At 57.8% G+C, this 115343-nt stretch carries 105 protein-coding genes and 2 pseudogenes (2 of these 107 cut by a window edge); 45 read left to right on the forward strand and 62 right to left on the reverse strand.

All coding sequences use genetic code 11. From position 1 onward, the window contains the following. From ACPOL_RS00310 to ACPOL_RS00340, 7 genes are all read right to left on the reverse strand, one after another. Nucleotides 1-28, reverse strand: partial view of a S66 peptidase family protein gene (locus ACPOL_RS00310; protein WP_236657138.1) — the beginning only. The gene continues 938 nt to the left of window position 1, outside the view; 28 of the gene's 966 nt are visible here — the first part of the coding sequence; the start codon lies at nucleotides 26-28; its stop codon lies beyond the left edge, outside the window. Beyond that, nucleotides 28-837 carry a diaminopimelate epimerase gene (gene dapF, locus ACPOL_RS00315; RefSeq protein WP_114210522.1) on the reverse strand — a complete coding sequence of 270 codons (810 nt, stop codon included), beginning with the start codon at nucleotides 835-837 and terminating at the stop codon, nucleotides 28-30. Before dapF ends, ACPOL_RS00310 begins: the two co-directional genes overlap by 1 nt. Nucleotides 838-851: 14 nt before the next feature. Further along, nucleotides 852-1565: an MgtC/SapB family protein gene (locus ACPOL_RS00320; protein ID WP_114205287.1), complete on the reverse strand. Its 714-nt coding sequence runs from the start codon at nucleotides 1563-1565 to the stop codon at nucleotides 852-854. 58 nt (nucleotides 1566-1623) lie between these two features. Further along, the gene (locus ACPOL_RS00325; protein WP_114205288.1) at nucleotides 1624-3291 is read right to left on the reverse strand and encodes a hypothetical protein; all 1668 of its coding nucleotides are present in this window, start codon (nucleotides 3289-3291) and stop codon (nucleotides 1624-1626) included. Beyond that, a complete protein-coding gene (locus ACPOL_RS00330) occupies nucleotides 3284-4234 on the reverse strand; it encodes a PfkB family carbohydrate kinase (RefSeq protein WP_114205289.1) in 951 nt (316 codons plus the stop codon). Before ACPOL_RS00330 ends, ACPOL_RS00325 begins: the two co-directional genes overlap by 8 nt. Nucleotides 4235-4237: 3 nt before the next feature. Then, nucleotides 4238-5116: an S-methyl-5'-thioadenosine phosphorylase gene (gene mtnP, locus ACPOL_RS00335; protein ID WP_114205290.1), complete on the reverse strand. Its 879-nt coding sequence runs from the start codon at nucleotides 5114-5116 to the stop codon at nucleotides 4238-4240. Nucleotides 5117-5334: 218 nt separating this feature from the next. After that, nucleotides 5335-6888, reverse strand: coding sequence for a hypothetical protein (locus ACPOL_RS00340; protein ID WP_114205291.1), 1554 nt, complete (start codon nucleotides 6886-6888; stop codon nucleotides 5335-5337). A gap of 135 nt (nucleotides 6889-7023) precedes the next feature. On the opposite strand from ACPOL_RS00340, the gene ygfZ reads away from it, so the two are divergent. The 7 genes from ygfZ (at nucleotide 7024) to secA (ending at nucleotide 18270) form a co-directional block, all read left to right on the forward strand. Beyond that, nucleotides 7024-8136 carry a CAF17-like 4Fe-4S cluster assembly/insertion protein YgfZ gene (ygfZ, locus tag ACPOL_RS00345; RefSeq protein ID WP_114205292.1) on the forward strand — a complete coding sequence of 371 codons (1113 nt, stop codon included), beginning with the start codon at nucleotides 7024-7026 and terminating at the stop codon, nucleotides 8134-8136. Between the two features lie 75 nt (nucleotides 8137-8211). After that, entirely contained in the window at nucleotides 8212-8889 is a 678-nt protein-coding gene (locus tag ACPOL_RS00350; protein ID WP_114205293.1) for a DUF1844 domain-containing protein, read from the forward strand. 394 nt (nucleotides 8890-9283) lie between these two features. Then, nucleotides 9284-12592, forward strand: coding sequence for a TonB-dependent receptor (locus tag ACPOL_RS00355; protein ID WP_114205294.1), 3309 nt, complete (start codon nucleotides 9284-9286; stop codon nucleotides 12590-12592). Between the two features lie 127 nt (nucleotides 12593-12719). Continuing rightward, on the forward strand, nucleotides 12720-13568 hold the full coding sequence (locus ACPOL_RS00360; RefSeq protein WP_338026730.1) for an MBL fold metallo-hydrolase: 849 nt from the start codon (nucleotides 12720-12722) through the stop codon (nucleotides 13566-13568). A 3-nt stretch (nucleotides 13569-13571) separates the two neighbouring features. After that, on the forward strand, nucleotides 13572-14564 hold the full coding sequence (locus tag ACPOL_RS00365) for a bifunctional riboflavin kinase/FAD synthetase (protein ID WP_114205296.1): 993 nt from the start codon (nucleotides 13572-13574) through the stop codon (nucleotides 14562-14564). Between the two features lie 34 nt (nucleotides 14565-14598). Further along, nucleotides 14599-14973, forward strand: coding sequence for a hypothetical protein (locus ACPOL_RS00370; RefSeq protein WP_114205297.1), 375 nt, complete (start codon nucleotides 14599-14601; stop codon nucleotides 14971-14973). Between the two features lie 258 nt (nucleotides 14974-15231). Continuing rightward, entirely contained in the window at nucleotides 15232-18270 is a 3039-nt protein-coding gene (secA, locus tag ACPOL_RS00375; protein ID WP_114205298.1) for a preprotein translocase subunit SecA, read from the forward strand. 55 nt (nucleotides 18271-18325) lie between these two features. On the opposite strand, the gene ACPOL_RS00380 is transcribed toward secA, so the two are convergent. The 6 genes from ACPOL_RS00380 to ACPOL_RS00405 form a co-directional block, all read right to left on the reverse strand. Beyond that, a complete protein-coding gene (locus tag ACPOL_RS00380) occupies nucleotides 18326-19168 on the reverse strand; it encodes a DUF4062 domain-containing protein (RefSeq protein ID WP_114205299.1) in 843 nt (280 codons plus the stop codon). 99 nt (nucleotides 19169-19267) lie between these two features. Continuing rightward, nucleotides 19268-19573: a type II toxin-antitoxin system RelE/ParE family toxin gene (locus ACPOL_RS00385; protein ID WP_114205300.1), complete on the reverse strand. Its 306-nt coding sequence runs from the start codon at nucleotides 19571-19573 to the stop codon at nucleotides 19268-19270. Then, on the reverse strand, nucleotides 19570-19836 hold the full coding sequence (locus tag ACPOL_RS00390; protein WP_114205301.1) for a type II toxin-antitoxin system ParD family antitoxin: 267 nt from the start codon (nucleotides 19834-19836) through the stop codon (nucleotides 19570-19572). The genes ACPOL_RS00385 and ACPOL_RS00390 overlap by 4 nt, the downstream gene beginning before the upstream one ends. Before the next feature lie 133 nt (nucleotides 19837-19969). Beyond that, nucleotides 19970-21223: a beta propeller repeat protein gene (locus tag ACPOL_RS00395; RefSeq protein WP_114205302.1), complete on the reverse strand. Its 1254-nt coding sequence runs from the start codon at nucleotides 21221-21223 to the stop codon at nucleotides 19970-19972. A 257-nt stretch (nucleotides 21224-21480) separates the two neighbouring features. Continuing rightward, nucleotides 21481-22521, reverse strand: coding sequence for a molybdopterin-dependent oxidoreductase (locus tag ACPOL_RS00400; RefSeq protein ID WP_114205303.1), 1041 nt, complete (start codon nucleotides 22519-22521; stop codon nucleotides 21481-21483). Nucleotides 22522-22523: 2 nt separating this feature from the next. Beyond that, nucleotides 22524-23450 carry a cytochrome b/b6 domain-containing protein gene (locus ACPOL_RS00405; RefSeq protein WP_338026731.1) on the reverse strand — a complete coding sequence of 309 codons (927 nt, stop codon included), beginning with the start codon at nucleotides 23448-23450 and terminating at the stop codon, nucleotides 22524-22526. 189 nt (nucleotides 23451-23639) lie between these two features. On the opposite strand from ACPOL_RS00405, the gene ACPOL_RS00410 reads away from it, so the two are divergent. From ACPOL_RS00410 to ACPOL_RS00475, 14 genes are all read left to right on the forward strand, one after another. Next, nucleotides 23640-24410: a DUF1223 domain-containing protein gene (locus ACPOL_RS00410; RefSeq protein WP_114205304.1), complete on the forward strand. Its 771-nt coding sequence runs from the start codon at nucleotides 23640-23642 to the stop codon at nucleotides 24408-24410. Between the two features lie 111 nt (nucleotides 24411-24521). Continuing rightward, entirely contained in the window at nucleotides 24522-25298 is a 777-nt protein-coding gene (locus tag ACPOL_RS00415) for a class I SAM-dependent methyltransferase (RefSeq protein WP_114205305.1), read from the forward strand. A gap of 35 nt (nucleotides 25299-25333) precedes the next feature. Next, the gene (locus ACPOL_RS00420) at nucleotides 25334-26119 is read left to right on the forward strand and encodes a TIGR04282 family arsenosugar biosynthesis glycosyltransferase (protein WP_114205306.1); all 786 of its coding nucleotides are present in this window, start codon (nucleotides 25334-25336) and stop codon (nucleotides 26117-26119) included. Further along, a complete protein-coding gene (locus ACPOL_RS00425; protein ID WP_114205307.1) occupies nucleotides 26116-27522 on the forward strand; it encodes a glycosyltransferase family 87 protein in 1407 nt (468 codons plus the stop codon). Before ACPOL_RS00420 ends, ACPOL_RS00425 begins: the two co-directional genes overlap by 4 nt. Continuing rightward, nucleotides 27519-28589, forward strand: coding sequence for a radical SAM protein (locus tag ACPOL_RS00430; protein WP_114205308.1), 1071 nt, complete (start codon nucleotides 27519-27521; stop codon nucleotides 28587-28589). The genes ACPOL_RS00425 and ACPOL_RS00430 overlap by 4 nt, the downstream gene beginning before the upstream one ends. A gap of 9 nt (nucleotides 28590-28598) precedes the next feature. Beyond that, nucleotides 28599-29312 (forward strand): glycosyltransferase family 2 protein, encoded by a 714-nt coding sequence (locus tag ACPOL_RS00435; RefSeq protein WP_114210524.1) that lies wholly within the window; start codon nucleotides 28599-28601, stop codon nucleotides 29310-29312. Between the two features lie 38 nt (nucleotides 29313-29350). Next, nucleotides 29351-30274, forward strand: a complete 924-nt coding sequence (locus ACPOL_RS00440; protein ID WP_114205309.1) for a D-hexose-6-phosphate mutarotase — start codon at nucleotides 29351-29353, stop codon at nucleotides 30272-30274. An 83-nt stretch (nucleotides 30275-30357) separates the two neighbouring features. Continuing rightward, nucleotides 30358-30708: a hydrogenase maturation nickel metallochaperone HypA gene (gene hypA, locus ACPOL_RS00445; protein ID WP_114205310.1), complete on the forward strand. Its 351-nt coding sequence runs from the start codon at nucleotides 30358-30360 to the stop codon at nucleotides 30706-30708. 53 nt (nucleotides 30709-30761) lie between these two features. Continuing rightward, nucleotides 30762-31520 (forward strand): hydrogenase nickel incorporation protein HypB, encoded by a 759-nt coding sequence (gene hypB / locus ACPOL_RS00450; protein ID WP_114205311.1) that lies wholly within the window; start codon nucleotides 30762-30764, stop codon nucleotides 31518-31520. 152 nt (nucleotides 31521-31672) lie between these two features. Further along, on the forward strand, nucleotides 31673-31945 hold the full coding sequence (locus tag ACPOL_RS00455) for a HypC/HybG/HupF family hydrogenase formation chaperone (RefSeq protein ID WP_114205312.1): 273 nt from the start codon (nucleotides 31673-31675) through the stop codon (nucleotides 31943-31945). Nucleotides 31946-31975: 30 nt separating this feature from the next. Then, nucleotides 31976-33106, forward strand: coding sequence for a hydrogenase formation protein HypD (gene hypD, locus ACPOL_RS00460; RefSeq protein ID WP_114205313.1), 1131 nt, complete (start codon nucleotides 31976-31978; stop codon nucleotides 33104-33106). Between the two features lie 22 nt (nucleotides 33107-33128). Then, nucleotides 33129-34190: a hydrogenase expression/formation protein HypE gene (gene hypE, locus ACPOL_RS00465; RefSeq protein ID WP_114205314.1), complete on the forward strand. Its 1062-nt coding sequence runs from the start codon at nucleotides 33129-33131 to the stop codon at nucleotides 34188-34190. A 120-nt stretch (nucleotides 34191-34310) separates the two neighbouring features. Further along, entirely contained in the window at nucleotides 34311-35141 is an 831-nt protein-coding gene (locus tag ACPOL_RS00470; RefSeq protein WP_236657139.1) for a HoxN/HupN/NixA family nickel/cobalt transporter, read from the forward strand. 145 nt (nucleotides 35142-35286) lie between these two features. After that, nucleotides 35287-35493 carry a type II toxin-antitoxin system HicB family antitoxin gene (locus tag ACPOL_RS00475; protein ID WP_114205315.1) on the forward strand — a complete coding sequence of 69 codons (207 nt, stop codon included), beginning with the start codon at nucleotides 35287-35289 and terminating at the stop codon, nucleotides 35491-35493. A gap of 51 nt (nucleotides 35494-35544) precedes the next feature. Here ACPOL_RS00475 and ACPOL_RS00480 read toward each other — a convergent pair whose 3' ends face one another. Further along, nucleotides 35545-36729 (reverse strand): acyl-CoA dehydrogenase family protein, encoded by a 1185-nt coding sequence (locus ACPOL_RS00480; protein ID WP_114205316.1) that lies wholly within the window; start codon nucleotides 36727-36729, stop codon nucleotides 35545-35547. Nucleotides 36730-36898: 169 nt separating this feature from the next. Between ACPOL_RS00480 and ACPOL_RS00485 the strand changes: the two genes are divergently transcribed. After that, the gene (locus ACPOL_RS00485) at nucleotides 36899-37558 is read left to right on the forward strand and encodes a DUF2959 family protein (protein ID WP_114205317.1); all 660 of its coding nucleotides are present in this window, start codon (nucleotides 36899-36901) and stop codon (nucleotides 37556-37558) included. A gap of 95 nt (nucleotides 37559-37653) precedes the next feature. Further along, nucleotides 37654-38412, forward strand: a complete 759-nt coding sequence (locus ACPOL_RS00490) for an SGNH/GDSL hydrolase family protein (RefSeq protein WP_236657140.1) — start codon at nucleotides 37654-37656, stop codon at nucleotides 38410-38412. A gap of 396 nt (nucleotides 38413-38808) precedes the next feature. Here the strand turns inward: ACPOL_RS00490 and ACPOL_RS35910 are convergent, their stop codons facing one another. The 10 genes from ACPOL_RS35910 to ACPOL_RS00540 all read right to left on the reverse strand — a co-directional run bounded on the left by ACPOL_RS35910 (nucleotide 38809) and on the right by ACPOL_RS00540 (nucleotide 48790). Then, on the reverse strand, nucleotides 38809-38997 hold the full coding sequence (locus ACPOL_RS35910) for a Swt1 family HEPN domain-containing protein (protein WP_201759246.1): 189 nt from the start codon (nucleotides 38995-38997) through the stop codon (nucleotides 38809-38811). A gap of 398 nt (nucleotides 38998-39395) precedes the next feature. Then, complete coding sequence (locus ACPOL_RS00500) at nucleotides 39396-40040, reverse strand: DUF5343 domain-containing protein (RefSeq protein WP_114205318.1); 645 nt, start codon at nucleotides 40038-40040, stop codon at nucleotides 39396-39398. Nucleotides 40041-40241: 201 nt separating this feature from the next. Then, nucleotides 40242-40613 carry a putative toxin-antitoxin system toxin component, PIN family gene (locus ACPOL_RS00505; protein WP_114205319.1) on the reverse strand — a complete coding sequence of 124 codons (372 nt, stop codon included), beginning with the start codon at nucleotides 40611-40613 and terminating at the stop codon, nucleotides 40242-40244. Next, a complete protein-coding gene (locus ACPOL_RS00510) occupies nucleotides 40610-40864 on the reverse strand; it encodes a hypothetical protein (protein ID WP_114205320.1) in 255 nt (84 codons plus the stop codon). Before ACPOL_RS00510 ends, ACPOL_RS00505 begins: the two co-directional genes overlap by 4 nt. Nucleotides 40865-41021: 157 nt before the next feature. Beyond that, nucleotides 41022-42416 carry a glycosyltransferase gene (locus ACPOL_RS00515; protein ID WP_161557108.1) on the reverse strand — a complete coding sequence of 465 codons (1395 nt, stop codon included), beginning with the start codon at nucleotides 42414-42416 and terminating at the stop codon, nucleotides 41022-41024. A 273-nt stretch (nucleotides 42417-42689) separates the two neighbouring features. Beyond that, nucleotides 42690-43910 (reverse strand): glycosyltransferase family 4 protein, encoded by a 1221-nt coding sequence (locus ACPOL_RS00520; protein WP_114205322.1) that lies wholly within the window; start codon nucleotides 43908-43910, stop codon nucleotides 42690-42692. Nucleotides 43911-44174: 264 nt separating this feature from the next. Continuing rightward, entirely contained in the window at nucleotides 44175-45341 is a 1167-nt protein-coding gene (locus ACPOL_RS00525) for a trans-sulfuration enzyme family protein (protein ID WP_114205323.1), read from the reverse strand. A gap of 2 nt (nucleotides 45342-45343) precedes the next feature. Beyond that, nucleotides 45344-46306: a cysteine synthase A gene (gene cysK, locus ACPOL_RS00530; protein ID WP_275066505.1), complete on the reverse strand. Its 963-nt coding sequence runs from the start codon at nucleotides 46304-46306 to the stop codon at nucleotides 45344-45346. A 239-nt stretch (nucleotides 46307-46545) separates the two neighbouring features. Continuing rightward, nucleotides 46546-47565 carry a VWA domain-containing protein gene (locus ACPOL_RS00535; RefSeq protein WP_236657142.1) on the reverse strand — a complete coding sequence of 340 codons (1020 nt, stop codon included), beginning with the start codon at nucleotides 47563-47565 and terminating at the stop codon, nucleotides 46546-46548. A gap of 97 nt (nucleotides 47566-47662) precedes the next feature. Next, a complete protein-coding gene (locus tag ACPOL_RS00540; RefSeq protein WP_114205325.1) occupies nucleotides 47663-48790 on the reverse strand; it encodes a VWA domain-containing protein in 1128 nt (375 codons plus the stop codon). A gap of 172 nt (nucleotides 48791-48962) precedes the next feature. Here ACPOL_RS00540 and ACPOL_RS00545 point away from each other — a divergent pair, with 172 nt between their 5' ends. From ACPOL_RS00545 to ACPOL_RS00570, 6 genes are all read left to right on the forward strand, one after another. Further along, nucleotides 48963-50423 carry a DUF1015 domain-containing protein gene (locus ACPOL_RS00545; RefSeq protein WP_338026733.1) on the forward strand — a complete coding sequence of 487 codons (1461 nt, stop codon included), beginning with the start codon at nucleotides 48963-48965 and terminating at the stop codon, nucleotides 50421-50423. Nucleotides 50424-50604: 181 nt separating this feature from the next. Further along, nucleotides 50605-51225, forward strand: coding sequence for an N-acetylmuramoyl-L-alanine amidase family protein (locus ACPOL_RS00550; RefSeq protein WP_161557110.1), 621 nt, complete (start codon nucleotides 50605-50607; stop codon nucleotides 51223-51225). Further along, nucleotides 51222-51878, forward strand: coding sequence for a GerMN domain-containing protein (locus ACPOL_RS00555; protein ID WP_114205328.1), 657 nt, complete (start codon nucleotides 51222-51224; stop codon nucleotides 51876-51878). The genes ACPOL_RS00550 and ACPOL_RS00555 overlap by 4 nt, the downstream gene beginning before the upstream one ends. A gap of 38 nt (nucleotides 51879-51916) precedes the next feature. After that, nucleotides 51917-52753: a glutamate racemase gene (murI, locus tag ACPOL_RS00560; protein WP_114205329.1), complete on the forward strand. Its 837-nt coding sequence runs from the start codon at nucleotides 51917-51919 to the stop codon at nucleotides 52751-52753. 119 nt (nucleotides 52754-52872) lie between these two features. Further along, a complete protein-coding gene (locus ACPOL_RS00565; protein WP_114205330.1) occupies nucleotides 52873-53640 on the forward strand; it encodes an enoyl-ACP reductase FabI in 768 nt (255 codons plus the stop codon). 440 nt (nucleotides 53641-54080) lie between these two features. Then, nucleotides 54081-54842 carry a GvpL/GvpF family gas vesicle protein gene (locus ACPOL_RS00570; protein ID WP_114205331.1) on the forward strand — a complete coding sequence of 254 codons (762 nt, stop codon included), beginning with the start codon at nucleotides 54081-54083 and terminating at the stop codon, nucleotides 54840-54842. Between the two features lie 901 nt (nucleotides 54843-55743). Here the strand turns inward: ACPOL_RS00570 and ACPOL_RS00575 are convergent. The 27 genes from ACPOL_RS00575 to ACPOL_RS00705 form a co-directional block, all read right to left on the reverse strand. After that, nucleotides 55744-58173, reverse strand: coding sequence for an ABC transporter permease (locus ACPOL_RS00575; RefSeq protein WP_114205332.1), 2430 nt, complete (start codon nucleotides 58171-58173; stop codon nucleotides 55744-55746). A gap of 312 nt (nucleotides 58174-58485) precedes the next feature. Beyond that, on the reverse strand, nucleotides 58486-59139 hold the full coding sequence (gene pgsA / locus ACPOL_RS00580) for a CDP-diacylglycerol--glycerol-3-phosphate 3-phosphatidyltransferase (protein WP_114210528.1): 654 nt from the start codon (nucleotides 59137-59139) through the stop codon (nucleotides 58486-58488). Between the two features lie 151 nt (nucleotides 59140-59290). Continuing rightward, nucleotides 59291-59788, reverse strand: a complete 498-nt coding sequence (locus ACPOL_RS00585; protein ID WP_114205333.1) for a chemotaxis protein CheX — start codon at nucleotides 59786-59788, stop codon at nucleotides 59291-59293. A gap of 99 nt (nucleotides 59789-59887) precedes the next feature. Then, nucleotides 59888-60265, reverse strand: coding sequence for a response regulator (locus tag ACPOL_RS00590; RefSeq protein WP_114205334.1), 378 nt, complete (start codon nucleotides 60263-60265; stop codon nucleotides 59888-59890). A gap of 242 nt (nucleotides 60266-60507) precedes the next feature. Beyond that, on the reverse strand, nucleotides 60508-61461 hold the full coding sequence (locus ACPOL_RS00595; RefSeq protein ID WP_114205335.1) for a cyclic di-GMP-binding domain-containing protein, MshE-related: 954 nt from the start codon (nucleotides 61459-61461) through the stop codon (nucleotides 60508-60510). Next, a complete protein-coding gene (locus tag ACPOL_RS35660) occupies nucleotides 61449-62294 on the reverse strand; it encodes a FliM/FliN family flagellar motor switch protein (protein WP_338026734.1) in 846 nt (281 codons plus the stop codon). Before ACPOL_RS35660 ends, ACPOL_RS00595 begins: the two co-directional genes overlap by 13 nt. Beyond that, nucleotides 62291-62791, reverse strand: coding sequence for an FHIPEP family type III secretion protein (locus ACPOL_RS00605; protein WP_338026735.1), 501 nt, complete (start codon nucleotides 62789-62791; stop codon nucleotides 62291-62293). Before ACPOL_RS00605 ends, ACPOL_RS35660 begins: the two co-directional genes overlap by 4 nt. Nucleotides 62792-62911: 120 nt before the next feature. Continuing rightward, on the reverse strand, nucleotides 62912-63409 hold the full coding sequence (locus tag ACPOL_RS35370) for an EscU/YscU/HrcU family type III secretion system export apparatus switch protein (RefSeq protein ID WP_161557111.1): 498 nt from the start codon (nucleotides 63407-63409) through the stop codon (nucleotides 62912-62914). 32 nt (nucleotides 63410-63441) lie between these two features. After that, nucleotides 63442-64056 carry an EscU/YscU/HrcU family type III secretion system export apparatus switch protein gene (locus ACPOL_RS35375; RefSeq protein WP_114205337.1) on the reverse strand — a complete coding sequence of 205 codons (615 nt, stop codon included), beginning with the start codon at nucleotides 64054-64056 and terminating at the stop codon, nucleotides 63442-63444. A 19-nt stretch (nucleotides 64057-64075) separates the two neighbouring features. Continuing rightward, nucleotides 64076-64870: a flagellar biosynthetic protein FliR gene (locus tag ACPOL_RS00620; RefSeq protein WP_114205338.1), complete on the reverse strand. Its 795-nt coding sequence runs from the start codon at nucleotides 64868-64870 to the stop codon at nucleotides 64076-64078. 67 nt (nucleotides 64871-64937) lie between these two features. Then, nucleotides 64938-65207 carry a flagellar biosynthetic protein FliQ gene (locus ACPOL_RS00625; protein WP_114205339.1) on the reverse strand — a complete coding sequence of 90 codons (270 nt, stop codon included), beginning with the start codon at nucleotides 65205-65207 and terminating at the stop codon, nucleotides 64938-64940. Nucleotides 65208-65254: 47 nt separating this feature from the next. Beyond that, nucleotides 65255-65956, reverse strand: coding sequence for a flagellar type III secretion system pore protein FliP (gene fliP, locus ACPOL_RS00630; protein ID WP_114205340.1), 702 nt, complete (start codon nucleotides 65954-65956; stop codon nucleotides 65255-65257). After that, on the reverse strand, nucleotides 65953-66384 hold the full coding sequence (locus tag ACPOL_RS00635; protein ID WP_114205341.1) for a flagellar biosynthetic protein FliO: 432 nt from the start codon (nucleotides 66382-66384) through the stop codon (nucleotides 65953-65955). The genes fliP and ACPOL_RS00635 overlap by 4 nt, the downstream gene beginning before the upstream one ends. Further along, nucleotides 66381-66728 (reverse strand): FliM/FliN family flagellar motor C-terminal domain-containing protein, encoded by a 348-nt coding sequence (locus tag ACPOL_RS00640; protein ID WP_114205342.1) that lies wholly within the window; start codon nucleotides 66726-66728, stop codon nucleotides 66381-66383. The genes ACPOL_RS00635 and ACPOL_RS00640 overlap by 4 nt, the downstream gene beginning before the upstream one ends. A gap of 251 nt (nucleotides 66729-66979) precedes the next feature. Beyond that, a complete protein-coding gene (locus ACPOL_RS00645; protein WP_114205343.1) occupies nucleotides 66980-68632 on the reverse strand; it encodes a flagellar hook protein FlgE in 1653 nt (550 codons plus the stop codon). Then, the gene (locus ACPOL_RS00650; RefSeq protein WP_114210530.1) at nucleotides 68608-69270 is read right to left on the reverse strand and encodes a flagellar hook assembly protein FlgD; all 663 of its coding nucleotides are present in this window, start codon (nucleotides 69268-69270) and stop codon (nucleotides 68608-68610) included. Before ACPOL_RS00650 ends, ACPOL_RS00645 begins: the two co-directional genes overlap by 25 nt. Nucleotides 69271-69330: 60 nt before the next feature. Next, entirely contained in the window at nucleotides 69331-71130 is a 1800-nt protein-coding gene (locus tag ACPOL_RS00655; RefSeq protein WP_114205344.1) for a hypothetical protein, read from the reverse strand. 111 nt (nucleotides 71131-71241) lie between these two features. Next, the gene (locus ACPOL_RS00660) at nucleotides 71242-71736 is read right to left on the reverse strand and encodes a hypothetical protein (RefSeq protein ID WP_150132854.1); all 495 of its coding nucleotides are present in this window, start codon (nucleotides 71734-71736) and stop codon (nucleotides 71242-71244) included. Nucleotides 71737-71776: 40 nt separating this feature from the next. Continuing rightward, the gene (locus ACPOL_RS00665; protein ID WP_338026736.1) at nucleotides 71777-73021 is read right to left on the reverse strand and encodes a FliI/YscN family ATPase; all 1245 of its coding nucleotides are present in this window, start codon (nucleotides 73019-73021) and stop codon (nucleotides 71777-71779) included. 178 nt (nucleotides 73022-73199) lie between these two features. Next, nucleotides 73200-73967, reverse strand: a complete 768-nt coding sequence (locus ACPOL_RS00670) for a FliH/SctL family protein (RefSeq protein ID WP_114205347.1) — start codon at nucleotides 73965-73967, stop codon at nucleotides 73200-73202. A gap of 94 nt (nucleotides 73968-74061) precedes the next feature. Further along, nucleotides 74062-75129: a flagellar motor switch protein FliG gene (gene fliG, locus ACPOL_RS00675; protein ID WP_114205348.1), complete on the reverse strand. Its 1068-nt coding sequence runs from the start codon at nucleotides 75127-75129 to the stop codon at nucleotides 74062-74064. A gap of 5 nt (nucleotides 75130-75134) precedes the next feature. Beyond that, complete coding sequence (gene fliF, locus ACPOL_RS00680) at nucleotides 75135-76820, reverse strand: flagellar basal-body MS-ring/collar protein FliF (protein ID WP_114205349.1); 1686 nt, start codon at nucleotides 76818-76820, stop codon at nucleotides 75135-75137. Between the two features lie 69 nt (nucleotides 76821-76889). Then, nucleotides 76890-77204 (reverse strand): flagellar hook-basal body complex protein FliE, encoded by a 315-nt coding sequence (gene fliE, locus ACPOL_RS00685; protein WP_114205350.1) that lies wholly within the window; start codon nucleotides 77202-77204, stop codon nucleotides 76890-76892. Between the two features lie 97 nt (nucleotides 77205-77301). Next, a complete protein-coding gene (gene flgC / locus ACPOL_RS00690) occupies nucleotides 77302-77775 on the reverse strand; it encodes a flagellar basal body rod protein FlgC (RefSeq protein ID WP_114205351.1) in 474 nt (157 codons plus the stop codon). Between the two features lie 152 nt (nucleotides 77776-77927). Continuing rightward, a complete protein-coding gene (locus ACPOL_RS00695; protein ID WP_114205352.1) occupies nucleotides 77928-78314 on the reverse strand; it encodes a flagellar basal body rod protein FlgB in 387 nt (128 codons plus the stop codon). A gap of 166 nt (nucleotides 78315-78480) precedes the next feature. Continuing rightward, nucleotides 78481-79776 carry a sigma-54-dependent transcriptional regulator gene (locus ACPOL_RS35380; protein ID WP_114205353.1) on the reverse strand — a complete coding sequence of 432 codons (1296 nt, stop codon included), beginning with the start codon at nucleotides 79774-79776 and terminating at the stop codon, nucleotides 78481-78483. A 95-nt stretch (nucleotides 79777-79871) separates the two neighbouring features. Then, the gene (locus tag ACPOL_RS00705) at nucleotides 79872-80564 is read right to left on the reverse strand and encodes a response regulator transcription factor (RefSeq protein WP_114205354.1); all 693 of its coding nucleotides are present in this window, start codon (nucleotides 80562-80564) and stop codon (nucleotides 79872-79874) included. 489 nt (nucleotides 80565-81053) lie between these two features. Between ACPOL_RS00705 and lexA the strand changes: the two genes are divergently transcribed. Further along, nucleotides 81054-81659, forward strand: coding sequence for a transcriptional repressor LexA (gene lexA / locus ACPOL_RS00710; protein WP_114205355.1), 606 nt, complete (start codon nucleotides 81054-81056; stop codon nucleotides 81657-81659). Between the two features lie 122 nt (nucleotides 81660-81781). Here the strand turns inward: lexA and trxA are convergent, their stop codons facing one another. The 3 genes from trxA to thrC form a co-directional block, all read right to left on the reverse strand. Continuing rightward, nucleotides 81782-82114 (reverse strand): thioredoxin, encoded by a 333-nt coding sequence (gene trxA / locus ACPOL_RS00715; protein WP_114205356.1) that lies wholly within the window; start codon nucleotides 82112-82114, stop codon nucleotides 81782-81784. A gap of 321 nt (nucleotides 82115-82435) precedes the next feature. Further along, nucleotides 82436-83407 (reverse strand): homoserine kinase, encoded by a 972-nt coding sequence (gene thrB / locus ACPOL_RS00720; RefSeq protein ID WP_114210531.1) that lies wholly within the window; start codon nucleotides 83405-83407, stop codon nucleotides 82436-82438. A gap of 8 nt (nucleotides 83408-83415) precedes the next feature. Then, the gene (gene thrC / locus ACPOL_RS00725; protein WP_114205357.1) at nucleotides 83416-84864 is read right to left on the reverse strand and encodes a threonine synthase; all 1449 of its coding nucleotides are present in this window, start codon (nucleotides 84862-84864) and stop codon (nucleotides 83416-83418) included. A gap of 199 nt (nucleotides 84865-85063) precedes the next feature. Between thrC and ACPOL_RS00730 the strand changes: the two genes are divergently transcribed. Next, complete coding sequence (locus ACPOL_RS00730) at nucleotides 85064-87493, forward strand: ADOP family duplicated permease (protein WP_114205358.1); 2430 nt, start codon at nucleotides 85064-85066, stop codon at nucleotides 87491-87493. A gap of 25 nt (nucleotides 87494-87518) precedes the next feature. Here the strand turns inward: ACPOL_RS00730 and ACPOL_RS00735 are convergent, their stop codons facing one another. Next, a complete protein-coding gene (locus ACPOL_RS00735; RefSeq protein WP_414633404.1) occupies nucleotides 87519-88634 on the reverse strand; it encodes a UDP-N-acetylmuramate dehydrogenase in 1116 nt (371 codons plus the stop codon). 51 nt (nucleotides 88635-88685) lie between these two features. Between ACPOL_RS00735 and ACPOL_RS00740 the strand changes: the two genes are divergently transcribed. Continuing rightward, on the forward strand, nucleotides 88686-89111 hold the full coding sequence (locus ACPOL_RS00740) for a BrxA/BrxB family bacilliredoxin (RefSeq protein WP_114205360.1): 426 nt from the start codon (nucleotides 88686-88688) through the stop codon (nucleotides 89109-89111). A gap of 98 nt (nucleotides 89112-89209) precedes the next feature. After that, a complete protein-coding gene (locus ACPOL_RS00745; RefSeq protein WP_114205361.1) occupies nucleotides 89210-89461 on the forward strand; it encodes a glutaredoxin family protein in 252 nt (83 codons plus the stop codon). 99 nt (nucleotides 89462-89560) lie between these two features. On the opposite strand, the gene ACPOL_RS00750 is transcribed toward ACPOL_RS00745, so the two are convergent. After that, nucleotides 89561-89884, reverse strand: a complete 324-nt coding sequence (locus ACPOL_RS00750; protein ID WP_114205362.1) for a putative signal transducing protein — start codon at nucleotides 89882-89884, stop codon at nucleotides 89561-89563. Nucleotides 89885-89993: 109 nt separating this feature from the next. On the opposite strand from ACPOL_RS00750, the gene purB reads away from it, so the two are divergent. After that, nucleotides 89994-91298 carry an adenylosuccinate lyase gene (gene purB / locus ACPOL_RS00755; RefSeq protein WP_114205363.1) on the forward strand — a complete coding sequence of 435 codons (1305 nt, stop codon included), beginning with the start codon at nucleotides 89994-89996 and terminating at the stop codon, nucleotides 91296-91298. 8 nt (nucleotides 91299-91306) lie between these two features. Further along, the gene (locus tag ACPOL_RS00760; RefSeq protein ID WP_114210532.1) at nucleotides 91307-91903 is read left to right on the forward strand and encodes a UbiX family flavin prenyltransferase; all 597 of its coding nucleotides are present in this window, start codon (nucleotides 91307-91309) and stop codon (nucleotides 91901-91903) included. A 17-nt stretch (nucleotides 91904-91920) separates the two neighbouring features. Here the strand turns inward: ACPOL_RS00760 and ACPOL_RS00765 are convergent, their stop codons facing one another. Further along, nucleotides 91921-93315 carry a hypothetical protein gene (locus ACPOL_RS00765; RefSeq protein ID WP_150132856.1) on the reverse strand — a complete coding sequence of 465 codons (1395 nt, stop codon included), beginning with the start codon at nucleotides 93313-93315 and terminating at the stop codon, nucleotides 91921-91923. Nucleotides 93316-93456: 141 nt separating this feature from the next. Here ACPOL_RS00765 and ACPOL_RS36810 point away from each other — a divergent pair. After that, nucleotides 93457-93528 (forward strand): annotated as a pseudogene (locus tag ACPOL_RS36810) (hypothetical protein); the annotation flags it as partial. A gap of 63 nt (nucleotides 93529-93591) precedes the next feature. Here ACPOL_RS36810 and ACPOL_RS36815 read toward each other — a convergent pair. Next, nucleotides 93592-97407 (reverse strand): annotated as a pseudogene (locus tag ACPOL_RS36815) (TonB-dependent receptor); the annotation flags it as partial. 769 nt (nucleotides 97408-98176) lie between these two features. Between ACPOL_RS36815 and ACPOL_RS00780 the strand changes: the two are divergent. The 4 genes from ACPOL_RS00780 (at nucleotide 98177) to ACPOL_RS00795 (ending at nucleotide 106114) form a co-directional block, all read left to right on the forward strand. Further along, nucleotides 98177-99886 carry a hypothetical protein gene (locus ACPOL_RS00780; protein WP_114205367.1) on the forward strand — a complete coding sequence of 570 codons (1710 nt, stop codon included), beginning with the start codon at nucleotides 98177-98179 and terminating at the stop codon, nucleotides 99884-99886. Nucleotides 99887-100151: 265 nt separating this feature from the next. Beyond that, nucleotides 100152-103673, forward strand: coding sequence for an MBG domain-containing protein (locus ACPOL_RS00785; RefSeq protein WP_150132857.1), 3522 nt, complete (start codon nucleotides 100152-100154; stop codon nucleotides 103671-103673). Nucleotides 103674-103927: 254 nt separating this feature from the next. Further along, entirely contained in the window at nucleotides 103928-104923 is a 996-nt protein-coding gene (locus tag ACPOL_RS00790) for a YncE family protein (RefSeq protein ID WP_114205369.1), read from the forward strand. Between the two features lie 141 nt (nucleotides 104924-105064). Further along, nucleotides 105065-106114 (forward strand): alpha/beta hydrolase family protein, encoded by a 1050-nt coding sequence (locus tag ACPOL_RS00795; RefSeq protein ID WP_114205370.1) that lies wholly within the window; start codon nucleotides 105065-105067, stop codon nucleotides 106112-106114. A gap of 65 nt (nucleotides 106115-106179) precedes the next feature. On the opposite strand, the gene ACPOL_RS00800 is transcribed toward ACPOL_RS00795, so the two are convergent. Next, a complete protein-coding gene (locus tag ACPOL_RS00800) occupies nucleotides 106180-107175 on the reverse strand; it encodes a TraB/TrbI/VirB10 family type IV secretion system protein (protein ID WP_114205371.1) in 996 nt (331 codons plus the stop codon). A 285-nt stretch (nucleotides 107176-107460) separates the two neighbouring features. Here ACPOL_RS00800 and eno point away from each other — a divergent pair, with 285 nt between their 5' ends. The 3 genes from eno (at nucleotide 107461) to gpmI (ending at nucleotide 111268) form a co-directional block, all read left to right on the forward strand. Then, complete coding sequence (eno, locus tag ACPOL_RS00805; protein WP_479686125.1) at nucleotides 107461-108861, forward strand: phosphopyruvate hydratase; 1401 nt, start codon at nucleotides 107461-107463, stop codon at nucleotides 108859-108861. Between the two features lie 74 nt (nucleotides 108862-108935). After that, nucleotides 108936-109643 carry a DUF2059 domain-containing protein gene (locus tag ACPOL_RS00810; RefSeq protein ID WP_161557113.1) on the forward strand — a complete coding sequence of 236 codons (708 nt, stop codon included), beginning with the start codon at nucleotides 108936-108938 and terminating at the stop codon, nucleotides 109641-109643. Between the two features lie 14 nt (nucleotides 109644-109657). Beyond that, the gene (gene gpmI / locus ACPOL_RS00815) at nucleotides 109658-111268 is read left to right on the forward strand and encodes a 2,3-bisphosphoglycerate-independent phosphoglycerate mutase (RefSeq protein ID WP_114205373.1); all 1611 of its coding nucleotides are present in this window, start codon (nucleotides 109658-109660) and stop codon (nucleotides 111266-111268) included. A 68-nt stretch (nucleotides 111269-111336) separates the two neighbouring features. On the opposite strand, the gene ACPOL_RS00820 is transcribed toward gpmI, so the two are convergent. From ACPOL_RS00820 to ACPOL_RS00830, 3 genes are all read right to left on the reverse strand, one after another. Then, nucleotides 111337-111996 carry a hypothetical protein gene (locus tag ACPOL_RS00820; protein ID WP_150132858.1) on the reverse strand — a complete coding sequence of 220 codons (660 nt, stop codon included), beginning with the start codon at nucleotides 111994-111996 and terminating at the stop codon, nucleotides 111337-111339. A 148-nt stretch (nucleotides 111997-112144) separates the two neighbouring features. Further along, a complete protein-coding gene (locus ACPOL_RS00825) occupies nucleotides 112145-112972 on the reverse strand; it encodes a rhomboid family intramembrane serine protease (RefSeq protein WP_114205375.1) in 828 nt (275 codons plus the stop codon). A gap of 96 nt (nucleotides 112973-113068) precedes the next feature. Further along, nucleotides 113069-114520, reverse strand: coding sequence for a M20/M25/M40 family metallo-hydrolase (locus ACPOL_RS00830; RefSeq protein ID WP_236657143.1), 1452 nt, complete (start codon nucleotides 114518-114520; stop codon nucleotides 113069-113071). A 389-nt stretch (nucleotides 114521-114909) separates the two neighbouring features. Here ACPOL_RS00830 and ACPOL_RS00835 point away from each other — a divergent pair, with 389 nt between their 5' ends. After that, nucleotides 114910-115104 (forward strand): hypothetical protein, encoded by a 195-nt coding sequence (locus ACPOL_RS00835; RefSeq protein ID WP_114205377.1) that lies wholly within the window; start codon nucleotides 114910-114912, stop codon nucleotides 115102-115104. After that, a protein-coding gene (locus ACPOL_RS00840; protein WP_114205378.1) for a carboxypeptidase-like regulatory domain-containing protein crosses the window boundary here: on the forward strand, nucleotides 115101-115343 show its 5' portion. 135 nt of this gene lie beyond the right edge of the window; only the first 243 of its 378 coding nucleotides appear in the window; its start codon is at nucleotides 115101-115103; its stop codon lies beyond the right edge, outside the window. The genes ACPOL_RS00835 and ACPOL_RS00840 overlap by 4 nt, the downstream gene beginning before the upstream one ends.

The following is a 115343-nucleotide window of genomic DNA, read 5'->3' on the forward strand; positions in this document are numbered from 1 at the left end:
TCGACGGATTCGAGCAGGAAGAGGTCATCAAAAAGCCTCTCCAATGCAGATCAGCTCCGCCGGTCCGGTCAGTGTCATCTCCGCTGATCCTCCGCGCCAGTTCACCGCCTGAGCGCCCCCGGGAGCAGTGACTGACAATGCGGAATCCAGCCCGCGAAGGGCAATCGAAGCAGCCGACGCAGCACAGGTTCCCGTACCCGAAGACGTCGTTGGCCCTACGCCGCGTTCGAAGATCCTTATCTCGATCTCCCCTTGACTGACTGTCCGGACAACCTCCACATTCGTCTGCTCTGGAAAGTCGGGATGAAAGCAAATTTCGCGCCCGATCGATGCCCAGCCCACGCCATCGATTGAAAAACCATCATCCCGAACAAAGATCACGTAGTGCGGATTCCCCATCGACACCACAGCGCCGTGAATCACCGCTCCACTCGCCAGCACCACTTGGCGCTCCGTTACCACCGGCACGCCCATATCACTGGCCATCTCATACCGGTTCCCGTCGATACCAGTCACCCGGCAACTTCTTACCCCTGCGTCCGTCTCGATGGCGAAGACCTCATTCACCTTCGCCTGCGCCTCCCGCGCCATCCACGCAGCCACGCAGCGCGTCCCATTGCCGGAGATCTCGGCCACCGATCCATCTGCATTGAACAGTCGAATCCGTCCGGACCGCGGTCCGGTCCACTTCAGGTACTCCACCCCATCGGCTCCCACACCGGTGTTTCGGGCGCACAACCGCACGGCAGTCGCCTTGTGCTCCACTTCCTCAACCGCCAGCGCCTCCACAATCAGGAAGTCATTCCCGCAAGCATGCGCCTTTACAAATTGAATCAATTGTCCTCCAGCCTTCAATCGTCCTCAGAACTATGGAAGCTCAGCACCTCATCGATGCATGCGCAGTCCTTTAGAATTTTTTTTAGTGTGGCGTGACCTTTGGTCGTCGCTTGGGCGGTGAAAGTCGCTCGTACCAGGCCGCCGACGGTACTCCGCTCCAGATCACCCAGGTGTCGGCCCTCCTGATCCATGGCCTTGAGGATCGCCCGCTCCATCTCTGAAGAGTCCTTTCCCCGCACCTCGTAGATCCGCAAGTAGAGCTTCACGTTGAATTTCTTTTCCAACATGCCCACGCCTTCCAGCGCCACGAGCACAACTCCTGTGGCCAGGGTTGCGGGAGCGTAGAGTCCAGCACCACACGCCATGCCGATCGAGGCCACCGCAAAGACTGTCGCCGCGCTCGTTAGTCCACTCACTCGGTAGCGATTCTGCAGAATGAGTCCAGCACCGAGGAAACCGATCCCCTGAACGATATTCGAAGCGATCTGACCTTTGTTCGAGCCATTTTCTCCCGCGATGATTGGGGAGAGAAAGGTAAACAGGGACGCCGCGAAACAGATCAGCAGATTCGTCCGGATGCCGGAGGGCTTCTGATGAAGCTCGCGATCGAGTCCGATGAGGCCGCCGAAAAGAGCCGCGATCAACAACCTCGCTGCCACCCCGCTGGTCAATGTCACCTGCTCCAGATTGCTGAAGCTCAGCATATGTCCGTTTTGCTGAATCGTCATAGTTCGTCACCGCTTCGGAATATCGGTTCACTCCGTATCGCCGCCGGCTCTCGTGAATTCAGTGTGGGCCCACACCAGAGGACAATCCTCGTTGCGAAGCATAGACCCGGGCGCACTGATGTTCAGTCGAGCAGACAAGCGTCAGTAATACCAGCCCTTCCGGATGCTCCTTCACCGCTTTTGCGACCGCGTCTCCATCGATGGCCACCACCAGAGAAGCCGACTTGGCAGGATCTTGCAGCGCCCCCGGCCACTGATAATAATCGCCCTCGTTAATGGTGCGCCTTAGCGGAATTCCCGCCCTCTGCAAGGCGCCGATATGCTCCGATGTATACATCAGGATCGGCCCCCGGATCCGGTGCGAAAGCGGAAGCAGGGTCCGAGCCAGTGCCTGTTCGAACGGAATCCGAGAGGCGGAATTTGCCAGTGCTTCCTGCAGTACCAGGGGAGTCGCCCTCGCCAGGGCCACGCTGTCCCAGAGAATCGCCAGCAAGACTCCCGGCAGGATCCAAGGCGCGATGCGAGGGGTACTACGCCGTGCCATACCAATCAACCACTCCACCAGCATGGCGACAAACAGCGCGAATGCTGGCAGCATTTCCATCCCGTATCGCGTGTTATACCAGGAATGCGGCCACCATAACGGAATGAAGATCGGCACCGATCCGTAGGCGACGGAGTAGGCATAGAAAGGCAGTGGTACCCAAAGCAGCATCGCCGCGGCTATGCTTTTCTGCCGCCAGCGAGCGAGCCCCGCGGCCGTCCCGGCGATGGCAAGCAGGAGAAGGGTGTCGGCGAAATGAAGAGGCGCCGCACCCAGCTCCGCCGCCTTGAGAAAGTACAAGGCCGAAACCGGCATGCTATGCCATCCCGGATGATGCCAGGCGCCGGGCGGCGTCGTCCGCTCTTCAATGGCTTTCGCTGAATAAGGTCCCCGCAGAAAGTCCAGCGGATCGCCGAACTGCCTCGCGTTATAGGCCATCCACGCCAGAGGCGAAGCCACCAGCATCACAGTGAACAACAAAAAGGCCCCGCCTACCCGGCTCCTCCACTGGCGGCCGCGGAACATCGCCGCCGCAACCACTAGCCAGGCGAACGAGGCAAAGATCCATCCGTCGTAGCGGGTAAAAACCGCGGCCACAAGCACCAACCCAGCAGCGACCAATAACTTCGACGCGGACAGGCCGTTCCTGTCCTCGCCCGCTCGCCCCCCCATGGCGATACAGAACTCGGCGATCAGCAGGGTCGCCCAGATCATCTCCGCCAGAAACAGCGGCTCGGTCATGGCCGTGGACTGCATGTACAACAAGCCTGGGTTCAGGCCATAAAAAATCGCCGCCACCGAAGCCGGAGCGGCGCTCAACCAGATGCGCGCCAGGCGGTAAATGCCGGCGCAGCCTAATACGTAACAGCCGATGGAAGGAATGGCCCCCGACAAGCCGCTCTGCCACCAGCTCATCCGCAGGACGAAAGGGACCAGCAGTAAATGCGGAAGTGGAAGCCACACTGAGCCCAGTTGCCGAAAACCCGGGTTCAGTGAATCGGTCACCCGCCTGGCGATATGAAGATGTGCGACCGCATCCCCATAAAGCAATAGCAGGTCATGGCGGGCGCAATAGGCAAATGCAAGGATTCCGAGTATCGCGGCAACCAGCCCGACAAAGCGGGTCTCACCACCCAGCTGCCTCTCCGGCAGTAAGGCCCGCGTTCCCAGAGCTTCAGTCAAGGTGCGATATCTCGCGAATGCGAGCGAACCGCTGATCGATCTCTTCCCGGCTCAATTGCTGCAGCCGTTCGGTGCCGAATTTCTCCACTGCAAAGGAACCCATCACCCCGCCATAGAACATGGCGCGCTTAAAGACCGCCGGAGTCACCTCAGGCTGCGAAGCGAGATAGCCAAAGAATCCTCCGGCAAACGAATCTCCCGCACCGGTTGGATCGACCACTGCATCAAGCGGCAGCGCCGGGGCGCGGAATGGAACGGACGTGTAACCAGGTTTGCCGCTTCCGTTCTGGCTCCCAAACGAATGCTCGCTGAAGAAGGCGGTCGCTCCGTATTCGCCATGTTTAATGATCAACGTCTTCGGCCCCGTACTTAGGATCTTGTTGGCCGCGCGCATTAAGTTGTCCTCGCCGGCGAGCATCTTCGCCTCGCCGTCATTGATCAGCAGAGCATCAAGTCCTATCAGCACCTTGTTCAGGTTCTCGCGGTGGTCGTGGATCCAGTAATTCATCGTGTCCCCGCAGACCATCTTCACCTTGGGCATCTGACGGCGCACGCCTGCCTGCAAGACTGGATCGATGTTGGCCAGAAACAAATAGTCGCTATCTGCATACTCCGCCGGAATCTTGGGCGCAAACGTCTCGAAGACGTTCAACTCCGTCTTCAGAGTTTGGGCTTCATTCAGATTCTTCAAATAGGAGCCGGTCCAATGAAAGCTCTTTCCTTCGACATGTTCCAGGCCGCGCGTGTCCACCCCGCGGCGTGTGAGCACGGCTTCATTCTCGTCAGTGAAATCCTCTCCCACTACCCCTATAACGCGAACATCGGTAAAGTAGCTCGCCGCCAAGGAAAAGAAGGTCGCCGCCCCGCCAAGGACGTGGTCCACGCGGCCATGCGGGGTTTCAATGCTATCGAATGCAACACTGCCTACCACTAATATCGACATCGATTAAGCCTCGCTCTTCACACGAAAGTATTTGCCCAACAATAAATCTAGCTTCTCATGAGCAGCTGGAGAGATCGCCGGCGGACTGGTGAGGATCGCATACTGGAGCGCGCTTCCACACGCACAATTCCGCTCGGCGGGGATGGCCGCCACGGCCGCCGCCACCACCTTGCTCGCATTGGCTGCATTCTGATTCAGGACGGCAATCACTTGCTCGACCGTCACCGCGTCGTGGCTTTCATGCCAGCAGTCATAATCGGTGACCATGGCCATCGTCGCGTAGCAGATTTCCGCCTCGCGCGCGAGTTTGGCTTCCTGCAGATTGGTCATGCCAATCACGTCCGCCCCCCAGCTGCGGTAGAGGTTTGACTCCGCTCGGGTAGAGAACTGCGGCCCCTCCATACAGACGTAGGTGCCGCCGCGCTTTCCAACCACGCCGACGCTCTCGCAGGCAGTGGCGATTGCCTGGCCAACTACCGCACATACCGGGTCGCCGAAAGCGATATGACCCACTATGCCATTGCCAAAGAAAGTCGACTCTCGATGAAATGTCCGGTCAATGAACTGGTCGGGAATCACAAAGTCCGTCGGCTTATGCTCTTCCTTCAACGAGCCCACCGCCGAGACCGACAGGATCCGCTCCACACCAAGCTTCTTCATCCCATAGACATTGGCGCGAAAGTTGAGCTCCGAGGGAAGCAGCAGGTGGCCACGTCCATGGCGGGAGAGGAAAGCTACTTTACGTCCGGCTAGACTGCCCAGAACAAAGGCGTCGGACGGATCGCCAAAAGGCGTTGTAATACGCTGTTCTCTAACGTTCGTCAGGCCAGGCATGGAATACAGCCCGCTGCCCCCGATAATGCCGATTTCTGCTTCTTGCAAACCACACTCCACCGCGCTCCCGACACCGGGACGCTCATTTCTTTAGAAATTAGGTGTACTCGGTGAGTATAAACGGTAGGCATCTTGGGAGCAGAGATACGGCCCCAGACCATAGCTTCCCGCGTGGCAGGATCTTCCTGCTAAGGCATAAGGATACCTGCTCAGGCATCGTGCTTTAAAGACATGCTCAGCGCGCTCCAACCGCTCTTGCTTCTGCTTTAGTGCGGCATCCCCACCCGCATGAGCCCGCAATTTGCGAAGACATGCACGATCGCGCCACTCAATTCCTTCGCACCAGGGGTCGTTTGCGCGGTCTGTAAATTGCCGTTCGATTGCGCGCCCTCCATCAGGAACTCGAGCTTATGCGCAAGACCTAACTCAAAACTCTCACTGGTGAATACCTGATTACCATTCAACGCGATCAGCACCGGACCCTCGTTCGTCTGGTAGATTTGTTCGCCATTCGACTCCAGCTCCTGCTGCCGCTTGACCCCGGAGTATTTCCGCCCCAATTCCTCAGCGTAAATCGCCGCAAACGTCTTCGCCGCATCGGGACTCTTCCACGCGGACAAATACATCAGCGCTACCGAACCGGTCTCAGCCTTCTGTTCCGGAGTCTTCGCCATCTTGCTCTGGGCAGCATAGTAAATGCCGCCATCCCACTGCGGTGTGAGCGCCACCGCGGCATCCTCCCCGGCAAAAAGTTCGGTCAGAATCCGCACGTCAAGCGCGCCCATCACCCCGATGTCGTACGGCGCATATTGATTGTCGAGCAATCCATGAACATCCGGCATCTGCAGCAGCGGCACCTTGGCCTGCCGCTCATAACTCTTGGGATTCAAAATCTCGAAGCTGGTTGATGGAGGTCGGTCCAACACCCCAGCGAAGGCTTCCGTCAGACCCTTATCTTTCATCAGCACCTGTTCGAAGTTCAAGCCCTCGCGGTAAGGAAAAAGCAGCGATTCCTGCAGCAACAGCGGAGCTCGCGCCATTACCGGCGAGTCTGAATTATCCGTCAGATCCTCGTTTAGACTTCCTGCAACGTTCGGCGAAGTCAGAAGCGTCTTTCCCGAGCCTTTCAAGGAATAATCCACGAAGACCGCCATCGCCTGGCCCTCAAGCACCGCCTCGCGCGCTGTGTCGACTTCATCGACAGCGAGGTGCTTGTTATCGTCCTCCACATTTTTCGATACATCGGACAGCGACTTATTCTCCCAGCTATCCAGGTCGACATGCTGATCCTGTAAGGCATGGGTAAGCTCATGCGCCAACACCGGCTTCTGCGAATCCGGCGCGATCCAATCCAACAGGTTCACCGTCTTTGTCTTGCTGTCGTAGTAGCCGGCAATTTGTTCGGTGAGCAAACTTACCAGAAAAGGCTTCAGCTGAAAGTCACGGTCAAGTAGCCCAAACTTCTTCAGCACAATCTCGGAACGCTGCATCCGCTTCGCATCTTCGTCGTCATTGAATTTGTCGACGACATATTTCTCGACCGAGGTCCGTGTCTGCAGCTTGCGTTTTACCTCATGCTTCACCGGCAGCTTCGAATCGCTCGAAGCAAAATGCAGAATATCGTCCACTGAGCGGAAGAGTTCTTTCGCCTGGGCGGGAGTTAAGTGTGTCTCTGGCGTTTTCTTCCCGTTATCGGGGTTGTCCTGCGGGACGCCCGACGCCGGACCTTCTCCCGGCTTCGGTGCCGTCGGGGCAGTCTGCGCACCACAGACAACTATTCCGACTGCCAGCCAAGCCAAACCGAACCATCTCAATGCCATCCGCTTCACGTCTATTCCGTCCCTTCGACTTCCTGCCAGCCGCATTCGCCTCACGGGCCGCCATCCATCCCATCATTCCTTCGAAACTGCAGGCCTGTCCCATGACCGAAGCTATAATCGTCAAGAGTGGCTCCTATGAGCGAATCAGCGACGTTGATCCCCGAAACCACCGCAGCCCCAACCCCGCTGGCCAACCTGCTGCAGGGTGAATCTCCTCATCTGACGCTTCGGATGCACGCCGGCGCACTCACGCCGGGAAATTTCTCCTCGACCGACGAGGAAATCGCTGCCGCCGCGACCGGCGTCGCAATCTTTGACTCCGGCTATCGCACCCGCATCCGAGTCACCGGCGAAGACCGCCTCCGCTGGCTCAACGGCATGGTCTCGAATGCTGTTCAGACCCTGCCGGAGGGAAGCGGCAACTATAACTTCATTCTCAACGCCCAGGGACGCATCCAGGGTGACGCCTACATCTATCGCACCTCCGATTCCTTGCTCCTCGATACCGATCGCTCCCAGGCCGCCCGACTGCTCGCCCACCTTGACCACTTCATCATTATGGATGACGTAGAGCTTCGCCCGTTAGACGAGGTCACCAGCGGAATTGGTTTGGCTGGGCCACAGGCCGCAGCCATGCTCGATAGTCTCGGGCTCAGTGCCTCGGGGCTCGCTCCCCTGCAATTCGTCGAGACGAGCATCGCTGGCCATGCGGTCACCCTGCTCCACGCGTATAGCCCCCTCATCCCGCGGTATGAGATCTGGTTTTCACCCGATCATACGGCCGCTCTCTGGAAATCTCTGATCGCCGCCGGAGCCAAGCCGATCGGCATCGAGACTCTTGAGAGTCTTCGCGTTCTTGAGGGTATTCCCCGTTATGGGATCGACTTTAACGATCGCTATCTGGCCCAGGAAACCTCCCAGACTCGCGCTCTCAACTTCACTAAGGGCTGCTATCTCGGCCAGGAAATCGTCGAACGGATTCGCTCCCGGGCCACCGTCCACCGCTACCTGCGCCAACTCGAACTCCATGGGGAAACTCCGACGGCGCCGACCGATATCCTTGCAGCTGGCGACACGTCGTCACTCGGGCAACTCACCAGCATCGCCGCCATTCGCCTGCCCGGTTTAAGCGCAACTCTCGCACTGGGTTTCATCCGCACCGAAGCCCTCGAACGAAAAGCATCACTCGAATACACTGGCGGTATGGCCACCGTTCTCGACCATCTGCCAGCATTGCCTCGATCATGATCTCCGGAGCTCCAGCAACTTCTTGTTCTCTTCCTCAACCAGCTTCACCGCGATCGCAGAAATTTGGAAAACATCATGTCTGAGCAACAGAGCACCTTTACCGTGACTGACCGCCGCAAATTCACTCTTGACGGAGAGCTCCGCGACCCCTCCACCGCCAGCACCGACGAAGAGGTCCACGTAATTCCCGCCGCTCCTTCCGAGCCGCTGCCTGCCGCGACTCCGGGCGCAGCTACCCTCGAGGGCGAGGCCCTCGATGTCGATCCCGATCCGCTCGATGAAGCCCTCGACGGGGATGGCCCGGAGTCGGACCTGGTCGAAGCCGGCGTGGCCGATTCCTCTATCGAAGACGAACTCGGCCCTCTCCCCACTAGCCAGGAGAGCGCCGACCAGCACGCCGCCTACCAGAAGTCTTCCGGTCAGCTCGATGAGATGATTCGCCAGGCGAATCCCGGCGCGCCTCCATCAGCCGAGATCGATTTCGAGCAGGTCGTTCAATCGTTCTACCTCTCCGCGGTCATCGCCATGGGCGCTGCCGCCGAGCCCGGCCAGAAGCCTCGCGTCGACATCATCGGAGCACGCCAATCGATCGACATGCTTGCCGTCCTGGTCGACAAGACCAAGGGCAACCTGACCGATCGCGAAGAAAAGCTCCTTCAGACGGCGCTCTTCAACCTCCGCATGATGTTCCTCGAAATCACCAATTCCATCGCCGCCCAGGCGGTGAAGCCGAAGCCGAATCTCTCTCGTTAGCTCTACCCGGCATCGGGAACTCAGTAAGGCGTCTCTCCTTGGCTTGGAATGTCAGCTGTTGAATGGCATTCCGAGCTCCAGACTTTCCCATTTTGCGTAGAAAGATCTCCCACTTTCCATAACGGACCGCCGAATCAGAGTCGCTTCGCGGGGCGAAAAGACTTGAAAGCGTCCAGGAATGCGCATCTCTCGTCAGACATCACGAACGGTGGACTTGGCACTTCAATTGCTTCTTCAGTGATTTATTGCTTGGAATCTACATCCAGATAGTCCGCGACCGGCCGAGCTAAAGCTACTGACTGCTCCTTCTTCCTCGGTTGGAACGCTCCCAACATCGATCGCTGCTATGACGTCCGCCGCCTGATTTTCGGCGCGATCCGTATTAAAGGAGATTATGCGAAATAGAATTTTGACAGCAGCCCTTCCCCTTCTGGCGGCCCTGGCGCTAAGTACACCATCCCTCGTCTTCGCACAGACCAGCAAGGGCAATCTTGTCGGAGTCGTGCGGGACACCTCTGGAGCCGTGGTTGCGAACGCAACCATCAGCTTGACCAACGAGGCGACCGGCGAGACCCGTCAGCTGACCAGCAACCCTAGTGGAGAGTATCGCGTTGATGCCATAGCCCCGGGAAGCTACTCGCTTGACCTGACAGCGACGGGATTCGAGGAAAAAAAGGTTGCGCACTTGAATGTCGCGCCCTCAACGTACACGAACTTCGACGTGGTGTTGAATGTTGGCGGAACTTCGGAAACCGTGGCAGTGCAAGCCCAAACCAACCTTATCAACACCGAAAATGCCCAGCTCTCGCAGAACATCGGCTCGGCAGTAATCAATAACCTGCCAATCTTCAGCCTAAATGCAATCGAATTGGCCTATGCCTCCCCAGGCGTTCAGCTGGTGGACCAAGGCAACCTTGGCAATGGGGTGTCCGTGCAGGTCAACGGCTCCAGGCCGCGGGCCAACAACTTCTTGATCGACGGCCAGGAGATCAACGACCCCGGCATCGCTGGTCAGGCCCTCCAGCCGCAATTGCCGGCGATCTTCGATTCGGTCAGCGTGATCACCAACTCCGCGGCGGCCGAATATGGCGGAGCAGGCGGCGGCATCATCAACATGGTTACGAAGAGCGGAACCAGCAAATTCCACGGCGGAGCCTGGGAGCTTTATTCAGGATCAGGCCTCAACGCTCTGGATGGCCAGCAGCGTCAACTGCCCCATACACACGGACTAAAAGCCCGTTTCAACGAGCATCAGATCGGCTTTTCGATCGGTGGTCCGATCTACAAGCAGAAGGTCTTCGGCTTCGGATCCGGCCAGTGGTCGCGGATCTACGGAAATGAAACCGCCGCCGTCAACCTGCTTCCGGACGCCGGCGGAATCGCGACCCTCCAGGCGCTCAGCCCGCAGTACCCGAACGCCGCGACCCTCCTCGGCCTGCTCGATGAAGGAACTTACCTGCAAAGTTTCAGTCAGATCACGAGTCAGGGCACCACGACCGTGAATCTGGGCCCCGATGCCCTGGGGAATCCCCGACCCGCGGTAACCTTTGGTCAATTCCAAAGGCCGCCGGTTCCCCAAAGCTCCCCGGACACGCAGTGGGCCTACCGCATCGACTGGCTCCCGCGCCCCAATGACACTCTCTACATTCGCTACCTGCACGACCGCACCAGTCTATCTCCCGACTTCTTCACCAACGCGACGTCTCTTCCCGGCTTCGATACGATCCAGGCCTTTACCTCAGAGCAATTCGCCGGCACCTGGACCCACGTCTTTTCACCCCGGCTTCTGAATGAGTTCCGCGTCTCCGAACTGCGCACCAACGGAGGCTTCGACTTCGCTCCTGCAACTCTCGCCAATCCCCTCGCCATCACGCCTACGGTCACACTCTTCGCAGAACAACAAGCCGGATTTCCAAACATCGGCGCCCCAAGCGGCTATCCCCAAGGAAGCGCCCAGGACATCTACCAGGGCCAGGACACCATCACCTGGACGCACGGAATGCACACCCTTCGTGCAGGGGCCGACGTAGGGAGAGAGATCATCATCGATAAAGTGCCATTTGATTTTTATGGCACACTGACTTTCCAGTCGGGAGGCGGCTACAGTGACCTGGGCAATTACATCGATAATTACCTTGGTCCTTCCGGCACTGCGACCATTGATATCGGCAGCAACCGGGTTGATCCCCACTCCTACAACCAGGCTTATTTCGCGCAGGACGATATCAAGTTCAGCCCTGAGTTCACGATGAACCTCGGCGTCCGGTACGAATATCGGGCAAACCCCGAAAACTCTTTGCAGTACCCTGCCCTCGATCCCAACAATCTGACCGCTCCCATCAATACCCGAATCAAAGTCAATGAGGACTACAACAACATTGCTCCGCGCATCGGCATCGCCTATGCTCCTCACGGCGCTGGGTGGTTTGGTCGCGACAAGTCCGTCTATCACGCTGGCTTCGGGATTTTTTACGACAGCGTCTTCACTAACATTGTTGACAATTCACAAGCTTCCGCCCCGAACATTTCTTCCCCTCAAGCAATCTCAACGACGGGCCGCGGGTTAACGGGAGCCTCGTCTCTCATCGGTACCCTCTCCCCGGTCGTTGATCCTTCCTCTACTGTTACCAGCGTTGTGAACAACCTTGTCAATCCGCAGACTTACCAATGGAATCTGGGCTTCGAGAGACAACTACCGTCGAACGTCAAACTCACCGCTAACTACGTTGGTGTGCGGGCAGAGAAGCTGTTTGCCAATCAGCAATACAACTACTTCGACCCCAACACCGGGGAACGTTTGAACCCGAATCGCGGAGTGATCAATGCCCGTGGCAACTTTGCGGATTCGATCTATCACGCGTTGGAGCTCAACGCCTCGCACGAGTTCACCCATAACTTCCTGATCAACGCGAGCTATACCTACAGCAAGTCCATGGATGACGGCTCCGAGGTATTCACGCTCTTCAACCAGTCGACGTCCTACGCTGCGAACCTGGCGCCCGGTGGACGCGCCGCGGAGTGGAGTCCCTCGGCCTACGACCACACCCACTACTTCGCGGTGCAATATGTCTACCAGATTCCCGGTTATAACCGGGAACACATCCTATCGCTGATCACCAGCCATTGGACCATCTCGGGCGACACCGTTCTGCAGTCAGGTCCCCCAAGCACCTGGTCCCTCTCCGGGATCGACACCAACCAAGACGGCAGCGCCGCCAACGATCGGCCGGTCCTCAGCAATGCGAAGGCGCCGTACACCTCCATCGGCATTGATGGCGCTTACCTGGGACCAGACGCGGTCACCGGTGCGAACCCCACCCCCGGCGTCTACTATGATCTTGGGATCAATAACACCGCTGGAACTCTCAATCCCGTCGATCCGAATGCCGTACATTTCCTCATTCCGACCCAATCCGGCAACGTCGGCCGCGACAGTTTCCGTCAGCCCGGTGTCCAATATTGGAACCTGGCTGTCGAGAAGGACATCTCGGCATCCTTCACCAAACTCGAAGGGGCCGAGTTCCAATTCCGTGTCGAGGCCCAAGACGTCGGGAACCATAACAACGTAGAACCGCTTGATCTCAATCTCCTGGGCGTAGGCGGCTCCACCTTCCTCAACCCGTCTGTCGCTCGATCCAACGTCAACAACGGGCCACTGGCACAAGGGCGGGTGCTGCGGCTCTGGGCGAAGTTTAACTTCTAATCTTTGCCTGGCTCGAACCTTCGCAAGTAGGCACAACGAAAGCGCCGGCGCATCGAGCGTCCGGCGCTTTCTTTCCAGAGCCGGTTCCTCCCGTAGCCCTCACCTCGTTTTTCGTTTCCGCGAAGGATTGTATAGTCGTCTAGAGCGGCCCAAGAATTCGACCCTTGAACTTGGGCGCATCTCCCATCCGTTCCCCTCCATGCAGGCATCTCTCATCATCCTCGGCAGCGGTACCTCCATGGGCGTTCCGACCCTTGGCTGCGAGTGTCGCGTCTGCACCTCAACCGATCCTCGCGACAAACGTCTACGTCCCTCGGCGGCGGTCGTCTGGAATGGCCACCACGTCATCATCGACACCGGCCCGGATTTCCGCACGCAGGCGCTAAATTATGGGATCGGAGACGTAGACGCCGTCCTCTATACGCATTCCCACGCCGATCACATCCTCGGCATGGACGACCTTCGTCCGCTCAGTTTCAAGCACACCGGCAAGATTCCCCTGTATGCTGACGATCCCACCGCCCGAATCCTCGAAACGATCTTCGATTACACCTTTTCTGAGGATTCTCAGTACAAACTGCGTGCCCGGGTTCGACTCAACCGTCTGAATGGCGAAGCTTGCGTGAACCTCTGCGGCGTCGAGTTTCAGCGAATCCCCCTCCTCCATGGCCCTCTAGAAACGGGCGGCTATCGCTTCGGCAACGCCGCTTATCTCACCGATATGAATGCCATTCCCGACTCCAGCCTTTCTCTTCTCAGGGGGGTCGAGGTGGTGGTTATCGACGCTCTCCGCGAACGTCACCATCCCAGCCATGCCAATATCGAAGAAGCCATCGCTTGGGTCGACAAGATCGGAGCGCGTCAGGCCTGGTTCACTCACATGTCGCACGAAATCCTCCACGCCGAGATCGACGCTAAATTGCCTCCGCACATACGTCTCGCCTATGACGGCCTTATCATCCCCGTTGAGCTCTGAATCATGGATATCTTTCGCGCTCTCCCCGAGATTCCGTCCAGCTTCGGCCCGACAGTGGTCAGCATCGGCAACTTCGACGGAGTTCACTGCGCCCACCAATGGCTGCTTGCGGAGATTAGCCGCCGCGCACACGAGCTATCCGCAAAATCCGTGGCCGTCACTTTCGATCCTCATCCGTCCCGTTTACTTCGGCCGATCGGCGCTCCCAAGCTGATCACGCCAATGACGGAACGTCTGGAATTGCTTCGTGCCTCTGGGATCGACGCGACCCTGGTGCTCCCTTTCAATGATGAGCTTTGCAAGATGTCCGGTCCGGATTTTGTCGCTGCCGTCCTCCGTGACGCTCTCCACGCCGCCGAAGTTCATGAGGGCGATAACTTCCGCTTCGGCTATCGCGCCCAGTCTCAGGCCGCCGACTTGATAGCGCTCGGCCACGATCAAGGCTTCCGCGTGCAGATCTTCTCCCCCCGCTACATTCGCGGCATTCAGGTCAGTAGCAGCAGGGTACGCGAAGCGATCCAGAGCGGGAACATGACGCTCGCCCGCGCCCTCCTCGGACGTCCCTTTAGCATCCATTCCACGCCGGCCTCAGGCCGCGCCATCGGCCGCCGCCTGACCGTTCCGACCATCAACCTTGCGCCCTATGACGAACTTCTTCCCGCCGACGGCGTCTACGTGACCCGGATGAAGATCGGCGAAGAGGAGTTCGATGCGGTCACCAACGCCGGCACTCGGCCCACCTTCGGCGAAGATTCCTATGCGGTTGAGAGCTATCTCTTGAACTTTCACCCAGTCAACCTGCTCCCGGAAACTCCTCTCGAGCTGACTTTTATCCATCGCCTCCGCGAAGAGCGCAAATTTCCTTCTCCGGAAGCCCTCAAACACCAGATCATGCAGGATGTCGCCAAAGCTCAACGTTATTTGCATCTGGCGGACCTGCTCCAAAACAGCACTCCACCTTCCCGTACCGGCTTCCGAGCCCGAATTTCTTCTTGAAGTCCTCTATACTCGGTCAAAAGGGAAACACAACATGCACGACGTCATTGTTGTTGGAGTACCGCTGATCACGATCCTGGGTGGAATCTTCTTCAATAATCAGGCTTTAGTCCGTGTGGAGACGCGCCTGGACGGCCGATTGGACCGTCTCGAGAACAACTTCAAGGACGTTCGCGAAGAAATTAAGGTCGTAGGTAACGAAATTCAGGATGTACGCAGTGAACTTGGGGACGTGCGCAGTGAAATGAGGGATGTGCGTAACGAAATCAGGGACGTGCGCACCGAAATTAAGGATGTGCGCGGCGACCTCGCCAACCTCCGCAGTGAAATGCATCGCGAATTCGAGCAGTTCTATCGGACCCTCGGACAGCATGATGCCCGCCTCGATAACATCGAGAAGCAGAGTTAGAGCAGAAGTATTGTTGTTGGAATGTGAAGAACCGACCTCGGCGGCCCCTTTTCCTTCAGAAAAGGCCCCCCCAAAGCTGATTTGCAGTGCCTAACGCCATCTGTGCTTCTCATGAAATAATCGCATTTCCCGCCGCGTTCGCCACATCCCATCGCACTTCCCTCCCAGACTCGAATAAACTAAGAGAAGGTTGCGTCTCGCCGGCCTTCGCGCCGCAGGCAAACTCCCAGCCGAAACACGGCCCAAGGAAGTATCACAGTGATCGGAAATGTACTGACGAAAGTCTTCGGCACCAATAATGATCGGGTGGTCAAGCGACTGCTGCCTATGGTCGAGACCATCCGCGCTCTCGAGCCGGAGTTGCAAAGGCTCTCTGATGAAGAGCTTCGCGCCAAGACTCAGGAGTTCAAGAACCGCATCCGGGCGAAAGTTGAAGGGCTGACCGATGAGGAAGATATTGTCGCCGGGGAGAAGGCCGCGCTTGACGAGCTCCTGCCGGAGGCCTTCGCAGTAGTTCGCGAGGCTGGACGACGCATCCTCAACATGCGTCACTTCGACGTGCAATTGATCGGCGGCATGGTGCTTCACCAGGGCAAGATCGCCGAAATGCGGACCGGTGAAGGCAAGACCCTGGTCGCCACGCTCTCCTGCTATTTGAACGCTCTGGCCGGACACGGCGTTCACGTCGTGACGGTCAATGACTACCTGGCAAAGCGCGACGCCGAGTGGATGGGCAAGATCTACGAGTTCCTAGGCCTCACCGTCGGTGTCATCGTCCACGACCTGGACGACAGCCAGCGCCGCGCCGCTTATGCTTCCGACATCACCTACGGGACCAACAACGAGTTCGGCTTCGACTACCTTCGCGACAACATGAAGTTCGATATCTCTGACTGCGTACAGCGCGGCCATTACTACGCGATCGTCGACGAAGTCGACTCCATCCTTATTGACGAGGCCCGCACTCCGCTCATTATCAGCGGTCCCACCGATCAAACCACTGACAACTACGTGCGGGTGAACAAAATCATTCCCGAGCTGGAACTCGGCGAAGAGATCGAGCAGGGCGAAACCAAGATATTGACCGGCGACTACGTTGTCGATGAAAAACACCGCTCCATTACGGTCAGCGATGAGGGCTGGGAGAAAGTGGAGCGGCTGCTCGGCATCGGCAACATCGCCGACGTCGAGAACTGGAGCCTCAAGCATCATGTCGAGACAGCGATTAAGGCCCACTCGCTCTACCGGCGTGACGTCCAATACGTTGTCAAAGACGGCGAAGTCATCATCGTCGACGAATTCACCGGGCGTTTGATGGCCGGTCGCCGCTGGTCCGATGGCCTCCATCAGGCAGTCGAGGCGAAGGAGGGGGTCTCCATCCGTAAGGAAGACCAGACGCTCGCCACCATTACCTTTCAAAACTATTTCAGGCTGTATAAAAAGCTGGCTGGCATGACCGGCACCGCCGAAACGGAGGCCACCGAGTTCGACAAGATCTACAAGCTCGATATCGTCGTCATTCCGACCAACAAGCCGATGCGCCGTCTCGAAAACCCCGACGTCGTCTTCCGGACAGCCAAGGAAAAGTACTTCGCGGTCGCCGATGAGATCGAGAAATTACACGAAGCCAAGCAGCCGGTGCTCGTCGGGACGACTTCGATTGAAAAATCCGAGCTGCTCTCAAGCATCCTGCAGCGCAAAGGGGTGAAGCACGTCGTGCTCAATGCAAAGTTCCACGAGCGGGAAGCAGAAATCGTCGCCCAGGCGGGACAGCACGGGAAGGTCACCATCGCCACCAATATGGCCGGCCGAGGTACCGATATTCTGCTCGGCGGCAACGCTGAATTTGTCGCTAAACGCGACCTGGTCAAGAAAGGACTTGCCCGCGCCATCAGCGTTGCTGAAGGAGCAATCAACCCGACCGCGGCAAGCGGCATGTTCCGCTTCTACTACGAGGGCCAGGAGTTTGAAACCACCCAAGAGAATTGGGATAAAACTTACGCCATCCACGCCGCTGCTTCTGCCAAAGATCACGACGCTGTGATTGAAGCCGGCGGCTTGCACATCCTCGGCACCGAACGACACGAGAGCCGCCGGATAGATAACCAGCTTCGCGGCCGTGCCGGCCGGCAAGGCGATCCCGGCTCGTCTCGTTTCTATCTCTCGCTCGAAGACGACCTAATGCGCATCTTCGCCAAGGAGTGGGTCTCAACCCTGCTCCAACGGCTTGGGATGGAAGAAGGCGTACCCATCGAGTCGAAGATGATCTCCAGCCGCATTGAGGCCGCGCAAAAGGCAGTCGAGGCCCAGAACTTCGAGTCTCGCAAGCACCTTCTTGAGTATGACGACGTTATGAACAAGCAGCGCGAAGCGGTTTATGGTCTGCGCAACTCGCTGCTTAAAGGGCTCGATCAGAAGGAACTCATCGTCGAAGATTACGTTGCGAACCTGCTCAGCATTATGCTCGACGAGTTCGCTCCGGAGAAACTTCATCCCGATCAGTGGAACCTCAACGGCATCAAGGAGCGGCTCGCTACGCAGTTTGGCCTCAATCTCGAAGCCGAAGAGATCGACATCGCCCAGATGAATCGCCATGAACTCGGCGAGACGCTCTTCGAGAAACTGAAGGAACACTATGCCGCCAAGGAACAGATCATTGGTGAGCCGGCGATGCGCTATCACGAACGTATGATCATGCTGAGCGTCCTCGATGGTCTGTGGAAAGACCATCTGTTGTCGATGGACCACCTGAAGGAAGGCATCGGACTTCGCGGCTACGCCCAGCAGGATCCGCTCGTCGCCTACAAGCGCGAGTCGTTCGATATGTTCGAATCGATGATGAACCGCTTCCAGGAAGACACTGTACGCTTCCTCTTCCTGATGCAGATCATCGGACCCGACGGCCAGCCGGTGCAGATTGGCAACCGTCCCCGCCCGGTCATCAACGTACCCGCGCCGGCTGCGAGTTCTGCTTCCCGTCCGGCGCTCGAGCCGCAGGGCGGTGCAGTCGCTGTGGCCGAGAGACCGGTAGGCGCACAGCCAGTCCAGCCAGCCCGGTCGGCTGTTTCCTCTCCAGTGCCGATCCCCACTCGCCAGCCGTCGACCACCATTGACCAGATCGAGGCCGAGTTCCAACGCAAAAAGAAGCGCGAACTCGACCAGGCAAGAATGGCCGGAACCAACGGCAACGGCTCCGAAGTAGCCCAGCGCCGGACCGGGGAAAAGGTCGGGAGGAACGATCTCTGCCCTTGCGGATCGGGAAAGAAATACAAGAAGTGCCATGGGGCGGAAGCGTAGAAAGACGGACCTTAGAGCTAAGACAGGGATTTTAACTTCTCAACCTCTAGCCGATTCAGAAAACCGCGTCCTGCTCCGTTAGCGAGTAACGTTGCGGGTGGCCTATGGCGACTGTCGTGATTAGCCCCAGAATACACAATTCAGGGCAATTTCGTTGCTGCTCACCGGTCGATGCCGTCATTCCATTAAGGCCTAGCTGCAAACGAGAGCGCTCTAGAAAGTCCAGGAGTCCCTTAGCAGCTAAGAGTTTCCGCATTTCATCAAAACTGATATTCCCGGAGCCCTCTGCCGCCCACTTCTTCAACTCGGCACGTAAATCTGCATTCTCTTTACTCAAACGCGCAATCTCATCCGCCAGCGCTCCTACATTTACGTTTTCTGGGCGCACCCAGCCCACCAGATCCTCTCGTCGAGCGAAGTCAGAGAGCTTTTCTGCGATCGCGATCTTGATGTCCTTGGTGTCTTCCCAGAACTTCACGACTCGCGTCAGAACATCAGCGCGAAATTGCTTTAGTTGTTGCGGGTTTTCCGTCTCGATGACACTCCTACCATTCGCCTTCACGCGTCCTTCTATCGCGGCTTCATTTACGACGCAGGCGAAAAGTGGCTTTCCTGACTCAAGTGCGTATTCATATTCGAGCTGCGTGTAGCTCTTTTCGGTCTTAGGTTCGACGCTCCCGTAACGGCCACCGAGAATCAATAAGTAGACATCCGACTCATCAATCCACTGCCTGATAACGTCCATTTGAGACTCATCGCCCGCAGCGAAAAGCTCCATTCCAGCCGGAATGTGCCCAGCCGACAGAATAGCCTCGACGGCCGCCTGCCGCTCTTCCTTCAAGTCACTGAACGTGGAGGAAACAAATACCTGAAGTCTTCTCTTAAGAAAATCGACCATTCCTCAGCAAATCCCTCCGGTCCTTTTTCGAGGCTTCTGTTGTTGAGTGGGTGAGCCAACATCGCGATTCTAAAAACAAATCCGGCTTGCTAATCGTTATTATTCCTGGCGCTTGCTCAAGAATGAGGGAACATGCCGCGACCCCTGAGTTACCGCCTCGATAATCACCCTGTCCTCGCGCTCCCTATAAAGAATCACGTATGTTTTAAAAGCCCAGAACCGAACGTCCTTATCAGTCAGATCGGCGCGGGTATGTCCACATCCTGGCGTCCGCGAGACGAACTCGAAGGCTTCATACAAACTATCGATCCACCGGTCTGCGGCTTCTGCGCTGTTGCGCGCGATGTAATCCCAAATCTCATCCAAGTCCCGGTAAGCACCTACGCTCAGGCTAAAGGGCTTCAAGCGCGGCGCCGCTTTGCCTCTTCCGACTTACGCCGCAACCGCTCCCGCGCAGCTTGCGGATCGACAAGTTCGCCGCGATCGGAAGCCGCGAGCCGCTCCTCCAGAATGCGGTTAAACTCCGCGAGTTGAGCGTTGCGCGCATTCTCCTGCTGTTCAAGCAACCGCAAAGCTTCACGCACAACTTCACTGGCCGAGGTGTACCGGCCGGATTCCACCTTCAGCGCAACGAACCTCTCCAGCTCTGGAGTAATCGAAATATTCACGCAAGCACCTCCTCCGACGATCCTCAGCATTATAGCGAAGCTTGTCAATCTTCGTTATAGAAGGCACTGATGAGGTGTGCCCCCTTCAAGCCGCGCCGGCCAAATGGGAGAGTCGGCCAACCCCATCCCAAACTCACTCCGCCCGCCTCTTCAACCCCGGCAGGCAAGCCTTCGAAAAAGGATCGACCAAAAACGTCCCCTCCACGCCGGAGACGAGAATCGATCCGTCGGCATTGAAATGGGCGGTACGAAACTCTCCTTCCGGCAGTGCGTTCAATCTCCTCCAGGTCTTCCCGCCGTCGGGGCTGGTGTAGACTCCGGTGATCGCGGTAATCACCTCCCGATCATGCCTGGCTGGATCGACATCGATACTGTAGGCGCGAATTTCCGGGCCAATCTCGTCCTCGCCTCGATGCAGCAGGAAGCTCGCCTCGGTTAGCCGCATCACCTCATCGGCGCTCACCGGGTTGTAGACTCCCCAGCAGGCGGCGAGATGCAATCCTCCCACCAGGCTCATGCCGTGGATCGCTGAGTCGTCGCCGACACCGGCAATGCGCGTCCACCTTTTCGTCCCCAGATCGAGGCGATAGGCTTGATCGCCAGTCCCGACATAGAGCCATCCCTTCCCGAGAGGCCCTGCCAGTTGCATAGAGAGGATGTCCATCTCTGTGGGAAGGTGCGGGAGCGGCCCATCTTTGACCCAAGCGCCGCCTTTGTCTTTGTGGTAGGCGAATAATTGCGGGTTCAGGTCAAAGTAGCCAAAGCCTACAATCATGTGGCGGCCGTTCGGCATGATCTGAAGCGATCCCGCGCGGATCGGATCGCCCTCTGTCTTGGGAAGATTCAGCCAGGACGCGGGATGCGGCACTCGCGGCCCCGCAATCGGCCGTACCACCGGCTCAGCGGAATCCGGCCCTGGCAGCACCTGAAATGCGCCTAGCTGCGTTGTGACGACGAAATCTGCGCCTCCGGGCGTTACCGCCAGGCCGTTGCGCAGCCCTTCCCCAATCCCCGCATTGAAATACCGCGAATCAAGCCGCGAGACTTGCCTCCACGTCAATCCGCCGTCCGTAGATTTTGAGATATAGAGTGCCCGCTCGGCCGCGGGAACGGCTTCACTGAGGTCTGCCGTCAGGCCCCAGATAACATTTGCGTCCCGTGCGCGGGGTGCGGGATCGCTCGCGATCGCCTCAATGAACTCACTACCGAACTGACCGCTGCCGGGAAGGCCGCTGACCCGGCGTGCCTGACAGCTGCCGGCCTCAGTTGAGGCCGCTACCGTCTGGCCATTCACCACCAGAGCAGCTATCGAGAGAAACAAAAGACTGGGAACAAACCGCTTGCGAATAACCCCAGCCGTCTGCGTCTTCGCGCGGAACCGTCCCACACCGTCTCTCGCGGACCTCACCTCAAATTTACCGCAAGGGCCAACCCATGTATGAGACCTGCAACGCGTTGATGGCGTCCCCTCTAGGAAAATCGGATTGGCTCCTGCTCTACCGGTCCCGCCCCAGGCTCTTCTCTACTGAAGCGCGCCGCGTCTGGCTTGACCCCGATCTCCAGGCCTTCCCTTTCTAAAGCCTGTGCTCGATTCATCGCACCCGGGGTTTCAGACTACGGAAGAGTTGCGTATCCTCGATTGGCTTATAGGCCTGCATACCAGTCGTAGCCGAGCTTGGTCCAATAATCGTCCGGCTTCTGGTCGGTATAGGCGATCAACCCAATGCGCTTGATCTGCTTGTACCCGTACTTGATCGGCATATGCAGCCGCAGCGGGGCACCATGCCACCGCGTGATCGGCCGTCCGCCCATCTGGTACACCAGCAGACTCTGCGGATGCATCGCCGCTTGCATATCGTAGCCGCAGTAATAATCGCCGTCCGGAGTCTCCATGTATACATACCGCGGCAAGCTGCCGTCGGGATGCTTCGCAGGTGGATACGCCGCGATCAAGTCCCGCAACCGCACCCCTCCCCAGCTCACAATCTCACTCCACCCCTCGATGCATTTGAACTCGGTCACGAACTCGACATGCGGCAGCTTCCAAAGGTCGTTCATCGCCAACAGCAGCCCCGGTGTGCCGGGCGCTAGATCGCTCGCCGACGGACCTGCCTCCTCTGATCCGCGCTGATGCACCTTCACCGTCATCATCATCTGCGGACGACCTTTAACATCGTTCGCAGCCGGCTGCGGCGCGGAATCTTCCTCCGCGAAATACTGGTACTGCCAACGGGTGACATCGTCGGCAAACTGCGGATACTTGTGCGCGTTCTCAACTCCCACCAGCTGTAATCGCCAACTCTCCGGCACCAGATCGCTCTTAAGTCCGTAATCGCCATTCAATCTCAGGTCGTAGGCCGCCCTTCCCTTCGGGTAGGTCGGAGCAAGAACGCCCTCGTGAAAGACTCCGCGCGCCACCGCAGCGTTGAACTGAAATGCTTTCCTGAAGGGCAGTGGTTGCCTTCCAATCTCGTCGCTCTTGTCAATCCAGCGGTAGAGTCCATAGCCGCCCGCCGCGGCAATGCCAGCGACCAGGAAGCTGCGCCGCGTCCGGTTCGCCGAAAGCCGCTTCACCTCGCGGTCGAGGTCTTCCTGTGTGGCCGGTTCAATGACCGGGCCGACTGGTTGGTCGGCCGCCGCTTCTGCGGCCGGCTGCGCGTCCTTCTTAATCTGTTCGTCAGCCATCTCTACCTCTCCGGCACATACGGTGGGTCACTTTCACGGACGATCTCATAGCCGCTCACCATTGAGCGAAAATTGTTCCAGCCAGCCTTCGCCACCTGCGCGATATGAATGACAAAGAAGACGCAATACCCCATCGTCAGCCAGAAATGAAACCACCGCGCCATCTCATAACCACCTAACGCCAGGGTAATCAGGTGCGCCTGGCTCGGCTTATAAATAGCCAAACCCGTCACCAACGAGCCAAACCCCATCAGGATCACCGCGGTATACGCAATCTGCTGCGCTCCATTGAACTTCCGGTGAGGCAACGGCTCTTTGCGGATTCCCAGATCATGCAACGTCACCTGAATCGCTTCCTTGAACGAATTCTTGGTCGGCACCAGGTAGCGCCATTCTCCAGAGATCCAGGTGTAAAGCACATAAGCGAGACCGTTCAGCATGAAAAACCACATGAAGAACAGGTGGTATCCCAGTCCGACGGTGATCTTGTAAGCCGCTCCATACCAGGTCCAGAACCACTCCGGGAAGAACCGGAACAGCGTCCACGATCCGATCCCGACCCGGTAAACCTGATGCGCATGCTTCGCCGGAATGTCAGAGTCGCCCCAATAGATCAGCAGGCCGCTCCAAATCATCGCCGCAAGTACCGGGAAGTTGATCCAATGCATCCAGCGAATCGCCAGCGGATGTTTCTTCTCTAGACGAATACTCGGTGACGGTTGAACCGCAGCAGCTGAGGCCACAGGCTCCTCTTCCATGACGGAACGACTAACCCTCCCCGCGGGCGGCTCATCGGCCGCGACAGCTGGCGCCAGAGGCAGCTCTTCTGTTCGCTCTGCAAACGTCGCGATCTGCGCCACTGCGGGAGCGGCCTCGGGAGCATTTTCCGTCTCAGGAGCTACCGGTTCCGGGGTAATGTTCTCGTCCATCGTTCGCCTCAATTTTCCTTGCAACCTTTATGACGCGCGCCAACTCAGTAAATTACCGCCTGCGCCAGAAATCAACCTATAAACTTCCTAGCGCGCGGCCAATAGGAGCATCATCGCGAGTATCGTAACCAATTTACGCGGCCCGACTCTCACTGTCATGCAGTTCCTTTCTAAAGCTGAGGTCCGTCGATGATCGACCGCTCCGTATCTGAAAGCGCAAGAGCGTGGCTCTCTTCGCTCGTTGTCTTTGCCGCCTTATCCGTCCCGTGCCTCGCCGCAAACCCCGGCTCGCCATCTCCGGTGCTCGTGGAACTCTTTACCTCCGAAGGTTGCTCCAGTTGCCCGCCTGCCGACCGCTTGCTCGCCCAAATCGATCGCAGTCAGCCCATCGCTGACGCGCATGTGATCGTCCTTAGCGAACATGTCGACTATTGGAATAGCCTCGGCTGGCAAGATCCATATTCATCGCATCGATGGAGCGAACGCCAAAACAGCTATGCAGAGCGCTTCGGACTCGAGAGCGTCTATGCCCCGCAAATGGTCGTCAATGGAAAGCACCAGGTAAGCGGTAATGACCCCTCTGCCGTGCGGGAAGCGATTCGGCAAGCTACGAGCTCCCCTCGGACTTCAATCAGCATCGGTGATCTTCACCAGATCGGCGAGCATCTCGAGATCGGCTATTCCGCCGACGCTGCACCGCATACGAGTCTTTTCGCCGTGCTCGCCGACGCTTCCGATCGATCGAGTGTGGAGCGCGGAGAAAACGCCGGCCGCACCCTCGATCATGTCGCCGTCGCTCGAACTCTCGCCAGGGTCGCTCCTCTCAACGGCACCCTAGTTAACCAGACCTTCGATATCGCCCTTCCCCTCAATAACAAGGGCCGTCCTCTCCGTCTCATCCTCTTCGCTCAAAACGAAGCAACTGGAGCTATCGTTGGTGTCGCCGAACGTGGGTTATAGTAGGGTTCGAGATGCCGTTCCGTTTTGCAAGAGCACTTACATTTTGTCGCAAAGCTGCTAAACCCAGCTTGTCCCCAGGAATTTGCGGTGGGAAGCAGCGGAGGCCCCTGGATGTCTGAGATTTTGGAATTGCGCTCGTGTCGGGCCGCATCCGTTGATCCTGTCCCAGTTACCCCGGAAATGCAAGCGCATTCCGCAGCCGCACAATCACCAGGCCTCTCGTCTAGTCTGCCCTCCAGTCTTCCCTCTAGCCTGTTTGATCGATGTTGGCGCCAGTATGCTTTATGCCGCGAGCACCTCTTCACCGATCACACCCAGCAGATCGCCACGGCTCTCCTACCGTTGCTCAATGGCTCTCGATCCTGTTCCCTGGTCGAGGCTGGCTGCGGGCCTGGGTTCTACTCCCGGCGGCTCGCTGCTAAATTCCCTCAATTGCAAATCACCGGTATCGACCTCTCCGAACGGCTTCTCTACCGGGCTCGCGAACACGCCCGCCGCTCGGGCCTCGAGAACTGCCGATTCCTGCGCGCTGACGCGCTCTCGCTGGCCGATTTTCCAAATCAAGTCGATGCCGTCGTCGCTTCGCGACTCTTCCTGATTCTCGCTGACCCGGCGCTCGCCCTCCAAGCCATCTTTACCGCACTTCGCCCCGGCGGACTCTGCTTTATCGCCGAGCCGACTTCCGGGTTGAGCGCAGCCGTCCCGTTGCTGATGATGAAAGCGACGCAGCGGTTAAGAAGGCCGCACCTCTCCGTCGAGCAAGTTCCTCAATCGCGGATTCTCAGCATGAACGACTTCGAAAGCCTGGTAGAAACCCAACCATGGCGCAGCATCCGTATCTGGAAATATCGCCGCTATCATTTCGCAGTCTGCAAGAAGGCAGCTTAAAAGACTTTCAGAAGATTCTAGAGCTAGATTTGCCAATGAACCATTCATATCGCACTCTCGACCCTCGTCGACCGCAGCGCACTTTTCAGGGTAAGTGCGCGCTCGCGGTGATGGCCAAAGCTCCTATACCTGGGAAGGTAAAGACCCGGCTGACTCCGCCGCTCACTCCTGACGAAGCCTGTGCGCTGAATGCCTGTTTTTTGCGCGATACCGTCGCCAGTCTTCACGAAGCGACCCTTGCCGCACCCGCGGAGTGGGTGATCTCCTACACGCCTCAAGGCTTCGAGGCTGCCTTCCTCGGCATCCTCGAAGCCGGCGCATACCTGCTCCCGCAACGCGGCGACGGCTTCGGCGAGCGCTTGCTCTTTACCGCAGAAGACCTCTTCGCCTGCGGTTTCTCCGCGGTTTGCCTGATCGATTCCGACAGCCCCACCGTGCCTACCAAGGAGTTCATCACTGCCGCCATCTCGCTGCTCCAGGACGGCGAACGTGCTGTCCTCGGCCCTTCTGAAGACGGCGGCTACTATCTCATCGGTTTGCAAAGGCCAGTCGCAGAGCTCTTCGAGCGAATCACCTGGAGTACTGCCGTGGTCGCAGAGCAGACACTGCAGCGAGCGGAGGAAGTCGGCTTGCCGATGGAGTCATTGCGAAGCTGGTACGACGTCGATGACGCCGACTCGCTTGCGCGTCTCCACGCTGAGTTCTTTGATCCGGAAAGCAATTTACCGCGCGGCTATCCTGCGCCACATACCCGGGAATTCCTGACAGCGCTTAAGCACTCAGCACTTTTGAGCAGCGTGGAAACGGAGACCTCGGTTTGAACGTCGACTCTGTTCTCGCGAAGCAGGCATTGTGGCCCCGGGGAACTCCCCTGGCAACAAACCTCGCGCTGCTGCTTTTCGGTATCATTGCAATCGAGTTCTGCCGGACCGGCGTCACCGAGTTCCACCACTTCGTCCACGGATTCAGTGAGTCGGTATTTGCTCAGATCGCTGTCTACCTCGGCGCAATCTCGCTCATCGAACGCTGTCCCACTAATAAATGGACGTTGCGGATCATCTTGGCCGTGGCATTGGTCGCCAGGCTTTACTGCGTCTTTTCCACGCCTTTTCTATCGACCGACATCTACCGCTATGTTTGGGATGGCAAGGTCCAGGCCGCCGGCATCAATCCCTTTCGCTATATCCCCGCCGACAGTCATCTCGCCTTTCTCCGCGACGGAATCATCTATCCCAACATCAACCGGAAAGAGTTTGCCCACACCATCTATCCCCCGGGCGCCCAATTTCTCTTTCTTGCCATAACTCGGATCTCGGCGACCGTGCCCTTCATGAAGCTGGCCTTAGTCGGCTTCGAAGCGGTTACTTGTCTCGTCCTCCTTCGGATATTGAAGCTCCTCAGCCTGCCGCCGGAACGAGTTGTCCTCTATGCCTGGCATCCGCTCTGTTTTTGGGAGATCGCCAGCAGCGGCCACATCGATGGAGCCGCGCTTACCTTTCTTGCCCTCGCCATTTATTCTCGGCTGAAGGATAAGTCCGGCCTCACAGGAGTGTGGCTCGCCTCCGCCACGCTCATCAAGCTGTATCCGGCCGCCCTGTTGCCGGCGTTTTTCCAGCGTTCGAAATGGAAGATGGTCGCCATCTTCACCGCTATCATTGCGCTCACTTATGCCTGTTATATGAGCGTCGGACTCGGCGTCTTCGGCTATCTCTCCGGCTATGCGCAGGAAGAAGGTATTGATTCCGGAACCCGCTATTTCCTTCTGGCGTTCGCGAATCGTACCCTTCATACCTCCATTCAGCCGTTGGCTTATATGCTCTTTTGTGCGGCCATTATGGGGGCAATCTGCGTCTGGGCGCTGCTCCGAGGCAGCAGTTCCTCGGCGTTCGTCCTTTCTGCGCTGGTCATCGCCACCATGCTGAATGTCTTCTATTCACCTCACTATCCTTGGTACTTCCTCTGGCTATTGCCCTATATCGCAATAAATCCATGGCGGCCGGCTTTCTATCTTGTGACCGCCAGCACTTACCTCTTCGGGACCAACCTGGGTGCGCCCGGCGAACCGATGTACCATCTCAATCTGCTACTCTACGGCGGCTTTGCGTTGATGTTCTGCTACGACCTGGTCGCGCAAAGAATGCGAGTATATAGCTCCCTGCCAGATCTTCGCCCGACCATCGAACATACCTCCCTCATTCCAACCGCTAGTGCGAGGAACTCATGAGCACAACAATTTCCTTACCGGAAACCACCCAAAAGATGCGCCGCTACTTCGAGAAGCCCGAAGACGAGTTATCTATCCTGGTCGAGACCCCGCCGGTCTGCATCTACTTCGAAGTTACCAACCGCTGCAATCTCCTCTGCACGACCTGTCCGCGGACCTTCGAGGAGTTAGAGCCAGAGAAGGACATGTCCTGGGAGCTCTTTACCAGCATCGTCGACCAGTCTGCCGGACTCAAGCGCGCCGTGCTCCACGGAGTGGGCGAACCCATGCTCGTCAAGAACCTCCCCAGCATGGTCCGCTATCTCAAAGACCGTTCCGTCTACGTGCTCTTCAACACCAACGGGACGCTGCTTAATGAGAAGAACGGCCAGGCGCTCATCGATGCCGGCCTCGACGAACTCCGGGTCTCGCTCGACGCCGCTGAGCCGACCGCCTTTCAGATGGTCCGCGGCCGCGATATGTTCGATCGCATCGTCAAGAACGTCCGCCGCTTCCGGCAAATGCAGCAAGAGCAAAGCGTCGAGTCGCCTCGGGTCTCGCTGTGGCTCACCGGCCTTCGCGAGACGCTCGATCAGCTCGAGGGCTTCGTCCGCATCGCCGATTCTGTCAATGTGCGTGAGATCTATCTCCAACGTATGGTGTTTTTCAGCGACAATGGCAAAGGACTCGCCCGCGCCGAGAGCGCCCTCTTCGAAAAGACGACAGCCGAAGAAGAAGAGATCATTCATCGCGCCGCCAGTCTAGCCACCAGCCTTGGCATCAGCTTCAACGCCTCAGGAGCCACCGAGCCCGGCACCAGCATCAAGAAGCGCCGCGACGATTCCCCTTGGTCGCTCTGCCGTCGCCCCTGGTCGCTGATGTACTTCACCGCCAACGGTCGCGCGCTGCCCTGCTGCATCGCTCCATTCTCGATGCACGGCTACGACAGCTTCACCCTTGGCGACGCCTCGCAGCAGACCCTGCGCGAGATCTGGAATGGCCCCCAGTATCAGCAATTTCGCGGCAGCCTCATGAGCCCCGAGCCGCCTCGCGCCTGCGCCAACTGCGGATTACGCTGGAGCCTGTAGTTGGAGTCGATGACCGCTCGCGTCAGCGTGCTGATACCCGCGCTCAATGAGGAGCAGGCCATCGGCGACGTCGTCCGCAGTCTTCTTTCCCCACCGGGCCTCCAGTCACTCATTCGCGAAGTCATCGTCGTCGACAACGGCAGCACCGACCGGACCGCTGCCGAAGCCCAAGCCGCCGGCGCGCGCGTCATCGCCGAACCCATACGCGGCTATGGCAGGGCCTGCGCTGCAGGCGTCCGCGCCGCCCATCCGGCATCCGGTGTATTCATCTTCCTCGATGGCGATGGCAGCGACGACACCTCGCAGCTGCCCGCCATCGCTGGTCCTGTCCTGAATGATCAATACGACTTCGTCATCGGCTCCCGGGTCCGCGGCCATCGGGAACCCGGGAGTATGCTTCCGTCGCAAATCTTTGCCGGTTGGCTCGCCGGCCTGCTGCTGCGTCTCCGCTACGGCGTGCGCTATACCGACATGGGACCCTTTCGCGCCATCTCCCGCGATGCCCTGAATCAACTCAATATGACCGAGATGACCTACGGCTGGAACCTCGAAATGCAGATGAAAGCCGCCCGCGAACATCTAAGAATCCTGGAAGTCCCGGTCAACTACCGCCTCCGCCAAGGCGGCGTCTCGAAGGTCGCCGGCTCGCTCAGCGGCTCCTTCAAAGCCGCCATTCGCATAATGAAAGTCTTCTTTGCGGTAGGCTTTGGACGTGCGGGATAATCGCTACTCGGTTCACAACCACTACGAGGAATGAACTCATGGAAGCAGCAGTCACCGAACTCGACATCCAGCGGCTCAACGATCGCTTCGCCATCCCCAGCATCGCCCAAATCGTACCCGGCAACGGCGGGCTGCCTAAGGTGAAGATCTCCAGCGCCGCCGCTTCGGCCGAGATCTATCTCCACGGCGCCCATCTCACCTCCTGGATTCCGGCTGGCGCCGAAGAGGTCATCTTCCTCAGCGACAAGGCACAGTTTCAGGATGGCAAGGCCATTCGTGGCGGGGTGCCGGTTTGTTTCCCCTGGTTCAACGCGAAGGCCGACGACCCCAAGGCGCCCTCGCACGGCTTCGTCCGCACCAAGACCTGGGAACTCGAATCGATCATCCACGAAGGCAACGCCATCGCCGTCGCGCTCTCCACGCAGCATGACCAGGCTACCCAGAAATGGTGGCCGCACGACTTTCACGCCGTCCACAAAATCACCATCGGCTCCGACCTGAAGCTTGAACTCTCCGTCACCAATACCGGCGCTGCGCGGTTCAACTTTCAAGAGGCGCTCCACACTTACTACCGCGTCGGAGATGTGCGCCAGGTTCGCCTCAGCAGCCTGGATGGCGTGACCTATCTCGACAACGCAGACAACCTCCGTGAAAAAGTCCAGCAGGGCGACAACATCTTCACCCAGCGCACTGACAACGCATATATCAATACTGAAAGCGAGTTGGAGTTGAGCGACCCGCAACTGCGCCGTCGGATCCTGATAGGCAAGCAGAACTCCAAGAACACCGTGGTCTGGAATCCCGGGGACGAGCTCGCCCGCGGCATGGCTGACCTTGGCGATGAGGAGTGGCAACACTTCGTCTGCGTTGAAGCCGCCAACATTCGCTCTGCCGCCATCACCTTGGAGCCCGGAGAAGAACACACCATGACCGCGAATATCCGGCTCGCCGAGTTGCATTAAGACATGACTGAGCGGTTTTCAGACCTGCCGGCAGTTTCGGAAGCGCTGGCGCACCAGCGAGTTTCCTAGAGAGAACCAGCAAAGTGCATGAACTATCTCTCGTTTACGGCATCGTCGAAGCGGTAGAGAAGGCCGCCACTGAGGCCCATGCGGTCCGGGTCGTCTCGGTCAAGCTGCAGGTCGGGGCTCTTGCCGGTGTCGTCAAGGACGCGCTTCTTTTCTGCTACGACATCGCCGCTGAAGGTACACTGCTCGCCGGCTCCCGCCTCGATGTGGAAGAAGTGCCGCTCTCGGTCTACTGCCAGCCTTGCGGGAAAACCGTTGTGAGCCCTTCTATCCAGCAATTTTGTTGCCCGGAGTGCGATACTCCAAGTGGCGACATTCGTCATGGCCGAGAATTGGACATTGTCTCCGTCGAGTTGGAAGTCGAATAAAGGCAGGCTCAGGTGGGATTTTGAAGCACAAAACCTGAATGAGAGGGGCTTTTATGCAGACGCGCGTTCTCGAAATCCGCAAAAGCGTTCTCAATAAGAACGACGAACTTGCCCGTCACCTCCGTACCCGCTTCGAAGCCGCCGGCGTCCTCGTCCTCAACCTCGTCTCCAGTCCCGGCGCGGGAAAAACCCAGTTCCTGCAGAAGGTCTTAACCGACCTGCGTCAGCAAGGCCTAGGCGTCGCCGCTTTGGTCGGCGATCTCGAAACCGACAACGACGCCCGCCGCCTCATGGCCAGTGGAGCACCGGTTCGCCAGATCACCACCCACGGCTGCTGCCACCTCGATGCCAGCATGATTGAGCGCCATCTCGAGGGCTGGCAACTCGACCAACTCGACATCCTCTTCATCGAAAACGTAGGCAATCTTGTCTGCCCCTCGAACTACGATCTCGGCGAAGCCGTGCGCGTCGCCCTGCTCTCCGTCACCGAAGGCGAAGACAAGCCCCTGAAATACCCGGGCATGTTCAACAGCGCCGATGTCGCATTGATTACGAAAATGGACCTCGCGGAAGCCTGCGAATTCGATCGCGAGACCGCAATCGCCAACCTCCACGCCGTTCGTCCGGGGATGACGATCTTCGAGATCTCCTCCAAAAGCGGTCGCGGCATGACGGAGTGGATGCACTACTTGGAGAGCCTTCTAGCGCCAACACTCCAGGTTCGCGAAGCCGGCCCAGCTTTTGCTTCTATCAAGCCCGGTGCCAATGGTTCGCTCAGCCCGCGCGAGACCCTCGCCGCTCCAGGGGAGTAGACTTGCGGGCATGATCTTAAGCGCAAACAGGAATGGATCGTGTTTCTGTTCCGGAATGTTGAGCGGAATCGAGTCTGCTCCGAGTCTTGCCAGGCCGGGAACATCGATCTATCCTCAGGCTCTCTAGTTCGCGTTCTGAAAGGGCAAACCCAATGTGTCTCGCCATCCCCGGTCAGGTGAAAGAGATCTTTGAACAGAATGGTCTTCGCATGGGCCGGGTGGACTTTGGCGGCATTACCAAAGAAGTCTGTCTCGCCTACCTTCCCGAGATTGCCATTGGCGACTACACCATCGTCCATGTCGGCTTTGCCATCAGCAAGATCGACGAAGAGTCTGCTCTCGAAACCCTGAATACATTTCGCGAGATGGGCCTCTTCGAAGAGGAATTTGGCGTCGAGCCGGCGCCGGTCGAGACCAGACACTGACCGCCAGCATTCAACCGGAGGAGGGCAAGCATGAAATATCTTGAAGAGTTCCGCGATGCCAAAGGGGTCCAGGGCCTCCTGGCCGAAATTCGCCGCCTCGTCACTCGTCCTTGGAACCTGATGGAAGTCTGCGGCGGCCAAACCCACTCGATCATTCGCAATGGAATCGATCAGCTCCTCCCGCAGGAAATTCGTCTCATTCACGGGCCGGGATGCCCGGTCTGCGTGACTCCCCTGGTCGCCATCGACAAGGCCCTCGCCATTGCCTCGCTGCCGAACGTCACCTTCTGCTCGTTCGGCGATATGCTGCGTGTGCCCGGCAGCGATAAAGATCTCTTCCGGGTTAAAAGCGAAGGCGGCGACATCCGCATTGTTTACTCTCCGCTCGACGCCCTCAAAATCGCCCAAGAGAACCCCGAACGCCAGGTCGTCTTCTTCGCCATCGGCTTTGAGACCACCGCTCCCGCGAACGCCATGGCGGTCGACCTGGCAAAGAAACGCGGCATCAAGAACTTCTCCGTGCTTGTCTCGCATGTCCTCGTGCCGCCGGCGATTGCGGCCATCATGTCCTCACCCGTGAACCGCGTCCAGGCCTTCCTTGCCGCCGGACACGTCTGCAGCGTGATGGGCTTCTGGGAATATCCGCCCCTGGCCGAGCGCTTCCATGTCCCCATCGTGATCACCGGCTTCGAACCACTGGACGTCCTCGCCGGCATTCTGGCCGCCGTTCGCCAACTCGAAAATGGCGAAGCCCGAGTCGAAAACGCCTACAGCCGGGTCGTCAATTTTGAGGGCAACCTGCCCGCCCAGGCACTTCTGAAACAGGTCTTCACCATCGAAGATCGCGCCTGGCGCGGCATCGGCAATATTCCGCAAAGCGGCTGGAAACTCAGTCCCGCCTACCGCGAATACGACGCCGAAACCCGCTTCTCCGTCGGCGAAATCCACACCGTCGAATCCCCGCTTTGCCATAGCGGAGAGGTCCTTCAGGGAGTCATCCAGCCCACCGAATGCCCCGCATTCGGTCGCCAGTGCACCCCTAGAACGCCACTCGGCGCAACCATGGTCTCGAGCGAAGGCGCCTGCGCCGCTTATTACAACTACGGCCGTTTCGCGCCCGTAAGCATCACCACTGCGGAAGAGCCGGCATGTGCCACCTAGCAATCCTCGCGAAGGGCCTCGCATGTCCACGGTAGAGATCGACCTCGAAAACTGGAGCTGTCCTCTGCCGCTGCGTGACTACCCGCGCGTGGTCCTCGGCCATGGCGGGGGCGGCCAGCTCTCGGCCGAACTCATCGAGAACATCTTCCTTCCCGCATTCCGCAATGCAGAACTCCTCACCCTCGCCGATTCGACCGTCCTCAACGTTCCGCCCGGACGCCTCGCCTTCTCGACCGATTCTTATGTCGTCAATCCCCTCTTCTTTCCCGGCGGCAGCATCGGCGAACTTGCCGTCCACGGCACCGTGAACGATCTCGCCATGAGCGGAGCGCGGCCGCTCTATCTCAGCGCCGCCTTCATCCTCGAAGAGGGCCTCGAGATCAAACTCCTCGCCGCCATCGTCGAGCGCATGGCCCGCGCCGCCCGCGAAGCCAACGTCCACATCGTCACCGGCGATACCAAAGTGGTTGAAAAGGGAAAAGCCGACGGCTGCTTCATCACCACTGCCGGTATCGGCATCCTGCCCGAAGGCCCGTTTCCAGCGCCATTCCGGGCGCAGCCAGGCGACATCGTCCTCGTTAGCGGAACTCTCGGCGATCATGGCATGACCATCATGAGCGTCCGCGAAGGTCTCGACTTCCAAACCACCCTCGAGACTGACTCCGCTCCGCTGTACGATCTCGTCGCCGCCATGATGCGCGTCTCTACGGAGATCCACGTGCTCCGCGACCCAACCCGCGGCGGGGCAGCCTCTTCGCTCAACGAAATTGCCGCAGCCTCCAAAGTGGGTATCCAGCTCGAAGAGACCGCCGTCCCCGTCAGGCCGCAAGTATCCGCCGCCTGCGAACTACTCGGCATGGATCCGATCTACGTTGCTAACGAGGGCAAGCTGATCGCCATCGTCGCTCCTCAAGATGCCGCAGCCGTCCTCGCCGTCATGAAGGCCCATCCCCTCGGTAAAAACTCCGCGAAGATCGGCCAAATCACCAGCCAGCATCCCGGCATGGTCGTCGCCAAGACTTCCATCGGAGCCACCCGCATCCTACCCATGCAGATCGGAGAACAACTACCCCGTATCTGCTGAATTACCTCGAGTCAAGCCGAAGAAATAGGCACAGGTAGGTTGAACATTCCGGGCTTCAGAGGATCCAGGCTTTCGAATGGCCACGCTTTACAGGGATGGTTTTAGCCGTGACATAGGGGGTTGGAACAAGGGCAGCTTTTTCGGCCCTCAAAGATCGCGAATACCAAACACCTCGAACTTCGATACTCTGGACATGGAATGACTTCACTTGCATTAATCGCCCTGGTCGGCTTTGTTCTCGGAATGCGCCACGCCACGGATCCCGATCACGTGATCGCGGTGACCACCATCGTCAGCAAACAGCGCCACATCGGCAAAGCCGGGCTCATCGGCGCTATGTGGGGCTTTGGCCACACGCTCACCATCCTGATCGTCGGCGTCGCCATCATCCTCTTCAAGATCGTCATTCCCACGCGCCTCGGCCTCAGCATGGAACTCGCCGTCGGACTCATGCTGATCCTGCTTGGCATCCTCAACCTCACCGGAGTGCTGCAGCGCCTCACCAACCGCTTCGCCCACAACCATCCGCACACGGGACCAGCCTACGACACCGAAAGCCTGCCGAATGAAGCTCCGGCACTCGAGTCCTCCGCGCCGGGCAAGCACTCGATTGGCCTCTGGAACCTCGCCCGCCCGCTCGCCATCGGCATCGTCCATGGACTTGCCGGCTCGGCTGCCGTCGCCCTGCTGGTCATGACCACCATCAAGGACCCCCGCTGGGAGATCGTCTATCTGCTCATCTTCGGCCTCGGCACCGTAGCCGGCATGATGCTCATCACCGGACTCATCGCCGTCCCCTTCGCCTACACCTCCCGCCGCTACTCCGCCTGGAACCACCGCATGGTCTACGCCTCAGGACTGCTCAGCCTCTGCTTCGGCCTCTTCGTCTCCTACCAGACCGGCATCGTCGGCGGCCTCTTCACCAGCCATCCCCACTGGACGCCGCACTAAAGCGCGCAGACCGTCCGAAACCAGCCATAGATTAAGGCCGACCAAACCCCGGCGCCTAGGTCTTCGAAGCCGATCTGGGCGAACTGACGCAAGGGTTGTCAGCCTTCCCAAGCATTAGCCTCAGCGCCTGTGTCAAACTATGGGAATGAAGAAGCCATCTGCAGCCACTACTTGGCGAGAAGGCGATTGGTACGTCGCCCAGTGCCTGGATGTTGACATTGCCAGTCAGGGCCGAAGTGAGCAAGAGGCGATAGCCAACCTTAAAGAAGCGCTTGAACTTCACTTTGAGCAGCCGCAGGCGACTCGTTCTCCTCGAGTGCAGTTCATCGAGGTCGAGGTTGGCGCGGCTTAGCCCGCTTTCTTACCGTGAAGTAAAGCGGGGACTAGAAGCCCTCGGATAGCCTCAACCCCGGCTAGGCGCCACCTTCAACAGCTCCCGGGCGATCACCATCCGCTGGATCTCGCTCGTCCCTTCGCCAATCGTGCACAGCTTCACGTCCCGGTAAAACTTCTCTACCGGATAATCCTTGATAAATCCATAACCGCCATGAAGCTGCACCGCCTCATCGCAAATCTTCACCGCCACCTCGCTCGCCTTCAGCTTCGCCATTGCGGATTCCAAGGTCGTCTTCAACCCCGCATCCTTCATCACCGCGGCGCGATGGGTCAGCAGCCGGGCCGCGTCGAGTTCTGTCGCCATATCCGCAAGCTTCCACTGAATCCCCTGAAACTCGGCGATCGCCTTCCCGAATTGCCGCCGTTCCTTCACATACTTCAGCGAAGCCTCCAAAGCTCCCTTCGCCATCCCCAGCGACAACGCCGCGATCGAGATTCGGCCACCATCCAAAATCCGCATGGAGTCGACAAACCCCGCGCCCTCCGCGCCGAGCAGATTCTCCGCGGGAATTTCACAGTCCTCAAAGATCAGTTCCGAGGTATCGCTTGCCCGCAGGCCCAGCTTGTTCTCCTTCTTCCCTGCCCGAAATCCCGGAGTTCCCTTCTCGACTGCAAACGCCGACAACCCATGCACACCTTTGTCCCGGTCCGTCACTGCAATCACTACCGCGACATCCGCATAATGCCCATTGGTAATGAAGGTCTTATTCCCATTCAGGACCCAACCCTTGTCCGATCGGACCGCCGTGGTCCGAGCTCCCGCCGCATCGGAACCCGATCCTGGTTCGGTCAACCCCCACGCGCCCAGCCACTCGCCCGATGCCAGCCGGGGAACCCATCGCCGCCGCTGCTCCTCCTTTCCGGCCACAAAAATATGGTTCGTTGCCAGCGAATTATGCGCCGCCACGATGATCCCGATCGACCCATCGACGGCCGAAAGTTCCTCGATCGCCAGCACATAATCGACATAACCTAGTCCCGAGCCGCCATACTCCACGGGGAAAATCACCCCCAGCAATCCCATCCGGCCTAACGCCTTCACCACATCCGCCGGGAACTCGCTCGCCTCATCCCACCGAGACACATTGGGAGCCACCTCGCGCAGCGCGAACTCGCGTATCTCCTTACGGAGTTGTTCCTGCTCCTCGGTCAAAGCAAAAGGATTCACCACCGCTACCGCCAAATCCGCCATCGCTACGCCTCATCGTCTCTCTAAGCAGTCAGGCTAGCACCGCCATTAGGCCATTGTCGCGGGTGTCCCGCCTGATCAGAATCGGATCGCTACGCGCAAAGCGAACCATAGTTCTTCCTGAACCCGCACCAAGCATCCCATTACAATCAACTCGAGGCCCATCCCGCGAATGCCCCACCGAACCGCCGCCCTCCTGCTGCTCCTTGCCCTCTCCCTCACCGGCTGCACCTCGATCTTCTACAAGGCAATGAGCACCCTCGGCAAAGAGAAGCGCGACATCCTCGTCTCCCGCGTCAAAGACGCCAAGAAGGACCAGGAAGAGACCAAAGAAAAGCTCAAGACCACCATGGAGAACTTCCAGGCCATCACCGGCTTCCAGGGCGGTTCGCTCGAAAAATCTTACAAGCGCCTCAATTCCAGCTATGAAGACGCCGCTGGCCAAGCCTCCAAGCTCCACGACAAGATCCAATCGATCGACCAGGTCAGCCAGGATCTCTTCAAGGAGTGGCAAGGCGAGATCAACGGCATGAAGAACGCGAAACTCAAAGCCCAGAGCGCAACCCTGCTCCGCAACGCGAAGACTCGCCAGGCTGCCTACATGCGGGCCATGCATAAGACCGAAGACAAGATCGACCCCGTCCTTTCGGCCTTCCACGACCAGGTCCTCTTCCTCAAGCACAACCTGAACGCCCGGGCCATTGGCTCGCTCAAAGACACTACCGCAAACATCCAGACCAATGTCGCCGATCTCATCCAAAGCATCGACGACTCGAGCGCTGAAGCGGACAACCTCATCAACACGCTCAGTCAGTCTGACAATCCGAAGTAGGCTCGATCGAGACGACAGCGTCGCTTCGAGAGGACGAACCGATTTCTCGCGAAATCCCACCCACCCTCAGGCCGCGAATCAATTAGCATTACCCCGTGAAAACAAACCCCGTGAAGTACCTGACTCTGCTCCTTACTCTTGCTTTCGCGGCCCGACTGACCGCCCAGACCACTCAACCGAAGCCGCCGCCACCCGTCTCCCAACAAGTTGCCCATATGGAAGACCAACTCGCCGACTGGCCGCAGCTCAAGCGCTACCAGGCCGACAACGCCGCCCTGCCCCCACCGGCGCCCGGCCAGCCTCGAGTCGTTTTTTACGGAGACTCCATCACCGACGGCTGGGGCCGCCAGCCCAACACCGGTGAATTCTTCCCCGGCAAGCCCTATGTGAACCGCGGCATCAGCGGCCAGACCACTCCGCAAATGCTTGTCCGCTTCCAGCAGGACGTCGTCCATCTTCACCCCGCCGCCGTTCTCATCCTCGCCGGCACCAACGACATCGCCGGCAACACCGGTCCCTCCACCCCGCAGATGACCGAAGACAACTTCACTTCGATGGCCGAAATCGCCCGCCAGAACGGCATCAAGGTGATCCTCGCCTCGATAACTCCCGCCTATAGCTACCCCTGGAAACCCGGAGTCGACCCCGTCCCAACCATCAAAGAAATCAATAGCTGGCTGAAGGACTATTGCGCTAAAGAGGGATTTACTTACGTCAACTATTACTCCGCCATGGCCGACGAGAAAGGAGCCATGAAACCCGGCCTCGCCAAAGACGGAGTCCACCCCACCGCCGAAGGCTATGCCGTAATGGGGCCGCTGGCGGAAGCGGCGATTGCGAAGGCTTTGCAATAGCAGAGATTGCCATCGGTTACTTGTTTGCCACTTGTGCCGATTTCAGATGTATATATCTTAGTTCTGGCATGCGAACGAACACGGGGAGGAAGAGTGGCGACGAGCGTCAAGTACGAATTACCAATAGGAAATATTGAAAAGATTGGTCTTCGGATCACGAGAAGGACAGGCTCGAAGAAGCATGGCGAGCTTGGCATATGGCAAAACGAAATAGGATTCAAACCGTCCGACCACGAATCGTTTTAATTGGTCTCATGGGAAGAACTAACCATATGGATCAAGGAAAACGGAAAGAAAGGAAAGAAGACCGCAGCCGCAGTCAAGCACCAAGTTTAGGGACAATGCCCGTTTGATATTTAGGATTGGAAACATCGGGATGTTTTGCACAAACGGACGTCACTCCATCAGGCGGAACCAATCCCTAACGGTCAACTGAAGCCTAAGCTGCTCGTCCTCTGCTAGCGGACTACAGTGTGCGATCGGATTTCGGAGTGCGTTGAGATTTGCCATAACCTTTTCGACCGCTTTCTTGCTGTTGAATATCCCGCCGAAGATGTCCCAGTTCGAGTTGATGACTACCGACAGTTCTCCGAAAGTCGTGTAGTCGAGTTCGTCTGAAGACCTGCGCGATACTCCGGGCGTCTAATTCCTTCTGAACCCTCGATGCAACTTCTGCCTGAATCGCATTAGGAACGCGTTTCGATGACCACCACGCCGGGCTGTTCTCGGAGGCTTCAATAGTCTCAGAAACTAACGCGCGAATCGATTTCTCAAGAGAATAAAAGACCTCATAGTGCTTGGCCATTTCGGCCGCTTCAGACCTGACGGCCAGATCGAACTGAGGGTAATAAACGTCCTCGACGATCTTGGCCGAGACTGGCACGTGACCCAGATCGATGCCATGCAAAGTGCCGATCTTAGAGAGTTCTTCGACGAGCATCTGATTGGTCATGCCGAACGCTTTAACTTGCTTAAGAGCCTGACTAGTCTTCATTTGAAAGCAAATGCTCCTTTAGGCTTCGGAATATTGCATTGAAAACGGCCTGATCAGTCGAAGCGGGAAGATTCAAATTAATGGTGTAGGCGAGATTAAGGCCAACTCCGCCACCCTCATTGGTTGCTACGACGGGAAATTTCGAAGCTTCCCCATCGTCAGAAGATGCCTTTTTATGTTGTTCTACAATTTGTAGCGCTGGCTTTGTCTCGAAATCAGCAAGGCTCTTCAATGTCTTCAACGTCGATAGTGTGAGCTTGGAAACTGGGCTGTTTGCCTCAGCCCCGGTGACCTGAGTGATCAGAGCCATTAAGCCCTTGTCGTCGAGTTCGTAGAAGTACTCGTTCGCCTTCTCGAGCTCTAGATATCCGATCTTGATGGCTTCGGCGACAGCCGTCTTAGAGGTGGCATCGTTTCGGAAACGCTTATAGATTTCAGTTGGCGAACCATCGGATCCAACAAAGCCAATCTTCTTAAGAAATGGTGGGATCGCCGCCCCGGCCCCGCCCTTCATTTGTATCTTTGTGGAAACAAAATCACCTGTTACGCGGTCTGGCGTGGCAGCGACCTTAATCTTATCGAGAGCAGTCTTGATCGATCCGGGCGAGGCCAAGTACGGAAGAGAAATCGGCATATCTTTCATCCGGTCCACGGCGCGTCAAAATACACACAATGTCGCGACCGTTTTTAGCTTAACTGGCGAATTCATCATATAGGACGGGTGGACCATTCAAGCCTTCTGTTGGCTTGAGTGGGGCAAATGTGCAAACGCCCTAGGTCAGTTTTGAGATGTGGGATCTCGGATCAAGCGATAACGTAAGAAGCTGCCACGCCGTCAAAACTTCCACACCTTCCCACTCTTTCGGAAGTGCCTGAGATTCCCGGTCACGAGATAGTCCGCACTAGCCGCAACCGCACATTCCAGAAAGACGTCATCATCCGCATCAACGCAGGCCTGCAAGCGAACTGTCGGCTTGACCCAATAACCATGATCTCGAACGGCACGGAGCGCACCCGTAACTTCGCTCTCCGACCGCCGAAGCCGAGGCCGCCGCATCACTTCTTCGTATTCGGCGTAAATCTTGCCGCTGACACAAAGCTGTATATCGCCACCCAGGATTGTTCGAAGAAAAACCTGCGCCGGAGCCCCGGTCGGACTCAACAGTGCAGAAATCAAAATGTCCGTGTCAAGAACGACCCGAATCATCCGGCGATGAACTGAACATCCGAGCGGCGCGCCCTGCGGGCAGCATCAATCTCACCATCGATCTCTTCCATACAAAGCCGATCGACGCCAAGCGCCTCCGCACTCTCCCAGGACTGGCGCAGCCATTCAGGAGCAGCGTTAGAGCCAACCGCACGAATGCTGATCGCCTCGTCGTCGCCCAGCGAACGCCCCGAAAGCTCCTCAATCACCATCTTCTGGTCAACCGAAAGCTCTCTAGCTCTGAACGTCATCGCCACCTCCGGAGTAACCACAAGTTTATTCCCACTATCCCCCGGCTCTCCAACCAGTCCTCAGCAATAGCCTCTTGAATAACCTCGTCTGCAACCCCCTGGCGCCGCAGTGGATGAAGAATCCGAAGTGGGAGACAGGTGCGCGCAGTAGAAGGCGCTACAACCCCAAAATCCCCGCATACTTCGAATCGGTGGCGGCAGTATCGTAGTTGTTCGAGAAGGTCTCGGTCGCCCCGCAGGCGAGCCGTTTCTGGACTTCGCCGTCGGCGAGCCGTCCCATCGCCTCAATCAGGCTTTCTGCGTCCGCGAACATCGCCCCGTTGACCCCGTCGGCGAATGGCATGCCACGCACACCGGCGTCGGTCGTCAGCACCGGCAATCCCCAGGACCAGGCTTCGATGACCTTCACCCGAACCCCGGTCGCCACCCGCACCGGCACCAGCGAGTACCAAGCCTTGGTATAAAGCTCCCGCAGGTCGGGAACGTATCCATGATAGGAAAACCGCGCTTCGCCCAGGCTGCTCAGGCTATTCAGCGCCTCCTGCGGAGCTCCACGTCCCAACATCTTGATTGCAAATGGAATCGAAGCCTCTTTCAGCGCAGGAACCATCTCGCACAGATGCATCAACGCATCTCGATTGTGGGCCGTACCCCAATCGCCCACCACAATGTACTCGGGAATCGGGCTGCGTTCGGCCTTGCGCCCGGGGCTGCTCGCCCGCACACACCCATTGGCCCGGGACTTCGCTCTTACCGGCATCACCCGGACATCCGCGCCCGGCACCAGTTGCTTCGATAAGTCCACTTCCTGCTCCGCCATCAACGTGGTGACGCCGGCCTCCTCTATCAAGCGGCGCTCCCAGCGGCTGAGAGTGGCTGCTTCATAAGCGTAGGCGATGCGCTGAAGTGCGGGCAGATGGCTCAGCGCGTAGATCACCGGGGACACTGAATTGCTGACCCGGTCGAGTGGCGACGCGGCTCCCCGGCCTGCCGTCTTCGCCAGCTGCGAATAGCGCAGCGAGGTCAAATCATCCAGAAATAAGGTGATTCGGGTATCCGGCAATTGTTCTTTGATCGATCGCAAATAGAGACCTGCCCGGATGGTGTCAAATACAACCACATCGGGATCGAATTCCGCGGCTGCTTTTTGGATTGATTTGGCGTGCGACCTGGAATACCAGAGGCCGAGCTGCAGAGGATTTCCAAAGAGGACGCCACCCAGGGCCTGCAAAGCCGCCATGCTGCGACTTCTCTCCGCGAGCGTCACCACCGGTGCTGCATCTCCAATGACCGAACTGTTGTTGTCGGTCACCGAAGTATCAATGTACAGTACCTCGATTTCGGCCATCTTCGATTTCAGATAGTCCAGAAATCCTCGCCACACGAACTGCTTGCCGGCATTCGGCGTGATGAGATCAGTACTGCCGACGATCAGGACCCGCTTTTTGCCTCGGTACATTCTCGCTCGATCGCTGCGCAACTCGCGGGTGTAGTCCTGGCCAAGAAAGACAACCCCCGGAGACGAAGATTCCAATGAAACAGACTTTGCCAACCTGCCCGCAGAACTCCCGCTTTTCAAATCCATTGTCCTCGCTTCGTTCGGATGAACTCCCAGACAGAATCGCAGCGGATCGGTGAAACGCCAACGCCACACTCTGACAATAAAGACACAAGAAAACAAGGTTCCGGGAGAAGACCTATCACAGCTCAATGACTGAGAGTTAAAATCCAGCTAAGCTGGATGCCCGAAATCTCTTTGGATTAGAGCTATCTAATCATAAACTGGCGGTTTCGCCTTCATCCTACTTTTCTCGGAACGAACCACTTAAAGCACCGAGTACTGAAGTTCCCTGCCCACTACTTCTACAATCTTCTGCGAGAAGGACTCTGGGGAAAACTCTTTGCTCATCTTCAGATTGCCGCTCCGCAGACGCATCGACAAGGCAGGATCCGACAGCATCTGTTCGAGTTTCTGCTTGAAGTCTTCGGCATCGGTATATGACTGTCCCGATTCGAACAGTTGCTCGCCCAGGCCCCCATTTCTCGGGGTCAGCACCGGAATTCCGGACGCCATCATCTCCGCAACGGCGAGGCCAAAGTGTTCGCATGGAAATCCATGCACACCGACATCTGCGGCCCGAAGCACTCTATTTCTCTCCGCAGTCGATACATCGGCGTGAATGACTGCGTCGACAGAGGAGAGGGCCGACAGGCTCTGACGCAGCTCCTGGATGTAGCTGCTCTCTCCCCTCCCGATGATGTGATATTCGACCCGCTTCCCGATCCTGCGGGCAACCAGATCAATCTGTTGGGCGAGCCAGGGTATGCGTTTGGCTGGAACCAGGCGTCCAATACTGACTACTCTTAGCAGACGATCCGGGGGTTCCTCGGCTCGAGAATCAAACCCACTCACCGAGGCAGGAGGCTGCACCACTACCGCCTCGCCGTAGAGCCGGGCGATGCGGCGAGCAGTCCAGTTCGAGTTTGTCATGAGCACTTTAGGGAACGAGGCTCGACTTGCCTTCAGATACAGCTGGACTGCTGAAGAGATGGCCGTTCCCATGACTCCGGATTTGGTCCAGACGCCAAGCCCGCGCAGCTCGCTCTGCAGCTGCAGCGAGTGCCCAAAGATCGGAAAGTGGATATATGCAAACGTTGCAGGATGCGGATGCCGCAGCCAGAATTCCGAGTAAGTATTGATGACTGCCGCTTCCGAAAAGCGAAGCTTCGACAAAGCCTCATTAAAGAGAAGTACGCGCGCTATTTTGGGAACTGGTCCCGAGTACCGGGTCTCGACCTTTCTGTACTCGATGGCCGTGCCGGGGCCGAATTCCTTGCCCAAAACCGCTCGCGCCTCCGGATCCGGGCTAGAAGAATAAACTACTACTTGCGCGCCACTTTCGAGCAGCGCCCGGATCATTGCGAAGGCGACTACTTCAGCCCCTCCCCCGCCTAGCAGATCGTAATGCAATACAGCGATTGGCTTGCCGTGCAAGGCTGTTCTACTGGTGCCAATCGCATTTTCTGTCATCGTCGTCATGGTCATTGGCCCTAAGCAACAAGATCAGCGGGGGGCGTAGAGAATGCTGCAGTTGGCAACCAGGTTTCAGGCAAAGAAGACTTGATCTAAAAAGACCTAAAGTCCGTTAAGGCAAACAGCGCAAACTACTGGACCGTGCAGGTGGCCATCCAGATGAATGCCGACGTTGGCGCTTTCCAAGAAGAGGCCGGATCAACAGCTGAAGACGTGGGGAGTAGTTGAAGAGATTCGAAAACTTCGCCCAGCTCTCCTTCGAGGTTGATTTTTATTTTAAACCATTGCCAGGGCCTGCTCAAAGTCCTCTAATAAATCACCAACATCTTCAATCCCCACCGACAGGCGGACCATTCCATCGGTAATGCCGACCTTGGCTCGACCTTCGGCTCCTAGACCGGCGTGCGTCATCGTCGCCGGATGAGAGACCAGCGTCTCAACCCCGCCTAAGGACTCACCGAGGGTCGCGACCCGCAGCTGCTTGGTAAAGGACCTCGCCTTCTCGAACGATCCAAGCTCAATCGTAATCATCGACCCGAAACCGGTCATCTGTTGTGCCGCCAACTCATACTGCGGATGGGCATTGCGTCCGGCAGACAATCCGGGATAAAAGACCCGATCCACTTTCCCGTGCCCATCCAGAAATTGAGCAACGATGCGACCGTTCTCGTCATGTTGACGCATTCGAACCGCGAGCGTCTTGACTCCACGCAAAATAAGCCAGCTCTCGAATGGCGAAAGGATGCCGCCCACCGCCTTCTCGACAAAATCGAATCTGCTCGTATGCTCCGGGGTAGTTCCAACCAGTACTCCACCGAGACCATCGCTGTGGCCATTCAGGAATTTCGTCGTCGAATGCATGACAATGTCGGCGCCAAGATCGATGGGTCGCTGGAAATAAGGCGACATGAACGTGTTGTCGACCGAAAGTTCGACCTCGCGGCTGTGACAAACCTCGGCAACCGCCGCTATGTCGGTGAGGTTCATGAGCGGATTGGTAGGCGTTTCGATATGCACGAGCCTGGTCTCGGGTCGGATCGCCGCCCGGAGCGCCTCAACGTTCGAGGTATCCACATAGGTGAAATCGATGCCGTAGGGAGCGAAGACCTGATTGAAAAGGCGTGGCGTCCCACCATACACATTCTCCCCGCAGATGACATGGTCCCCGGACTTCATCAGGGTGACTAAGGCCGCGATCGCCGCCATCCCGCTGCCAAAGACATGGCTGGTGAGACCGCCTTCTAGCGAGGCCAGACAGACTTCCAGTGCCGTTCGCGTTGGATTTCCGGCCCGCGAATAGTCGTATCCCTTGTCTTTGCCGATCTCCTCCTGGGCGTAGGTCGAGGAGAGATAGAGTGGCACATTCACCGCACCCGTTGTTGGATCCGGAGGTTGACCGGTATGGATGGCGCGGGTGGCAAAACCAGCTTTCTCTCCAGCCATCGTTAAATCCCGCCCTCAAAGATCTTCTTCGACAGATAGCGCTCGGCTGAGTCGGGAATCATTGTAGCCACTCGTTTTCCCGGACCCAGCCGACGGGCAACAGCGGCTGCCGCAAAGACCATCGCGCCGGCGCTCGATCCCCCCAGCAGGCCTTCTTCCGCTGCCATCCGCCTCACCATGTTGAAGGCATCTGCGTCAGCCACTTTGACGATTTCGTCGGTCACTTCGCGATGGAAGGTCTTCGGGACAAACGACACCCCGATTCCTTCGATCTTGTGGTGCTGCGGTTCGCCGCCTTGAAGAACCGACCCCTCGGTCTCGACGGCCACGGTCAAGATGGACGAATCCTGCTCCTTGAGAAACTGCGCAACTCCCGAGAACGTTCCGCCGGTCCCAACTCCAGAGACGAATGCGTCGATGCGGCCTTCCATCTGCTCCCAAAGCTCGACTGCAGTGGTGTCGTGGTGGAAGCGCGGGTTCGCCTGGTTTTCAAACTGCAGCGCAGTGAAGGCATCGGGGATTTCTTTCGCCATGGCAAGCGCCCGGCGGATCGCGCCCGACATCCCCTCAGTCTCAGGCGTCTTCACCACCTTCGCACCAAAGGCCCTCATGAGGATGCACTTCTCCTCGGCGAAACCCTCCGGAACAAACAGGATCACCTTATAGCCGCGGTTCACTCCCACTAAGGCCAGCCCCACGCCGGTGTTGCCGGCGGTGGCTTCGAGGATGGTCGAGCCCGGCTTCAGGAGCCCGCGAGCCTCGGCGTCGAGAATCATTCCCAGCGCCGCGCGGTCCTTCACGCTGCCCCCGGGGTTCAGAAACTCCAATTTGGCGAATAAATCGGCATCACCCGGGCCACAAAGGCGGCGAAGGTGCAGCATGGGCGTCCGGCCCATCAGCTCGGTAATGTCTTCGGCAACCCTCAATCCGGTATGAACAGGGGGATGATCCACGAAAGCTCGCATACAAAACTCCTAAGTCTAGAGCAGAAGTACAGATTGTGTCGTATCCCCGGATTCAGTTCAGTAGGCCTCTTCCTGGGGCAGAGGGCCTGCCGTTTTCGGCTCTCCTCATTACACTAACTGTACTTCTCCTCTTGCAGTTCGCGCGGGGGGGCACCTTTTATCCCAGCATACTTGTAGAAAAACAGGTTTCGGATCCTGGCAAATGAAGCGGGAATATGCCTGGACTGGTAGCTGATGGGCTAATTTGATCCTGGCAATCGCGCATCCGCCTGCCTGCTCTTGTCTCCTGGAGCCGACTTGCTCTTCGGATAGTAGCCGCTGCGCGTGCGGACCAGCAGCTTCCCGTAGCCAGAAGCATGCGCTTCCACCTTGACCAGCCGGTATCCGCCCAGGCTCGCCGCCTTGGTCGAGTGATAGCCAATCGTGTATTGACTGCGGATATCGCGCGCCACCTCAGCGGCGATTTCGTCTACCTCTCCGAGGCTCTTAGGGAAATACGCGACCCCGCCCGTTTCACTGGAAAGCAGTTCGAGGGCGCGCTTGGCCCGGCGGGCTTCGCGTCCGCCACCCTCATCCTTGAATAGCAACCCGATCGAATACACGACAGGGCCTTGCAGCGCCTGGATGCGCTGGATCGTTTGTTCAAGCGACATGACCGAGGCATTGTCTTCCCCGTCAGTGATCACCAGGAGCACCTGCTTCGACCGTTTCGCGCCTTTCGCGAGCTGATCGGCTGAGGCCACGACGGCGTCATAGAGGGCGGTTCCGCCCTTCGAATCGATATGAGCCAATCCCTCTCGCAGTTTGCCTAGGTCCGAAGTGAAATCCTGATCGATATAAGCCTCGTCGGAAAAATTAACCACAAAAGCTTCATCGTCCCGGTTGGATGCTTTCACCAAATCGAGCGCGGCGGAATTGACGGCTTGTCTCTTATCCCGCATCGATCCGGAATTATCTACCAGGATTCCCATGGACACCGGGATATCTTCGTGCTGGAACGAGATGATGGCCTGCGGCACGCCATCTTCGGAGACTTTGAAGTCGGGCCTGGCGAGGTTCATCACCAGCCGGTTATGGTCATCGAGGACGGTGACGTTGAGCACCACCTCCTCAACATCGCGCCGCAACGTATACCCATGGTCGCCTTTCGCCAGGGCACTCGATTCCCCGGAACTAGTCGGCGCTGCCCCGGAGGACGCTGCTCCCGGTTGGTTGTCGGCCATATCTGGCGAGATCACCGGATCCCGGTCGACATTCAACGGCTTTTGCGGCTCAGGAGCCTGCGACTGGGACCATGCTAAGGGGACGCAGGCGCAAGCCAGAAGAGTGAGTGCGTAGATGCGAGAACGAAGTCGTTTACTGCAAGGGCGCATAATATCCGGTGCGGGCATGAACAGTCAGCGGCGGTAGTCCTGGTGGAGCGACCAGCTTTACTTTCAATTTACGCCACTTCCCGTCATGCTTTGCATCCAGAGGGCGATAACCAAGTACATATTCATTCCGGAGTTCCGCGCTGATTTTGGTCGCGATATCGGCCATATCGGCCACGTCGTCCACCCGAAAGAGCCGGCCGCCGGTTTCTTCGCTGATGTCATTCAAGAGCAGCGGACCTAGGCGCTCTTCGGTGGTCGGCGCATATTGATCGAATATACCGATTGAATAGATTTGAACATCCGACTCTCTGACGGTGGCGCGAACCTCATTCTCGGTATAGCGGCTTCGGTTATCACCGCCATCGGATACCACCAGCAGCGCTTTACGCGGATACTTGGCTTGCTTCATCTTATTCAAGCCAAAATAGATAGCATCCAGGAGCGCGGTCCGATGTCCGGCCTTCACCATCTCCAGCCTGGCCTCGATATCGTCCACAGAGGAAGTAAAATCTTCGATCAGTTCTGGCCGGTCATTGAAGCCAATGACAAAGAACTCGTCCTGCGGATTGGCGGTCTTGAGGAACTGCACAATCGATTCACGCGACCGCACTACCTTATTCGTCATGCTGCCGCTCAGGTCGAAGATGATGCCGATCGATACCGGAGCGTCTTCGCTCGAGAACGTCTTGATGGTTTGCTGGCCGTTGTTCTCGTAGAGATAAAAGTTTTCCTTGTCCAGACCAGTCACAAGCCGGTTTAACGGATCGGTTACCGTCAACGGAACCAGAACCAGGTTCACGTCGACGCGGATGCGCTCATTGGGGCGGGCAGCCAATGCAGCGGTTCCCTCCGCTGGCGCAATGACTGGTGGCGCTCCCGGAGCGGCCGTGGGGGGAGGAGCCGGCGGGGTCGGCTGAACGTGGACCTTGTTCAAGGGATCATCCTGCGCCAAGGCAGGCCTTCCCCCGATCAGGACCAGCAGGCACCCGAACAGCAGACCCGCACCAACCGTGCGCCCGTGCGGACGACGCAAACGGAATACGCGCGCTGGGGAACAATCGAATGAATATTTGCGTGGCCGAGCGGCACCGACGCCGCGATGGAGCGCCATAGAACCAGCCTCCGTTGTGGGAATCGTAGCACGGTAAGTCAACCCTAGGCTTCCTACACTTTGATGCGGCTCCGACACCCGGCTTGCGATACCAAAATGAGGCAACCTTCCTGCAGCGAAAAACAGTCCTCTTTCCTCTTCGACGCTTGGCTGAGCGGTCCGGATAGCCTTGATGCTTGATTTACAATCCCGACAGAGAAGCCGCACAGCAAATCAACCGGTCGAAGCCGATCCCGGTCTTGGAGCTCGAGTTCCCAGCATGGCCCGCATCTATCCTTTCCGTGCACTTCGCTACAATCCTTCGCGGGTTCGCATTGAAGATGTCGTAACTCAGCCCTACGACAAAATCAGTCCGTCGATGCAGCAAGCCTATTACCAGCGCAGCCCGTATAACCTGGTGCGCATTATTCTGGGCCTGCCTGAACTCTTCGACCAGCCGCTGGCGATCGACAGCCGAGCCGCCGCTGACGTGTACTCCCGCTCTGCGCGGGATTTTGCCGAGTGGCGCGCCCAGGGCATCCTGTACCGTGAAAAGGATCCCTGCATTTTCGCCTACTCCCAGCGTTTCGCGGTCGCTTCCGCTTTGACTCCGGACTCGCGGGATGCAATCCTAGAGCGGCGGGGTTTTATCGCGCTCGGAGAGCTCTCCGACTATCGAGAGGGTATCGTCTTCCGCCATGAGCAGACCCTGGCCAAGCCGATATCAGACCGCCTCAGTCTGCTCCGCGCCACCCGCGCCCATTTCGGCCAGATCTTCATGCTTTACTCAGACCCTGCACAAACTGTGGACCGCCTTCTCTTCGGTAACGATGCCGAAGCCTCGGCTGACCTCGAAGTGGTCGATGAGTTCGGGGTGTTGCACCGCATCTCACGGATAAGCGATCCTGCGACAATTAATCTTCTTTCCGCCGCAATGGAGGACAAAAAGCTAATCATCGCCGATGGTCATCATCGCTACGAGACCGCCCTCGAATATTCCCGTGAGCGGGTACCTGAACCGCCGTCAAGCACGGAGCGGAACTCCCATGCAATGCCACAACCTCCCTATCCCGAAGCGGCGGTCATGATGACCTTCATCAACATTGACTCGCCTGGACTGGTCATCCTCCCGACCCATCGTGTGGTATTCGGTTTGAAGGACTTTTCCACTGTCCGGTTTCTGGAACGTGCTGAAACGTTTTTCGATATTGAAAGCCTGACGGCAACCGATCCCGAAGGACTTCTCGCTCGACTTGCCCCCGCTCGAGCGAGTCGTACCGCCTTTATCGTAGCCACGGCTGAAGGGCGGTATCTGTTCACACTGAAAACGGATGCAGCCGTAGATGCATTGAAGTCCATACCTGACCGGCAACGGCAGCTGGATATAGTCCGCCTCCATACCCTCGTGCTGGAGAAGCTTCTAGGCATCACTCCGGAAGCTATCCGTGAGCAGCGGAATGTGCATTACCATCGCGAGCCGGCCGAAGCTCTGGAAGAGATTGCCACGGGTCAAGCGGATCTAGCGTTTCTCGTCAATCCTGTGACTCTCGATCAACTGCGGGAGGTCGCCTTCGCCGGCGATGTGATGCCACAGAAATCGACCGACTTCTACCCCAAACTGCTAAGCGGTCTGGCCATCTATGCTTTGGACTGAGCGGGGACTCCGGCTGCGGCTTGCCCGTCGTGCGCTAGCGTCTTCCTTGTTCTTCCTGCTAACCGCCGATACTTTGCCGGGTTCTCAGCAACCGTCGGTTCCGGCCCCGCCTGCTCCACCTTCGGCTGCCCCGCCCGCTGCCATCAGGCCTAGCTTGCCTGCCTTGCCTCCACCGCCGGCCATGGCGTCAGTACAGCCGTCGTTTGTGGTCGCAATCGATGCCGCCCATGGCGGATCCGACGATGGCGCTCGTATCGCCAATGGGGAGATCGAGAAGGACATTACCCTGGCCTTATCAGCACGCTTGCGCTCCGCTCTCAGCGCTCGAGGGATCACCGTCCTGACTATCCGCGAATCTGATATCGACGTATCCTCCGCGCAACGTGCCGGCATTGCCAATCATGCATTGGCGGCCGCCTGCCTGGTCCTGCATGCGACATCGACCGGCAGTGGAGTTCACCTCTTTACCTCGTCGCTCGCCCCCACAACGCCAACAACCGGGCCAGTGATGCTTCCGTGGCAGAGTGCCCAAGCAGCGTGGATTACCCGCAGTCTCAGGCTCTCTTCTGAGATAAACTCCGCACTGGGTCAGGCAGCAATTCCGGTCACTTTAGGGAGCGCCTCGATCCAACCGCTTGACAATCTTACCTGCCCCGCAATTGCCATCGAGATCGCTCCGCTGGCGGCGTCGCCGGCCAACAAGGCGCTCGCTCTCTCCGATCCTGCTTACCGGCAGCGCATTCTCGATGCACTCTCCGCCGCTCTGCTTGAATGGAGTACCGACTGGAAGCAGCAGCCATGATCCCTCGTTCGCTGAAAATTCTGTTTTGGTGCCTGCTTGCCGCCTCGGTAGTGATGGCCGTTGTCCTGATCCGACTGCGAGAACAAGCCGCCGATCGACTCACCAGTCATGCCTTCGACGCGAACGGGAATCCGGCAAGCCTACCCCTGACAGAGCCCGTCCCTGCCGCCACGGAGAGTATCACGCTGCTCGAGGCAAACGACCTGGATGGCTCCCTTGCTCCGGTCACCCGCAGCCTCGCTCTTCCTCAGGAAACTGGGGCGCGCGCCCGTGTCCTGCTTCGCCAGCTGGTGTCGGATTATGCCTCCCCCGAATCGCAGCATCCACTGGTTCCCGGCCCAGGAATCACTGCAGTTTTCTTTATGCCCGATCCCAATCCTCAGATCGACAACCAGGGTGACGGTGCGAACACCACCCGCTCCCGTCAACAAACCGCTGTGGTGGACCTCACGAGCGCCTTCGCCGAGAACCATCCTTCAGGAATCGCAGTCGAGAGCCTCACCTTGCTCTCAATCATCGGTACGCTTCACGAGAACTTCCCCGCCGTTGATGAAGTTCGCTTCCTCGTCGACGGACAATCCCGCGAGACACTCGCCGGCCATGCCGATCTGACTCGCACCTACCTGGCTGCACCAGCCGAAACCCGCCCGTGAACATGAAGCGCCCTTGATCATGAAGCTAAGATCGAAGAATGAAAATCGGAGTCTTCGATTCTGGGGTTGGCGGACTGACAGTCCTCCGCGCCCTCCTTCCCCGCATTCCCGATGCCGAATACTTTTATCTAGGCGACACCGCTCGTCTGCCCTATGGGTCGAAGTCTCAGGCCACGATTGCCCGGTACGCTGTCTCCAGTTCCCAGTTCCTCATTGATCAGGGCTGTGAGTTTCTAGTCATCGCTTGCAACACGGCCAGCGCCTTAGCACTGGACGAAATCGGCCTGACAGCCGCTCCGTATGCCGTTCCGGTGGTTGGCGTCATTACACCCGGAGCGGCCGCCGCGGCTGCCATAAGCCAAACCCGGGACACCCTGGTTATCGCCACTTCCGCAACCGTCGAGAGCCACGCTTACTCCGCCGCCTGTGAATCGCATGGGCTCCGCAGCATCGAGAAGGCCTGCCCTCTGCTGGTTCCCCTGGTTGAAGAAGGATGGATCGACCATCCCGTCACGGCCGAAGTCACCCGCATCTATTTATCCGAACTGCATCGACAGGCGTCCAACGCCAGCCTCGTCCCCGATACGCTGGTTCTCGGCTGTACTCATTACCCGCTGCTGCGCGAAGTCTTTGAAGCAGGCGTTCGCGAACTCTGGCCGGGTCATCCCGCCGCAGTCATCGACTCTGCCGAAGCAACGGCCAGGGAAGTCGAACGTCAACTCAACGCTTCTTTCTCAAACCGTCCAGCCGCAGGTATCCGTTCTCCGGCCACAAGGTTTTATGCCACCGATTCAGTAGTCAAATTCCGCCAGTTAGGGACCCGCTTCCTGAACCAACCGATTTCCGACGTAGAACTCGTCGACCTTGGGGGCTGATATTCTGATGGTTCGCCGTCGAGTACTAGAGTCACGAAAGTGATGCCAGACTCGCTTGAACCCACGTTTCTGCTCCTCAAAGAAGAGGCGCACTGCTGGGAAGATCGAAGGAGTTGCACATGCTCAACCTGGAAGGCCGCACTGCAGTAGTTTTTGGTCTCGCGAACAAGCGTAGTATTGCCTGGGCCATCGCCCAGAAGCTTCATGCCGCCGGCGTCAATCTCGCCATCAGCTACCAGAACGAACGCCTTCGCGCCGACGCAGAGGATCTTGTCGCCGAACTTCCGGGGGCCCAGTTATTCCAGTGCGATGTCTCTGCCGATGCCGACATTGACCGCGTCTTCGCCGAGCTGAAGGAGCGCTATGGCAAGTTGCACGTGCTCGTCCACAGCATTGGCTTTGCCCCCGCCGATGAGATGAAGAATGACTTCGTGCTGACCAGCCGCGAAGGCTTCCGCATTGCCCACGATGTCAGCGTCTATTCGCTGATCGCGTTGAGCCGCGGCGCCGCCCCGCTCATGACTGAGGGTGGCAGCATTATCACCCTCACCTACTACGGAGCGGAGAAAGTCTTCCCGCGATACAACGTCATGGGCGTCGCCAAAGCCGCTCTAGAGGCAACTGTCCGTTATCTGGCCGCAGATCTCGGCAGAAAGAACATCCGGGTGAACGCGATCTCCGCCGGCCCGATTAAGACCCTTGCCGCTCGGGGAATCGGCAACCTGAGCGAGATGTTGAAGGCCCACGCCGACCGGGCTCCGCTAGGCCGTAATGTAGAACAGGCCGAGGTTGGGGGCGCCGCCCTCTATCTGGCATCCGACCTCAGCACTGCGGTCACCGGAGAAGTCCACTATGTGGATGCCGGATACAACGTCATGGGATTTTGATTGATTGGCCCCGCAAAGATATGAAGTTGGGGAAGCGAGCGTGGATCGAGGAAGGTAGTCTCTCCGGCTACCTTCCAATTTTGCCGAGAGAGCAATAGTCCTGGGCGCACCCCGAAGCGAAAGCAAAAGTTCGCTTGCGATCTCTCCCTAACATTCAAAAAGTTTGGAAACGAAGTTTACTATCTTGTTAACAAACCTTCACATTATCGAATAAACAGTTGGTCTGGTGAAATCAATGTTGCTTGATTTTTGCGACCGTTCCCATTTTGGGTAACAATTCCCATTGCCAATCGTCTCGTTGCGAGTCTAGGATTTGCCCTGTAATCGAAGCACCTGCTGCAAACATTCCAGTAAAGCTTCCAGCGTATGAAGTCGTTCCCCGAATCATCGAACCTCTCAAGAAACCTTGACCCCAGGGTCATTGTGTGGAGTGACTGTCTATGGCGTGGTATGCCTATTGCATAAGCGAAAAACAGGCCTTCCCTGATCTCCTCCGTCACCGCAAACCAGTACCGCTCGACGCCGTGACGGGCATCTCGGGAAATCAAGTCTTCCTCTATCCGGCCAGCGATTTAGCCGTAATCGTCAGCGAACACAATCCCGATGAACCCCTCGTTCAAAAGTCTGCAGTCGATCACGCCAAGGTCATTGCCGACTGCTTCAAGATGTCCACTGTGCTTCCCTTCCGTTTCGGTACTGTCTTTTCTGATGACGAAGCCTTGCGCCGGTCGGTCCGGTCCAATCAGCGCCAGTTTTTAACCAATCTCGACCGTCTGCGCGGCAAAGCCGAGATGCACCTTAAAGTCGTCGTCGACGATTGCTGCCGCGAACAGGACAAGCCCATCCTCATGAATCGAGTGGGCAAGGAATACCTCACCAGCCTTCGCGAAAACGCCACTCAGCAGCGGGAACGACAGACCCGCGCTCGCGCGGTCTCCGTGCAGATGCACCGCATGTTCGCGCCGCTCGACGAAGAAGTCTCCTGCAAGCGCGACGGTACCGGCAAGATGATGCTGGACATCGCTCATCTGATCGATCACAAATGCATCGAGCGCTATCAAAACCGTTACTCCACTGCGGCTGTTCAACTGAAAGACTGCCGCATGCAACTCTCCGGGCCGTGGCCGCCGTACCACTTTGTTCACCGCCAGTCTCGCGTGCCAGCGCAGCACACCCCCAGCAGAACCGCCATACCCGCATAGACTCCCTGCTTCCGGATCCTGGTTCCCATTCTTGACGCCTTCTGCGCCGTCAAGGATGGGAATCAACAATTCGTGCCAGAAACCTGCTGCAGCGCGGCAGGTGGCATTGCTTACTCACACCACAGTGTCTCAGCCGGGCCGATCCGGCTGAGACGAAGCGTCGGCACATACAGCATCGGCGATGGAGGCCAGCAACACTGGCACCGCAGCGAACGCAACACGCCGTATGTCTTGATTTATGGATTTCGCTTGAGAGCACACGTAGCGCAATCAGCGAAGGCGCGAGCCCCGCGAGCCCGCCTCCGTCGGTGGCGAGGAACCCCAGAGAACCGCCTCGACTATTGCCTGGCGGACTGTCGAGCCCAACGCTATGCGAATTCCGATCTCCTGCCCCCTGCACCACCAGATTTAAGATCAGCGCATCGATCCCAATCGAGGACGGAAATAGAGCCACCCCGGCCAACGTCGCTAGGAGCATCACCTCGATTCGCTGTTGTTGAAGCTGCTGCGCTAGGAGCTGGTTCATCGAGTAAGACCCGAAAACGGCAACAAGGGGATCGACAACCGCCTTTCGCATGGACGCGGTGGGTCCTTCAATCGGCCTGCTCGTTCGCAATATCCCATTCGGCTGAAGCTACAGGGGAGCCACGTTGAGCAGCCTGGCGGCGTCTCCATCACCGGAGTGTAAAAAACCGGCTTAGTCGAGAGCGGTGCGTCTCGCTCGTACCCGGGCGTTTGGCAACGCCGCCGACCACGTCCACAATGGTGTACACGGGATTGTCCCCGTCTTCAAATCGAAAGTGTCGCCGATTGGCGCTCGGCGGAGAGCATTCTGCGCGAAACCAGTCGCTTTGGCTTGAAGACAAGGAGCAAATACAGTCAGCTCGGGGAGACTTGGTTTTTACTCTGCCCGCAGAGCTTCGACCGGATTCACTGAAGCAGCCCGTCGCGCCGGAAGATAACTCGCCAGCATCGCGGAGACTCCCAGCACACCTGCGACCACCGCCAGAGTCGAGATGTCCCAGGCACGAACCCCAAATAAGAGGCTTCGCATCAGCGTCGCCGCTCCCATTGAACAAATTAACCCAGCGACGATGCCAAAGAACGTCACGTGAAACGCTTCGGTCAAAATCATCCGGTAAACCGAAGCCCGCTGCGCTCCCAACGCCATCCGTACCCCGATCTCCCGCGTCCGCTGACTCACCGAATAGGCAATCACCCCGTACAGCCCTACAACGCCCAGCAGCAGTGCTAGAATCGCAAATCCTCCGACAAGCCACGCCGAGGAACGATGCAGGTACGCCGTCTGGGATTGGTTGATGTGCTCGATCATCGTGGCCTCGTCGATCGTGCCGATCGCTGGATCCACCTTGCGGGTAACCGCGTCCATCTCGGGGAGCACCGATGCAGCGTCCTGTGAAGTTCGGGCTACAACATCGAAATAAGGAGCCGAATCCTGATTGAACGGGTGGTACTCCGCTGGCCAGATCGTTTCATCTAAAGCACCTTCCTTGATATTGTCCACGATCCCGATCACCGTCTTCATCGAGGCGGGCGACAACCGGATGTCGCCGATCCGCTTGCCGATTGGATCTTCGCCGGGAAAATACCTCTCGGCCAGCGCCCGATTGATAATGACCACCGGCGGCTTGGACGCATCTTCGCCATCGGTAAAGTAGCGCCCGCGCAGCAGTTTCGCTTGTAGGGTCGAGAAGTAATATGCGCTTACGTCGCGCTCATTTACCTCGTTGTGAATGCCGTTATAGGGCTTCCCTTCGAAGCGTATCCAGTCAGTATTCCCGTTGAAACTGACTGGCAAGACTGTTGTGGTTCCCGCCGATTTCACTCCGGGCAGCCTCGCGATCTGGCGCAAAATCTCCCGATGAACCCGGATTCGCGCTTCGTCCTTCGCATAGTCGGCCTGCGGCAGTTGAACTTCGACGACCGCCAGATGATCCGGCTGGAAGTTGACGTCCACATGCAGTAGCCGGTAGAAGCTTTTTCCCAGCAACCCCGCACCAGCCAAGAGCACCATGGCGATGGCCAATTCCAGCACCACCAAATTCGCGCCAAAACGCCTCCATACTGCTCCTGAAGAACCGCGGCCGCCTTCGGCCAGGCCGCTGCGCATCTCAGCGCCCATCCCGGTAGCGGACACGCGCAGAATCGGAGTCAAGGAAAACAGCACAGCGGCTAGAAGGGAAACCCCCACGGTAAAGACAGCCACGCGTCCGTTTAATGCCACTCCGGCCAGGTAGGGCATCTCGTTCATCATGTCTTTGGAGACGAGGCGCAATAACGTCGCAATCGCGCCTTGAGCGGCGGCAATTCCCAACAGGCTAGCAAATCCGACCAAGACCAGCCCTTCCGTCACGAACTGGCGTGCCAGCCGGGACGCCGAGGCACCCAAGGCCCCGCGAACCGCGATCTCGCGCCGACGGCTCTCCGACCGCGCCAGCAGGAGGCTCGACACGTTCACGCAGGCGATCAACAATAGCAGCCCCGCTCCGCCGAGCAGCGCTAACAAGATAGGCCGGATATCGCCAACGATAGCCTCGTACAACGGAACTACGCTCGCTCCCTGGCCGCGATTGGAGTCGGGATACTGTCGTTCTAATTGGCTGGCAATGGACTTCATCTCGGCCAGAGCGGAGGTGATCGCGACGCCGTCTTTCAGCCGAGCCACGCCGTACAAGTCATGGCAGCTTCTCTTCTTCTCGCATTCGGCAGTTGGCTGCAGAGAGGCCCAGACCTCGGGACTGCCGAGGGGTGCAAATTGGAAGTTCTCTGGCAACACGCCGATGATCGTGGCCGGCATCCCGCTCAGCGAAACCGTTTCGCCGATCACATCCCTCCTTCCTTTGAACCGCCTCTGCCAGGTCCAGTAGCTGAGAAGGACCGCCTCGGCCGCAGTCGGGCGGTCTTCGCCGGCGAAGAAATCCCGGCCAAGGATCGGGACAATCCCGAGCGTTCGAAAGAAACCATCGCTGACCCGGCCTGCCGGAACCGACTCCGTTTGGCCAGCCATACGCAGCAGATAATGGGTCTGGTGATAAGCATCGAGGGAGCTGAACACGGTGTTCATCCGCTTCCAGTCGAGGTAATCGGGGTAGGAGATGTTGGATCGCGGGAACAGTGTGGCACTCTCCGCCACTTCCACCAACCGGTTCGGATCCGCGTACGGCAGCGGCTCGATCAGCGCAGCGTCGACAAAGGCAAAGATCGCCACACTGGCGCCAAGCCCAAGCGCCAGCATCAAAACCGCCGTCAACCCAAAGCCCGGATTCTTCTTCAGCTGGCGGAAGGCAAAGCGCAGATCTTGCAACAACATGATGAAGTACTCCCGCGGTCGAGATGTGCACGTCAACCACCATCATGAGGCGACGGTAAATTGTAGAAAGAAAGCAGGAGAGAGGACCTCGTGCTAAAAACCGTGTCCGGGAACACAGGAAGTCTGTTCAGAAATGAACAACGGAGTGCAGCAAAATTTGCCCGGAAAAGCTCTCAACCAGGATTCGTGCGAGAAGACTAAGACTTGATCCATCGATAGAGAGCGAGCAGATGCTCCACGGACATACCGTTGATGGTCATTCCCGCGAGGGCGGAACATCGAAACCCTGAGACACAAACGGTAACGGGCGGCTCAACTCGCAGGCGAAATATTCTTCTTGCGGCTCAACACGCTCCCGACCTTTACGCGTGACACGGTTGAGGCGTGGTCGATTTTCCGCCAGAATCCGACAAAATAATCCACCGCCGAGATGATCGAGACTACCACCATGAAGTAGATCGCGGTGATCGCCGTTGGATACACCCACAACGTAAACCAGCCGAAATGCCACTCATACCAGCGATGCGCCAGGATCGTCGCCACCACGGACACAATCTGGATGACCGTCTTCAGCTTGCCGAGGTTGCTCGCCTCAATGGTAAATCCCTCAGAGCTGGCGATGGACCTCAACCCGCTCACCAGGAACTCCCGCCCGATCACCAGGACCGCGATCCAAGGCTTCATCACGTGGGGGTTATAGCTCACCAGGCAAATGAACGCCGCGCTGATCATCAACTTGTCGGCCAACGGATCCAGCAGCATCCCAATCGTGGTAATCTGCCCGCGACGCCGCGCTAGATATCCATCCACCCCATCGGTGATCGAAGCGGTGATGAACACGAGCGAGGCAATAATCTCCTGCTGGCCGAACGAAGCATCATGAAGTGGAAATGATGGAGAGAGCAGCCAGATGAGCACAGGCACACTGAGAATGCGGCTCAACGTAATGGAATTGGGAAGATTCACACGCTGCCCTTCGCGGGAGTTGGCGTTCGCTTTATTAGAGCACTTTTTAAGGAAGTATAGGGCCCCAATCGGCTCCCGAGGAAAGAACCGCCCGTCACCGAATTCTGCGATCGACACTATGGGCATGGTATGCTTGCGTTCGCGACCAACCTTAAAGCCCCTGACAATCTATAGAAAAAGTAAACAGTTGACCAACAAAGCAATACGTTCGCTGGGTGTGAAATGCCGGCCTCGGAAGGTGAAATTCGTAGTCCGAACCAGAGATGACGGCCGGGACGGAAAGCATGCAGGTCGCGGCAAACTCCGCCTGCTTACCCTTCCACGTTCCGGCAAGCATATTGCAAACCTCCCCGAGAGCGTCTTTTACCGTTCGATCAAAGTGGGTCATGGGTGTTCCTACCATCAACTCAGCCAGCTTCAGCGCGACCGTCTCCGGCATTCGCAGGACGCAAGCTCCGCTTAACTTCCCGGCTAGACCGATGATCGCGGTAACTCCTTCCGTCGTCTCGGTGTCGGACGGGGGCGATATCGCTGAGGCAAGGACTGGGACACAAGAGACGTCCATCATTAACTGAAAGACCTCGGCAACCGAGAGGTCGAGAAATTCGTTTTGTGCCGACTGCTTGTCGCGTGTATTTTGGTTCAGCATAGTTTTAGTTATCCGGATGAAGCGATGTGTACCTTCTAGAGTGGCCGGGCTGCCAACAACCCGGATGAGGCGCGGACCTTCCGATCCTGGCAATCGATCCTACTCGACTAATGGCAATACGCGTTCCTTCACCTGGTCGGCGGTAAATGGTTTCCTTAGGTAACCTTGTGCTCCGGCCATGATTGCTTGACGCACATGCTCCTCGCTGCTCTCGGTAGTGATCATCACCACCGGTACGCCTTCAGCCAACTTTTGACCACGCAAAGCGCGAAGGAACTCGAGGCCATCCATCATCGGCATGTTAATGTCGGACAAGATCAGCTGCACCTTTTCCCGGCGCAGCACCTCCAGCCCCTCGGTGCCGCTTGAAGCTTCAAGCACCGTGCTCAGTTGTACGCCTGCCTGGCGCAACGCGCGCTCAACGATTTTACGCATGACTGACGAGTCGTCTACGATAAGTGCCTTTATCTCGCGCATCTGTTGCACCCTCATTCAGAGATAGCGGCGACGCCAATCGCTCTGCCGCACCGCCTAGGTCTCTCATTGTCTAAGACAAGGAAGTAACCTTGGGGCGATCTGGCTACTTTATCGGCACCCTAAGCGGCGGCTAGAGTGCTTGCTCACGAAAACGAGTGACATGTGATCTTCATACCTGTCCGCCCCGAGTGGCCCGGTCACAGGTACCCTCCCGCAACCGAGGCCACTATAGCCGGCAACGCTCAGAGGCCCGTCTCGGCCAACGAACCCAGCACGTCCTCAATCGGAGCTAGGCAGCCTGCCCGCTTCAGGCTCCCGTCCGTCCGCTTCCACATTCGCATCCAGAAGTAGTCATGCATCCTCACGATCCTGGCGTCAATCGGCTTGGTCTCCTCCAGGATTCGAGTAAAGGTCCCGATCAGAGCGTTCATCCCGGCGGCTTCGACCAACCGCGCTGGAGGAAAGGCTGACTCGAGAATGCGACGGTGAGCGGCCGCGAATGCTCGCCCGTCCACGACACCGGCGGCTACACGCAGGCCCGTCATCCGCTCCAGTGCAAAACTCACGCTGCGGTCAATTCTGTCCTCGAAGCCGAGGTAAAGGAGCGCCGAACCGGCCACGCGAAGCGGAAGGAAGCCGAAGGCGTCGAGGAGCAGTCGGGGGGAGAATGTCGCCATAAGATCGGGCGAATAGTCCTCCAGAGTAAGCACCGGGCACCCCCACTGGGCGCCGAGGGCTCGGGTGATCATTCTCTCGGTGACCTCTTGATCGAGCTGCAGCACGGCGCCGATCCTGCCTCCGCAGGTCCTCTGTCGCGCCAGCGCGCCCCGCAACTGATCCCGGGTAATCGCTCCTTGGGAAAGCAGCACCAGCCCCAAGGGTATGCGATGGCAGTGGACATTGACGGCCTGATCCCACCCCTTAAGCTCGCGGGCGATGGCGTTGCCTACCACGAGCTTGGAGCATTGCGGACCGCATACCCAGCCACCCTCGAAGACTGGGACTTGGCGTCCCCGCCAAAGACGCAGCCAGCCGCTTGAGCAGGCAGCATTCGAGCAGGTAGGAAGGCGTGAACTGGTGAACCTCCAACGGCGGGTGAAAGCATCAGCTGGATCGCGCGTGTCTACGGACCGCGCGTGGTCTTTCTCTAGCCTCGCCAAACTTCCCCCGAGTGAAATCCCGTCTAGAACAGGCATCGGATGCTCTCCAAACTCTTTCGAGGCTCTGCCACTTCAGTGACCTGCAGACCAAAGTTGCCATTGACCAAGACTACCTCCCCGCGCGCGACAATCTTGTCGCCAATGATCAGATCTACGGCGTCGGAGATGGCTCGATTCAACTGGATCACGTCTCCCGGTCCGAGCGCCAGGAGATCGCTCAGCGCCATCTCTCTTGATCCGAAGCGCAACGAGGCTTCGAGCTCGACATCGCGCAGCAGGTCGATGCCTGGCATTTCATCGCGTGGACCAACTACTTCCGTCCCGCGGGGAGACGCGTTTGCTTCGGGAACAGCGGAAAGCGGCTGAAAGGAACTTGCTGCAAAAGCTGGTGGCGGTTCAACTCGGGCGGGCTCAGCCGCAACCAGATCAGCAACAACCAGCGCCACCTTTGCCTTACCGGCTCGCAATTGATATCCCATGCCTTCGCTGCCAACTGGTACCGATTCGGGGGAAATCATCGCCACTTCGCAAGCCTTACCTGTCGATCGGCCGAAAGCAGCCGCGGCTTCGACGCAAGTCTTCCGGAAGATGCGCTGCCACTCCTCCCGCACTTCCTCCGGGTTCAGAGGCTCGCGCCGGGTCTCCGAACCATCCTTCTTTTCGAGTTGCGCGAACAGTGTCGCCAGTGCGGTCTCGTCAGCGGTGACGGTGAACGTCCCACTCCAGTCACCTGCTAAATCGACCATCAAAGTCATGGTCGACGCGCCAGGGGGAATCGCAGCGCCCGGTAATAGATTGAAGCTCTGTGAAAATTCCGCCTCAAGAACTTCGGCGGCCACCTTCAACCAGCTTGCTATAAACATGCTCATGCCACATAGTTTCCGCCCACCACGAACTGTCCAAATGCCTCGATGACACTGCCTGCGGCTGCCGTTCCTTCTCCTCCATGGAGTAGAATTCTGCGACTCGAGGCGATGTTCAACGAGAGTCGGAAAAGCGTCAGCAGGAGCAGCAGTGTTGGGAATACGGAAAAATCCACTGCTCGTCTCACCTGGACGGCCGAGAGAAACACCAACACCGCCGCCGCCATCGAAAGCGCCAGCAGCACATCAAGCAGTACCGCCGGCATGGGGACCAGCATGACAAAAACCACACTAATGGCGGCAATGGGAAGCACCAAGTCCCGGCTCGACTTCAACAGCCGCTGCGGCCAACTGCCGAAAACCGTAGACCTGGCGGCTGGGGTGGATAGCCCGGAAGTCACATCGTTGAGCGCGGCCGAAGTCTCCGGTGGGTTGGCTGCCGGCGTAGCCGGACGAGAGAGGGTGGGGGTGGATGCGGCAGCGGGTAGTGCGACAGTGCTCATTAGGTCTCCTTTAGAACGGTGTCGCATCAACTCTGGGAGCTTTTTCCGATCGTACGGTGCGCAGAAAGCAAGCGGCAGCTGGAGTCAGACCATTGGAAGCTTCCTCTAACTGCGCTTGGCCTAGCTCGTTCCGGGTTCCTTTACATCCGGTTTACCGCTCACTGGCGAAAAGGGCCACGGAGGCGGAGTCGCTCGGCGGAGCACTTGTTGGCGCGCCCGGTCCTCGACTTTCTGGCGGTAAAGATAAGCGAGAATGCCAGCCACAGCAGCGAAGAGTTCAAATGGAATCGCTTGTCCTGCCTCTACGGAGCGATAGAGTGAACGTGCCAACGGAGGGTTCTCGACGATGGGAATACCCGCCCATCGGGCCTCCGTCTTGATCTGTTCGGCAACCAAATTTCTTCCCTTCACTAGAACCCGGGGTGCGTCCATGGTGGCAAAATCGAAGGTCAGCGCGACCGCATAGTGAGTCGGATTGGTGATGACCACCGACGCTTTGGCGACATCGGACCGGATCATGCGCGCACGCATCTGTCTTTGCAGATTGCGGATACGTCCTCGGATTTGGGGATTGCCCTCCGATTCCTTATATTCGTCCCGCAACTCTTGCTTGCTCATTCGCAGCCGTTGCGACCAGCTCCGATATTCGATCAAAAGTCGACCGCGGACCAGACGCAGAGGATCCATGCAGCGTTGACCAGAAGTGCATAAGCCCCACCCATGACCTCGGGCATCCGGGCCACGCTGAAGACCGGAAACTCTGCCTGATGCATCAACTGTCCCCACGCGAGCACACTCAGTACCGCGACGGGTAGTAAGGTCTTGAAGAGCCGGGCGCCACTTCGAAGAGAGAACAAATTCTTCAGGTTGGCGATCGGATCCAGGCGCGTCCATTTCGGCTGCAGAACAGGAGCAAAGAATCGAACACCGCCGCCCTGTATGATCCCAGCGGTAAGCGCCGCACCGACACAGGCCAACATCACCGAAATCACGGGCAGCATCACGGCGACCGAAGCCCCGCGTAATTCGAGAACCGCGGCAATCCCTCCCTTGCCACGCCACGCTGGCGTCTCGGCCATCCCCATTAACCGCTGAAAAGCGGACATCCAACCGGTCAGCCAGGCCGGAGCTATGGCGCCGAGCGTCAAGCTGCCTGCTAAGGTCACGGAGGCCGCCAAAAGCTCACGGCTATGAGGGCTATCACCCTGCTCCCGAGCCTTCTGCCGCCTTCGCGGGCTGGCCTGTTCCGTGCGTTCTCCGGCCATCGATTGCCTCGCCTCTCCCCTACGGCCTCGTAAGGCCTTCCCGCAGTAATTTCATGGCCGCATCGAGCAATCCGGAAAAGCGGGCCTCGATGAACCGTGGCCACAATGCCAAGGATCCGATCAGCACTACGTAGCCCGCAATCGTCTTGAGAGGAACGGTAATCGCCAGAACCGGCAGCTGAGGGGAGATCTTCCCCAATAGCGCAATCGTGACCTCGATCAACATGGTTGCCGACAATGCTGGCGCAGCCATTTGCAAGGCCGAGGCAAAGATTCCCCCCGCCATCCCCACTACAGCCAGTCCGGTATGCGCACCCAGCCAGACTCCACCGAGCGGCGCATCCACAAAGCTTCGAATTAATGCCGCTACCAGCACTCGATCCAGCCCGGCTGCGATCAGCACTAGTGTGCCGATCAAGGTAAAGAATTGTCCCAAGAGCGGCGTCTGGACGGATGAGTTCGGATCAAGCAGATTGACGAGCGAAAAGCTGAACTGAAAACCCAACACCTGGCCAGCAAACGACAACATCTCCTGCACCATGGACAACAAAAAGCCGAATAGCAAGCCAACGGTTAATTCACCCGCAATCGATCCGAGCCCGAGCTCGAGATGGGCCCTTGGAAACGCGGCGACCACCGGCGCCAGCAATACTGATAAGGCCAGCAGGAAGATCGCCTTCACTCGCATGGCAATCGCCAGAGAAGAGAAGATCGGAGCAAACACCAGCAATCCACTCAACCGCACTGCTACCAGAACCATCGCAATGAGATAACTCGACCAATCGAGGCTCGCGTTCGGTATCAGGCTATCCATCCCGCTTTCCTTCTCGATTCTTGACATCTAACCTATGGATGAAAGCGGGTTTTCTATTCGCCCGGTCTCAACCAAGAAAACGGTGAAAGTCGCAGAACAGCCGCACCGTGTAGGTGACCAGCCGCCCCAGGAACCAGGGCATCCCGATCAGCATGAGTGCGACCACTATCAAAAGCCGGGGAACTGTCGTCAGCGTTTGTTCTTGGAGGGAAGTCAGCGTCTGAACCAGGCTCAACAAGAAACTCGTTACGCTCGCGGCAAGCAATACCGGCCCACCCAAGATCATTGCCTCACGCAGCAATTGGCGCATTAACTCTGCTACTTGATCGGTCGACAAGGTCTCGCTCCTTCGCGTATGTCACCGGCAGCCAGCTAGCTGTCCGGTCAAAAACTCTTGAGCAGCGAGCCGGCCAGCAAGTTCCAGCCATCCACCATTACAAACAATAGGATCTTGAGCGGCGTCGAGACCACCACTGGCGGCAACTGGAACATGCCGATCGAAGTGGTGATAGAGGCCACCACCAGGTCGACCAGCAGGAAGGGGAGAAAGAGCACCGCGCCAATCTGGAAACCGGCCTTCAGTTCAGACAACATGTAAGCCGGCACCACGACTCGCAATGGCAGGTCTTCCGGCTTCGCCGGACGAACTCCAAGCGAAGCCGACGCAAATAGCTCAAGGTCCTTCTCCCGCGCGTAATGAAGCATGTACAGGCGGGGCGGCTCCATTCCTTTTTCAATCGCACTCAACCCCGTGATTTGCCCTAATCGATATGGCTCGACTGCCTGCTGGTCAACAGCCGTCAGGACGGGCTGCATGAGGAACCAGGTCATGAACAGGCCTAATCCGATCAGCGTCTGATTGCTGGGGGCAGTCTGGGTCCCGAGCGCTTGACGAAGAAAGTGGAAGACCACCAGCAGCCGCACCATTGGGGTCATCGAAAGCACCAGTGCCGGCAGAATCGTCAACAGAGTTAGAGTGAAAACAATATTCCACGGCACGGCATTGTTGCCACTGATATGGGACTCAAGGCCGGAAAAGGAAGACAGCTTTGCGGCCGGAGCTAGGAACAATATCAGCAACGTCATAGCGCCATCCGATCATTGAGCGAAGGCAATGCTGGACCGACGGCCAGGGGCAAGCGCCTTCTTCGCGACCGAAGTCGGCGGGTCGTCACCCGGTTCGGTTGCGCGGTCCGGATGAACGGGCGGCCACCCCGATCGCCCGTCAACGCCTGCTGCCAAGAGCCAATTTCGATCATTGCCGAGATTGACTCCGGACTGTCGGCCACCAAAAAGCGGTGTTCTCCGCAGCCAACCACGAGCAGGGATTTCTTTGCTCCCAGATTTAAGCGGGCAGAGATTGACAAGGGCTGCGATTGCTCGGCTTGCCGTCCACTGAGCCTCCCCATTAGCATCGCCCAAATCGGCCAACACTTTCGCTTGAGGTTCGCTGCCCACTCGCCTGCTGCTTGGAGAGGCATGGTTCCGAAGTCCGAGGAATCGTTCCTGCTCATACCAGCCTCGTGACTCTGACCGCCAAGGTCTGGTCGACAACCTCGAACTCGGTCCAGACGAGGTGAACGTCGCCGCAAGTAAGAGGAACATCGTCGGTACTCGGCCAGGCCGACGGAACAACTCTCCCCGGAGCGAGGGCCATCAGGTCGCCTACCCGGAAATTGGGAAGCGGAACGCGGACATCCAGTTGAACGGGAAGTCCCGAGATCCGCGCCAATTGCAATCTTCCATCAAAGGGCGGATCGGACGCATGGCTGCCGGTTGGCCGCAACAAGGCGACACCGGCAATACCAGCCTCCTCCCCCGCCGCCTTATCTTCCGCTGTCGCTCGTTCGGTCATCATGTATGCTCACCCTTCACTTTCCTGCTATCAAAACTCACGCTGCTGTCGATAGGGTTATGTGCAGATAAGGGGCCCGAACTGGGACGGAAGGGTGAGAGGAATCTCATGTCACGTGCAGTCTGAGTATTTCGTGAAAGACATCGGACGGTTCCGATACCACTGGAACCGTCCGAAGGCAACTTGGTTTTAACGGCTAGGCTGGAACGCGCGAGGTTGGCGGCTAAGAGATCCCGATGCCTAAGAGTTGAGGCTTAGTGAATCAGGTTAATGGTCTCCTGGGCGACGGTATCGAAGGTGGTCACCGCTTTCGAGTTTGCTTCAAAGGCTCGCTGGGCCACGATGAGGTCGGCGAACTCGGTTGAGATATCTACATTCGACGCCTCAAGAGCGGAATCGTGAATTGCACCGCGGCCCCCGGAGTTGGCCACCCCGGTACTCGCCTCTCCGGATGCCAGCGTGGTTTCGTAGTTGTTATCGCCAAGCCGGGTCAAGCCCTGTTCGTTGGTAATGGAAGCCACTCCCAGTTGCCCGATTGCAGTGGTTTGCGAATTCGAGAACTGAGCGGAAATCACTCCGTTGCCGTCGATCGTATATCCCGTGTATTCACCGCCGGCATAGCCGTCCTGATTGGTTGCCGAACTTCCCGAGGCGCTGGCGACTTGAGTGATGGTTGGCTGCCCGCTCGCACCGTAAAGATTCCAGTTGAAGCTAAGGTTGGCGGCACCGTCGGCGAGGCCGGCAAAAGTCAGCGGAAGCGTTGAGGTCGCCGGCCCGGCGGCGACCCCGTTGATCTTCGACAGGACGCCGCTGCTACTAAAATTTAGGGTTCCGCTGGCGTTAGCGCTGACTGCGCCTCCGGCATCCGAAGGGGGCAGCGTCACTGAATATTTCCACTGATTAATACCAGTAAGGTCTTTGGTAAACGTGACGGTCGCGTTATGCGGTTCCCCGAGCGAGTCGTAAATCTGCACCGGGACCGGGACCGAGGTCGTATTTGCCGAAGCGCCACCTAACTGTGCCGCCCCAGTAAGCGCGGTCGCTGAAGCGGTTTCGGTCAGACTGGATGGATCCCAACCGAGGTTCAGCGGGTTCGCCCCGTTAGTGGTTGCGGGAAAGGTGATGCCGGTCAAAGGTGCCGAGGGGCTGGTGAGCGCACCGGTTGCCGGATTGAAGGTCAGAGTCCCGGTTCCGTTCGCCGATGCTGCGACGCCATTCAACGTCAACGCATAGTTCCACTGATTTGCAGTGCCACTGGGGGTTAATGCCGCGTTGAACGTCTGTACCTGGCCGTTGGAATCGTAGAGAGTAATCGGCTCATTGACGATCGTCCCACCCGTAGTAGCCGAGTTAAGATTGCCTGCAAAGGTAAATCCATTTGAAGCCGCGGCGCCGGCGCTCGCATTGAGATTAGCAGTGATGGTAAGGTTCTGGGTTTGCTTGGGAGCCTCGACCTGGCCCACTGGCACTTGGATCGGAGCCAAGGGGGCATCGGTCTTCACTACTCCGTTTACCGACGGATAACCAAGCACACTCAGGCCGGACTGAGTGACCAGAAAGCCATTCGTGTTGACGTTAAATGTGCCGTCGCGAGTATATTCCACTTCACCGTTGTTCTGGACGACGAAAAATCCTGAACCTTCGAGCGCCACGTTGCTGGCGTTGCCGGTCGAGGTGGTGCTGCCGACAGTGAAATCAGTCGAAGTCGAAGCGACTTGTGTGCCTGCGCCTACCTCGATCGGGTCGCCCGACCCTGCGGTGCCGATCTGCTGATAAAACAGATCGCTGAAGGTTACGTTTTGCGCCTTGAAGGCGGTGGTATTCAAGTTAGCAAGGTTGTTGGCGATCGTGTTGAGCGCCGTCGAATCGGCCTCAAGACCGGTCAAAGGGATCGAAAAGGATGGCATGGTTCCTCCGGATATCTGGCTGTTCTTCTGTGTGCGGCGGTTCGGTTACCAGGATTGTTTCCCTGCCTTCTGCTGGAGCAGCGGGACGACTTGCTTTCCACCGATTCCTTGCGGAAGCCTTGCAGCGGAAAGATCGGAATCCGAGGAGAGAGCGTCAGCCGGATTGGTCCTGGCCCCGGATGAGATCGAGTTTGGAGAGGAAGTTTGATCGGTCGAGTGGGGACCATTGAACTGGCGATCGAGGCAGCTTGGCTTCCGGCGGCTGAACCGAGTTGCGGCCCGGGTGCGATGCCCGGCGTGGGGCTACTCGGGGTGGTACTGGCCGGGGTCAAGTCCTGGTTAATTGAGATCAGTTGCTGCAGGCTGTTAACTTGCACCAGTTGATTGATATATGCATTTGGATCCTGGTCGGAAGTGGGGTCCTGGTTTTTCATCTCTGCCACTAGGAGTTGCAGAAAGTCGTTGGCGGTGATGGTCGTCGAGTCCGAGCCGGAATTACTACCACTGGCGGCAGCAGCCGGCTTGGCCGACGACGCGGAAGCGGAGACCCTCGACGCCGGTTGCGGCCGGGTCTGCTGATTGATGACAGGATGGGCCTGGTTGTGGAGGTTTTGTTTGAAGTCGGACAACGTTTGCATAACATCCATCGTGATTCCCCTCGGTTTTCTGCTGCTAGAAACGAACTTCGCGACTCGGGCCTAGACGCGCACGTTGATCCAGCGAGAGGAGCCCGTACTCTCCAAAGCAGAGCTGGCCGAAAGAGACTCGCGAAGGTCTAGAGACGCGTTTGAAGTGCTATCCGGTCGACGACTAGATCGGCTCCCCGAAGCAAGCTCTGGCGCTGAGAGCGAATCGTTGTTTCCGGACGCGCCCTGGCCCGGACCCCGCTCCGAGTGCGCTCCCGAACTGTTACCGTTCAGGCCGCCTCCTTCATTGGCCAAAACGTTCCGAACCTCAAGGCTATGTACGCCCAGCTCACGCTCGGCCAAATAATCTGCCATTCCCGAGAGTTGCGCATGCAAGGCTGCATGGGCGTCGGGCGTGGTGGCGCTCAGCGACGCGGTCACCTGGCCGGCTGCTCCTTGCGCCCTTATCTCGAGCCAGCCATGGACCGGATCATTCATGCCGACCTCGACAAGGTGAGGATTTGCGTGCCAAAGGTGAGTGGTCGAGACCTCCCCTAAGTCAATCTGACTGAACGTGTCCCCAAGCGAGTTGAAGGCCGTAGATACAAAGCTAGACCCGCTTTCCCGCTGACCTGTCATAAGACCAGCCGGTGCAGAGTTCTGCAGGTGAAGCGCCGCGGCCGAGTTGTTGGCGATCGAAGGTCGAACGACCTCTCCTCCCAGCGATGTCACTGGATCTTCGAGCCTTGCTCCACCTCCAGCATTCTGACCGGAACGACCCTCTGGAAATAGCTCGGAAACTTTAGCTCTCGATTCGGGTGTTGCCGCCAATTGGTGTCCGCTGTCCGGATGCGGTGGGTCTACATCCATGGATGGGGTCGGTGCCCTTTGATGCGGAACGCCCGACTCCTCTTCGAACGAGGTCGGAAGCAAATTGACCATACCCTCGAGGCTTGGCATCGAAGGGTCAGCGAGTTTGCGAGCCGCAATGGCTCCCTGGGGGACGGTGCTCTCTGATGGGGAGAGCGTAGCGTGTCGCTCGTTTGACTCATTGAGAACCCCATCCGGAGGGCCTGCCGCTGGACTCGACCCACCCGTCGCTTGCTGATGAGCAGCTCCTGCACCAGATCCACTCGTCCTCCGGTCAGGCACAATCGGAGAACGACTGAACGGTGCCGCCCAGACCATTCCTAGACCCTCAAGGTGTTGGCCGGAGGGATCTTCCGGGCTCGAACCGATGGTGCTTGCTGCGGCGGCATCTTTTCCGGTCGATGGGACAGGCACTCTGTTCGACGCGTCGGATCTAGAGGCGGCAGCGGACGAAGAGAAGTCGTTTGAATGTCCGCCCAGGGCATCACGGAGCCCCGCTCTCGTCCGAGCGAACCCTTCCACCCCGAGACTGTTCGTTGCCGAGCTATTCGCCGGGCCTAAAGAGCAACCTTCGGAGACGCCGAGGCCGACTTCCTTACGGCGGGAAGGCAGAGCCTCGTCACCTGCTTCGCTTGCCCGGCTGGGATCCTTGGCCGGAGATACTAGTCGTAATATCGTTCCTTGAGTCAGACCTTCGAGCTGCGAGGACTCGGCAGCGCTTGAATTTGAGACGGATGGCTCTTCCTGATTTACTTTCTGCTTCTTTTCAGCTTGCCCTTGGCGGGCGATCTCCGCGAGTACGGTCTTCTTGGAGGTCCCAGTTGCGAGCCCTTCTTTATCTGGGGCCTTATGCGAATTGAGGGTCCTCGGCAGAGTCTCAAGAAAAGTGGCGCCAAATCCCGGCAGGCCGTCCTTCGATGGCCCGGAACCCGGCTTGGCCACTGCGACACCCGCAGACCCCTCCGCCTGGCCAACGAGCGCTGCCCCTGCTGACAATTGCATGCTTCAGTCCCTCATGAGTGGCTATTGCAGGTTATGGGCCAACAGAATACGGAATGGACGTCGAATTTCTTAGAGGACCTTCAGACTCGCTAATCGATTCTGCATCGTGGGTCAGCGTCGTTTCCTGTCTCCACCCTTTTGAAGGATCTCTTTAGGTCGAGATTGGAACCAGTCATCCAGATGCCGCTGTTGGTCTCTGTCTTGTTGGGCGCGCTCGATAGCTAAGGCCGACTTCACTAACGTCTCGACCTGCATACGTTCGCGGCGTCTGACCAGAAACCGCTCCTCGACCATCGCCCTCTGTAACTCCAGACCAACACGCTTTGCCTCGAGCAATCTTCGCTGTTCCGTCGAGCGTAGCCAGCAAGCTTCCTCGATCAATCGGCCAAGCTGAGAGGAGCACCCAGCAGAGATCTCTTCCTGCCTCCCATCAGCCTCTTCCAGATTCTTGAACGAACGTTCCCGGCTCTCACGACCATCAAGCTTCGCTTGGATCGATGCCTGTTCTAGCAACCTCAAAGAGGTTGCGGCCTCATCGAGCTCCAGACGGCATTGTTCTTCCTCTAAAGCGCGGACGCGCAAGACTCGCTTAAGCGCCTTGATCACGATCAACCTCGCCCTTGCATGCACATATGCGCATGGTTCTTCAAATTCGGCTTGCCAGTTCCGCCAGTTGCTGCAGGGAGCGCGCCGCGCTTGCATCTTCGCTAACATCCTGCTCGAGAAAACGACGAACTTCCAGTCGGACCCGGAGGGCCCGGTCGAGTTCAGCATCCGCCCCCGGCTTGTACGCGCCAATTCTGACCAGATCTTCAGAACGCGCATAGACAGCCAACATCTTTCGCACCAGCGCGGCTTGTCGCCGATGTTCACCCGATGCAACTGCGGGCATCAAACGGCTAATCGAATCCAGGATCTGAATTGGCGGATACCATCCCTCCGAAGCCATCGCTCGAGAAAGGACAACGTGCCCATCCAGCAGCGCACGCACTGCATCGACCAGCGGATCCTGTTGATCGTCTCCTTCCATCAAGACCGTGTAAAACGCGGTAATGCTGCCTTGCTGAAATTGTCCAGCACGCTCGATCAGCCTTGCTAGCCGGCTGAAGACCGAAGGCGTATACCCTTTTCCGGTTGGTGGTTCGCCAGCTGCTAGTCCTACTTCTCGGGCCGCCATGGCAAAGCGGGTGATCGAGTCGAGGACCAGCAGAACGCTGCGGCCATGGCGCGCGAAGTATTCTGCAATGCAGGTTGCGCCGAGGGCCGCTCTCATCCTGAGGAGTGGAGACTGATCTGAGGTCGAGACGATCACCACGGAGCGGCGCCTTCCTTTCTCGCCTAAAGAGTTATCGAGAAATTCTCGGACTTCGCGACCGCGCTCCCCCACTAGGCCGACGACGATAACGTCTGCTTCGCTGTTTCGGGTCATCATTCCAATAAGAGTGCTCTTTCCAACTCCCGAGCCGCCAAAGATGCCGATTCGCTGCCCTCTGCCGACCGCTAAGAGTCCATCGATTGCTCGAATACCGGTGACGAGGGGGGTTCGAATTGGAAACCGCTCGAGGGGCTTTGGCACCACACCATCGAGAGGCATGAAGGTATGGAGAGATGGTCGTCTGCCGCCGTCGATCGGTCGGCCTAACCCGTCAAGCACGCGCCCGACTAGAGCCTCCCCGACCTCGATTTCAGGCGTCGTACCGAGCGCTGTCACCGGATCTCCGAAGCGGATCCCGTCGCAGGTGTGAAGCGGCATTGACAGCACCCGATCGCCGTGAAAACCAATCACTTCTGCCAAGTGTCGCAATCCGGAACCATCGACGATCTCACAGGATTCGCCGACCGAGGCCAGTGGACCCACCGATTCGATCGTCTGCGCCTCAGCTTCAACCACGTGCCCCCGCCATCGCCAAGCTGGGCGTTGACTCAACCGCGAAAAATATGTCCCTAGGACACCCATCAGGCCGCTTTCAACCTCGCTCTGCTATCGTTGCCTTTTACCCAACGTACGCGGCCGATCCTAGTACCCGATGACTCAAGGTGGTTCGGCCAGTCAAAACACCATCTAGAACTCAGGCTGACCGGGAACTAGGGCGATGTTCGAGCAGATCGAAAAAACCACGTTCGATCTCGGCAAGCTGCGCCCTCACGCCCAATTCGACGGTCCCGTTATTCGCCTCGAGCACACAGTCGCCAGGCTCGAGGTCAACATCGCCGATGACTTCCGGAATCAATGCCCGGTTTGGTATCAATGCAAGCAAATCACGCCATGGCTCAAGCTGGTTCATGGGGCACCGCAGGCGAACCCCCGACGTCTCTCCCAGTTGACCGAGAGCGACCCGTACCGCTCCAGCCAATAACAACGGATCGAGCGACGCCTCGCGGTTCAGAATGCGGGCCGCGATGGCTAATGCAAGTTGCACCACTTCCTGTTCGACAACCGCAAAGTAATGTTCTCGCTCCGCACGGAAGCTGTACAAGGCCGCTCCCACTTGACGAGCTCGTTCTTCGATCGCCGCTTTCATATGGAGATCATCGGCCTGGCGAAGCTGATCGAGCGTCTGCTGGCCTTCTTGGCGGATCTGCTTCTCCCGCGCAGCGGCTCGTTCCTCCGATTCGCGTAGACGCTGTTCGAATTGAGCTACGCTAGCCGCGTACTCCAAAGCCTCGGCGCCTGGTGTCGGTTCGTTCTGCACCACAAATGGCTGGGCAGTCACCGATACCGTACCCGGTGACCTGTAGGCCATCTTCTCGACCCGCGTGGAAGGCCCGGGGCGTCGACCCGCTAGTTGATCCAGCACCTTCCGTTCTCCAACGATCTGCGTGTCCTTCTTTTCCATGCTTCCTCATTCGCAGCAGGAGATTGCCACCTTATCAAAGGTAGGCAGAAACAACGGGGAGGTAGAAGCAACGATGGAAATTGCTCCTGGTCGGTCAGACCATCAGATCATCGCCTTGTTCGATCTTAAGGATGACTTTGCCTTCTTGTTCAAGCTTGCGGGCCAGACCGAGGATCTCCGCTTGCGCGCCGCTGACTTCGCGGGCTCGTACCGGCCCTAGAACTTCCATATCTTCCTTGAGCATCTCGGCCGCCCGGCTCGACATGGCCGCAAAGATATGAGCTCGGAGATCTTCGCGCGCTCCCTTCAACGCCAGACCCAACTGCCGCTTGTCCACTTGCGAGACTATCTCCCGAATGCTGGCGGCTGGAATAGTCACCAAGTCCTCGAACGTGAACATTAGGTTTCGTATTCCGAGTGCAAGTTCTGTATCTTGGTCCTCTACTTGTTCCAAGATCTTCTTCGCTTCCTCTGGTCCCATCCGGTTCATCAGGTCGGCGACCGCTTTAAACCCGGAGTATTCCTTGCGGACCGATTCGCCGACATTTTCCAGACGGTGATGCAGGATCATGGCGACCTTCTGCGCCATCTCAGGAGAGAACTGGCGCATTTCGGCCAATCGGCGTACGGACGCCACTTTCTGTTCTTCGCCAAGATTCGCGAGAACTAGCGAAGCTCTCTTGGGATCTAGATGCGCGAGTACCAGCGCGACCGTCTGCGGGTGCTCATTGTCGAGAAACTTGCCCAGTTGCTCAGGATCGACCTTCTGTAACATTGCCAAATTTCCATAGCTCTCCTCTTGGGCCCGCTTTACTTGAGATAAAAGATCTTCCGCCCTCTGTTTGCCAAAAGAATCGATCAACAACTTGGTCGCATAGTCCAGGCCGCCATGGATCATGTAGTTCTGGGTCTCTAGAAGTTCATGAAACTCGTTCAATACCTCAACTGAAAGCTGAGGAGGAATACTGCGCAAGTTAGCAATCTCCTCGGCCAATACCTGTACGTCACTCTCCGGCAGGTTCTGAAAAAGCTTCCTGGCGACCTCATCGCCAACGGTTACAACCAGAATCGCGGCCTTTCGGATGCCGGTCATCGCGGGACCGCCGGCCGAAACGGCGGCGAGCGCATCCTGGCGCTTCGGTGCTTCGATCGCTTCCGTCATTCAACCTATCCTCCTTCCACGTGGATCCAACTATGTAGCAACCGTGAACTCAACGCCGGATCTCTGTTGATAATTGCAACTACCCCCTCGTGGAGGGACTGAGCGCGTTTCTTTTGCGTTTCGAGGAGCAGCTCCTCGGCCTTGGCCTCAGGCAACTCCGGACCCGGCCGACTCGAAGCGCCGGGCCCAGCTCCCGGAGAGAAAGCCGCCTGGGCCTTGAGCGGCTTCGTCTTGGCGGCAATCGGGCGAATCACGAAGAAGACAAGTCCCAGCATCGCGGCAAGGATGGTTGCATACCGGAGCAATGGCTCCGACCGGCCCGCACTCTTCAGCAGACGTTCTGGCAAGCTCGGCGGGGGCGGCGCATTGTTGTCGTCAAAGGAGATGTTTTCCAGGCTGATCTGATCCCCGCGTGAAGTATCATAGCCAATCGCGGCCTGAGCCAGCATTGTCAAGCGCTTCATCTCCTCAGGGTTGCGGGGCTGCCATGTGGTCTGCTTCGACTTTCCTGACATGGCCATCTTGCGGTCGTTGACCAGAATGGCTGCCGTGACACGGCGCACTCTCCCAATTCCCTGCTGCAAGCGGCGCGTCCTTTTCGACGCTCCATAGGTTCCGTTCTCCTGGGTGGTGCTCTGTACACTGGAGGCGGCCGTCGGGAAAAGCGGAGGCTGGGCATTGGGCGCGTTGCTGGCTGTACCAGGGACGCCAGCAGGCGAGGGCGCTGGGTTTGAAGTTTGCTGGCTCTTCTGCATCGATAGCGTGACCACACTCGCAGGATCGTAGGTCTCGTCGGTTTCCTCGCTGATCGAGCTATCGTAATCGACATTCACCGAGGCGCGAACATTGCCGACGCCGGCAACTGGTTCAAGCGTCTCAATTAGCTTCTCCTCCAGCTGTTGCTCATGCGCTTCGGTCTCCGCTGAAGCAGATTTTCGCCCCAGCACTGCGTGGCCGTCTGCATCCGCAAGAATGACCTTGTCGGGAGTAAGGCCGTCGACAGCGCTCGCGACTAGATTGCGGATTGCGTCCCCTTCTTCGTCGTTAAGGCTGCGGTGCTTCATCTTGAGCACTACGGACGCTTTGGCCTCGCGCTGTTGATCGGTGAAGAGCGAGTCGTGGGGCATGACCAAGTTGACTCGTGAGGATTGGATCGCACCCATCGAGTCGATAGTGTGTTCGATCTCTCCTTCGAGGGCTCGTTGGTAATTCACTTTCTCCTCGAACTCGGAGCCGATCCAATTCGGTTTATCAAAAAGTTCAAAACCCATACGGCCGCTCTTCGGCCGTCCCTTTGCAGTGGTCGCGAGCCGGGCTTTGTCAAGACTCTCCGACGGCACACGGATGGTCGCCCCGTCGGGAGAAACGTCGAACGGCAAAGACGCCGCCGTTAGTCCCGCCGCGATTTCTCTCGCGTCCTGCGGATCGAGCCCGGCATAAAGCACTCGCCAATCGGGCCGTGCAGCGAACCAAACCAGTCCGCCGATGGCGAGAATCAGCGAGGCTCCAGCAAGTAGAGCCCAGCGGCGTTGTCCGGAGCTGAGTCCAGCGAGGCTAGCAGCCGACCTCTCCCATAAGGCGCGCAGACGCAGATCGAGTCCCTGATCAGCCACTTCCGTCCGAAGTTGTTGGTTCTCGTCCATCGCTTCGGTTCCCTGTCTCTCCCCAGAATGGCTGCGAATTGCCAGCAAAACGCGTTTCCTCCATAAATCACCGCAACATCAAGAGCGGGTGACTCGGGAGGATAGAACGGGATACATTCAGAACTGAATGCTCATCATGCTCTGGTAAGCGGCGACCATCTTGCCGCGCACTGCCAACGCCATCTCAAACGCTAAATCCGACTTCTGTGTGGCGATCATGGCCGTGTGAATATCCACTCCCCGGCCGCCGACCAGTCCCTCGATATTGCTCGAAGCCTGATCTTCCAGTCCCTTCAGGTTCTCCAATGCATCACTGAGTACGCCTGCGAACGGCGCACTCGCATCACCGATCGGGTTGGCAGCGCCGGTCAAGGTTCCACTACTCGATGGAGAAGCGGCTTGAGCTTGTAAAATTGAGAACTGGGTCTGCATGATTCTCTCCTTGGTTCACGTGGGTTGAGTCGCTGGAGCGATCGGGAGCTGTCGGTCCTAGACACCGCGATCCGACACCTCGATAGCCCCGAATGGATCACTTCAGAATGTCCAAAGAGGCAGCGATCATGCTCTTCGTCGCTTGAATGGCGGAGCTATTGAGCCCATAGGCTCGAGTCGCGCCCATCAGATCGGCCATCTCGGTGAGTGGATTGATGTCGGGATAAGCGACGTAGCCATCCTTGTCCGCGTCGGGGTGTTGAGGATCGTAGCGCCGCAGCGTCGTGGCCTTGTCGGCCACTACCGCCGTCACCTCCACACCGCCGGGCGGCGGCTGATTGGCATAGGAAGGACCTCGTAAGGCGAGTCCATTGGCCGATAGAAGCTGGTTCTGGAAACTGTCCCCGGCCTCAGCCGAAGACCCAAAGACCACATGCTGTCGACGATATGGCGTCCCATCCGCGGTTCGGGTGGTCTCTGCGTTTGCCATGTTGGCGGCCACAACTTCGGCGCGAATCCGCTCCGCCTTGAGTGCTGAGCCGCTGACCTCCAAAACTCCGAATAGATTCATAATCTCTCCCATCCCTATCTTGGATTGGCGGGCTGCATTTTTGACAGACCACCGATGACAGACCGCCGAGCCCACGAACGACCGCTACGGCGAACGAACCAGATCGCGCCTAGTCCCATCGCACTCACCATACAGTGTGGGTCTCGAGCAACTTATTTGTCGGAGTGAATGGCATCGGAGACCCGCGAGTACTCGCGTTTAAGCAACTCTATTCCGGTCCGGAACTGCAGCTGCGACTCTGCCATTTTCAATCCTTCCCGATCCATGGAAACGTTGTTCCCATCGGGGCGCTCTAGCAGTCCATCGACATCTCTAGGCCGGGGTACCGACATTGGGTCGGATGGCCCGCTTTCACCCCCTGGCTTACCCCACTGCGCCTCAGCCACCGCTGTTTGCATTTCGCTGGCGAAGTCGAAGCCTTGCGTTCGATAGCCTGGGGTGTCCAGGTTCGCCATGTTCGCCGCCGTCAGCTTCAATTCAGCGCTCGACAGATCGAGATACTGCCCCAGTTCCCCACTCAGCGGAGTTGATATGTGCATCGTCGTGCACTCCTGTTTCTCGAAGATTCGAGCACCCAAGGTTACGGGTGTCACGCTGCATTCCATGTCTACTTACTTGTGACTTCGCTCAAGCTTTGTTGAAGGCGGTCGATAACATAACAAGCAAGATGAGCGCCATCCGGATCGATCGCAGATGAGTGTTTTCTCACGAAGATGCCAATCCATCGCCAAATTCAATTTCTGCGACCGATATCTCTGAACGATCCTCGGCCAGGATGTAACCGCGTTCGATTACATGCTCCAGCTCGCGAACGTTTCCCGGCCATGCATGGCCGAGAAGAAGGCCAAGGGCCGATGGGTGCAGATTTTTGACTGGCGAGCCTGTTCCCAATCTGGACAGGAAGTGTGCGGCGAGCATCGGTAGATCGTCGAGATGAGCAATCAGCGAAGGCGTTTGGATGATAAAGACAGATAGCCGGTAATATAGATCGGAACGAAAGTCGCCGCTCGCCGCCAGACTTGCCAGTGGTTGATGGGTAGCGGCAATGATTCGCACGTCGACTGTGACCGGCTCATTCTCGCCGATCCGCTGCAACTCGCCACATTCTACAAATCGCAGGAGCTTGGCTTGGAGCGGCAATGGCATCTCGCCAATTTCGTCCAGAAACAGTGTGCCTCCATTGGCGGTCTCAATCCTCCCGGTTCGCCCTTGGACAGCGCCGGTAAAGGCTCCACGGGTGTGGCCGAATAGCTCGGCTTCGAGGAGCGACTCAGGAATGGCCGCGCAATTCAGCACCACAAATGGGCGCTGCGCCCGGCTACTGAGACGATGCAGAGCTTTCGCCACCAACTCCTTGCCCGTGCCCGTCGGCCCCTGGATCAACACTGGAGTCATACGAGGAGCCACGAGCCGAATACGCCGGCTGACTTCGAGTAACCTGCTGTGCTCCCCAATGAATTCGGGCAACCGAAGGTTGATGCTTGCTCTGCTCTCGGGGCGCAAGGTCGGGGAGGGAGAAGCCATGGCCTTAGGTTCCGGTGCGGCCGGAATCGACACCATCTCTCGATCCTCCGGGATCTCTTGAAGCGGGTGATGGTAGGCGTTTGCTTGAGGAGCCTCAACGTCCTGACCGGAGCGCAGAGCATGCAACAGTTCATTTCGGCGCGGACTCCGCGTCAAACTGACGGAACTCGAGTAAAGTGCGCCATCCAAGGTAATCAAGTCGACGCCGGGATGCAGACGCTCGAATTCCTTGATAAATTCATGAATCTCGAGGTCAGGAAGCCACGAGTCAAGAATCAGTGCTTCTGCGGTGCAAGCTTCCAGGTGGGCCAGCGCCTCGGCTCCTCCGCTCGCCTCCCTCACCTGCCAGCGCAGGCCTGCCAGCGCATCCCTGACCCGCCTCCGAAACGACAGATCCGGACTCGCCAGAACGGCAGTGCGGGTAATTGAAGAGGAAGTGGAGGAAACATGAGGATGCGTAGTCGAAGAAGAGCCCATCGAGATACCTCTTTCTGATGTGGTGCTCTGAATGCTCAAAGCTCAGCAAGCCCGCGCGAAAAGACGCAATGGGCAGACGCCCAGCCGACCCGGAATCAATGGCTGATCATCGATCGAAGCGGATTGCTTGCGATGCAATACCCTTGACCCCGCACCGTCTGGATGATGGAGTCGGGAGGGAAGTCACGGAGCTTGCGCCGCAGATAGTTCACATAAACATCAACGACATTGGTCCCAGTCTGCGCCTCCGCGCTCCAAAGGCGATCGAGCAGAGTGCTCCTGGAGATGCAGGTCCCGCGATGCAACAGGAGAAATTCAAGCAAAGCAAATTCCTTGTTGGTCAGCGCGATTGTCTGTCCATCGCGTTTTACGGTGTGGTCGATCCTATTCAACTCGAGTCCCGAATGCCTCAGGATCAGGTTGGTTTCTCGGCGGCGACGCATGAGCGCCCGGCAGCGGGCCCGCAGCTCTTCGAGCGAGAACGGCTTGATCATGCAGTCGTCCGCACCGGCATCCAAGCAGCTGATTCGGACCTCCATCTCCTGTCTGGCTGTCAAAATCAGCACAGGAGATTCGTCTCCAAGTGCGCGGATGGAGGCCAGCACCTCACCCCCATTGCGGCGAGGAAGGTTCAGATCCAGAATCGTAAGATCGGGTGTTTCGGCGATGAAGGCGGCAGTCGCCGCATCGCCGTCCATAGTCCAACGCACCTGGTGGCCATCAGCCTCGAGCCCGCGCTTCAGAAACAATCCCAACGCTGCGTCGTCTTCCGCTATCAATATCCGCATTCGCTACCCGCCACCCGTTGAGGTCTGCTACTAAGCCTCGCCTCCAAAGATCGCTCGCGGGTGAAGAATGCACAACTAAATCAATGAGTTCTTATGCCGGCTGAGTTCGTTAATGGGAAAGGCTGCCACTCGTTCTAAATCGGGGCGAGCAACCTTGCTGCGGCTGACTCTCTGTAAGACAAGAACCTAATACTGAGAAGGCCTAAGACAAAGCTTCTGGTTCGCGCTGTAAGTAACGTCTCCGCGATCCTCCACCGCTATTTAGCGTGGAGAGCGATTTTATCCCCGCGAGTAGATGGCGCTGCCGCCCGACTTCACTACTATGGCACCAACCATGGCGCGGCTACAACGACTGCGGAAGTCATGTGTATGCGAGCTGACGCCTTCACTTGAGAATCTCAGGTGCCGTTCGGTTCTGGAACAACATGAGTCAAGGACAAAATCAATAAAAATCGATGCAATTCGCCTTTTGTTCTCTATAATGATGGCATGGCTGTTACTCGACGGCAAAAAGAAGTGCTCGACTTTCTCGCCGAATTTGTTCGGAAAAACGAATATTCTCCGTCCTACGAGGAGATTGCAAGGGGACTTGGCCTGAAGTCACTGGCGACGGTGCACAAGCACATCACCAACTTGGTGAATAAGGGGCTGCTGCAACGCAGCCACAATCGGAGTCGCTCGATTGACGTCCTTCCTCCGCGCGCCCGCTCTAGAAATCTAGATCGTCTGCCGCTGATGGGTGGGATTGCAGCCGGACTCCCGGTAGAGGCGAGCGAGAATGCCGACACATTTTCCTTCAGCGATATTGTCGGCAATCGAGAGGCATTCGTCTTGCGGGTGCGAGGCGATTCCATGCGCGATGAGCACATTGTTGATGGCGATTATGTCTTGGTCGAGCGCACCAACGTTGCTCGTGAAGGCGAGATTGTAGTTGCGCTGGTCAAGGGGTCGGAGACCACTTTGAAGCGCTACTACATTGAAGGGCAGGTGGTACGGTTGCAGCCCGCGAACACCGAGATGGATCCAATTTTCGTTCCCCTGGCGGACCTCTCGGTTCAGGGGAAGGTTCTTGGCGTTGTTCGCAAGTGCTCCTAAGCGGGGGCGGCAACCGACTTGCATAGGCGCAGACAAGGAAAGGCCCGGATCACAATCCAGGCCTTTCCTTGTCTGACTGAGCCCTGCTTCATCGAACCGGCCCGTTCAGCACCCTCACAGCCTCAACTGAGCACCTTCACGATGCTTTTGTCGATCATGTCCTTGGGGACGTACCCAACGATTTGGTCAGCGACCTTGCCGTCCTTGAAGATCAACAACGCCGGAATCCCGCGGATCCCATATCTCCCAGGAGTTGCTGCATTCTTGTCGACGTCCATCTTCATGACCTTCAGCTTCCCGGTGTATTGGGTTGCAACCTCGTCAACGATCGGCGCCAGCGCTCTACATGGCCCACACCAAGCAGCCCAGAAATCCACCAGGACGGGCTGTTTTGACTGCAGCACCTCCTGATCAAACGTACCGTCACTCACTTCAGTTATTCCAAGCCCAGCCATGTTCCTCCTTCGCGCACTCGAATCCAAGTTCCACTTCAGAATACTTGTTTCAACACATAGTAGATGCGAAGCGGACGCGAAAGTCGCAGACACCCCGGATTGGCCCGCGACGACGCATCGCCATTTTCTATGTTCAGCCCAAATAAAAAAGCGCCTGAGCTTCAGAGAAGCCACAGGCGCTTAGGACAGCCCTCCCCCAGAACTGCCCACGGAGCGAAGTTATGGCTATTTCGTTCTCATGTAAAGAAAACTTAGGTAACATTTCCGTAACATGCCCTACAACAATTCATAGAGATGTCTCGCTGCTGGCCACCCGTATGCTCAGGCAGACATTTTTTGCCCAAAATGAACCAGGGCGGCGCGGTCTTCGATATCGGTCTCGAGGATCTCGATCCCAGTGTCGGATATCCTCTCCTCCACCGCTGCACGCACATCGGCGATGGATTTCCCGACATCAGTCACCACTAGAACGGAAGGGCCCGCTCCGCTCAGGGCGACGCCCAAGACGCCTCCCCGCCCGCTAAGGGGCAGCAAGGCCGGCAATAGGGGGCAAATCTCTCCTCGAAACGGCTGGTGCATCCGGTCCTGCATAGCGGTTTGCAGCATATCGCCACGTCCCAGCGCGAAGGCCGCGGTCAGCAGACTCGATTTCTGAATATTGAAGACTACGTCTTCCTGAATGTATGTCGAAGGCAAGATGGCCCGAGCGGCGGTCGTGGCCAGCGGTTGCTCCGGCAACACCAGCAAGATCCGCCATGGGACGGCGGGCAGAATCTTGATTGCTCTCACCTCACCGGCATCCATACTCGAGACGGTGAGGCCGCCAAGCCAGCACGCCGCCGCGTTGTCTGGATGTCCTTCCTGCCTGCAACCTTCAGCGAGGATTTCTTCGCGGGTCCAACCGAGCTTGCCGAAATGGTTTGCCAAAGCGACCCCGGCTAGACGCGCCGCAGCCGATGATCCACAACCCATTCCAATCGGAATTTCATTGTGAATCTCGATCGCGAGCGGGACCACCTCTGCCTCGTTTGCCTGCAACGTTTGTTCATACACATCAAGCATTAAATTGCGCTGCAATGACGAACAGATATCAGCATTTCGGCCAGTCGCTTTGAGGCTAAATTGGGGCGATCGGGAGGCATCGATTTGCAGGGACAGGGTCAGGGCCAACGCAAGGGTGTCAAAACCCGGTCCGAGATTGGCCGAGGTTGCAGGGAGCCTTAGTTGCAGCCGGTCTTCCTCAGCGAGGGAGCTCTTGGCCGATTGCGAGATGTTGGCGCCGGCTCTGGTCATCGAGCTCATCAGCTCACACCAGCCGCTAACACCCGCAACACGGCATCAGCGGAGGCGTCGAGCACTGGCATCTCCGAACGCAGCGGCGCGATCTTGGACTCATAGCCACGCGCTTCCCCCTCACTCAGCAGATTGCCCCGGTGAAACTCAATGGTGTATTCAGAGTCTTTCAGAGTGTGGCCAGTGAGCAGCAGCACGACGTTCTCGGATGGTTTCACACGTCCATCTTTGACCAGCTTTTTAAGCCCTGCGAGAGTGACCGCGGAAGCGGGTTCGCAACCCACTCCTTCCCGGCCAATCTCCGCTTTGGCGATGGCAATCTCTGCTTCAGAAACTTGCTCGCAAAAGCCTCCGGTTTGCTCCAAGATACGAACCGCCTTGCGCCACGATGCGGGGCTGCCGATCCGGATGGCGGAGGCCCGTGTATCCGCATGGACCGGGGTCAGTTCTCTTCCCGCGGATGTCTGCATACTCGTGTAGAGCGGGTTCGCTCCTGCCGCCTGAACAACAGAGATGCTGGGAACGGTACGAGTCAGGCCGAGATGTTTCATCTCCTGGAAGCCCTTGCCCAATGCTGAACAGTTGGCCAGATTGCCTCCCGGCACGATGACGTGATCGGGAACGTTCCATTCCATCTCCTCCGCCATCTCAAGGGCAGGGGTCTTCTGCCCCTCAAGCCGGTAAGGATTGACCGAGTTCAGCAGGTAGATCGGATAGTGCTCAACCACTTCAGCAAGTACGCGTACGCAGCCGTCGAAGTCGGTCCGCAACTGGCACGTGAGCGCGCCATAATCCATGGCTTGTGAGAGCTTTCCCCAAGCAATCTTGCCCTCGGGGATGAGGACCAGACAGCGTAGGCCGGCGCGAGCGGCGTATGCGGCCATGGCGGCCGAGGTATTTCCGGTCGAGGCGCAGGCGACCCACTCGAATCCCCGCTCCCGAGCGACCGAAAGCGCCGCCGTCATCCCCGTGTCTTTGAACGAGCCGGTGGGGTTCATGCCTTGGTGCTTGGCCAGCAAGCGCTCCATGCCGGCAGCTTGAGCACAGCGCGGCATCCCCAGCAAGGGTGTATTTCCCTCACGCAAGGTGACCGCGTCGTTTGGATTTTCCAGGATGGGCAGCAGTTCGCGGAACCGCCAGACTCCACTCTGGTCGATGGGGAGCGCGGAATGGCGACGTTCCTTCCAGAGCCATCGCAAGGCGCTGGCATTCGGCATCCAGGTTCGAGGCTGAGTCGGCAGAGATGGAGCGCCCAGGCCGTTCGGCAGCTCATAATGGCTGCCGTTCGCATGAACCAGAGCCGGAGCATGGACCGCTACCGACGTCGAACTCCAAGCCGGATATTCCACTTCAAACAGCTCGCCGCAGTCGGCGCAGCGAAAATTACTTCTGGCTTCCCGCTGCGTGACTCTCTGCGAGCAGCCGGTACAGCGCAGTTGATGGACAGTATCGATCATGATCTTCTCTAGCCTAGCAGCAGGAGGCTTATCTAACGTCAATTCGCCCCCGCAGCGGCTCGACTTGAGTCCCATGCGGCCGTCCCCAAACGAACGAGGAGAGCCATTCTTCAGCGTGAGACGGAACTTTCTTCAAGCGTCAACGTAAGCCACAAAGAGCGCCGGATAAAACCTGAGCGACTTATCAGGAGGAACGCGGATGCAGGCTACTGTGCAGAACATCAGATTTGCGGTGCGTCAGTTTGGGCGCAATCCCGGATTTACGGTGACGGTGATTGTGACCCTGGCGCTATCCATAGGCGCGAACACCGCTATCTTCTCGCTCGTGAACGCGCTCATGCTGAAGAGTCTCCCCTATGCGCATCCGGAAAGAATGGGCACGATCTACACCCGCGTCACCGGTTCTCGTCCCTCGGATGAACGGCATCACGTGAATGGCGAACAATGGGAACTGCTGCGGGATAATGTCCCTGCCTTGATCTCTGCCGTTTCCGGGATACGCGCCTCGGGCGTCAACCTTCAGGCTGGCTCCCCGGTCCAGTATCTCCACGCTGGACGCGTCTCCGCGCACTACTTCGACGTGCTGGGCCTGCGACCCGCTATCGGACGGAACTTCTCAGAGGACGAAGATCGGCCCCACGGTCCCCGCTCCGCCATTCTGAGTTATGGCCTGTGGCGAAATACGTTCGGCGCGAAGCCCCGGGTTTTGGGTCAAGCGATTTCGCTAAAGGGGGAGCCGTACACGGTGATAGGCGTCCTGCCCGAGGGGGCAACGACACCCTTGAACGCCGACCTCTACACCGCGCTTCAGCCCGCCCGAACCGGCGAAGGCGGCGGGACAAACTTCGAGGCAATCACTCGCCTTCGCGACGGCGCTACCTGGCAGGAGGCCGACGCAGAACTCAATCGCGCCTGGTCTCTCCGGACCGAACGTTATGAGTTGAGCGAGAATCCTGGCGCCAAGGTGACTTACTATTCCGTGCCACTCCAGAAGGGGCAGGCGGCTACGCTCCGGCCGCAAGCCTTGGCGCTTATGCTGGCGGCGGGATTCATCCTGCTCATCGCCTGCGCCAACCTTGCCGGGCTAAATTTAGTGCGGCTCCTGAGGCGTACACCGGAGATAGCGACCCGGCTGGCCCTGGGAGCGTCCCGGTGGCAGATTCAAAAGCAGCTCTGGGTCGAGAGTCTTCTCTTGGCCGTGGCCGGCGCATTTGCTGGCGTCGCCGTGGGTTTTGTTGCACTCCGCGGGCTGCTCCTACTCCTGCCGGAACACTTTCTTCCGGTGGCCAGCGTTCCTCTGGACGGCAGAGTACTGTCGTTCACCCTCTTGCTTTCCCTGCTAACCAGCGCTTTCTTCGGCGCTCTTCCCGGCTTCGCAACCCGTAAACTTGACTTGCGTTCGGCCCTTGCTACGCGGACGGCAACTGGCGGCGACCGGTTAGGTCTGCGGCAGGCACTCGTAGCTGGAGAGATGGCCCTCACTGTAGTGCTCCTGGCCGCATCGGGATTGCTCATCAGGACCCTCGTTCATCTCGAGACCCTGCCTCCAGGTTTTACTCCCGATGGCGTGATGACTGCTAAAGCCTCGCTGGATGACATCCGCTTTCACAACCCAGCCGCATTTCAAAAACTGCTCAACGAAAGCACCGCCGCTATGCGCCGAATTCCAGGCGTTCAAGTTGCCGCTGTCGGGTTGAGCGTGCCGTATGAGCGATCGTTAAACAGCAGCGTGATCCTTAGCGACGGCAAAGAGGCTGGACAACAAGTGATGACGGGTGAAGCCTACGTAACACCGGATTATTTTGCAGCTCTCCAAATCCCGATAATCCACGGTCGCTCTTTTACCGATGCTGATGGACCTGACTCCCAACCAGTGGCGATCGTGAATCAGACATTTGCACGGAAATTCTTCAACGGTGCAGAAGCAGTCGGCCGCTACGTCGACAAGAACACCAGGATTGTAGGGGTAGTTGCGGACGTTGCCATCGCGCCTGGTTTGGACCCGACGGCGCCACTTTCCGGCGAGGAAGGCATGTACATTCCAGCGACCCAGATGGACGCTAAAGTGTTGGCATTGGTCCACGTCTGGTTTCAGCCCAGCTGGATCGTCCGTACATCGAGGCCGATCGAAGGGCTGACAGCACAGATGCAGCGGGCCGTGGCGAGCGTAGATCCAAATCTGCCGTTCTCCGGCTTCTACAGCATGAACGACCTGTTGGCCAAAACCTTGGCGACGCAGCGCGTCGAGGTGAGCCTGCTTAGCGCCATGGCCGCGCTCGGGCTGCTCTTGAGTGCGATCGGGATCTTCGCGTTAGCAGCCAATATAGTCGCCCAGAAAACCCGTGAAATCGGCATCCGGATCGCTCTAGGCTCCAGCATTCAACGGGCGATGGCCCACGTAGGCGGTCCAGGAGCACGGGCGGCGGGACTGGGCATCTTTCTGGGCCTGCTCTTGAGCGCGGGTGCATTAAGGGCTATGCGCGGGGTGCTCTATGGGGTAGGAGTTTACGACCTGCGCACCATTCTCACCGTGGTCCTGATGTTGGCGGCGGTAGCCGTGATCGCAACTACAGTGCCAACACTCCGAATTGCGACCATCGATCCCGCAAAGACGTTGCGCGAGGAATAGTCGGGGGTTCATGCACGAGGGGATCTTACTCGAGAAAGACCGGCTCCCGCTCTAGCCGAACCCCGAACCTGGCTTCAACTTTGGCAACAATCTCATTGCTGAAACCCAGCACTTCAGCAGCGGTCGCCCCACCCCGGTTGATCAATGCCAGGGTATGGCGGCTTGAGATGCCAACGCGTCCGCTTCCGTATCCTTTGGTGAAGCCAGTCTGCTCCAGCAGCCACGCTGCCGCCAGCTTCACTTTGCCGTCCCCAGCCGGATAGCTGGGTATGGCGGTGTTGGCGGGGACCGCCGCACGGATGCGTTCAAGCTCAGATTGCTCGATGATCGGATTCTTGAAGAAGCTTCCGGCACTTGCGGTGTCGGGATCTCCCTCCACCAGCAACATGCCTTTCTCCCGTCGAATCGCCCTTACCGTCGAGGCAACCTTGGCGACGGACGGGGGCTCGCCTGCATCGGGAAATCGCCGTTTTAGGTCTGCATAAGTCAAGGTCGGCGGAGCGCCTGGCGTCACTTCATATTCGACCTGAGTCACGATGTATTTGCCTCTGGCCGACGTGTTGAAGATGCTTTGACGATAGCCGAAACCACACTCAGCGTTGGTAAATTCAACCAGCCCCAGCGTGTCCAGATCCAAGGCGCGCACCATGCGAATGGTCTGCGAGACCTCTTGCCCGTAAGCCCCCACATTCTGCACCGGCGTTCCGCCAATGGTTCCTGGTATGCCCGCCAGACACTCGATTCCCGCGCAATCCAGCGCAATGGTTTGATCGACGAATCCGTCCCAATCCTCCCCGGCGCCGGCCCGCACGATGAGCTTGTCGTCTTCAAAGGACTCTTTTATCCCTTTGAGAGCGATCCTCAAGACCAGCCCGGGAAAGCCTTCATCAGAAACCAGCAGGTTGCTGCCCCCACCCAGCACAAAGAGCCGGAGGGCGCGAAGGCGGGCAAATTCTACCGCCTCCATTACCTCGACTTCGCTTGCCGCTTCAGCAAACCAGGCCGCCTGGCCGCCGATCTGTAGGGTGGTAAAAGGCGCCAACGGGACGTTCTGCAGGAATTCCATCAGATCGAGGGTATCAGCCGGGGAACTCTCTTCAGCGCAACCCGGCCGACAATGAGTGCCATCGAAATCACGCAGGCCTTACAATGAGGTATAAGGCAGTTGCCGAAAGATCCGGAGGAAACAACAATGTATCCCGAAATGATGGTAATACCGATGCGCGAAGAGCTGACTCGGGTTGGAATCAAGGAGACCAGGACCGCGGCGGAAGTGGACGCCGCCTTGTCCGCTCCCGGTACGACCCTCTTAGTGGTGAACTCAATCTGCGGTTGCGCGGCCGGAAAGATGCGTCCCGGCGTCCGCCTGGCGCTGCAGAACACCACCGTCCCCGACCAGGCAATTACTGTATTTGCCGGGCAAGACCGGGAAGCAACCGAGCGCGCCCGCTCGTATTTCGTCGGCCATCCGCCTACCTCGCCGGCGGTAGCCATTATGCGCGACGGCAAGCTGGTTTACCTGATGCAGCGCTCAGCCATCGAAACCAATACCGCCCAGGCGATCGCTGGTGAAGTGGCTCGGGCATTCGATGAGTTCTGCGCAAAAACAACTGCTTAGAACATCGATCCCAAGAACTTAAAGCCCAAGACGGCGGGAATGTCCATCTCTACGAGGGGCCTGGACATCCCCGCTCGGCCCGCCGGAATCTCTCTGCTATGCAGTTGACCCTCTACTCCGCATCATGGTGCCGCGATTGCCGGGAAGCCAAGCGCTTCCTCGACCTGCATCGCGTTGTCTACACCGAGATTGATATCGAATCAACGCCTGGTGCCGCCGAAGAGGTGCTCCGGAACGTTGGCAAACGGGCCATACCGCAGTTCGTCATCGATGGCGAATGGGTACAGCCGTACCGTCCCGGACGAGGCTTCCTCCATGACGAGATGCTGGAGCGCCTCGGCCTCGGATAGGCTTCTGGCGCTCGCTTCTGGCGCTTTTCGAAGAACGCTGTGGAGCTTTGTCTGAGGGGCGCTTGCCCTAGGAGTCGCCTAGTCCAGGAGTCGCCTAGTCTAGGAGTCGCTTGGTTCGAGGTCTCGCCCCGTATACGAACTCACCACGCCGGGCTCTCCGGTATCCTCTAGAATTGCGCGAGCATCCTGCTCGTCCTCGGGCTTGACCTGCAAATGCAATGGCCCAAGTCCCGGCGCCAGAATTGCCGCATTTTCTCCTGACAAAAAAGTGTCAATGCCCGCGGACTCCAGGCGCAGCTTCGCCATCTCCGCTTCGATCGGCTCGGGAAACTCGCCGAGTGTAACCAGCTCGGGCAATTCATGGGTTTGTGCTTCCCGCGATTGGGTTTCGGGGATCTGTGGTTCAGCAAATTGATCGGTCATCGGTGCTTAGCTTCCCTCTTATGACGCAAGGTCGATTCTACGCCTCATGCCTGAACTCGTTAAGATGCAGCGAAAGCTACAATGAGGATTCAACGATGGGAGAAGTGAATTGATCGCAAGATACACGCGCCCGAAGATGGGCGCCGTCTGGAGTGACGAAAATAAATATCGGATGTGGCTTGCCGTGGAATGCGCCGCGAGCGACACGCTCGCCGAAGACGGCATCGTGCCAGTTGAGGCAGCCAAGGCCATTCGAGAACGCGGCGCGATCGACGTGCAGCGCATCCAGGAGATCGAAGCAGAAGTAAAGCATGACGTCATCGCCTTCACCACCGCCGTGGCCGAGAAAGTAGGACCGGAAGCCCGGTGGCTGCATTATGGCTTAACCTCGAACGACGTGGTCGATACAGCCCAAGCGCTGCAGGTCAAAGCCGCTTCAGAAATCCTCACTGGAGGGCTCAGCAGGCTGGCGGAAATCCTCGAAAAGCGCGCGCTCGAGTTCAAACACACCCCGACCATCGGCCGTACCCACGGCATTCACGCCGAACCCACCACCTTTGGCCTCAAGCTGCTCAACTGGTATGCCGAGACCCGACGGAATATCGTTCGCTTCGAAGCTGCGGCAGAAGGCATGCGAGTTGGCAAGCTTTCTGGGGCGGTCGGGACCTTCGGACATTTACAGCCCGCGCACGAAGAACGTATCTGCGCCAAGCTGGGCCTTGAAGCAGCGCCAGTGGCGACTCAGGTGATCCAGCGCGATCGCCACGCCCACTACATCTCGACGCTCGCGATCATTGTCTCGACCCTGGATAAGATCGCGACAGAGATCCGTCATCTGCAGCGTACCGAAGTTCGCGAAGCGGAAGAGTTTTTCTCGGAAAAGCAGAAAGGCTCGTCGGCCATGCCGCATAAGCGGAACCCTATCACCAGCGAGCAAATCAGCGGCCTCGCTAGAGTAGTCCGTGCGAATGCACAGGCGGCCTATGAGGATATTCCGCTGTGGCACGAGCGTGATATCTCTCATTCCTCGGTGGAACGCGTCATCTTCCCGGATTCAACCATCCTGACGGATTATCTGCTGGAGAAGACCGCCAACCTCATCGAGAATCTCCTGGTCTATCCGGCACGCATGCAAAAGAATCTCGAAAGTACCGGAGGCTTGATTTTCAGCGGCCAATTGCTGCTCGATCTGGCCGAATCAGGCATGGCCCGAGAGGAGGCCTACAGGCTGGTTCAGGCACACGCCATGCGCGCCTGGCGAGAAGAACTCAACTTCCGCGACCTTATCGCCCATGATGCGGCGATTACCTCTCGGCTGTCGCCAGAGAAACTCGCGGAAAGCTTCGACCTCGATCGCCAATTAAAAAATGTGGACGCCATCTTCGACCGTGTTCTGGGCAAAAGCCAATCGTGACCGAAGACATGAAATGGAACCTCACGGTCGCGATGACCGGCGCCAGCGGCGCTGTCTTCGGTCGCGAACTGCTGCTGGCGCTCGATGCCGACGTGCGCGTGGCCCAGATCAACTTCATTCCCTCAGAGAGCTCACTCCGCGTGCTCGCAGAAGAGCTTCAACTGAGCGGTCGCAATCAACTGGTGGAGAAACTGCTTTCCAAACCGTCCTCCAAGATCGTCCAGCTAAGCGAAAGTGATATCGGAGCCGGGATTGCCAGCGGGAGCTATCCATCTCAGGGAATGATTGTGTTGCCCTGCAGCATGGGAACGCTCGGTGGAATCGCCAACGGTCTGGCTCGCAATCTCATTGAACGCGCCGCCGATGTCTGCTTGAAAGAGTGTCGTCCGCTGCTGCTTTGTGTTCGAGAGACGCCCTTCAACAAAATACATCTCCGGAATATGAGCTACGCCGCCGACGCCGGAGCGGTAATCTTTCCGGTGATGCCGTCCTTCTATAACCTTCCAGCCAGTGCGACTGAAATGGCCGCGCAGTTCGTCTTCCGGGTCCTCGCCCACATCGGGCTGCCTCAACCCGGCGCGTACGTATGGAAAGGCGAGGAATAGAGGCTGGCGGCAGCGCCCTACTGCTGAAAGAGGAAGAACTCCTCGGGCACACCGCCCAAGGCTGCAGCCCAGTTATAGGCGCTGACAAAGATGGCATACTTTCCATCTGGATTGCCAGCGATCGCGACGCCCGGGAAAGTGCAGGTTACGTAACCCAGCGCATTCACACTGGAAGAGACGCCCGAAAGCGGAAACCCGATGGGCGAACCTGGAAAGTTGGCGCAGTTTTGAGCCGGATCGAGCACGGTAATCGAAACCGACGCATACAAGCCATTGACCGTCGAGTCCTGAGTGCCGAGAGTAATCTGGGTGTCGGAGTTTGGGGTCCCGGTGACATCGTCGTTCGGGAAAATTCCGCCAGTTATGGTACTCCCTGAAGACGGAACTACTTGGCCAAATCCCACCGGCGCGGTGAACGCGGTGGTAGCGGCGGAGCCACTGGAGGCGGAAATCGGCGCCTGATAGAGAAACCCTAGATATTGGCCGGCTGCCACGGCCGAGGTGGATAAGGGCGAAGCGGGTTCGGCCATTCCAGCAACCGAAGCTCCTGACGATGGGACCTGTACCGGGTCGCTCTGGTCTGCTGCAAAGAAACCGGAAGGACCGACCCAAACGATGGACTGTGCGGTCGGGGACAGAGAGGATACGAAACTTGGCCCGTTGAAAGCGGTGCCGTCGGTGGTCGCCCAATATGCGTCGAGCAACGACGGGCCAGAGAGGCCAATCGACGCTTCAGAATTAGATGCTGCGCAGCTTCCCGTGAAAGAAGCTGGACCAGAGACAACCGAAGCTTGCACATTGGGAACCGGTCCGGCACTGCCTTGTAGATTCTCAAACTGCCAGGTCTTGCCGGTTGGGTCGGTGCTTGCGACGATCGATCCGTACCCTAGTGGATCAAGATTGGTCTCGCTGAGGAAGGTAGCTAGCGATCCTGGATACAAGTCGATGTACTGAAAACGCATTTTGCCGGTGATTGCGTAGCATCCCGTTTGCGGAACGGCAAAGATCGGCGACGTCGCGCTGCTTCCCGGACGCAACACTGCTGCTCTGCCGAGAACTTCGTACACCAGTCCCGCCGCGCCAAGACTGGAAAAGCCTCCCCCTACCTGCAGACTTCCGGTCACTGGTTGCGCCGGATAAGTTACTGGCTGATAACTGAAGGCGTTCTTGGTGTCATCCAGGTTCAGCGTCCAGGCGCCAGGGCTTTGACCTCCGTTATAGGTGTTGACCGGACCAGCGGCTGCGGGAGTTGGCAGACCAGTAACGACATTGGGAGGAGGCACCAGCGTGACTGGCTTGGTGCTGCTTCCGCAGCCGCCGGCCCCAGCGACGATGCAGATAAGAGCACTCAGTTGCAAAGCGAAGTTGCACTTCCGGGTTCGTCTTGGTGCATTCGATCGTGTTACCGACATTCTCATTGCGCAATTTTCCCTGGTAAGGATGGTGATCGTATGGACGTTCGCGCTCGATGAAATCTCCCTCAACTCGAAGTGACCTTAGAAGGAGAGCTTGAGCGCAAATTGGATGGTCCGCGGACGGTGCGCATCTACCGGATGCAGGAAGGAGCTTCCGGTCAGGCAATCGCTGCCATCTCCACCGGCTGCACTGTAGTAGGAGACGCTTCCTCCATAACAGCTGACGGTGTTTTGCGCCTGCGTACCGAGGACGGGATCGTAAATACGAAATTGAGTGTTGTTGAAGACGTTGAAGGCTTCGGTACGGAACTCCGCATCTACATGCTCCCCAAGCTGCGTATGCTTCAGCAAAGTGAGGTCCCAGTTCCAGCGGTTTGGGTTATTCAGATCGTTGCGGCCTGCATTCCCGAACGTTAGTCCTTGAGGAGCGACGAAAGCGGACGGGTTCAGCAGCAAGGGCCCAAAGCTCTTTCCATTGTTTCCCTCCGCCGGGAGCCGCAGGTGCGAGGAAAGGCCGGACCGGTCAGGGTAGGAACCAGCCCCGACGCCATTTCCAACTCCTGCATTGTCGAGGGTACCGACACCCGTAGGGCTGCCGTTGTTGACGACGGTAAACGGAATCCCAGTTTCGAACAAAGTGATACCACTCACCTGCCATCCTCCCAGGACCGCCTTGGCTGCCCTCGAATCCGAGAAGCTTCCGGAGTTCACCGCCGCCTGGTTTGATGGGTCCGAGTCGGCGAAATGCAACACCGTATCTAAAGCGTGTAGCAAAGGAAGATCGTAGATATAGCTGACGTGGAGCAGGTGCCGTTGATCGAAGTTGGAACTTGCCCGGTTCGATCTCAGGTCGAACGAGTTTACGAAAGTAGCATCGGAGCGATCCGAGGCATCATCGATCGAATGACTATAGCTGTAAGCAACGCCTAACGTGAGCGGCCCCTGGATCTTCCGGGCGCTGAGTTGAAAGCCGTTATAGCTTGAATTGGCAATATTCTCGAGAGAATAGATCTCCCCTAGCCCGGGAGCGAAAGTACGGAAGGTATTCGGCGCACTCCCGGTGCCGGAGAGGTAGCAGGCGACATTCATGTTCACGTATCGCGGGTCGCCAGGCCCGATGACCGTTCCGTTCAGCAGGGTATAGGAGTTGCTTTGGGTGTCGTACGAGCAGTCACCTGAATCGGAACCTCCGGCGAACGCTGGGTTTGCTCCCTTGATCTGCAAAGGTTGATGGGGGCCGAATGGATTCTGGGCCTGCGTTAATGGAACAAGCTGGTTGATCTCGCGCTCTGCCGTCAAGTGCCTGCCAACGCTGCCAACATAGGCGAAGCTGGCCAAGGCATTCCCAGGCAGCTCATGTTCGACGCTAAAGCTCCACTGCTGGACGTAGGACCAGACTGCTTTGGTGGGGATCGCGGTGACGTTGATTGGGAAAGCATTGCCACCGCCGATGGTGCTCCATCCGATCGGGTTGGTTTGCGTCATGCTGAGAACGATCGGCGCGGCGCCTTCGAGCGATCCAGTATTTGCTTCGTCGGCGGTTCCATGTTCAAAGAAGATTCCGTAGCCGCCGCGAATGGCAAGTTTACCCGCGCCGGTTGGGTCCCATGCGAATCCGACGCGTGGCGCCGGATTGAAGAGATGCCCAGACATGCATCCGGACGGTCTCCCTGCGGTCCCACATTGAACGATCCCGTTGATGATGCGTGGATCAAGTCCTTTTGAAGGGCTGCTCGGGTTAATTGTGATAGGGGTTCCGCTCGGAGAGTTGAGCAAATTACCGTAGGTGCCCTGCACGCTGACGGTCTGGGCAGCCGCCACGTTGAATGCTGAGTTCTCCCAGTTATAGGCTTGATTATTTGCTTCGTGGAAGGTTCCGAAGAGGCTGAGCCGCAAACCGGCATTCAACGTCAACCGCGGGGAGACTTTGAAGTCATCTTGAAAGTATGGTTCGACAATCTGATAGCGCTGACGATATTTGGTTTGTGCGCTGTCCTGCTGAAAGCTGGAGATCGCGCCGGAACCTCCGGCAGGAGAGTTATTGTTGATTGCGTTGAAAAGATAGTCGGCAAAGGCATTGCCCGTAGATCCGTTCACCTTAAGATCGCTGAAAGTGAGCAGGCCTTGAGTATCGCCCGTGGCAGCGCCGATTGGGCCATTCGTCTGATTTCTCTGGAAGATCACCCATTGCGCGCCAAACTGAAGGTTATGGCGGCCCAGCACCTTGGTGAGATTGTCACTAAAGCTGTAAGTCGGGTTGGTATGCTCCCAGGGCATGTAACCTGCGTCAGAGGCGAAGCCGAATCCACCATACTCTGCGTTATTGCCGGCGATCGAGATACCGGGTATCTTCGGCACGCCATCGACACCCGCTCCGTCATTATTAAAGATGGTAGTAAGGGGACATTGAAAACCGGGTCCCGCGCAAGGACCATCCAATCCCGAAGGCCTCGCCAAAGTGACGCCGGCTGCGGGCACATCGTGCAGCGTGATATAGGAGTCGGTATAACTGAAGCTAAACTCATTGAGGAATGTGGGGGAAAAGGTCCCACTTAGCCGCGCTACCATACTCAAACCAGGCGCATAAAATCTATTCTGTATGGTCGGAAAACTGTTCTGAGTATAGGCGTATTGGGGCACCGGCGTTGTCTCATCCCACTCATCGTGGATATAGCGAAATCCAGTTTGCCATTTTGAGTTCAGTACATGGTCGAGACGGAGGAGTTCCTCTCGCCAGTAGGTTGGTAGCGAAGCATCCGCTATATAGCAGGCGGATCCAGCGGAGTTGCATCCGCTCGTTGCATTGGGCAACGGGATGATTCCGGTGCCAAGAATGGCCACCGCGTTCTGGTTCAGGCTGGTTACGCCTTCCTGGGTCGCAAGGCCTGGGTAGGTAAGCGAATTGTTAGTGAAGGTCTGGGTTGCGATCCCTGCCTGGCCGCCGAGACTTAAGTCCGGACAATCCGGATATGCCGCACGCTTGAACGTACTGTTCGTCCCGTTTGCCAACGAAGGGCACACATCGCTGAAGTCCCCGTTCCGCTCCGCCAACGAGGGAACTCCTTGTCGATAAGCAGTCGGGGAGGTCTCCAGCCGCGCTTCCTCGGAGAAGAAGAAGTGGGTCTTCCCTCTGCCGTCGTAAAGGTGGGGGATATAGACAGGACCGCCGATAGTCCCACCGAAATCGTTGCGGCGATAGAGCGGTGCGCGGTTGCCTACGTCGAAGTAGCCCTTCGCGTTCAGCGCCTCATTTCGGAAGAACTCGTAAAGGCTGCCGTGCAAAGCATCCGTACCTGATTTCGTGGTGACGATCGTCGTGCCGTTGCCAGTGCTTGGGTATTGTGCGCCGTAGTTCGAGGTCAATACTTTGATTTCCTGGATTGCATCGATGCTCGGATAAACGATCAGCGTACTGTGGTTCTTGTTAATGCCGACATTCAGCGTCTCAGAGCCATCGACTTGGAAGCTGTTGTATTCGGTGCGGCCGCCATTCACGCTATAGGCGACACTACCGGCCATGCCCACCTTGGCTTCATCCTGGGATGTCTGGTTGCTGACCCCCGGTGCCAAGGCGATAAGCTGGCTGAAATTCCTTCCGTTCAACTGCAGTGCAGCGACTTCCTTACCGACAATCGTCCCGCTCACTTCGCTATTCTCGAGGTGTAGCTGAGTGATTTCGCTGCCGGTTCCACCCTCCACATTTACGGTCGTTGAAGCGCCCTGTACGCTCAATGCCAGATTGAACTCAAGACCTTGTCCCATACCAAGCGATACGTCCTTGGTCAGCGTGTCGAATCCTGCCGCCTGAACCGAAATGCGGTAGTTGCCAGCCGTCAAAAACGGGACGCTATAGGCGCCCGCGTCATCACTCAACGCATGAAACTGCGCTCCACTATCGACGTTGGTAATATCGATCTTGGCCTGCGGAATAGCAGCACTTTGAGCGTCGGTGACTTGACCAAAGAACCTTGCGTTTTGTGCATGACCGAAGACCGACAGTAAGGCAATGAGAAGATAGGACGCTCCGATATAAAGGCGCGTGATTCTACGGTAGGGCATAGTATTAAGCTTCCTGTGGAGTGGTTGCATAGGCTCGGCTTTCGGTGCGGCAGCTCAGTGACCGCGGACGGAAACCTTCGTTGAGACAGATCGAGGGATGGGCACTTGCCTCTTAATTACTAACTTAATCTCGTTGATAAATAACTTGATCTCCGAAACGTCATAGCAGTCCGTTGACGAAGCTATCTATTCCATAGAGCTCATTGCATCCGAGCCGGGCGCCTTGACCCGCTTGTGTTGCTTACCCGGCTTGCTCCCTGTATGTAGAGTCGGTGACAGTGTATGGAAGTAGAACAGATTTTCCAAATTGGCATCTATTTAAAGAACAGCTAACCAGATTCCTTGACGATCAATCCGCAAAACTATAAAAGAACAACACCTTATAACTCGTCAGCTCGATTTTAATGGCGCTAAGAGGACTCAATGTATTTACCCGCAAGGTGATCGGCACGAGACATGGTATTTCTCTCGCTTAAATGTCCGCGATAGCATTCATGGGTGCTCGTACATAGTTGCATGAAATCTCAAGGACTGCCTAGCAATGAATTACTTATCGAGATGAGATTTATTCTTATTGTAATTAATCCTATATTCATCCTCCTGTTACGACTTTTGGAGTTTCCCCGTCTAACGTGGCCATGCTGGTGATTGGATCTGCCGACGCAGTCGGCAGTTACCGATCACCTTCGTCGGGTCGCATAAGCGATCATCCAGATAGCGCTCCGGCGGGAGTCAAGAGGATCGCCGTCTCCGCGCTAACGGAACAACCTCCAACGAAAAAAAAATCCAAGGAGATTTTATGCATTTCGTGAAAGCAATGACCGGTACGCTCGTGCTCGCAGCTTGTGCGGCGCTCGTACCAAGCGCGTCTGCGCAGACCCTGCAGGTGCTTACTGCGGGTTCATCTGCTCAGTTCGGCCCCTTTGCAGTCGCCGCATACGCGCTGGCAAAGAGTGGCGGAGCCAAGGCGTTCCACTATACCGTTAAAGCGAGCGCGCCCTGCCCAGGAAGCACCTGCTATGTTGCCCTCAACGATAGCCGCTCTTCCAGCATTCCCCAGGAGCCAGGTAATCTGTGGGTTGTCTGGAGCACGAATGGTATCTGGGCCTATCTCAGCGTCGACTCGACCGTCGGCGTTCGTAACTTCAGCGCCGTCCCCCGCTCTACTCTGGACCTTGCTGCCCTCTCCGCACTTCCGGTGAGCGCGACCACCAATTACACCTACTGGTCAGACGGCACCAATGATACGGCCCTCACCAGCACGGTTTACAGTGCGCTGAACCATAAGGCGCTGACCGCCGCCAACACCGACATCCGTCCTGAAGACGCGCTGTTCGCAACCAACCGCGCATTGAATACGCTTGGTTACGGTACGGTTGCGGATACTCGCTCTGGCCACTCCGGTCAGTTTCTAATCGGAACATCGATCAAGAGCTTCTTCACCGCTGCTGACTTTGCAACTCCCGTGTCCTTCGCGATTGCAGGCGGAGCCGATCCGTTCACCGGTAAGGTTGGCCCGACCGAGATCACCCTGCCTATCGGCGCGGCTCCGATCATTTTCGTAGCCAGCACTGCCACCGGCAGCACCACCGCCAATGCCAGCAATCTCACCACCGCCAATGCGGCTTCACTCTTTAGCGGATCCGGCAAGTGCGCGGCCTCGCTCGTCACCGGTGCAACCGGCCCAGTCAGCGCTGTGCTGCGTGAAGCTCTCTCCGGTACCATGAACACGGCGGAATGGAGCGTCTTCGTCCCAGGCGGCGCCTCCCAGGAAACCGGTGTCAATCCGAAGGCTGCAGGCGGCAATCCTCTCGACGTGAACTGCGGCAGCGGCAGCCGTTTTCGCGCAGTCGGTACTGGCGACGAAGTCAACAACGTTGCCAGCCACGCCAGCACGGTCGGCTATGCCTTCTTCAGCTATGAATCTGTAGGTGGCGGCAAGACCGATCGTTATCTCACTTACAACAATCATGATCCTATTTACTCCGAGAGCCACGCTTACAACGGCGTACTTCCCACCTGCCCCGTGGTCAACGGCAGCTACAGCTGCCCAATCGCAAACGGCGCATCTTTCCCCAACCTCCGCGACGGCGCCTACACCGCGTGGTCAGTCTATCGGATGATTACCGACTCCGCCGGCCAGGCCAAGGCGGCGGCCCTGGTGGCCAAGGCGCAGGCCCTGGTCAACGACAACATTCCTGACTTCGTCCCCTTCACCCCGGTTTGCGGTGTCACCAAGGGCGCCGGCAATGATCCGGGTCTTGCCCTGTACCGCGAACACTTCGTCCCCTCCACGATTACCACCATCCCTGACAGCGTCTCCATTACCGCCAACGACGGCGGCCGTGGTCCGACGGTCACCTGCTCCGTCAATCGCCAGACGCTTCCCTCCCTCACCCTCGGTGGCGGATCTGAAGAGGGTGGCGACGTAGGCGGCGGCATCGAAGGCCCGTTCACCGCGTCGAACCTGCCCGGTCTCCCCGGACACACCCAGGGTTCAACTCACTAGACCCTGGCCGCAACAATGAAACAACTTTGTTTGGCGGGCCGCCTCCGGGCAGCCCGCCGAATGATGTCAGCGACACCAGATATCGAGACTCATGTTCTGTACCCAGATTCAATTTTCGGAAGGCTTCGTGATATCCCACCGCCCTCACTTTTCTCGCTCCTGCCGGCGCTCGATCGCATGCTGCCTATCGCTCCTGGCCTTGCTCGTCATCCTTCCTTTGACCTCCAACGCCAAGACCAGGCGCGCTCCTTCGGCGTCTGAGGCTGTGCCTGCCGATGTCCCTTCCGGTTTCGCGCCGGGCCTCATCAATTACTTCGTCGGCGGCCCCAACGCCGGCGGTGTTTACTCCGATGGGTCGATACCGACCCAGGTTTCCGTGCCGGCCGACTACGCGGTCGCCGACAGCAAAGGGAACGTCTATCTCGCCACACAAAGCGGCCAGATCTACATCGTCTACGCAGGAAATAAGGTTCCACAAGCGCTCAAGAACATCACCGCCACCCCGCAAGCAGGCGATATCTATCAAATAGCTGGGCTCACGAATGCCAATTGCCTTGAAGGTGGAGATCCAACTTGCGGAGAGAATCAGCCGCTGAACATGGTGCAGTTTGGAAGCATCAACGGACTGGCCATCGATAGCAGCGACAACCTGTACTACGCCGACGAGACCACTCCCGATGGCACGGCCGTCGATGTCGTCCGCAGGGTGGATGCAACGACCTCGATTGTCACCACAGTTGCCGGACAGTTAGGCGTTGCGAGCATATCCACGGACATCGGGGACGGAGGTCCGGCGGCTGCTGCCACCCTCCTTTATCCGACTGATATCAAAATAGATCAGTACGGGAACATATTCATCGACGACAGTCTTGACGATGTTATCCGAGTCGTTTACTCGGGAAGTCAGCCACCCCCCCTCCTGAGCGCGGAAGGTATCACGGCTGGAAACGCTCAGAAAGGCTTCATCTACTCGGTCGCCGGCCAGGTCTTCGGATACTGCCAGACATCCGGAACCTGCGGGGATGGAACCTCTGCCACTAGCTCAGCGACTCTCGGCATCCAGCCGTCGATTGCGGTCGATGCCGCCGGAAATCTCTTCATCGCGGACGCAATTTCGCCGGTAAGCGGCTCGGGGAGCTCCTACATCCGGATTGTTTATGCGGGCGGCGCGGTTCCCCCGCTGCTCAATCTGGCCCTCAATCCCGCTGGTGGAAACACCGTCGCGCCGGCCAAAGGCTTTATCTATGCAGCGACCGGCTATGGTTTGAGCCCGCAGTTTACAAACTGCTCTCTAGCCCCGTGCGGCGACGGCGGCCTAGCTGCAGCAGCAGCGTTCGGCGGCTTGACTACGGACCCGTCCATCTTCGTCAGTCTAGACAGTCTTGGCAATTTGTATATCTCCGACTCCACCGACTACGCCGTTCGCAAGATCGACACCTCCGGGTACGTCTCGACCATTGCCGGCATCGACGATCCAAACCAGATTTCTTCTACCTCGAATCTTAGTGCGCCTCCGATCCCGTCGCCGGCTACTAGTGTTCCGATTGAGCCCTTCACTATAGCCTTTGACCAACAGAACAATCTATACATCACCGATAGTCAGGATATTGTTTGGCAGGTCGCGCCGATTCAGCCGCAGACCATCGACTTCCCCGATTTCGACCCCAACCCGGTCACGTACGGAGTGAATCCCATCACCCTGGCAGCAACCGCAACATCAAGCCTGCCCATCACCTATACGGTTACGGGACCGGCACACCTGAATGGCACTCAGTTGCTTGTTACCGGCGTGGGGACAGTGTCGGTCACCGCCACGCAAGCAGGCAACAGCCAATATGCTGCAGCAGTCTCGGTCACAAAGACCTTGACCGTCGATCCCGCATCGCTCATCGTGACCGCCAATAATGCTTCAAAGGAACTAGGGCAGCCGAATCCAGCGTTTTCCGCCACAATCTCGGGGTTCGTCAACGGAGAAACGCAAGCGTCCACGGGAGTCTACTCCGGCACACCGGCCTTCTCGACAACCGCCACCACCAATTCGCCCATTGCGACTTACCCGATCACCGTCTCGCTCGGCACACTCGCCGCCGCCAACTACACCTTCGCCAGCTTTGTTCCCGGTACATTGACAGTCACCGGTAACACCGTTCAATCGATCGTCTTCGCCGCGCTCCCTGCGATAACTTATGGCCAGGTCTTTACTCTGAACCTCAGCGCCACCGCATCTTCAGGACTGCCGGTGAGTTTCCAGTTGATCAGTGGGCCGGGCAAGCTCACCGGTTCGACGCTCACAGTCATCGGCGGCGGTACGATCGTCATCACCGCCAGCCAGGAAGGCGGCGGCCAGTACGCCGCAGCAACGCCGGTAACCCGCAACCTCGTCGTCAACCCCGCACCTCTCACCATCACCGGGCCGAGCGTCACCCTTCCGTACGGAACGACGGTCAATCCCAGCAGCTTTCCAGCCGCGGTCATCACCGGTTTTGTCGGGAGCGACACGCAGGCTTCCGTGCTAACCGGCAGCGCGCAATACACCACCGCCACAGGCACGCCCAATGCCGGAACCTACCCGATTACGGTCGGTGTGGGGACTCTTGCCCTTCTCCCGGGCGCGGCTTCGAGCTATGTCTTTGGACCAACCGTGAGTGGAAGCCTGGTCATCTCTCCTACTCCTCAGACCATCAGTCTGAACCCGGTATCGTCCAGTCAGATCTACGGGAACTTTGTGCCCTTGACTGCGGCATCGAACTCGGGCCTGCCTATCACCTTCACGGTGACCGGCCCCGGATATTACTACAACGGATTAAACGTGACGAGCTCCGGCAACAACACCGTGCAACTTGTCATGAGTGGAGTGGGAACCGTCATCGCTACCGCGACTCAGAGTGGCAACGGCAATTTTGGTCCGGCTGCGCCAGTGTCACAGACATTCACCGTTGGCCCGGCCCCACTAGACATTGGCGTAGCGCAAAACTACTCCCGGGAGCAAGGGGCGCCCAATCCTGTATTTCAGCCGGCCATCGGAGCAGGGATCTTGCCAGGTCAACCTGGCGGATTCGTAAATGGCGACTCTGATATTCCATCTGTCATCAGCGGAATACCTCTTTTGACCACCACAGCAACCGAGTCTTCCCCGCCTGGAACCTACCCCATCGTGCCGAGTCAAGGCACACTTGCGGCGGCCAACTATTACTTCGTCTTCGTCAATGGTCAACTTACCGTAACGCCTCCGGGAAGCTTCACCATTTCCGCAGCGCCGCCCGCTCTGACTGTCCCCACCGGACTCAGTCGGCAGGCGACAATCACACTAACTCCGCTCAACCTATATCAGGGCACCGTCACCTTGGGATGCGGTCAAGTCCCGGCAAATGTAACTTGTGTCATTAGCCCCGCGACCTATGTCTTTCCAGGCAGTCAGACAATCAACGGCACCGAAAATTCTGCCCAGGGGACCATCACCATCACGGCTTCAGGAGCCACCGTGGTCGGCTCGCTTGCTCGCAATAACTCAATTAGTTCCGCGACTTTTGTCATACCGGGGACCTTTGCTGGCCTGCTGCTTGTATTCGCCCGCCGTAAAGCAGCGAGTAAGAGCAGTATCTGGGGCGTGATTGCCTTTCTGGCGCTGGGCGCCAGCATGCTCGCGGTCACCTCTTGCGGAGGGTCTTCGAAGATGTTGTCGGCCGCTCCTGGTAGCGCCACCGTCATGATTACCGGTAATGGGACCACAGTTGGAGGAAACGGCACGGTCACCGCTTCCCTCCCGCTTAGCGTCACCATTCAATGAACAAGTTTCCCTGCGGGCAGATGGTCTCTACTGCTTGCTCAACCTCAGCGCAGACAACGAACCAGCTAACTCACTCAAGCACCGAAGCCTTTTTTGCAGATGACTTAACTCATAAGGGACTTAGCTTGCTAGATGATCAATTGCCAGTTAGGTATCCGGCGCCCCCAGGTCGTCAGCAGCAAAGCTAAGAACTGACTTGGGATTGCAGGTAGCTAGGCTAACTGAGCCAACCACTTGAATGGAGAACAAATCTGATGCTGAAGCCATATCTTAAAATTGCTGCTGTCACCGTTCTCGCGGCCTCCGCAGGCACTGTGGCGAATGCCCAGTCCGTTAAGGGCACCGTTACCCTCAAGAACATTCCTGAAGGGATTGCTGTCAACCCGTTTAACAATCGCATCTACGTCGCCGTACCTACCTTCGGCGCGAAGCCCTACGACTATCTCCAGGAGATTGACGGCAACACGGACACGGTCACGAAAACCATTCAGATCCCACCCTTCGCCTATGCTGTCGCTATCGACCCGCTGACCAGCACGATCTTCGTGGGCGGAACCTCGGAAGACAAGAATGGCGTCATTCAGAGCGAAGTAGTTACCGTATCCGACCACACGAAACAGGTCCTCGGGACCATTCATGTCTCCTCAACTCCGGGAGACGGCATCCAGGGCCTCGCCGTCAACTCATTGACCGGCGACCTTTATGTCTCCAACGGAAGCGACAACGAAATCGATGTAATTCATTCGGGTAAGGTCACGACCCGGATTCCAGTTGCAGGTGAGCCATTTGGTGTTGCTGTCAACCCTTTCTCCAATCAGGTTTATGCAGCGTTGATTAATGGAAACGTCGCGGTCATCAATGCAGCGACCAACACGGTTACTGCCACCACTGCCGTCGGCACATCCGACGCGGGCATCGCGGTCAACTTCTTTACTGGAAATGTTTACACAACCAACCAGGTGTTTACTGAATCCTCCACTGTCGGCGTTCTCGGCGCGGCGGGCAATGTCATTACCAACATTCCGGTAGGCAACACCCCCATCGGCATTGATGTCGATCCAGTGACCAACCTCGCTTTCGTCGCCAACACTCAGGATGGCACGGTGAGCGTAATCAACCAGGCCACTAACACCGTATCTGCGACACTGCCGGTTTCCGGTCTCTTTGTCGCAGCTAATTTTGTTACTGGCAAGGTGTATGTAGGTTCGGATAACTCCAGCCCAATAGTCACCGTTATCAGCGAAAAGTAGCTGAAGTTCCTTTGTTGAGCGGAGCTGAACCTTGGCTCCGCTCTTGTTTTCCTTCCCAACCAGGTAAGAGAGCAGTTACTCTACGTTCAGATCCAGCTCCAACTCAAATTGATATCGTCGTGCGATTCACCAAAATCCGCCATGTTATCCAGAAAAAAGCTTTTTCTTGTCTTTGCCATTCTCCTTCTAAGTAATCAGTTCCAGGCCCGGCCTCAATCGCCCGCCGCTCCGCTGCCCCCGACGATTACTGCGCCGGACCGTCCACAAGACACTGCCCCATCCTCCTCCAGCGTTGAAGATTGGAGTAAGCTCTCGCTTCGCGAGAGCGACCTGCACCCCGACCCTCCGCTTGCCGGCCAGACCGATACCGTTCCCGAATTCACTCGGGAACTGCTGCGGGTGCAATGGCGCTCCGGAGATCCTATCGATCTCTATATCGTCCGTCCTGCAGGGGTCGCAAAACCACCAGTCATTGTGTATCTCTACGGATATCCTGGAGAGGCAGTCCGCTTTCTCAACAGCAGCCTGTGTAAGACGGTTACCCGGAATGGCTTCGCTGCCGTTAGCTTCTCGTCGATGTTGACGGGACAGCGGTATCACGACGTTCCGATGAAGCAATGGTTCATCAGCGACCTTCAGCGGTCATTGGTAGGCACCACCCACGACGTTCAGATGGTTTTGAACTACCTGGAAAGCCGCGGCGACTTCGATATGACTCGAGTTGGCATCTTTGGGGAGGGTTCCGGGGGGACAATTGCCCTGCTGGCGGCATCGGTCGATTCCCGCATTCAGGCAGTTGATGTTCTCAATCCTTGGGGGGATTGGCCCACTTGGCTGGCAGCATCTCGTGTCGTGCCCGATGCGGAACGAGGGGAGTATCTGAAGCCTGACTTCCTGAAACCAGTTGTCCCGTTCGATTCGGTGACTTTGCTCCCGAGATTTACCCGAGTGCCACTACGCCTGCAACAGAGCCTCTGGGACGATACCAAGACACCGGCTGCCGCCAGGCAGCACATCGCCTCCGTGCTGCCCTCAACTGCAGAGTTGGCCCAATACAAAAGCCAGCAAGAGTACTACGAGAAGGTTGGCAACAATGGGAAGATGCTGGATTGGATGTATGCCCATCTGCCACCGGCAAAGCCTGCTACAAAAAGCGCGCTGGCTTTGCAGCCCTCTCCCGGCAACCCCTGATACGAGGCCGCTTCGCGGAGCAGTCAAAGAAAACGAACCGATGCCGAGCATTCTAAAAAAAGTCGTTAGTTGTTTTGCACCGGAGTGATGGACATAGGCTGAGTCAGACTGAGGGTGAGGGTCGAATTCCTGGCTACTTTGACGGGTGCCGGATGCTGCACGAGGATGTTTGTCGTCATGACGCCCGCGCCAATCAAGGTGCCCACGATCGCGCCGGTTGGGCCGCCCATCAAAGCGCCGGCAGCCGCGCCTGCTCCAATGCCTGCACCTTCTTTGATCACATTAGTCTTTAGCCGGGAACTTGGCCTAAGAGCGCCCTCGCTATCGACCCGGGCCTTGCTGTTGGTATCGATCACCTGAGCCCGCAAAACGTACCTAGACCCATCCGGCAGCACCACCACATCGGGACGCAGACGGATCGTCGCTGGACTGCCGAACCGGCGGCCTTCGGTCACATGCACTACTTTGCCAAGCACCTCAGAACCCTGAGGGATAACCACACGTCCGGCCGAAAGAACATCGGCCTCGACTCGCCCAGAGAAGTCGGATCCCGGCTTCGACTCACCAGTAGCCAGTTCCTCATCGAGCGCCATCCGAATCGTTGTTCCCTCAGAGAGCTCCCCCGGACGCTCCGGCGCTCTGGTCACGATGTCTGCATCCTGGTTTGCGCTGGATCGATGGCTGCGAATGTCCGGCGAGGGCGCATTTGGAGGGTCGCCGATCATCCCGTAATCTGGATTCCAATCCGACGCCGGTTTGGGCGGAACATTGCTTGACGGAAGTGGCTGTGCAGCTACTGTCGGCGATGGGGATGGAGCCGCAGTTGTAGCGGCCGACGGAGCAGCAGTTGCAGCGGTCGACGGAGCTGCAGCTGCAGCGGCCGGCTGAGCAGCGATCAGCTTGGGCGTCGAGTTGGCGTCTCCGGTCGTGATCGTTTCGTCCGGCGGCGGTTGCGATACCCCCGAATAAGGGCTGGGTTTAGGAATGCTCTGCCCTTGCAGATTCGAGGAAAATGCCGCAACTCCCGCAATCAACACAACCGCAACTCGTTTCTTGCTCATGCCTACAATCGCTCCACAAAAACTGATAGTTTCTACCTCTAACAGAAGGGTGCCCAACGCTGTCGGCTGTAATCCCCACACCTTCCACCTCCATGATGCGGCAATGCAGCAGTTCTGCCGCACTGAAATCCCAAACGCACCTTGAGAGTAACGATAGGATCTCGGGGGTACTTCTTGCCTCGTAAAGCCCAGATACACGAAGAATAGACCCTCGCTTTGTTAGAATTCGAGCGAGCACCTGTAGAGAGATTCACGCGCATTGGACAGGGCGGAGGTCGATCGGCCATGCACAGTTTTATCGAGACGATCGGCGACTCTGCGGGAAACGCAATCCCGGTCGACCGCCGTCCGAAATTGAACGACCGCTTACAGCACCATATTGTTAGGAGTGAAATGACTGAAATTGCTGCAATTCATGCCCGCGAGATTCTTGATTCGCGCGGTAACCCTACCGTCGAAGCAGACGTCGTGCTAGCCAGTGGGGCAATCGGCCGGGCCGCGGTGCCCAGCGGCGCATCGACCGGGGAACACGAGGCCGTCGAGCTGCGCGATGGCGATAAGACCCATTATCTCGGCAAAGGGGTGCTGCAAGCAGTCGAAAATGTCGAGAGCATTCTTGCTCCTGAACTCGCTGGAATGGATGCCACCAACCAGCGTCTGCTCGACGCTACCATGTTGTCGCTGGACGGAACACCGAACAAGAGCCGGCTGGGCGCCAATGCCATCCTGGCTGTTTCCATGGCTGCAGCAAGGGCCGCCGCTAGTTCGCTGCACATCCCGCTGTATCGCTACCTTGGCGGGGTGAACGCCTGCATCCTGCCGACCCCGATGATGAACATTCTCAATGGCGGTGCGCATTCCGACAATAACGTCGACTTCCAGGAATTCATGGTCATGCCGATCGGCGCGGAACGCTTCTCCGACGCCCTCCGCTGGGGAACCGAAGTCTTTCACACACTCAAAGGAGTGCTTAAGAAACGTGGTTATTCAACCGCAGTGGGGGATGAAGGCGGCTTCGCGCCATCGCTGAAATCCAACGTTGAAGCGGTTGAAGTCATCCTCGAAGCGATCGAGCTTGCAGGGTTTAAAGCGGGTGAAGACATCGCTATCGCACTCGACCCCGCCGCCAGCGAGTTCTATGACAAGGAACGCGGCGTCTACGTTTTCAAGAAGAGCGACAAGTCGGAGTACTCGAGCGAAGAGATGGCGCGCTTCTGGGAGAGTTGGACGAAACAGTATCCGATCATCTCGATCGAAGACGGTCTTGCTGAAGACGACTGGGATGGCTGGAAGTACCTGACGGAATTGGTCGGGGAGCGAATTCAGCTGGTCGGCGATGATCTCTTCGTCACCAATACCGAACGGCTCCAGCGCGGTATCGACGAAGGTGTCGCCAATTCCATTCTGATCAAGGTCAACCAGATTGGTTCCGTCAGCGAGACGCTCGAAGCTATCGAACTCGCTCGTCGCTATGGCTACACCTCGATCATCTCGCACCGCAGCGGCGAGACTGAAGATACCTTTATCGCTGATTTAGCAGTCGCGACCGGCGCCGGACAGATCAAGACCGGCTCGGCCTCGCGCACCGACCGCATCGCCAAGTACAACCAGCTGCTCCGCATCGAAGAAGAGCTGGGCCAAGCAGCCGAGTTTCTGGGGCTGGAGTCGATCAACTACGGCGAGTAGCGCAAATCCCAATTCCTGCGCCAGCGATCTGCCCTGCTGGCCCCTTACTGATGAAGTGTTTCAAGGAGATTCGAATGAAGATCTTGCAGTATGCAGCTTGTGGACTTTGTCTCACTCTGACGGGAGCCGCACAGACTGCTGCCCCGGCGCCAACGCCGGCTCAAAGTACCGCCAAGCCAGCCAGCCAACCAATGCAGTTGAGCACCTTGGGAGGCACCACCGTCAAGGGTCCCGAACACCCGCTCACACTCGACCAGATGAAGGTCCTCTACGTGGCGATGGGATATGACAAGACGATTGATCAGAACCTGCAAGCCATGGTAAGCACGCAGCGGTCGCGCGCCTCCTTCATCCCCGCTGATTTCTGGGATGATCTCGATGCCAGCTTCAAGAAGATCGACTACACCCCCGCGCTCCTTGATGTTTATAAGCAATACCTCTCCACCGACGATGCCGCTAAGCTCATCGACTTTTCGAAGACCGACGCCGGCAAGCATTTCCTCGAGAGCATCCCCGCCACCTCCCGCGAAGTAGCCCAGGCCGTGCAGAAGGAGCAGCAGGGTGTAGGCCAGGAGGTTCAGGCCCGGCACAAGGATGAACTCGACGCAGCCATCAAGAAGTATCGCGAAGAGCACCAGCCAAAGGCCGCTCCTTCGTTAGGCGGGCCTTCGCCATCCGGCGCTTCTTCCGGCTCCTCGTCTTCGCCATCGTCTTCCACGCCGGCGCCAAGTTCGCCCTCAACTTCGACTCCTCCGCCAGCCTCCACCACTCCCAAAAATTAGCAAGCGAGGCTGCAATGTCGATTTATAAGAAACCCCTGGTCCTGGCCATCCTTGATGGCTGGGGCTACCGGGCGGAAACCGCCGCGAACGCAATCGCCATGGCCCGAAAGCCGGTCTATGACAAATTGCTGGCCGACTTCCCCAATACGCTTCTCCACGCTTCGAATCATTTCGTCGGCCTGCCCGACGGCCAGATGGGTAACAGTGAAGTCGGCCATCTGAATATCGGCGCTGGCCGCATCGTCCACATGGATATCACCCGAATTGACGCATTGATCGCCAGCGGCGAATTCTCGTCAGACCCGGTGATCGCCTCGGCCATCAAACACGCCGGAGAAGGCCGCCGGCAGCTGCACCTGCTCGGACTGCTCTCCGATGGCGGCGTCCATTCTCACCAGCGCCATCTCTATGCATTCTTGAAAGCGGCAGCCGACCACGGGCTTCAACAAGTCTTCGTCCACGTTTTTCTCGATGGACGAGATACCGCCCCAACCGGCGGCGCGGGCTACATCGCCGCTCTGCAGCAGAAGTTCCTCGAGTTTGGAGTTGGTCAAATCGCCAGCGTCTCGGGTCGCTACTACGCCATGGATCGCGATCGCCGCTGGGAGCGAGAAAAGAAGACCTTCGATGCGATGGTCAAAGGTAGCGCAGAAGGCGGAGCCTACGCCGACCCCATCGCCCGCGTCAACGAGTGTTATCACAACGGCATTACGGACGAGTTCATCATTCCCTTCGTCGTCAGCGAGGCGGATGGGCAGCCGGTCGGAGTGGTTCGCGATGAGGATGTGTGTATCAACTTCAATTTCCGCGCCGATCGTGCGCGTCAGATTACCCGTGTACTCGCGCGGAACAGCGGGCTCACCAAGGTTGACGGCGCCGATCTTCCCGGAGCAGCGGAGCTCGACGAAACGATCCCCCGCGCCGAGGTACCGCATCACCTGCATTACGTCTGCATGACTCAGTACGACAAGCAATTTACCTTGCCCGTCGTGATTCCTCCCGAGTCGATGGAGAACATTCTCGCGAACGTCCTCGCTCAAGCGAATCTCCGAAATCTCCGCATCGCTGAAACGGAGAAATATGCCCATGTCACTTATTTTTTCAATGGCGGCATCGAAACTCCGTTTCCTGGAGAGGACCGCTTCCTCGTTCCTTCGAAGAAGGTCGCGACCTACGATCTTGCCCCGGAGATGAGCGCTGAAGGCATCGCCGACGCGGTCATCAAAGCAGTTGACGATACCGCTTTCGACCTCGTCGTCGTCAACTTCGCCAATGCCGATATGGTCGGCCACTCGGGGAAGATCGAACCGACGATCAAGGCCGTTGAGACCGTCGACACTCAGCTGGGAAGGATCTACCAGGCGCTCAAGCACAGCGGAGGGTCGCTGCTCATCACCGCCGATCATGGCAATGCCGAACTTATGATCGATCCGGTAACCGGTGGCCCTCACACCGCGCACACCACGAACCCGGTGCCGTTCATTCTGGTGAATGAGGATGCGGCCAAATACACCCTGAGGCCGGGTGGCTCGCTGCGCGATCTCTCTCCGACCGTGCTTGGCATTTTAGGCCTGGAAAGGCCCAATCAGATGACCGGAGGCGATCTTCGCCTTCCTAAGTCCTGATCACGGCAACGGACTATTTACGCCCGGGCGGCCCTGCGCCTGCAGGGTAGCCCGGGGACTCTTACAAGCTACTTCTTGATCGCTCCCCACTTGTAGACGACCCCGATCGAGGCCGCAACGTCCTTCTGAAAGGCAAGTCCGTAGCGAGTGGGCTCAAAATCAATAATCGCCCGCGCTGACCAGTTGGGCTTGATGTTGTAGTCGAATGAGACCCCAGTCGCCAACGCGAATGCCAGTTGATTATTGGGGAGGTTCAAGACGTTCGGCTCAACCCCTGCGGACTTGAAGGAGGTATCGAAGATCCCATAGGTCCCGCCCAGCAGGAAGTGATAGTCGACCGTGTATTTTGGATCGCGGAGCAGGCGAAAAGTTGGTCCGAATAGAAAAAGATGTTCTGAGATGGCTGGGTTCGTAATGTTGAACGCGTTCGCGGGAACTCCCACGTTCCCATAATAGTTCCCGGTACTCGCAGTAAGTCCGACAACCGGTGTGATCCATCCGGTGACCTGGGCCTTGAACCCCATCAGATTACCCTTCGACGCGTGGCCGATGGTGGTGTTGAATCGTGCGTACCCATACCCGCCGAAGGCGTCCCAGCGATTGTTGTAGTCGGCCAGCGTTACGCTCAATGGCGGCGCTGTCGCGGTAACCTGGGCTGACAAATGGGAGGGGAGGATAAACAATGCGGAGCACAGCGCTAGGCGCAGAAAACGTTCGACAGAAGACACCCGGATCAACCACCTCTTACCGAAAATATCGCCTTGGAGCGAAGCCGCTCGACACCGGCAATTGCAGGGAAATCATCATTCTTCCCACTGTTCTCCCTGGCAATTCTAAAGATACACGCTGACGGGAAAGGGTGTCGGAACCATCCCCTCAATTCATCCATTTCCGGTCGTTCGGATTCTTGGCCTCGTCGGGGTCGACATACCGCCCTTCATGATCGAATTTCACGTCGCGGTTGTGTTTGCGCATGTAGACTTCGAACTTGCGAGCCGCCCGGCGCCGCTTCCAGCGGTAATACTCATTGCGAAGACTAAAGATTCGTTCGCTGGTCGCGAAGCTGATGCTTCGGCTGCTTGACCGCCGGGCATAAAAGAACCCCAGGAGTCCGCCGCTCAGGTAAACCACCAGGGGCAGGATGCTTCCCCCACCAAATAATCCGGCAATCGCGACCAACGCGTAAATGATGACCAGGTACTTCGCCTTAATACCGATCGGTAGCGGGAAGAGGAAGAACTGTTGTTCTCCGAACAAGACCGCGAACGCGGCCAGCATGCCAAAGATGCCAGCCTGGGCGCCAGCAGCCATATCGATCGGCACCAGCCTTGGAATGTGCGCAAAGCTTAGAAGCGTCGCCAGCAGCGCTCCACCCACCACCGCTACAAAGTAGATCTCCGTCACCCAGCGGCTCCCTTTGGCCTCCTCCAGGTAGGAGCCGATGAACCACAGCGAGAGCAGGTTGAACAACACTTCAAGGATTCCATGGTGAATGAAGCTATAAGTAACCAGCTGCCAAACCTGCCCATGGACCACATCGCTGGGGGTCAGAGACAGCAGGACAGAGAGGAATCCGGCTGCTGAACGATTCACCGCTCCCAGCAGCAGCAGCACAAAGAAGACGGCCAGGTTGGCCAGCACCAGACGCTTGATAAAGCCGCGGAAGGGGGGGAAGGCGAGCGTATTGGAGCCGATGCGTGCCATAAATATCGTCTCCTATTGTCTCAGGTTTTTCTCGCCGCACCTCTCATCCGCCGCACCTCTGATCCATAGCCAGACAAATCGCTGCGGCGTCGGCCGCTATCTTTCCGGCACTGGGGTCACTGCGATGCTCCTGTGCCCGGCTGGGTCGAGAGCACGGACGCCAAAGATCACGTTGTCCTTGGAGACGGGCAAAGTCACTGCAAGGATTCCGGCCGATTGCGGGGCGACTTCCAGGCTTCGCTGCCATAGGGGAGCGGAGGTCTCTCGCCAAACCACCTCGTAGGCCGTGTTTGCTGGAGCGCCCAGGCCTGCAGCCCAGTGGAGCGTCGTATTGTTGTCTAGATTCTTCGTGACGATCGTGACATTTTGAGGAGGAGCCGGTGCGGAGGCTAGTGTCGCCAGCGTTGCCGCGTTCAGCCGCGCCACATTCGCGACATAGGAATAATCGACAAACTTGAGCAGATCGCCGTATTCGACACCCTTTTCAGTACGGACGTCCTGGTGCTGGTGGTTATAGTCCTCCCGCCACTCGGTGAAGCGGACGGCCGCAAAACCCTCCTGATTGAAGGAAGTATGATCGCCGCCACGAAGATAACGGTCCCGACGGAAGATCAGTACCGGATGGAAGGCTTGGAGGGCCGATGCGCCGCTTTGTGCGCGACTGCCATCCTTCGATGGCGTTGCGAAGTAACTGCGACTTACTTCAACTACACTTCTTGCCAGCTCCCGGGAAGGCGAGTCACTCTCCGCCCCCAGGCCCATGATCCGCTTGATCTCCGCTGGTGTCGCCGTTGCTGGAATACCTTCGGAAAAGACCCGTACCGCCGACTTGTCCTGCAAGGTCTCACCGGGAGTCGTGTTTCCTCCGACGATATCGTTGTTGAGCACGCCCTCCAGCTGCCACCCCTCGCTTTTAGCAAACTCCGCCAGGTGCAGGCTGCCGTTAAGCCCCTGCTCCTCCCCAGCCACGGCCACGAAGACCAGGGTGGCCGGGAGCTTCAAACCCTTCGCTCGCATGTTTGCCAATACGCGCGCACACTCGAGGCTCACGGCGACGCCGCTAGCGTCATCGTTCGCCCCCGGCGCCTCGGCCTCGGTCTCCATCGGACCAGTGTTCCGCGAATCATAATGCCCCGTCACTAACACCATCCGTGCGGCCTGGGACGGATCACTTCCCCGCAAGATCGCGTAGACGTTGGTGATGGTTGTCGGCTTGGGAATTCGCCCTTGTGGTGGTGGCTCCGGTTGCTGCGTGAAGCTGTCCCGCTTCACTTCCAGGCAGCCTCCGCAAGCGACGGAATAACGTTGAAACTCCGCGGCGATCCAATCCGCAGCGGCGGTAACACCTTGCCCGGAAGCCAAATTCGTATCCATGCTCGACAAAGTGTTCCGGTTGTGAAAACTCACCAGCTTTTCAATCGATTGCCTTATCTGAGTTGGCGAGATCTCCTTCAAAGCCTGTCGAATCGCCGGATCGCCGGGAGCGGCCACAATCGGTTGACCGCTGGCATCCATATTGCCGGAGTTGTCTTCAGAGAAAACAGGCAATGTGCAGTTCGCCCAGCACGTTAAGATTAATAGGAAAACTCTGCAGTAAAAGCGTCCGAAACTTGAACGATTTCTCATCCTTGGTTTTAGAGATAACGAGCATCCGGACATCCGCAAACTCCTCGATTGAGCAACTTAATCGAATAGCAAAGGTCTCAACGTGTGTGCTTGACGCGAGCGAGCCCTATTCCCTTGAACACTGTAGGTTATTGGGAAGGAAACATGCATCGTCTCGGCTGCGTCATCATCAGTGTAATACCCGCGGCGTCCGAGCTTTCCTATGGATTGCTTTGTGAGTTGCGCATTCCGCGGTGATGAACTGTATGGAATCTTCGGATGGCCATAACCATGAAAGTCAGTCAGAATACTCCAAGGATTGGAGAGGTCTAATGGCAATTTGCTCTGAATGTGACAGCGTTCTCGACTTCGACGTCGAAGAGGTCGACGAAGGCGACGTGATTGTCTGTGACGAATGCGGTGCAGAGTATGAGGTCGTCGGCACCGACCCGCTCGAGTTGAGTAAAGTCGACAACGAAGGCTATGAAAGCGATGATGCCGTGGTCGTCGATGAGGAAGAGGAATGAGCATCGCCCATCACCGAAAAAGTAATCGCTCTTATTGCTTCGGACTACTCACTTTTTTCTTTTTCACACTCACAGTTGCTTGCCTGTCAACTCCTGCCCAGGCGCAGGCCAGCCAAAAGGTGGTTCAGGGTAAGGTTGTCGGATCGAATGATGAGGTTCAACCGGGGGCGATCGTCTATCTGAAAAACAGCAAGACCAACGATATCAAGAGCTTCATCTCAACCCAGGACGGCAGCTAC

The sequence above is a fragment of the Acidisarcina polymorpha genome, assembly GCF_003330725.1.
GTDB lineage: Bacteria > Acidobacteriota > Terriglobia > Terriglobales > Acidobacteriaceae > Acidisarcina > Acidisarcina polymorpha.

What these genes read in the sequence shown, in the direction of transcription:
- ACPOL_RS00320 (WP_114205287.1), bottom strand. Translation starts at nt 1,565, where the DNA reads ATGACGATTCAGCAAAACGGACATATGCTGAGCTTCAGCAATCTGGAG.
- ACPOL_RS00330 (WP_114205289.1), bottom strand. Translation starts at nt 4,234, where the DNA reads ATGTCGATATTAGTGGTAGGCAGTGTTGCATTCGATAGCATTGAAACC.
- ACPOL_RS00340 (WP_114205291.1), bottom strand. Translation starts at nt 6,888, where the DNA reads ATGGCATTGAGATGGTTCGGTTTGGCTTGGCTGGCAGTCGGAATAGTT.
- ygfZ (WP_114205292.1), top strand. Translation starts at nt 7,024, where the DNA reads ATGAGCGAATCAGCGACGTTGATCCCCGAAACCACCGCAGCCCCAACC.
- ACPOL_RS00350 (WP_114205293.1), top strand. Translation starts at nt 8,212, where the DNA reads ATGTCTGAGCAACAGAGCACCTTTACCGTGACTGACCGCCGCAAATTC.
- ACPOL_RS00355 (WP_114205294.1), top strand. Translation starts at nt 9,284, where the DNA reads ATGCGAAATAGAATTTTGACAGCAGCCCTTCCCCTTCTGGCGGCCCTG.
- ACPOL_RS00365 (WP_114205296.1), top strand. Translation starts at nt 13,572, where the DNA reads ATGGATATCTTTCGCGCTCTCCCCGAGATTCCGTCCAGCTTCGGCCCG.
- ACPOL_RS00370 (WP_114205297.1), top strand. Translation starts at nt 14,599, where the DNA reads ATGCACGACGTCATTGTTGTTGGAGTACCGCTGATCACGATCCTGGGT.
- ACPOL_RS00380 (WP_114205299.1), bottom strand. Translation starts at nt 19,168, where the DNA reads ATGGTCGATTTTCTTAAGAGAAGACTTCAGGTATTTGTTTCCTCCACG.
- ACPOL_RS00400 (WP_114205303.1), bottom strand. Translation starts at nt 22,521, where the DNA reads ATGGCTGACGAACAGATTAAGAAGGACGCGCAGCCGGCCGCAGAAGCG.
- ACPOL_RS00405 (WP_338026731.1), bottom strand. Translation starts at nt 23,450, where the DNA reads ATGGACGAGAACATTACCCCGGAACCGGTAGCTCCTGAGACGGAAAAT.
- ACPOL_RS00410 (WP_114205304.1), top strand. Translation starts at nt 23,640, where the DNA reads ATGATCGACCGCTCCGTATCTGAAAGCGCAAGAGCGTGGCTCTCTTCG.
- ACPOL_RS00415 (WP_114205305.1), top strand. Translation starts at nt 24,522, where the DNA reads ATGTCTGAGATTTTGGAATTGCGCTCGTGTCGGGCCGCATCCGTTGAT.
- ACPOL_RS00420 (WP_114205306.1), top strand. Translation starts at nt 25,334, where the DNA reads ATGAACCATTCATATCGCACTCTCGACCCTCGTCGACCGCAGCGCACT.
- ACPOL_RS00430 (WP_114205308.1), top strand. Translation starts at nt 27,519, where the DNA reads ATGAGCACAACAATTTCCTTACCGGAAACCACCCAAAAGATGCGCCGC.
- ACPOL_RS00435 (WP_114210524.1), top strand. Translation starts at nt 28,599, where the DNA reads ATGACCGCTCGCGTCAGCGTGCTGATACCCGCGCTCAATGAGGAGCAG.
- ACPOL_RS00440 (WP_114205309.1), top strand. Translation starts at nt 29,351, where the DNA reads ATGGAAGCAGCAGTCACCGAACTCGACATCCAGCGGCTCAACGATCGC.
- hypB (WP_114205311.1), top strand. Translation starts at nt 30,762, where the DNA reads ATGCAGACGCGCGTTCTCGAAATCCGCAAAAGCGTTCTCAATAAGAAC.
- ACPOL_RS00455 (WP_114205312.1), top strand. Translation starts at nt 31,673, where the DNA reads ATGTGTCTCGCCATCCCCGGTCAGGTGAAAGAGATCTTTGAACAGAAT.
- hypD (WP_114205313.1), top strand. Translation starts at nt 31,976, where the DNA reads ATGAAATATCTTGAAGAGTTCCGCGATGCCAAAGGGGTCCAGGGCCTC.
- hypE (WP_114205314.1), top strand. Translation starts at nt 33,129, where the DNA reads ATGTCCACGGTAGAGATCGACCTCGAAAACTGGAGCTGTCCTCTGCCG.
- ACPOL_RS00475 (WP_114205315.1), top strand. Translation starts at nt 35,287, where the DNA reads ATGAAGAAGCCATCTGCAGCCACTACTTGGCGAGAAGGCGATTGGTAC.
- ACPOL_RS00480 (WP_114205316.1), bottom strand. Translation starts at nt 36,729, where the DNA reads ATGGCGGATTTGGCGGTAGCGGTGGTGAATCCTTTTGCTTTGACCGAG.
- ACPOL_RS00485 (WP_114205317.1), top strand. Translation starts at nt 36,899, where the DNA reads ATGCCCCACCGAACCGCCGCCCTCCTGCTGCTCCTTGCCCTCTCCCTC.
- ACPOL_RS00500 (WP_114205318.1), bottom strand. Translation starts at nt 40,040, where the DNA reads ATGCCGATTTCTCTTCCGTACTTGGCCTCGCCCGGATCGATCAAGACT.
- ACPOL_RS00505 (WP_114205319.1), bottom strand. Translation starts at nt 40,613, where the DNA reads ATGATTCGGGTCGTTCTTGACACGGACATTTTGATTTCTGCACTGTTG.
- ACPOL_RS00510 (WP_114205320.1), bottom strand. Translation starts at nt 40,864, where the DNA reads ATGACGTTCAGAGCTAGAGAGCTTTCGGTTGACCAGAAGATGGTGATT.
- ACPOL_RS00520 (WP_114205322.1), bottom strand. Translation starts at nt 43,910, where the DNA reads ATGACCATGACGACGATGACAGAAAATGCGATTGGCACCAGTAGAACA.
- ACPOL_RS00525 (WP_114205323.1), bottom strand. Translation starts at nt 45,341, where the DNA reads ATGGCTGGAGAGAAAGCTGGTTTTGCCACCCGCGCCATCCATACCGGT.
- cysK (WP_275066505.1), bottom strand. Translation starts at nt 46,306, where the DNA reads ATGCGAGCTTTCGTGGATCATCCCCCTGTTCATACCGGATTGAGGGTT.
- ACPOL_RS00540 (WP_114205325.1), bottom strand. Translation starts at nt 48,790, where the DNA reads ATGGCGCTCCATCGCGGCGTCGGTGCCGCTCGGCCACGCAAATATTCA.
- ACPOL_RS00545 (WP_338026733.1), top strand. Translation starts at nt 48,963, where the DNA reads ATGCTTGATTTACAATCCCGACAGAGAAGCCGCACAGCAAATCAACCG.
- ACPOL_RS00550 (WP_161557110.1), top strand. Translation starts at nt 50,605, where the DNA reads ATGGCGTCAGTACAGCCGTCGTTTGTGGTCGCAATCGATGCCGCCCAT.
- ACPOL_RS00555 (WP_114205328.1), top strand. Translation starts at nt 51,222, where the DNA reads ATGATCCCTCGTTCGCTGAAAATTCTGTTTTGGTGCCTGCTTGCCGCC.
- murI (WP_114205329.1), top strand. Translation starts at nt 51,917, where the DNA reads ATGAAAATCGGAGTCTTCGATTCTGGGGTTGGCGGACTGACAGTCCTC.
- ACPOL_RS00565 (WP_114205330.1), top strand. Translation starts at nt 52,873, where the DNA reads ATGCTCAACCTGGAAGGCCGCACTGCAGTAGTTTTTGGTCTCGCGAAC.
- ACPOL_RS00570 (WP_114205331.1), top strand. Translation starts at nt 54,081, where the DNA reads ATGGCGTGGTATGCCTATTGCATAAGCGAAAAACAGGCCTTCCCTGAT.
- ACPOL_RS00575 (WP_114205332.1), bottom strand. Translation starts at nt 58,173, where the DNA reads ATGTTGTTGCAAGATCTGCGCTTTGCCTTCCGCCAGCTGAAGAAGAAT.
- ACPOL_RS00585 (WP_114205333.1), bottom strand. Translation starts at nt 59,788, where the DNA reads ATGCTGAACCAAAATACACGCGACAAGCAGTCGGCACAAAACGAATTT.
- ACPOL_RS00590 (WP_114205334.1), bottom strand. Translation starts at nt 60,265, where the DNA reads ATGCGCGAGATAAAGGCACTTATCGTAGACGACTCGTCAGTCATGCGT.
- ACPOL_RS00595 (WP_114205335.1), bottom strand. Translation starts at nt 61,461, where the DNA reads ATGCCTGTTCTAGACGGGATTTCACTCGGGGGAAGTTTGGCGAGGCTA.
- ACPOL_RS35660 (WP_338026734.1), bottom strand. Translation starts at nt 62,294, where the DNA reads ATGAGCATGTTTATAGCAAGCTGGTTGAAGGTGGCCGCCGAAGTTCTT.
- ACPOL_RS00605 (WP_338026735.1), bottom strand. Translation starts at nt 62,791, where the DNA reads ATGAGCACTGTCGCACTACCCGCTGCCGCATCCACCCCCACCCTCTCT.
- ACPOL_RS35370 (WP_161557111.1), bottom strand. Translation starts at nt 63,409, where the DNA reads ATGAGCAAGCAAGAGTTGCGGGACGAATATAAGGAATCGGAGGGCAAT.
- ACPOL_RS35375 (WP_114205337.1), bottom strand. Translation starts at nt 64,056, where the DNA reads ATGGCCGGAGAACGCACGGAACAGGCCAGCCCGCGAAGGCGGCAGAAG.
- ACPOL_RS00620 (WP_114205338.1), bottom strand. Translation starts at nt 64,870, where the DNA reads ATGGATAGCCTGATACCGAACGCGAGCCTCGATTGGTCGAGTTATCTC.
- fliP (WP_114205340.1), bottom strand. Translation starts at nt 65,956, where the DNA reads ATGACGTTGCTGATATTGTTCCTAGCTCCGGCCGCAAAGCTGTCTTCC.
- ACPOL_RS00635 (WP_114205341.1), bottom strand. Translation starts at nt 66,384, where the DNA reads ATGAGCAGGAACGATTCCTCGGACTTCGGAACCATGCCTCTCCAAGCA.
- ACPOL_RS00640 (WP_114205342.1), bottom strand. Translation starts at nt 66,728, where the DNA reads ATGATGACCGAACGAGCGACAGCGGAAGATAAGGCGGCGGGGGAGGAG.
- ACPOL_RS00645 (WP_114205343.1), bottom strand. Translation starts at nt 68,632, where the DNA reads ATGCCATCCTTTTCGATCCCTTTGACCGGTCTTGAGGCCGATTCGACG.
- ACPOL_RS00650 (WP_114210530.1), bottom strand. Translation starts at nt 69,270, where the DNA reads ATGCAAACGTTGTCCGACTTCAAACAAAACCTCCACAACCAGGCCCAT.
- ACPOL_RS00655 (WP_114205344.1), bottom strand. Translation starts at nt 71,130, where the DNA reads ATGCAATTGTCAGCAGGGGCAGCGCTCGTTGGCCAGGCGGAGGGGTCT.
- ACPOL_RS00670 (WP_114205347.1), bottom strand. Translation starts at nt 73,967, where the DNA reads ATGGAAAAGAAGGACACGCAGATCGTTGGAGAACGGAAGGTGCTGGAT.
- fliG (WP_114205348.1), bottom strand. Translation starts at nt 75,129, where the DNA reads ATGACGGAAGCGATCGAAGCACCGAAGCGCCAGGATGCGCTCGCCGCC.
- fliE (WP_114205350.1), bottom strand. Translation starts at nt 77,204, where the DNA reads ATGCAGACCCAGTTCTCAATTTTACAAGCTCAAGCCGCTTCTCCATCG.
- flgC (WP_114205351.1), bottom strand. Translation starts at nt 77,775, where the DNA reads ATGAATCTATTCGGAGTTTTGGAGGTCAGCGGCTCAGCACTCAAGGCG.
- ACPOL_RS00695 (WP_114205352.1), bottom strand. Translation starts at nt 78,314, where the DNA reads ATGCACATATCAACTCCGCTGAGTGGGGAACTGGGGCAGTATCTCGAT.
- ACPOL_RS35380 (WP_114205353.1), bottom strand. Translation starts at nt 79,776, where the DNA reads ATGGGCTCTTCTTCGACTACGCATCCTCATGTTTCCTCCACTTCCTCT.
- ACPOL_RS00705 (WP_114205354.1), bottom strand. Translation starts at nt 80,564, where the DNA reads ATGCGGATATTGATAGCGGAAGACGACGCAGCGTTGGGATTGTTTCTG.
- lexA (WP_114205355.1), top strand. Translation starts at nt 81,054, where the DNA reads ATGGCTGTTACTCGACGGCAAAAAGAAGTGCTCGACTTTCTCGCCGAA.
- trxA (WP_114205356.1), bottom strand. Translation starts at nt 82,114, where the DNA reads ATGGCTGGGCTTGGAATAACTGAAGTGAGTGACGGTACGTTTGATCAG.
- thrB (WP_114210531.1), bottom strand. Translation starts at nt 83,407, where the DNA reads ATGACCAGAGCCGGCGCCAACATCTCGCAATCGGCCAAGAGCTCCCTC.
- thrC (WP_114205357.1), bottom strand. Translation starts at nt 84,864, where the DNA reads ATGATCGATACTGTCCATCAACTGCGCTGTACCGGCTGCTCGCAGAGA.
- ACPOL_RS00730 (WP_114205358.1), top strand. Translation starts at nt 85,064, where the DNA reads ATGCAGGCTACTGTGCAGAACATCAGATTTGCGGTGCGTCAGTTTGGG.
- ACPOL_RS00740 (WP_114205360.1), top strand. Translation starts at nt 88,686, where the DNA reads ATGTATCCCGAAATGATGGTAATACCGATGCGCGAAGAGCTGACTCGG.
- ACPOL_RS00745 (WP_114205361.1), top strand. Translation starts at nt 89,210, where the DNA reads ATGCAGTTGACCCTCTACTCCGCATCATGGTGCCGCGATTGCCGGGAA.
- ACPOL_RS00750 (WP_114205362.1), bottom strand. Translation starts at nt 89,884, where the DNA reads ATGACCGATCAATTTGCTGAACCACAGATCCCCGAAACCCAATCGCGG.
- ACPOL_RS00760 (WP_114210532.1), top strand. Translation starts at nt 91,307, where the DNA reads ATGAAATGGAACCTCACGGTCGCGATGACCGGCGCCAGCGGCGCTGTC.
- ACPOL_RS00765 (WP_150132856.1), bottom strand. Translation starts at nt 93,315, where the DNA reads ATGTCGGTAACACGATCGAATGCACCAAGACGAACCCGGAAGTGCAAC.
- ACPOL_RS00780 (WP_114205367.1), top strand. Translation starts at nt 98,177, where the DNA reads ATGCATTTCGTGAAAGCAATGACCGGTACGCTCGTGCTCGCAGCTTGT.
- ACPOL_RS00790 (WP_114205369.1), top strand. Translation starts at nt 103,928, where the DNA reads ATGCTGAAGCCATATCTTAAAATTGCTGCTGTCACCGTTCTCGCGGCC.
- ACPOL_RS00795 (WP_114205370.1), top strand. Translation starts at nt 105,065, where the DNA reads ATGTTATCCAGAAAAAAGCTTTTTCTTGTCTTTGCCATTCTCCTTCTA.
- ACPOL_RS00800 (WP_114205371.1), bottom strand. Translation starts at nt 107,175, where the DNA reads ATGAGCAAGAAACGAGTTGCGGTTGTGTTGATTGCGGGAGTTGCGGCA.
- eno (WP_479686125.1), top strand. Translation starts at nt 107,461, where the DNA reads ATGCACAGTTTTATCGAGACGATCGGCGACTCTGCGGGAAACGCAATC.
- ACPOL_RS00810 (WP_161557113.1), top strand. Translation starts at nt 108,936, where the DNA reads ATGAAGATCTTGCAGTATGCAGCTTGTGGACTTTGTCTCACTCTGACG.
- gpmI (WP_114205373.1), top strand. Translation starts at nt 109,658, where the DNA reads ATGTCGATTTATAAGAAACCCCTGGTCCTGGCCATCCTTGATGGCTGG.
- ACPOL_RS00825 (WP_114205375.1), bottom strand. Translation starts at nt 112,972, where the DNA reads ATGGCACGCATCGGCTCCAATACGCTCGCCTTCCCCCCCTTCCGCGGC.
- ACPOL_RS00835 (WP_114205377.1), top strand. Translation starts at nt 114,910, where the DNA reads ATGGCAATTTGCTCTGAATGTGACAGCGTTCTCGACTTCGACGTCGAA.